This window comes from Streptomyces sp. NPDC047315, from assembly GCF_040643215.1.
In the GTDB taxonomy this organism is placed as follows: Bacteria; Actinomycetota; Actinomycetes; order Streptomycetales; family Streptomycetaceae; genus Streptomyces.
Genome location: NZ_JBEYTZ010000021.1, coordinates 1 through 112,999, shown reverse-complemented (window position 1 = coordinate 112,999; position 112,999 = coordinate 1). Strand labels below are relative to the sequence as shown.

104 protein-coding genes and 1 pseudogene (1 of these 105 cut by a window edge) are annotated in these 112,999 nt (G+C 72.2%); 55 read left to right on the top strand and 50 right to left on the bottom strand.

Going from position 1 to position 112,999, the window contains the following annotated elements; genetic code table 11:
• From ABZ842_RS23995 to ABZ842_RS23950, 10 genes are all read right to left on the bottom strand, one after another.
• Positions 1-28: the beginning of a DUF6137 domain-containing protein gene (locus ABZ842_RS23995; RefSeq protein WP_361540144.1), read on the bottom strand. The gene continues 230 nt to the left of window position 1, outside the view; the window shows 28 of its 258 coding nt (coding positions 1-28); its start codon is at positions 26-28; its stop codon lies off the left edge, out of view.
• A complete protein-coding gene (locus tag ABZ842_RS23990) occupies positions 25-723 on the bottom strand; it encodes a histidine phosphatase family protein (protein WP_361540141.1) in 699 nt (232 codons plus the stop codon). The genes ABZ842_RS23995 and ABZ842_RS23990 overlap by 4 nt, the downstream gene beginning before the upstream one ends.
• Positions 720-1,619 carry a radical SAM protein gene (locus ABZ842_RS23985; RefSeq protein ID WP_361540138.1) on the bottom strand — a complete coding sequence of 300 codons (900 nt, stop codon included), beginning with the start codon at positions 1,617-1,619 and terminating at the stop codon, positions 720-722. Before ABZ842_RS23985 ends, ABZ842_RS23990 begins: the two co-directional genes overlap by 4 nt.
• A 50-nt stretch (positions 1,620-1,669) precedes the next feature.
• Positions 1,670-3,313, bottom strand: a complete 1,644-nt coding sequence (locus tag ABZ842_RS23980) for a GMC family oxidoreductase (protein ID WP_361540135.1) — start codon at positions 3,311-3,313, stop codon at positions 1,670-1,672.
• Between the two features lie 54 nt (positions 3,314-3,367).
• Entirely contained in the window at positions 3,368-5,155 is a 1,788-nt protein-coding gene (locus ABZ842_RS23975) for an ABC transporter ATP-binding protein (RefSeq protein WP_361540132.1), read from the bottom strand.
• Complete coding sequence (locus tag ABZ842_RS23970; protein WP_361540278.1) at positions 5,152-6,981, bottom strand: ABC transporter ATP-binding protein; 1,830 nt, start codon at positions 6,979-6,981, stop codon at positions 5,152-5,154. The genes ABZ842_RS23975 and ABZ842_RS23970 overlap by 4 nt, the downstream gene beginning before the upstream one ends.
• Positions 6,978-8,243: a glycosyltransferase family 4 protein gene (locus ABZ842_RS23965; protein WP_361540129.1), complete on the bottom strand. Its 1,266-nt coding sequence runs from the start codon at positions 8,241-8,243 to the stop codon at positions 6,978-6,980. The genes ABZ842_RS23970 and ABZ842_RS23965 overlap by 4 nt, the downstream gene beginning before the upstream one ends.
• Positions 8,244-8,347: 104 nt before the next feature.
• Positions 8,348-9,460, bottom strand: a complete 1,113-nt coding sequence (locus tag ABZ842_RS23960; RefSeq protein ID WP_361540126.1) for a 2-deoxy-scyllo-inosose synthase — start codon at positions 9,458-9,460, stop codon at positions 8,348-8,350.
• 54 nt (positions 9,461-9,514) lie between these two features.
• Complete coding sequence (locus ABZ842_RS23955) at positions 9,515-10,789, bottom strand: DegT/DnrJ/EryC1/StrS family aminotransferase (protein WP_361540124.1); 1,275 nt, start codon at positions 10,787-10,789, stop codon at positions 9,515-9,517.
• A gap of 66 nt (positions 10,790-10,855) precedes the next feature.
• Entirely contained in the window at positions 10,856-11,878 is a 1,023-nt protein-coding gene (locus tag ABZ842_RS23950; protein WP_361540121.1) for an alcohol dehydrogenase catalytic domain-containing protein, read from the bottom strand.
• A gap of 205 nt (positions 11,879-12,083) precedes the next feature.
• Between ABZ842_RS23950 and ABZ842_RS23945 the strand changes: the two genes are divergently transcribed.
• The 4 genes from ABZ842_RS23945 (at position 12,084) to ABZ842_RS23930 (ending at position 15,573) form a co-directional block, all read left to right on the top strand.
• A complete protein-coding gene (locus tag ABZ842_RS23945) occupies positions 12,084-12,560 on the top strand; it encodes a hypothetical protein (protein WP_361540118.1) in 477 nt (158 codons plus the stop codon).
• A 485-nt stretch (positions 12,561-13,045) separates the two neighbouring features.
• A complete protein-coding gene (locus ABZ842_RS23940) occupies positions 13,046-13,519 on the top strand; it encodes a hypothetical protein (protein WP_361540116.1) in 474 nt (157 codons plus the stop codon).
• Positions 13,516-14,736 (top strand): MAB_1171c family putative transporter, encoded by a 1,221-nt coding sequence (locus tag ABZ842_RS23935; protein ID WP_361540113.1) that lies wholly within the window; start codon positions 13,516-13,518, stop codon positions 14,734-14,736. The genes ABZ842_RS23940 and ABZ842_RS23935 overlap by 4 nt, the downstream gene beginning before the upstream one ends.
• A 42-nt stretch (positions 14,737-14,778) precedes the next feature.
• Positions 14,779-15,573: an APH(3')-V family aminoglycoside O-phosphotransferase gene (locus ABZ842_RS23930; protein ID WP_361540110.1), complete on the top strand. Its 795-nt coding sequence runs from the start codon at positions 14,779-14,781 to the stop codon at positions 15,571-15,573.
• A 217-nt stretch (positions 15,574-15,790) separates the two neighbouring features.
• Here ABZ842_RS23930 and ABZ842_RS23925 read toward each other — a convergent pair whose 3' ends face one another.
• Positions 15,791-16,369: a helix-turn-helix domain-containing protein gene (locus ABZ842_RS23925; RefSeq protein WP_361540107.1), complete on the bottom strand. Its 579-nt coding sequence runs from the start codon at positions 16,367-16,369 to the stop codon at positions 15,791-15,793.
• Positions 16,370-16,447: 78 nt separating this feature from the next.
• Here ABZ842_RS23925 and ABZ842_RS23920 point away from each other — a divergent pair, with 78 nt between their 5' ends.
• Entirely contained in the window at positions 16,448-17,341 is an 894-nt protein-coding gene (locus ABZ842_RS23920; protein WP_361540276.1) for an NADP-dependent oxidoreductase, read from the top strand.
• A gap of 25 nt (positions 17,342-17,366) precedes the next feature.
• Here ABZ842_RS23920 and ABZ842_RS23915 read toward each other — a convergent pair whose 3' ends face one another.
• Together ABZ842_RS23915 and ABZ842_RS23910 are read right to left on the bottom strand one after the other, a co-directional pair.
• Positions 17,367-18,107, bottom strand: coding sequence for a peptidase E (locus tag ABZ842_RS23915; protein ID WP_361540104.1), 741 nt, complete (start codon positions 18,105-18,107; stop codon positions 17,367-17,369).
• A 42-nt stretch (positions 18,108-18,149) separates the two neighbouring features.
• Complete coding sequence (locus ABZ842_RS23910) at positions 18,150-19,031, bottom strand: serine hydrolase (RefSeq protein WP_361540101.1); 882 nt, start codon at positions 19,029-19,031, stop codon at positions 18,150-18,152.
• 112 nt (positions 19,032-19,143) lie between these two features.
• Between ABZ842_RS23910 and ABZ842_RS23905 the strand changes: the two genes are divergently transcribed.
• Complete coding sequence (locus ABZ842_RS23905; protein ID WP_361540099.1) at positions 19,144-19,887, top strand: SDR family oxidoreductase; 744 nt, start codon at positions 19,144-19,146, stop codon at positions 19,885-19,887.
• 380 nt (positions 19,888-20,267) lie between these two features.
• Here ABZ842_RS23905 and ABZ842_RS23900 read toward each other — a convergent pair whose 3' ends face one another.
• A complete protein-coding gene (locus ABZ842_RS23900; RefSeq protein ID WP_361540096.1) occupies positions 20,268-20,822 on the bottom strand; it encodes a hypothetical protein in 555 nt (184 codons plus the stop codon).
• Between the two features lie 179 nt (positions 20,823-21,001).
• Between ABZ842_RS23900 and ABZ842_RS23895 the strand changes: the two genes are divergently transcribed.
• A complete protein-coding gene (locus tag ABZ842_RS23895) occupies positions 21,002-22,003 on the top strand; it encodes an NAD-dependent epimerase/dehydratase family protein (RefSeq protein ID WP_361540093.1) in 1,002 nt (333 codons plus the stop codon).
• An 83-nt stretch (positions 22,004-22,086) separates the two neighbouring features.
• On the opposite strand, the pseudogene ABZ842_RS23890 reads toward ABZ842_RS23895, so the two are convergent.
• Positions 22,087-22,433: pseudogene (locus ABZ842_RS23890) on the bottom strand (response regulator); the annotation flags it as partial.
• A gap of 216 nt (positions 22,434-22,649) precedes the next feature.
• On the opposite strand from ABZ842_RS23890, the gene ABZ842_RS23885 reads away from it, so the two are divergent.
• The 3 genes from ABZ842_RS23885 to ABZ842_RS23875 are packed head-to-tail and all read left to right on the top strand — an operon-like array spanning position 22,650 to position 24,765.
• The gene (locus tag ABZ842_RS23885) at positions 22,650-23,390 is read left to right on the top strand and encodes a glycosyltransferase family 2 protein (RefSeq protein WP_361540090.1); all 741 of its coding nucleotides are present in this window, start codon (positions 22,650-22,652) and stop codon (positions 23,388-23,390) included.
• Positions 23,387-24,007 carry a DUF2064 domain-containing protein gene (locus ABZ842_RS23880; RefSeq protein WP_361540087.1) on the top strand — a complete coding sequence of 207 codons (621 nt, stop codon included), beginning with the start codon at positions 23,387-23,389 and terminating at the stop codon, positions 24,005-24,007. The genes ABZ842_RS23885 and ABZ842_RS23880 overlap by 4 nt, the downstream gene beginning before the upstream one ends.
• Positions 24,004-24,765 carry a methyltransferase domain-containing protein gene (locus ABZ842_RS23875; protein ID WP_361540084.1) on the top strand — a complete coding sequence of 254 codons (762 nt, stop codon included), beginning with the start codon at positions 24,004-24,006 and terminating at the stop codon, positions 24,763-24,765. The genes ABZ842_RS23880 and ABZ842_RS23875 overlap by 4 nt, the downstream gene beginning before the upstream one ends.
• Before the next feature lie 322 nt (positions 24,766-25,087).
• Here ABZ842_RS23875 and ABZ842_RS23870 read toward each other — a convergent pair whose 3' ends face one another.
• Positions 25,088-26,326, bottom strand: coding sequence for a molybdopterin-dependent oxidoreductase (locus ABZ842_RS23870; RefSeq protein WP_361540081.1), 1,239 nt, complete (start codon positions 26,324-26,326; stop codon positions 25,088-25,090).
• A 143-nt stretch (positions 26,327-26,469) separates the two neighbouring features.
• On the opposite strand from ABZ842_RS23870, the gene ABZ842_RS23865 reads away from it, so the two are divergent.
• Entirely contained in the window at positions 26,470-27,873 is a 1,404-nt protein-coding gene (locus ABZ842_RS23865; RefSeq protein WP_361540273.1) for a hypothetical protein, read from the top strand.
• Here ABZ842_RS23865 and ABZ842_RS23860 read toward each other — a convergent pair.
• Complete coding sequence (locus tag ABZ842_RS23860; RefSeq protein ID WP_361540078.1) at positions 27,845-30,700, bottom strand: BTAD domain-containing putative transcriptional regulator; 2,856 nt, start codon at positions 30,698-30,700, stop codon at positions 27,845-27,847. The genes ABZ842_RS23865 and ABZ842_RS23860 overlap by 29 nt on opposite strands.
• A 97-nt stretch (positions 30,701-30,797) precedes the next feature.
• Between ABZ842_RS23860 and ABZ842_RS23855 the strand changes: the two genes are divergently transcribed.
• Positions 30,798-32,411, top strand: coding sequence for an MFS transporter (locus ABZ842_RS23855; RefSeq protein WP_361540075.1), 1,614 nt, complete (start codon positions 30,798-30,800; stop codon positions 32,409-32,411).
• Between the two features lie 59 nt (positions 32,412-32,470).
• Here the strand turns inward: ABZ842_RS23855 and ABZ842_RS23850 are convergent, their stop codons facing one another.
• Positions 32,471-32,968 carry a hypothetical protein gene (locus tag ABZ842_RS23850; protein ID WP_361540073.1) on the bottom strand — a complete coding sequence of 166 codons (498 nt, stop codon included), beginning with the start codon at positions 32,966-32,968 and terminating at the stop codon, positions 32,471-32,473.
• 206 nt (positions 32,969-33,174) lie between these two features.
• Here ABZ842_RS23850 and ABZ842_RS23845 point away from each other — a divergent pair, with 206 nt between their 5' ends.
• Together ABZ842_RS23845 and ABZ842_RS23840 are read left to right on the top strand one after the other, a co-directional pair.
• Positions 33,175-35,238, top strand: coding sequence for an ATP-binding protein (locus tag ABZ842_RS23845; protein WP_361540070.1), 2,064 nt, complete (start codon positions 33,175-33,177; stop codon positions 35,236-35,238).
• Entirely contained in the window at positions 35,228-35,908 is a 681-nt protein-coding gene (locus ABZ842_RS23840; protein WP_361540067.1) for a response regulator transcription factor, read from the top strand. Before ABZ842_RS23845 ends, ABZ842_RS23840 begins: the two co-directional genes overlap by 11 nt.
• A gap of 122 nt (positions 35,909-36,030) precedes the next feature.
• Here the strand turns inward: ABZ842_RS23840 and ABZ842_RS23835 are convergent, their stop codons facing one another.
• The 3 genes from ABZ842_RS23835 to ABZ842_RS23825 form a co-directional block, all read right to left on the bottom strand.
• Positions 36,031-37,302 (bottom strand): phosphatase PAP2 family protein, encoded by a 1,272-nt coding sequence (locus tag ABZ842_RS23835; RefSeq protein WP_361540270.1) that lies wholly within the window; start codon positions 37,300-37,302, stop codon positions 36,031-36,033.
• A 103-nt stretch (positions 37,303-37,405) separates the two neighbouring features.
• Positions 37,406-37,612 (bottom strand): hypothetical protein, encoded by a 207-nt coding sequence (locus tag ABZ842_RS23830; RefSeq protein ID WP_361540064.1) that lies wholly within the window; start codon positions 37,610-37,612, stop codon positions 37,406-37,408.
• A gap of 50 nt (positions 37,613-37,662) precedes the next feature.
• On the bottom strand, positions 37,663-38,103 hold the full coding sequence (locus ABZ842_RS23825; protein WP_361540061.1) for a hypothetical protein: 441 nt from the start codon (positions 38,101-38,103) through the stop codon (positions 37,663-37,665).
• 127 nt (positions 38,104-38,230) lie between these two features.
• Here ABZ842_RS23825 and ABZ842_RS23820 point away from each other — a divergent pair, with 127 nt between their 5' ends.
• The 4 genes from ABZ842_RS23820 (at position 38,231) to ABZ842_RS23805 (ending at position 41,878) form a co-directional block, all read left to right on the top strand.
• Positions 38,231-39,097: a helix-turn-helix transcriptional regulator gene (locus ABZ842_RS23820; protein WP_361540058.1), complete on the top strand. Its 867-nt coding sequence runs from the start codon at positions 38,231-38,233 to the stop codon at positions 39,095-39,097.
• A gap of 155 nt (positions 39,098-39,252) precedes the next feature.
• Positions 39,253-40,236, top strand: coding sequence for an aromatic prenyltransferase (locus ABZ842_RS23815; protein WP_361540055.1), 984 nt, complete (start codon positions 39,253-39,255; stop codon positions 40,234-40,236).
• Positions 40,233-41,066 (top strand): class II aldolase/adducin family protein, encoded by an 834-nt coding sequence (locus ABZ842_RS23810; RefSeq protein ID WP_361540052.1) that lies wholly within the window; start codon positions 40,233-40,235, stop codon positions 41,064-41,066. Before ABZ842_RS23815 ends, ABZ842_RS23810 begins: the two co-directional genes overlap by 4 nt.
• A complete protein-coding gene (locus tag ABZ842_RS23805) occupies positions 41,063-41,878 on the top strand; it encodes a methyltransferase (RefSeq protein ID WP_361540049.1) in 816 nt (271 codons plus the stop codon). Before ABZ842_RS23810 ends, ABZ842_RS23805 begins: the two co-directional genes overlap by 4 nt.
• Here the strand turns inward: ABZ842_RS23805 and ABZ842_RS23800 are convergent.
• The 4 genes from ABZ842_RS23800 to ABZ842_RS23785 form a co-directional block, all read right to left on the bottom strand.
• Positions 41,869-42,627 (bottom strand): ATP-binding cassette domain-containing protein, encoded by a 759-nt coding sequence (locus tag ABZ842_RS23800; RefSeq protein ID WP_361540046.1) that lies wholly within the window; start codon positions 42,625-42,627, stop codon positions 41,869-41,871. The two genes, ABZ842_RS23805 and ABZ842_RS23800, sit on opposite strands and share 10 nt — an antisense overlap.
• Positions 42,624-43,664, bottom strand: coding sequence for an iron chelate uptake ABC transporter family permease subunit (locus ABZ842_RS23795; RefSeq protein ID WP_361540043.1), 1,041 nt, complete (start codon positions 43,662-43,664; stop codon positions 42,624-42,626). Before ABZ842_RS23795 ends, ABZ842_RS23800 begins: the two co-directional genes overlap by 4 nt.
• Complete coding sequence (locus tag ABZ842_RS23790; protein ID WP_361540040.1) at positions 43,657-44,619, bottom strand: iron chelate uptake ABC transporter family permease subunit; 963 nt, start codon at positions 44,617-44,619, stop codon at positions 43,657-43,659. Before ABZ842_RS23790 ends, ABZ842_RS23795 begins: the two co-directional genes overlap by 8 nt.
• A 98-nt stretch (positions 44,620-44,717) precedes the next feature.
• The gene (locus ABZ842_RS23785; RefSeq protein WP_361540037.1) at positions 44,718-45,707 is read right to left on the bottom strand and encodes an ABC transporter substrate-binding protein; all 990 of its coding nucleotides are present in this window, start codon (positions 45,705-45,707) and stop codon (positions 44,718-44,720) included.
• 406 nt (positions 45,708-46,113) lie between these two features.
• On the opposite strand from ABZ842_RS23785, the gene ABZ842_RS23780 reads away from it, so the two are divergent.
• Positions 46,114-46,587 (top strand): carboxymuconolactone decarboxylase family protein, encoded by a 474-nt coding sequence (locus ABZ842_RS23780; RefSeq protein ID WP_361540034.1) that lies wholly within the window; start codon positions 46,114-46,116, stop codon positions 46,585-46,587.
• A gap of 128 nt (positions 46,588-46,715) precedes the next feature.
• Here the strand turns inward: ABZ842_RS23780 and ABZ842_RS23775 are convergent, their stop codons facing one another.
• The 3 genes from ABZ842_RS23775 to ABZ842_RS23765 all read right to left on the bottom strand — a co-directional run bounded on the left by ABZ842_RS23775 (position 46,716) and on the right by ABZ842_RS23765 (position 50,116).
• Positions 46,716-48,461 (bottom strand): hypothetical protein, encoded by a 1,746-nt coding sequence (locus ABZ842_RS23775; RefSeq protein ID WP_361540031.1) that lies wholly within the window; start codon positions 48,459-48,461, stop codon positions 46,716-46,718.
• Between the two features lie 159 nt (positions 48,462-48,620).
• Complete coding sequence (locus tag ABZ842_RS23770) at positions 48,621-49,286, bottom strand: hypothetical protein (protein ID WP_361540029.1); 666 nt, start codon at positions 49,284-49,286, stop codon at positions 48,621-48,623.
• 74 nt (positions 49,287-49,360) lie between these two features.
• A complete protein-coding gene (locus tag ABZ842_RS23765; RefSeq protein WP_361540026.1) occupies positions 49,361-50,116 on the bottom strand; it encodes an SDR family oxidoreductase in 756 nt (251 codons plus the stop codon).
• Positions 50,117-50,266: 150 nt separating this feature from the next.
• Here ABZ842_RS23765 and ABZ842_RS23760 point away from each other — a divergent pair, with 150 nt between their 5' ends.
• On the top strand, positions 50,267-50,740 hold the full coding sequence (locus tag ABZ842_RS23760) for an Rrf2 family transcriptional regulator (RefSeq protein ID WP_361540023.1): 474 nt from the start codon (positions 50,267-50,269) through the stop codon (positions 50,738-50,740).
• A gap of 54 nt (positions 50,741-50,794) precedes the next feature.
• Here the strand turns inward: ABZ842_RS23760 and ABZ842_RS23755 are convergent, their stop codons facing one another.
• Both ABZ842_RS23755 and ABZ842_RS23750 read right to left on the bottom strand, forming a co-directional pair.
• Positions 50,795-52,171, bottom strand: a complete 1,377-nt coding sequence (locus ABZ842_RS23755; RefSeq protein WP_361540020.1) for an MFS transporter — start codon at positions 52,169-52,171, stop codon at positions 50,795-50,797.
• Positions 52,172-52,525: 354 nt separating this feature from the next.
• Entirely contained in the window at positions 52,526-53,332 is an 807-nt protein-coding gene (locus ABZ842_RS23750) for a serine protease (RefSeq protein ID WP_361540017.1), read from the bottom strand.
• A 324-nt stretch (positions 53,333-53,656) separates the two neighbouring features.
• On the opposite strand from ABZ842_RS23750, the gene ABZ842_RS23745 reads away from it, so the two are divergent.
• A complete protein-coding gene (locus tag ABZ842_RS23745; RefSeq protein ID WP_361540015.1) occupies positions 53,657-54,403 on the top strand; it encodes a class I SAM-dependent methyltransferase in 747 nt (248 codons plus the stop codon).
• Positions 54,404-54,508: 105 nt separating this feature from the next.
• Here the strand turns inward: ABZ842_RS23745 and ABZ842_RS23740 are convergent, their stop codons facing one another.
• Positions 54,509-55,180, bottom strand: a complete 672-nt coding sequence (locus tag ABZ842_RS23740) for a histidine phosphatase family protein (protein ID WP_361540012.1) — start codon at positions 55,178-55,180, stop codon at positions 54,509-54,511.
• Positions 55,181-55,244: 64 nt separating this feature from the next.
• Entirely contained in the window at positions 55,245-55,973 is a 729-nt protein-coding gene (locus ABZ842_RS23735) for an SDR family oxidoreductase (RefSeq protein ID WP_361540268.1), read from the bottom strand.
• A 498-nt stretch (positions 55,974-56,471) separates the two neighbouring features.
• Between ABZ842_RS23735 and ABZ842_RS23730 the strand changes: the two genes are divergently transcribed.
• From ABZ842_RS23730 to ABZ842_RS23720, 3 genes are all read left to right on the top strand, one after another.
• A complete protein-coding gene (locus ABZ842_RS23730; protein WP_361540009.1) occupies positions 56,472-57,752 on the top strand; it encodes an aminotransferase class III-fold pyridoxal phosphate-dependent enzyme in 1,281 nt (426 codons plus the stop codon).
• Complete coding sequence (locus ABZ842_RS23725; RefSeq protein ID WP_361540007.1) at positions 57,752-59,209, top strand: class I adenylate-forming enzyme family protein; 1,458 nt, start codon at positions 57,752-57,754, stop codon at positions 59,207-59,209. The genes ABZ842_RS23730 and ABZ842_RS23725 overlap by 1 nt, the downstream gene beginning before the upstream one ends.
• A gap of 99 nt (positions 59,210-59,308) precedes the next feature.
• Positions 59,309-59,710 carry an S-adenosylmethionine decarboxylase gene (locus ABZ842_RS23720; RefSeq protein ID WP_361540004.1) on the top strand — a complete coding sequence of 134 codons (402 nt, stop codon included), beginning with the start codon at positions 59,309-59,311 and terminating at the stop codon, positions 59,708-59,710.
• 296 nt (positions 59,711-60,006) lie between these two features.
• On the opposite strand, the gene ABZ842_RS23715 is transcribed toward ABZ842_RS23720, so the two are convergent.
• From ABZ842_RS23715 to ABZ842_RS23700, 4 genes are all read right to left on the bottom strand, one after another.
• Positions 60,007-60,282, bottom strand: coding sequence for a phosphopantetheine-binding protein (locus tag ABZ842_RS23715; RefSeq protein WP_361540001.1), 276 nt, complete (start codon positions 60,280-60,282; stop codon positions 60,007-60,009).
• Complete coding sequence (locus ABZ842_RS23710; RefSeq protein ID WP_361539998.1) at positions 60,279-61,343, bottom strand: HAD-IIIC family phosphatase; 1,065 nt, start codon at positions 61,341-61,343, stop codon at positions 60,279-60,281. Before ABZ842_RS23710 ends, ABZ842_RS23715 begins: the two co-directional genes overlap by 4 nt.
• Positions 61,340-61,762 (bottom strand): GNAT family N-acetyltransferase, encoded by a 423-nt coding sequence (locus ABZ842_RS23705; RefSeq protein ID WP_361539995.1) that lies wholly within the window; start codon positions 61,760-61,762, stop codon positions 61,340-61,342. The genes ABZ842_RS23710 and ABZ842_RS23705 overlap by 4 nt, the downstream gene beginning before the upstream one ends.
• A gap of 123 nt (positions 61,763-61,885) precedes the next feature.
• Positions 61,886-63,088 (bottom strand): bis-aminopropyl spermidine synthase family protein, encoded by a 1,203-nt coding sequence (locus ABZ842_RS23700; RefSeq protein WP_361539992.1) that lies wholly within the window; start codon positions 63,086-63,088, stop codon positions 61,886-61,888.
• 202 nt (positions 63,089-63,290) lie between these two features.
• On the opposite strand from ABZ842_RS23700, the gene ABZ842_RS23695 reads away from it, so the two are divergent.
• Both ABZ842_RS23695 and ABZ842_RS23690 read left to right on the top strand, forming a co-directional pair.
• Positions 63,291-64,076, top strand: coding sequence for an alpha/beta hydrolase (locus ABZ842_RS23695; protein WP_361539989.1), 786 nt, complete (start codon positions 63,291-63,293; stop codon positions 64,074-64,076).
• Between the two features lie 206 nt (positions 64,077-64,282).
• Positions 64,283-65,467 (top strand): hypothetical protein, encoded by a 1,185-nt coding sequence (locus ABZ842_RS23690; RefSeq protein WP_361539986.1) that lies wholly within the window; start codon positions 64,283-64,285, stop codon positions 65,465-65,467.
• A 226-nt stretch (positions 65,468-65,693) separates the two neighbouring features.
• On the opposite strand, the gene ABZ842_RS23685 is transcribed toward ABZ842_RS23690, so the two are convergent.
• The 7 genes from ABZ842_RS23685 to ABZ842_RS23655 form a co-directional block, all read right to left on the bottom strand.
• The gene (locus ABZ842_RS23685) at positions 65,694-66,668 is read right to left on the bottom strand and encodes a Gfo/Idh/MocA family oxidoreductase (RefSeq protein ID WP_361539983.1); all 975 of its coding nucleotides are present in this window, start codon (positions 66,666-66,668) and stop codon (positions 65,694-65,696) included.
• A 4-nt stretch (positions 66,669-66,672) separates the two neighbouring features.
• Complete coding sequence (locus ABZ842_RS23680; RefSeq protein ID WP_361539980.1) at positions 66,673-68,409, bottom strand: radical SAM protein; 1,737 nt, start codon at positions 68,407-68,409, stop codon at positions 66,673-66,675.
• A gap of 101 nt (positions 68,410-68,510) precedes the next feature.
• A complete protein-coding gene (locus ABZ842_RS23675) occupies positions 68,511-70,244 on the bottom strand; it encodes a radical SAM protein (protein ID WP_361539977.1) in 1,734 nt (577 codons plus the stop codon).
• The gene (locus ABZ842_RS23670; protein ID WP_361539974.1) at positions 70,237-71,913 is read right to left on the bottom strand and encodes a beta-ketoacyl synthase N-terminal-like domain-containing protein; all 1,677 of its coding nucleotides are present in this window, start codon (positions 71,911-71,913) and stop codon (positions 70,237-70,239) included. The genes ABZ842_RS23675 and ABZ842_RS23670 overlap by 8 nt, the downstream gene beginning before the upstream one ends.
• Positions 71,910-72,929: a glycosyltransferase gene (locus ABZ842_RS23665; protein ID WP_361539971.1), complete on the bottom strand. Its 1,020-nt coding sequence runs from the start codon at positions 72,927-72,929 to the stop codon at positions 71,910-71,912. The genes ABZ842_RS23670 and ABZ842_RS23665 overlap by 4 nt, the downstream gene beginning before the upstream one ends.
• Positions 72,926-73,210, bottom strand: coding sequence for a phosphopantetheine-binding protein (locus ABZ842_RS23660; protein WP_361539968.1), 285 nt, complete (start codon positions 73,208-73,210; stop codon positions 72,926-72,928). Before ABZ842_RS23660 ends, ABZ842_RS23665 begins: the two co-directional genes overlap by 4 nt.
• A 23-nt stretch (positions 73,211-73,233) precedes the next feature.
• On the bottom strand, positions 73,234-75,135 hold the full coding sequence (locus tag ABZ842_RS23655; RefSeq protein ID WP_361539965.1) for a KedN5 family methylcobalamin-dependent radical SAM C-methyltransferase: 1,902 nt from the start codon (positions 75,133-75,135) through the stop codon (positions 73,234-73,236).
• 723 nt (positions 75,136-75,858) lie between these two features.
• Here ABZ842_RS23655 and ABZ842_RS23650 point away from each other — a divergent pair.
• Together ABZ842_RS23650 and ABZ842_RS23645 are read left to right on the top strand one after the other, a co-directional pair.
• Entirely contained in the window at positions 75,859-76,497 is a 639-nt protein-coding gene (locus ABZ842_RS23650; protein ID WP_361539962.1) for a hypothetical protein, read from the top strand.
• Complete coding sequence (locus ABZ842_RS23645; RefSeq protein WP_361539959.1) at positions 76,494-77,021, top strand: hypothetical protein; 528 nt, start codon at positions 76,494-76,496, stop codon at positions 77,019-77,021. The genes ABZ842_RS23650 and ABZ842_RS23645 overlap by 4 nt, the downstream gene beginning before the upstream one ends.
• Before the next feature lie 46 nt (positions 77,022-77,067).
• Here ABZ842_RS23645 and ABZ842_RS23640 read toward each other — a convergent pair whose 3' ends face one another.
• Positions 77,068-78,144: a methyltransferase gene (locus tag ABZ842_RS23640; protein ID WP_361539956.1), complete on the bottom strand. Its 1,077-nt coding sequence runs from the start codon at positions 78,142-78,144 to the stop codon at positions 77,068-77,070.
• Positions 78,145-78,225: 81 nt separating this feature from the next.
• On the bottom strand, positions 78,226-79,248 hold the full coding sequence (locus ABZ842_RS23635) for a radical SAM protein (protein WP_361539953.1): 1,023 nt from the start codon (positions 79,246-79,248) through the stop codon (positions 78,226-78,228).
• Positions 79,249-79,598: 350 nt separating this feature from the next.
• Between ABZ842_RS23635 and ABZ842_RS23630 the strand changes: the two genes are divergently transcribed.
• From ABZ842_RS23630 to ABZ842_RS23620, 3 genes are all read left to right on the top strand, one after another.
• A complete protein-coding gene (locus ABZ842_RS23630) occupies positions 79,599-81,335 on the top strand; it encodes a carbamoyltransferase C-terminal domain-containing protein (RefSeq protein ID WP_361539950.1) in 1,737 nt (578 codons plus the stop codon).
• A complete protein-coding gene (locus tag ABZ842_RS23625; protein WP_361539947.1) occupies positions 81,332-82,534 on the top strand; it encodes a DegT/DnrJ/EryC1/StrS family aminotransferase in 1,203 nt (400 codons plus the stop codon). Before ABZ842_RS23630 ends, ABZ842_RS23625 begins: the two co-directional genes overlap by 4 nt.
• 298 nt (positions 82,535-82,832) lie before the next feature.
• The gene (locus ABZ842_RS23620) at positions 82,833-83,618 is read left to right on the top strand and encodes an SDR family NAD(P)-dependent oxidoreductase (RefSeq protein WP_361539944.1); all 786 of its coding nucleotides are present in this window, start codon (positions 82,833-82,835) and stop codon (positions 83,616-83,618) included.
• Between the two features lie 16 nt (positions 83,619-83,634).
• Here ABZ842_RS23620 and ABZ842_RS23615 read toward each other — a convergent pair whose 3' ends face one another.
• Complete coding sequence (locus ABZ842_RS23615; protein ID WP_361539941.1) at positions 83,635-84,144, bottom strand: MarR family winged helix-turn-helix transcriptional regulator; 510 nt, start codon at positions 84,142-84,144, stop codon at positions 83,635-83,637.
• Between the two features lie 248 nt (positions 84,145-84,392).
• Here ABZ842_RS23615 and ABZ842_RS23610 point away from each other — a divergent pair, with 248 nt between their 5' ends.
• From ABZ842_RS23610 to ABZ842_RS23545, 14 genes are all read left to right on the top strand, one after another.
• A complete protein-coding gene (locus ABZ842_RS23610) occupies positions 84,393-84,716 on the top strand; it encodes a darcynin family protein (RefSeq protein WP_361539938.1) in 324 nt (107 codons plus the stop codon).
• A gap of 63 nt (positions 84,717-84,779) precedes the next feature.
• Positions 84,780-85,349: an NAD(P)H-dependent oxidoreductase gene (locus ABZ842_RS23605; RefSeq protein WP_361539935.1), complete on the top strand. Its 570-nt coding sequence runs from the start codon at positions 84,780-84,782 to the stop codon at positions 85,347-85,349.
• Positions 85,346-86,857 (top strand): FAD-dependent monooxygenase, encoded by a 1,512-nt coding sequence (locus ABZ842_RS23600; RefSeq protein WP_361539932.1) that lies wholly within the window; start codon positions 85,346-85,348, stop codon positions 86,855-86,857. Before ABZ842_RS23605 ends, ABZ842_RS23600 begins: the two co-directional genes overlap by 4 nt.
• A gap of 122 nt (positions 86,858-86,979) precedes the next feature.
• Entirely contained in the window at positions 86,980-87,306 is a 327-nt protein-coding gene (locus tag ABZ842_RS23595) for a TcmI family type II polyketide cyclase (RefSeq protein WP_361539929.1), read from the top strand.
• A gap of 15 nt (positions 87,307-87,321) precedes the next feature.
• Positions 87,322-87,570, top strand: a complete 249-nt coding sequence (locus ABZ842_RS23590; protein ID WP_361539926.1) for an acyl carrier protein — start codon at positions 87,322-87,324, stop codon at positions 87,568-87,570.
• Positions 87,571-87,610: 40 nt separating this feature from the next.
• Positions 87,611-88,558 carry an aromatase/cyclase gene (locus ABZ842_RS23585; RefSeq protein ID WP_361539923.1) on the top strand — a complete coding sequence of 316 codons (948 nt, stop codon included), beginning with the start codon at positions 87,611-87,613 and terminating at the stop codon, positions 88,556-88,558.
• Positions 88,555-90,180, top strand: coding sequence for an FAD-dependent monooxygenase (locus ABZ842_RS23580; RefSeq protein WP_361539920.1), 1,626 nt, complete (start codon positions 88,555-88,557; stop codon positions 90,178-90,180). Before ABZ842_RS23585 ends, ABZ842_RS23580 begins: the two co-directional genes overlap by 4 nt.
• 135 nt (positions 90,181-90,315) lie before the next feature.
• On the top strand, positions 90,316-91,587 hold the full coding sequence (locus ABZ842_RS23575; protein WP_361539917.1) for a beta-ketoacyl-[acyl-carrier-protein] synthase family protein: 1,272 nt from the start codon (positions 90,316-90,318) through the stop codon (positions 91,585-91,587).
• Positions 91,584-92,789 (top strand): ketosynthase chain-length factor, encoded by a 1,206-nt coding sequence (locus ABZ842_RS23570; protein WP_361539915.1) that lies wholly within the window; start codon positions 91,584-91,586, stop codon positions 92,787-92,789. Before ABZ842_RS23575 ends, ABZ842_RS23570 begins: the two co-directional genes overlap by 4 nt.
• Before the next feature lie 67 nt (positions 92,790-92,856).
• Entirely contained in the window at positions 92,857-93,117 is a 261-nt protein-coding gene (locus ABZ842_RS23565) for an acyl carrier protein (RefSeq protein ID WP_361539912.1), read from the top strand.
• 28 nt (positions 93,118-93,145) lie between these two features.
• Positions 93,146-94,330 (top strand): cytochrome P450, encoded by a 1,185-nt coding sequence (locus ABZ842_RS23560; RefSeq protein ID WP_361539909.1) that lies wholly within the window; start codon positions 93,146-93,148, stop codon positions 94,328-94,330.
• Complete coding sequence (locus ABZ842_RS23555; protein ID WP_361539906.1) at positions 94,327-94,545, top strand: ferredoxin; 219 nt, start codon at positions 94,327-94,329, stop codon at positions 94,543-94,545. The genes ABZ842_RS23560 and ABZ842_RS23555 overlap by 4 nt, the downstream gene beginning before the upstream one ends.
• Before the next feature lie 84 nt (positions 94,546-94,629).
• Complete coding sequence (locus ABZ842_RS23550) at positions 94,630-95,601, top strand: ACP S-malonyltransferase (protein ID WP_361539903.1); 972 nt, start codon at positions 94,630-94,632, stop codon at positions 95,599-95,601.
• Positions 95,598-96,590, top strand: a complete 993-nt coding sequence (locus ABZ842_RS23545) for an acyltransferase domain-containing protein (RefSeq protein WP_361539900.1) — start codon at positions 95,598-95,600, stop codon at positions 96,588-96,590. Before ABZ842_RS23550 ends, ABZ842_RS23545 begins: the two co-directional genes overlap by 4 nt.
• A gap of 157 nt (positions 96,591-96,747) precedes the next feature.
• On the opposite strand, the gene ABZ842_RS23540 is transcribed toward ABZ842_RS23545, so the two are convergent.
• The 4 genes from ABZ842_RS23540 to ABZ842_RS23525 form a co-directional block, all read right to left on the bottom strand.
• A complete protein-coding gene (locus tag ABZ842_RS23540) occupies positions 96,748-97,359 on the bottom strand; it encodes a hypothetical protein (protein ID WP_361539897.1) in 612 nt (203 codons plus the stop codon).
• Positions 97,360-97,995: 636 nt separating this feature from the next.
• Positions 97,996-98,601: a response regulator transcription factor gene (locus ABZ842_RS23535; RefSeq protein ID WP_361539895.1), complete on the bottom strand. Its 606-nt coding sequence runs from the start codon at positions 98,599-98,601 to the stop codon at positions 97,996-97,998.
• A 197-nt stretch (positions 98,602-98,798) separates the two neighbouring features.
• Positions 98,799-99,785 carry a dTDP-glucose 4,6-dehydratase gene (gene rfbB / locus ABZ842_RS23530; protein WP_361539893.1) on the bottom strand — a complete coding sequence of 329 codons (987 nt, stop codon included), beginning with the start codon at positions 99,783-99,785 and terminating at the stop codon, positions 98,799-98,801.
• On the bottom strand, positions 99,782-100,849 hold the full coding sequence (locus ABZ842_RS23525) for a glucose-1-phosphate thymidylyltransferase (protein WP_361539891.1): 1,068 nt from the start codon (positions 100,847-100,849) through the stop codon (positions 99,782-99,784). The genes rfbB and ABZ842_RS23525 overlap by 4 nt, the downstream gene beginning before the upstream one ends.
• Before the next feature lie 845 nt (positions 100,850-101,694).
• Here ABZ842_RS23525 and ABZ842_RS23520 point away from each other — a divergent pair.
• The 10 genes from ABZ842_RS23520 (at position 101,695) to ABZ842_RS23475 (ending at position 112,815) form a co-directional block, all read left to right on the top strand.
• Positions 101,695-102,834, top strand: coding sequence for a glycosyltransferase (locus tag ABZ842_RS23520; protein WP_361539888.1), 1,140 nt, complete (start codon positions 101,695-101,697; stop codon positions 102,832-102,834).
• Complete coding sequence (locus tag ABZ842_RS23515; RefSeq protein ID WP_361539885.1) at positions 102,831-103,628, top strand: class I SAM-dependent methyltransferase; 798 nt, start codon at positions 102,831-102,833, stop codon at positions 103,626-103,628. The genes ABZ842_RS23520 and ABZ842_RS23515 overlap by 4 nt, the downstream gene beginning before the upstream one ends.
• On the top strand, positions 103,625-104,095 hold the full coding sequence (locus tag ABZ842_RS23510; RefSeq protein WP_361539882.1) for an FdtA/QdtA family cupin domain-containing protein: 471 nt from the start codon (positions 103,625-103,627) through the stop codon (positions 104,093-104,095). Before ABZ842_RS23515 ends, ABZ842_RS23510 begins: the two co-directional genes overlap by 4 nt.
• The gene (locus ABZ842_RS23505) at positions 104,092-105,201 is read left to right on the top strand and encodes a DegT/DnrJ/EryC1/StrS family aminotransferase (protein ID WP_361539879.1); all 1,110 of its coding nucleotides are present in this window, start codon (positions 104,092-104,094) and stop codon (positions 105,199-105,201) included. Before ABZ842_RS23510 ends, ABZ842_RS23505 begins: the two co-directional genes overlap by 4 nt.
• A gap of 126 nt (positions 105,202-105,327) precedes the next feature.
• The gene (locus tag ABZ842_RS23500; RefSeq protein ID WP_361539876.1) at positions 105,328-106,347 is read left to right on the top strand and encodes a methyltransferase; all 1,020 of its coding nucleotides are present in this window, start codon (positions 105,328-105,330) and stop codon (positions 106,345-106,347) included.
• 127 nt (positions 106,348-106,474) lie between these two features.
• Complete coding sequence (locus tag ABZ842_RS23495) at positions 106,475-107,170, top strand: antibiotic biosynthesis monooxygenase family protein (protein ID WP_361539873.1); 696 nt, start codon at positions 106,475-106,477, stop codon at positions 107,168-107,170.
• On the top strand, positions 107,167-109,497 hold the full coding sequence (locus ABZ842_RS23490; protein WP_361539871.1) for a methyltransferase domain-containing protein: 2,331 nt from the start codon (positions 107,167-107,169) through the stop codon (positions 109,495-109,497). Before ABZ842_RS23495 ends, ABZ842_RS23490 begins: the two co-directional genes overlap by 4 nt.
• A gap of 100 nt (positions 109,498-109,597) precedes the next feature.
• Positions 109,598-109,978 (top strand): helix-turn-helix transcriptional regulator, encoded by a 381-nt coding sequence (locus tag ABZ842_RS23485; RefSeq protein WP_361539868.1) that lies wholly within the window; start codon positions 109,598-109,600, stop codon positions 109,976-109,978.
• A 149-nt stretch (positions 109,979-110,127) separates the two neighbouring features.
• The gene (locus ABZ842_RS23480) at positions 110,128-111,009 is read left to right on the top strand and encodes a GNAT family N-acetyltransferase (protein ID WP_361539865.1); all 882 of its coding nucleotides are present in this window, start codon (positions 110,128-110,130) and stop codon (positions 111,007-111,009) included.
• Between the two features lie 111 nt (positions 111,010-111,120).
• Entirely contained in the window at positions 111,121-112,815 is a 1,695-nt protein-coding gene (locus tag ABZ842_RS23475; RefSeq protein ID WP_361539862.1) for a VanW family protein, read from the top strand.
• Positions 112,816-112,999 lie beyond the last annotated feature (184 nt).

Sequence of the window (112,999 nt, the reverse complement as noted above, 5' to 3'; positions counted from 1 at the left end):
GGCACTTGAGCACGAGCATGCGGGTCATGCCGTGCGCGCCAGGTGCGACTTGCTGTTCGCCACCACCAGGGACGTGCATCCGTTCTCCGTTCTGTCCACGATGAACACACCGGTGTTGCTGACTTTGAAGCGGGCCCGATGGAGCAACCCGTCGTCCAGTTGGAGCAGTTCGAACAGCAGGGCCTGGATCGTCTCGGAGTGCGACACGATCAGCCGCGGCCCCCGGGAGCCGCGCGGGGAGCAGCGCTCCGCGAGGAAGTCGCGCACCCGCCGGCGCTGTTCGCGCCAGCTCTCGACGCCGAACACGGACGCCGAGGGGTTGCGCAGCCGGTCCTCCAGGACGGCGTCCCACTCCCGCACGGTGAGGGGGCGGGCGAAGACCTCGGGAGCGATCACCTCGGCGAGCCGGTCGTCCTGTTGCGCCGGCAGGCCGAGGGCGGTCGCGAGTCCTTCGGCGGTCTGCACCGCCCGCCGCTGGGGGCTGGAGTAGAGCTGTACGACGTCGGCGACGGGCTCGGCGTCGTGCCCGCTCGACGGCGGCAGCGTCGTCGTCAGCAGGGTCGGGTCCCCGGGCAGGTGCCGTGCGAGGGCCGACGCCTGCCGTCTGCCGAGTTCGGTGAGCTCCGCGTGGGGGTCGAAGCCCGCGATGACGTCGTCGTCGTGCAGGGTGTTGACGTCGGCCTCCGCGTGCCGGACGAGGACGAAGCGCTGCGGAGCACTCATACCAGGGGCAGCGGAACGCGCCCCTGGGGCACGCGCATCCGCGGTCGGTTGTTGTTGAACTCCTGGTTGGCGATGCAGGTGCCGCAGGGCCAGTTGTCGAACTCCCGGATGGGCCCGAAGGTGTGGACCAGGTGTTTGGGCACGGAGTAGCAGTCGCACTTGACCATGCGGATGTCGTCGCCCGACACCTGGTAGTTGTAGCCGTTGGTGATCTGGTCGCAGACGGCGTCGCGCTTCCCGGTCTCGAAGATGTGGTTCCAGCGGCGGAAGTACTCCGGCGGCGCGAGGAAGTCCGCGGGCCGCAGGTCCTGGTAGCGCAGGTTGACCGTCAGGGGTCGGCCCTTGAAGGCCAGCAGCGGCATGAAGTGCAGGAGCCCCCGGTAGTCGCGCGACGCCAGGTGGTCGATGTAGTCGTTCACCTGGTCCACGGGCTGCCCCCAGTACACCGTCTGGAGTTCGGCCCCGAGGTCGACCGCGGCGTCCAGGATGCGGTCGATCTGGTCCTGCTTGAGTCCGCGCTTGGCGTTCATCGCTTCGTTGTGGCCGTCGACGGAGAACACCCACAGCAGGTCGGGGCGGCCCTCCAGGGCGCGCGGCACCCGGGTGCCGTTGCTCAGCACCTCGACGCGGTAGCCCTCCGCGGCCCGCTGTTGCAGATGGTCGAGGATCTTCGGGTAGAGGGTGATCTCCCCGTCCGACTCGACCCGGAACAGGACGCCGTCGGGCTCGTACTCGGCGAAGATCCGCTCCAGTGACCTGATGGTGGCCGGCTGGTCGACCTTGGTCTTCTTCACCTCGCAGTACGTGCAGCGGATGTTGCAGGCACCGTCGACGACGATGTTGCGGTAGGCACGGACCCGCTGCACCGGCGGGGGCCAGTCGATGTCGGACGCCATGATGGGGCTCTCCTTCGGGAAGGGGGTGGGTGGGCCGTGCGCGGTGGCGGTCAGACGTGCACCGTCTGGCGCGCCACCAGGTCTTCGGCGACGGCCTTGGCGCTGCGCAGGGCGTGTGCCTGGATGGTGAGCGTGGGGTTCAGCCCGCCGGGGTAGGGCATGAAGCTGCCGTCCACCACGTAGACGTTGGGGGCGGAGTGGACGCGGCCCCAGCCGTCGACCACGGAGCGGTTCGGGTCGGTGCCGGCCCGGCAGGTGCCGTGCAGATGGCAGCTCCCCTGGGCGAAGCCGCTCTTCTCGTGCTTGATGCCGGTGGCACCGGCCTGCCGCAGCAGCCGCTCGCACTTGTCGGTCATGTACTCCAGCCGGCGCAGGTCGCGCGGGTCGGGGGTGTAGTCGATGACGACGGACGGCACGCCGTCCTCGTCGGTGTGGTGGGAGAGCCGCACCCGGTTGTCGAGGTTGGGGTGGTCGGCGAGGATCGTCTCGATCCGCAACTCCAGGGCGTCGTGCCGGATGCGGTGGGGCTCGTCGTTCTTCGACTCGTAGATCAGTCCGCCCACCCCCGTGGGGCAGTCGGGGTCCAGGTAGTGGTCGAGGAAGGAGATCGTCGAGAACGGTCCCGTGTGGACGCGCGGGTCGGACAGCCGCACCCCGCGGGGCGCCTCGACCACTCCGCTGACGTACTCGCTCAGCTTCATCGTCAGCCCCCGGCCCACCAGCCCGGAGTGGTTGCCCACGCCGGTGGGCGCGTGGGACCCGCGCGACCTGAGCAGCAGCGCGGCGGTCTGGATCGCGTTGCAGGCGACGACGAAGGAGCGGGCCCGGATGCGGTGGACGGTGCGGGTCAGCCGGTCGAGGCAGGTCACGGCGGCCACCTCGTGCGGGGACTCCTGCTCCAGGCGCAGCGCCCGCACCCCGGTCCGCAGACTGAAGTTGGGATGCTCGGCGAGCGGGGCGAGGAAGGCGGAGACCGCATCGGCCTTGGCCCCCGTGCGGCACTGGTGGCTCACGCACAGCGAGTCCCGGGCGCAGGCCGACCGGCCCCCGTGGGCCTCCCGGTTGATGGCCAGCGGGGTGGGGAACGGCTGGTAGCCGAGCGCGGTCCCGGCCTCCAGCAGGACTTCCGCGGCGGCCGTGGGCGGATGGGCGGTGCCGCGGCTGCTCGCGGTGGAGCGACTGGTGCCCTCCGCCACGCCGCCGCAGATCCCCAACCGGCGCTCCAGCACCTCGTAGTACGGGGCCAGCTCCGCGAGCCCGTAGGGCCAGCGCACGTCCAGGTCACCGGCGTCGATCAGGGCGCTCGGGTCGAAGTCGAAGGGCTCGTAGCGCCAGGCGGCGCCGCCGAAGAAGACGGTTCCGCCGCCGAGGTTGGACGTCGTCCAGGGCCAGCCCTCGTCGCTCCAGCCGCCGTTCCCGTCACGGACCAGGGCCGTGCGGCACATGTCGTCCAACTCCGGGTTGCCGAACTCCGGCGCGAGTCGGAAGCCCTCCTCTACGGTCAGGACGTCCAGGCCCTGGCGCACCAGGCGGTCGGCGGCGACCGCTCCGCTGGCGCCGCTGCCGATGACGCAGACGTCCCACACCCGGCCGTCGTCGGCCGGGTCCCATCCGTCGCGGTGCGCGGGGCCCAGCGGTTCGGGGTGCCGTGCGTGGGGGGCGTTCGACGGCAGCGTGCCCCGCAGTCGCTTCATCTCGTGTCCTGCTTTCTCTGTCTGGGTGGGTGGCGGGGCGGCTGTGCCGGCACTTCAGCCCGACGTGGCGGCCAGCCATCCGCGTTGCATGGCCGAGAAGTGTCCGCCGGTTGCGAGGAGCTTCGCGGGGGCGCCGTCCTCCACCACGGCCCCGTCCTCGATGACCAGGACCCGGTCCGCGATGGCGACCGTGGACAGCCGGTGGGCGATGACGACGGCGGTGCGGTCGGCGAGGACGGTGGCCAGGGCCTCGTGCACCGCCTGCTCGGACGGGGTGTCCATGCTGGACGTGGCCTCGTCGAGGATGAGGACGCGGGGGGAGGTGAGCATCACCCGGGCCAGGGCGATGAGCTGTCGCTGGCCCGCAGAGAGGCCCGCGCCGCGTTTGTGCACGTCCGTGTCGTAGCCCTCGGGCAGCGCGCTGATGAAGGCGTGTGCGCCCACCGCCTCGGCGGCGGCGCGGATCTCGGCCCGGGAGGCGCCGGGGCGGCCGAGCGCGATGTTCCGGGCGATCGAGCCGGAGAACAGGAAGGACTCCTGGGTGACCATCGACACGGCTCCGCGCAGCTCCCCGTCGCTGATCTGCCGCAGGTCCACGCCGTCGAGGGTGATGCGTCCCGCGGTGGGGTCGTACAGCCGGGCCAGGAGCTTGGCGATGGTGGACTTCCCCGCGCCGGTGGTGCCCACCAGGGCCACGGTGCGGCCGGGTGCCAGCATCAGGTCGACTCCGCTCAGCACGGGGCGGTCGCGCTCCCCGTAGTGGAAGTGCACGTCGTCGAGGTGCAGGGCGCCGACGGGCTCCGCGGGTGCGGCCTTGGGCAGGGGCACCGGGGCCGACGGCTGCGTGACGCCGCGGTGCTGGACGAACAGGGCCCCGATCTTCTCCAGTCCGGCGGACGCGGCGGAGAAGGCGTTGGCGAAGCTGGCGAGTTCGTCGATCGGGTCGTAGAGGCGGTGGACGTACAGGAGGAACGCGGTGAGCGTGCCGAGCGCCAGGTGCCCCTGGTCGACCCGGATGACACCCACGGTCAGCAGCGCCGCCAGCGACAGGTTGCCGATGAGTTTGACGCCGCCGCTGAACGCCGCGCTGACGAAGCCCGACTCGACGCGGGCGACGGCGTAGTCGGCGTCGAGGGCGCGCAGCCGTCGGGCGTTGGCGTCCTCGCGGCGGAACGCCTGGACGGCCTTGATGCCGTTGTACGCCTCCACCGTGTGCCCCACGACGCCCTCGACGGCCGTCCTGGTGTGCCGGTAGGCCAGCTTGGACCGGTGCCGGAACCAGCGGGTGAGCACGTAGAGGGGGACGAACAGTCCCATGACGACGGCGGCCAGCGGCTGGTCGAGCCAGATCATCACGGCCAGGATGCCGACCATGGAGAAGATCGCGGAGAACAGCCCGTCCAGGCCGGTCTCCAGCATCTCCTCGACCGACTCCACGTCGCTGGAGAGCCGGGCGATGACCCGGCCCGAGGGGTGGCTCTCGTGGAAGGCCAGCGGCTGACGCATGACCTGGGCGAAGGCCCGGTGCCGCAGTTCGAGGAGGAGGTCTTGGGCGATGCCGCCGGAGTACCGCAGGAAGCAGTACTTGACGGTGGCGGTGGTCAGGCCGGTGACCAGGGCGGCGGTCGTGTAGCCGACGAGCGGGCCCCAGCGTCCGTCGGCCGCCGCGGGCAGCCCCCGGTCGATGGCGGCGGCGATGAGCAGCGGTGGCACGAGTCCGCAGGCGTTCTCCAGCAGGGCGAGCGCGGTGGCGGCGGTGAGGCGCTTCTTGCGGGGCCCGAGCAGCATGCGCAGCAGCGCGTTGCGGTGGTTTCGCGACCGGGTGTCGTCCTGCGCGCTCATCCGGTCTCCACCTTCCCCGTGGTGTGCGGTGTCGTGGCGTCGAGGGCGGGCAGGTCGGGTTGGACGAGGCGGCGGTAGGCGGGCTCCTTCGCCACGAGTTCGTCGTGGGTGCCCGTCGCGGCCACCCGGCCGGCTTCCAGGAACACCACCCGGTCGGCCAGGCGCAGGGTGCGGGGCCGGTGGGTGGCGAGGACGGTCGTGACGCGGCTGAGCAGTCCGCGCAGCGCGTTCTCGACCTCCCGTTCGGTGTGGACGTCGAGGGCGGACAGGGCGTCGTCGAGCACCAGCACGGCGGGCCGGGGCGCCAGGGCGCGGGCCAGGGCGAGGCGTTGGCGCTGGCCGCCGGAGAGGCCGAGGCCCTCCTCCCCGATGACGGTGTTCAGCCCCTTGGGGAGCGCGGAGACGAAGCCGTCGGCCTGTACGGCGCGCAGGGCGTCCCAGATCCGTTCGTCGTGCTCCTGCCCGGGTTCCGTGCCGCCGTCGGCTCCGGCGCGGGCGGTGGTGCGGAGATCGGTGCGGCCGAGGCCGAGGGCGACGTTGTCGCGCACGGTGCCGGAGAAGAGCACCGGGTCGTCGAACGCGCTGCACACCACCGATCGCAGGTCGGCGAGTGTGAGGTCGCGCAGGTCGGTCCCGTCCAGGCTGATGCTGCCCGTGGTGGGGTCGTCCAGCCGGGACAGCAGTGACAGCAGGGTGCTCTTGCCCGATCCCGTCGCGCCGACGACGGCGACGGTCCGGCCGGCGGGGAGCGTGAGGTCGATGCCGTGCAGGGCCGCTGCCCGGCCGCCGGGGTGGGCGTAGTGGACGCCCTGGAGTCGGAGCTCTCCGCGCACCGGCGTCGGCAGCGGGAGGGGACAGCGCGGGTCGTCCACCGTCACCGGTTCGTCGCGGACCTGCCAGTAGCGGTCCGCCGCCGCGGCTGCCGTGCTGGCGTCCGCGGTGAGCCAGCCCAGGGTGTCGGCGGGCCAGCGCAGGTAAGTGGCCACCGTCAGCGACGCCATGAGGGTGCCCAGGGTCAGGCCGCCCGTGGCGACGCTGTGACCGCCGTAGCCGATGATCGCGACGATGGCCAGGTCCGGCAGGACCGTGATGGTCCACCACAGGGCCGCCGTGTAGGAGACCTTGCGCAGCTCCAGCTTCCGCAGCCGGGTCGCGTCCCGGTGGAACTGGCGTACGGTCCGGTGGCCGTGGCCGAAGACCTTGAGCACCCGGATGCCGAGGACGGACTCCTCGACGGTGGTGGACAGGTCGCCGCTCAGCTCCTGGGCGGAGCGGGCGACGATGCGGAACTTCTCCTCGAAGACGGTGGTCGCCAGGACCATGGGGACGTAGGCGGCCAGCACGATCAGGGCGAGCACCGGCTGGAGCGCGAGGAGGACGAGCAGTCCCACGGCGAGGGCGGCGAGGTTGACGACCAGGTAGACGCCGGAGAACGCCACGAACCGGCCGATCTCGGTGACGTCGGAGACGGTCCTGGACAGCAACTGGCCCGACTGCCAGCGGGTGTGGAACGACAGCGGGAGGCGCTGGATGTGCGCGGCGACGTCGGCGCGCATCGACGTCTCCAGCCGGGTCGCCGGCCGGATGACCAGGAGCCGTCGTGCGCCGAGGAGTACGGCCTCCAGGACGCCGAGGAAGGTGAACGCGGCGATGAACCAGGGCAGGGCCCCGAAGTCCCGCTCCTCAACGGGTCCGTCGATCAGCTTCTGGAGGACGAGCGGCATCGCGAGGCCCGCGAGCATCGAGCCGAACGCGACGGCGTACGTGGCGGTCATCAGGGTGCGGTGCGGTCGCAGGTAGGGGGCGCACCGCCGCAGCGACGTCATGGCCTGCACGGGCGGCCCCCTTCCGCGGTGGCGCCGAGGGCCCGTCGGTAGTGCTCGACGGCGCGGTCGGCGGTGGCGTCCCCGTAGGAGGCGAGGAGGTCGGGCAGGGCGTCGGCGACCGCCTTGCGGTGTCCGGGGGCGTCGACGATCGCCCGACCCGCCGCGCGCGTCAGGGCTGTGATGTCTGATTTGGGCACCAGCAGGGCGGGGGTGATGCCGCCCACCGTGTCGCGCAGGCCGCCGACGGCGTATCCGGCGACGGGCGTTCCGCACACCATGGCCTCCAGGGCGCTTCCCCCCAACTCCTCGTGCGCCGAGGGCATCACGAGCACGTCGAGACCGGTCATCACGGACGGGACGGTGTCGTGGGGGACGAACCCGGTGAAGACGAACCGGTCCGCGAGGCCGGCGTCGTGCACGGCCTGCTGCATCAGGGCGCGCTGCGGGCCGTCGCCGACGACGAGGAAGACCGCGCCGGGCGCGCCGGACCCGGTGTCCCAGCCCTGTGCCACCGCGACGAAGTCGCGCCATCCCTTCTCGTGCGCCACCCGCCCGACCCAGCCGACGACGGGGGCGCCGTCGGGCACGCCGAGCGAGCGCAGTCGGGCGCGTGCTTGGTCTTCCGGCACGGGCCGCACGGCCCCCACCGAGTCGGGCAGCACGTCGACGCGCGAGCGGTCCAGCGGCAGCAGCTTCGCGACGGTGTCGGCGGTGCGCTCGGTGAGCGTGGAGACCCGGCGGGCGTGCCGCAGGGCGTAGCGCTCCGCCGCGTACACCAGTCGGTGCTGCATCCGGTCGACGCGGGACATCGGTTCGTACACCGCGAGTCGGGAGCAGTGCAGCGTCAGGCAGTAGGGGGCGCCCACGATCCGCGAGACGAGCGGGCCCGCGAGCAGCGCCCAGAGCTGCCCGTCGGCGTGGACGTGGACGAGGTCGGGGGGCCAGGTGCGGCGCAGCGGCAGGCAGGCGGCGAGGACCGCCGCGAGCCACGCCTGGTTGAGGCCGACCAGTCCGGTGAGGGCCGACCGCAGCCGGGGAAGGGGAGCGCGGGTGACTCGGATCTCCAGCCCGGGGCGGTCGACCCGGCGGCGGGGCAGTCCGGGGAAGCCCACGGTCATCACCTGCTGCTCGACGCCGCGGTCGGCGAGCTCCCGGGACAGGTGGAGGATCTGCACCTGCATGCCGCCGACGGCGTCGAACTCGGGCGGCCACTCGGTGACGCAGTCGTGGTGGAAGAAGGGGGTGAGCCGCAGCACGCGCACGGGATGACTCCACGGGGGCAGGAGGTTGGCTGGTGCGATCACGGGTCGGTCTACGCGGCTGCGGCGGGCGGTGGTCGGTGGTCGGTCCGCTTCCGCCCCGGGTCCTACTCGGCAGTCGCGTCCACTACCTCTTCGAGCAGCGCGAGCGGGACGGGCACCAGGGGCAGGGAGCCGGTGTGCAGCACCCGTCCTGGGCCGGCGAGGAGCACCATGGGCGTGTGGCCCTGGGGCGAGTCGAGGTAGCCGCGCTTGTTGTCGTAGGAGAGCCAGGTCTTGACCCTGGCGACGTCCACGTGGGCGGGGACGGTCGGCGGGATGCCGCCGGCGGACGCCAACTCCCCGTGCTGGGCGACGAATTCGGCGTCGGCGTGCCCGAGGCGCCGGGACACTTCGGCGGCTATGGCCATGCCGACGACGACGCCCGCTCCGTGGGCGACGCGCCCGTGGGAGGCGTGCTCGATGGCGTGTCCGGCGGTGTGTCCGTATTCGAGGACGAGTCCGGCGCCCCGTTCGCGCTTGTCCGCGTGGGTGACGGCCGCTTTGGCGGCCAGGCTCTCGGCGATGGCCCAGCGCAGGGTCTCGTCGTCGTACCGGGCCGAGGGCTCAAGGACGTTCGCCATCCGGTCGAGCATGGAGGGGCGGATCGCGAGGGCGTTCTTGACGACCTCGCCCATGCCCGATCGCATCTCCCGCGGGGGCAGGGTGCGCAGCATGGCGGTGTCGGCGAGGACTTCGACGGGTTGGTAGAAGGTGCCCACGAGGTTCTTGCCGTAGGTGGCGTTCACCGCCTGCTTCAGGGACAGGACGGAATCGAGCATGGCCACGACGGTGGTGGGCACGTGGACGAGTCTGGTGCCCCGGAACAGCAGGGACGCCAGGAGGCCGGCGATGTTGCCGGTGACTCCACCGCCGAGGGCGACGATGATCGCGCGGCGGTCGGCGCCGTGTTCCAGCGCCTGCTCGGCGAGGGTGCTGACGGTCGCGAGTCCCTTGTGGGGTTCGCCCTCTTCGTGGGTGAGCAGGACGGCGGGTCCTGCTTCCTTGTGGATGCGTGCCGTCAGGTCGTGCCCGTACAGGCCGGCCACGGTGGTGTCGCTGATCACGAAGTATCCGCTGGCGTCGAGTTCACCGAGGCGCGCGACGATCTCGTCGGCGCAGTCCGATCCGAGTCGGTAGGGGAACGACGCGTCTTCCATGACGACGGTTGTGGATTGCATGGTCTCCCAGTCCTCCGGCGGTGCGCGGGCGGCGGGCGTGCCCGTGGCCCGCGGTCAATGAGCGAGTGCGGCGCCGTGGCGCAGAACCTTCTCGACGGCGCTGGCGATGTCGTTCATGTCTTCGGCGTCTCCGAGCAGCGCGGCGTGGTGGAGGGTGATGGTGCGCTGGGCGGTGTCCTCGCACACCGGCAGGTGGAATCGCTTGGGGTCGATGAGTTCCTCGTGCGCCAGGCCCAGGGCGAACCGTTGTCGGGTCCGGGGGGCGTAGAGCCTGTTCGCCGGCACGGGCGCGTACGAAGGGAGGACGGAGAAGCCGAGCTCGGCGGTGAGCGCCGCGGCGACGTCGGCGACGGCGGGTTCGGTGAGTTCGCCGTCGGGGAGCCTCGCGGCGTAGGTGTAGTAGGTGCGCGACGTGGTCCCCGGGGAGGTGGTCTGAGGGCGCAGGCCGAGGCGCTCCAGGTGCTGGTCGAGCAGGAGTGCGTTGTCGCGGCGGCGGCGGTTCTGTTCGTCCAGGACGGCGAGTTGTGCGGTGAGGATGGCGGCCTGGAACTCGGAGATGCAGCGGTTGCTGCCCATCAGTTCGCCGGTCTCGACGAGTTCCATGGCGCCGGTCGGCGGGCTGGCGGTGGCCAGGCAGCGGCCGTCGGCCCGCAGGTGCTCGATCCGGCGTGCGAGTTCGGCGTCCTGGGTGATCACCGCGCCGCCCTCGCCGCTGGTGAGGACCTTGCTGTGCTGCATGCTGAAGGTGCCGGCCGTGGACAGGGTGCCGACCTTGGCGCCGTGGTGGGTGGCGCCGTGGGCCTGGGCGCAGTCCTCGATCAGGGGCAGGTCGTGCCGGTCCGCGACGTCCTTGAGCGCGTCCATGTCGGCGACGGCGGAGTAGAGGTGCACCACCACGATGGCCCGGGTGCGGGGGGTGATGTGGGCTTCGACGGCCGCCGGGTGGACGCAGAGCGTGTCGGGGTCGACGTCGCAGAAGACGGGTACGGCGTTGACGCCGAGGACGGTGGTCCCCGAGGCGACCCAGGACAGCCCGGGGACGATGACCTCGTCTCCGGCGCCGACGCCGCACGCTTCGAGGGCGAGCATGAGGCTGGCGGTGCCGCTGGCCGCGGGGATGCAGTGGTCGGCGCCGTGGTAGGCGGCGAACGCCCGGGCGAAGCGGCGTTCGTAGGACTCGACGCCGCGGTAGGGCCCGCTGATGGACCACCTGCCGGAGTCGAGGACCTCGTCCACCGCGCGCCTGACGCCGGGCGCGGGCTGGGGCCAGGCGGGCCAGGGGCGGGTGCGTACCGCGGTGCCGCCTTGGACTGCCAGCGGGGAAGCCATGTGGTCGTTCCTTTCTGACGTCGTGCGCGGAGGACGTGCGGGCACATCACCGGGAGATGGGGTACGTCAGAGGGCCAAGTTGAAGTACGAGCGGGTGTTGCCGTCGGCGCGGCGCAGGGCGATGTCGAGGGCCTTGGCGTAGTCGTCGAGGGCGAACTCGTGGCTGAGCAGGGCGTCCACGTCGACGGCGCCGCTGGCCAGGGCGTTGGTCGCCTCGTCGAATCGGGTGCCGGGCCCCATCGAGGACTGGACGGTGAGGACCTTCAGCACGACCTCGTGGGTGGACATGATGGCCGCTTCCTCGATGCGGTAGCCGACGAGGCCGACGCGTCCGCCGGAGCGGACGGCCCGGAACGCCTCCTGCGCCGCGAGCGGATAGCCGGACGCTTCCAGGACCACGTCGGGGACGGTCTCCGGGCTGTTGCGGGTGAGCTCGACGAGGTCCCCCGGATCGCCGGAGACCGCGATCGGGATGCCCATCGCGAGGGCGGCCTCACGGCGTTCGGGCACGGGTTCGGCGATCGCCGTGACGGTGGCTCCGCGCAGTTGGGCGGCCTGGGCGAGCAGCAGTCCGATGCCGCCGGCGCCCGTGATGGCGACCTTCTCCCCCGGGGTGACGTGCAGCCGGTCCACCGCGTTGAGGGCGACGGCCAGCGGCTCGACCTGACAGGCCGTCCGCAGCGGGAGGCCGGCGGGCAGGGGCTTGAGGTTGGCCACCGGGATGGTCATGTACTCGGCGCACGCGCCGTCCCGGGTGAAGCCGAGTTCCTGGAGGTCCTCGCAGAGGGTGGGGGTGCCGGCCGCGCAGTGCTGGCAGGTCCCGCAGGAGCAGGTGAGGTCCCCCACGACGTTGCTGCCGACCAGCTCGGCGCCGACGGTCCCGTTGACCGCCTCGACGGTTCCGCTCCATTCGTGGCCGGGCACGACCGGGTAGGTGAAGCCGTGCCAGACCCCTTTGTAGAAGGACAGGTCGCTGCCGCAGACGGAGTTGTAGGCGAGCCGGACGAGGGCCTCTCCCGGTGCCGGTTCGGGCACGTCGCGGTGGTCCAGGAGCGCTCGGTGCGGGGCCTCGAAAACCAGAGCCTTCATCGTGCCGTACCTCCGCGGACAGAAGGGGCGGGAATATGACCGGGGTTCGTGCCGTTCACTAAAGCGGATGAAGCGCTGTGCGATCGTACGCTCATACAGCGCCGCCTTGTCAACGGTGGCTGATGACTGTTTGATGATCCGTGTCCTGTTGCCCGCTCAAGCGGGCAGGACGGGCGGGGGCCGGCCCAAGCGGGAGAAGCAATTCATGACGGATCTAGAGAAAGGGACACCCGAGTCATCCGGGCGTCCCCTGCTGCGGAAGTTCGACCAGCGTCTCAACGAACTGATCGCCGCCCTCTACCCCGACGAGCGCAGACGCCCCGGATACGCACGCCTGGCCAAGGAGATCCGCGAGGCGACCGGCGGCACGATCTCCGGCACGTACCTGTGGGAACTGGCCACCGGCAAGAAGCGCAACGTCACGCTGGAGCAACTCGACGTCCTCGCGGAGTACTTCGGAGTCCCACCGGAGTACTTCCTCAACGAGGAGGCGGCCCAGCGGGTCAACGCACAGCTGCAACTGGCGCGCGCGCTGCGCGACGCCCGGGTGCGCAACCTCGCCCTGCGCGCCGAGGGGCTGACGCCGGAGAGCCTGGACGCCCTGCTCATCATGGTCGAGCAGGTGCGGACCATGCAGAACCTCGCACCGCCCGAAGACTCGGACTTCACGGACGACGCGTAGCCCGTCGCCGACCACGACGGACGCACAGCTCAACGATTTCGGCCGCCGGTGCCGCTTGCCCGCACCGCCCCAGGGAGGCTGTCATTCACCCCCACACCCATGAGCCCGACGACACCACGTCCGCACGAGCGCTGACCACCTCGTGTCACCAGGCGGGCCCATAAGCACAGGAGATCCGTTCCGCATGGGGCACGCGGACTCCGCGTGCCCCCCCCGCCCCCGGACCGCAACGTCCGAGGACGACCTCGGCGTTCCGTGCCTGACCCCCACGGAACGCGTCACTCACCCCTGCTCCGCCGCACGGCCGACCGGGGCCGAACTCCGCCCCGGCGCGCCGTCGTCCCCACCCGTCGAGCGCCCCGTCTGCCCGCAGACAGGGGGCGGCGCCGCCGTGCACACCTCCGCCGATCCGCCTCAGAAAGGCCGACCCGATGATCCATACGTCGCATCGATACGCAAGGCTGCGCCGACGTTGCCAGCCGCTTATGGATCAGTTACCGCTTCTCCAGCCCTTCTGCATCGGGACCCTGTGCAGCGAACTGTCGAAGCGCCGCAGGCGCCCCCTCCATCTGCACCCGATCCCCCTTGACACATCCGAAGTATGCGGCCTGTGGATCGGCACGGACGCCGAAGACCACATCTTCTACGAACAGCACACCGCGCGCTCCCATCAGGAGCACATCGTCCTGCACGAGATCGGGCACATGCTCTTCGGCCACCGCTCCGACGCCTCGGTCGCCTCGGTCGCTTCGGGGGTGTCCAACGCGCTCTTCCCCGACCTCGACACCCGACTGGTGCGCCGCGTCCTGGGCCGGACCAACTACTCCAGCCGCCAGGAGCAGGAGGCCGAGATGCTCGCCAGCCTGATACGCGCGGGCGACGCGGCTCCGACCTGGCACCGGCCGCCGGGCGTCTACGGCAAGCTCCACGCCGCCCTGGGCGTGAGCGCCCCGTCATGAAGGGCGAGTTAGTCGGCTCCTGGCACCTCGCCCTCAACCACGCGGCCCTCTGCCTCCTGTGGGTGTCCGTCCTCCTGCGGGCCGGCCCCGCCGTGCGCCACCACGAGCAACGGGGCCTGTGGATCGCGACCGCCTCCGCCGCCGCGGCGATGACGCTGCACACCCGGTTGGTCTCCACCTGGGCGACCGAACTGACCGGCTCCGCCACCGTCGTCGTGCTGGCGAAGAACCAGATCGGGGTGGTCTCCGCCGGAGCCGTCCTCTACTTCGTCGTCCACGCGACCGGCGGCCGTCGCCGGACCGGCACGGCGGTGACCGCGATGGCCGCCGTGATGGTCGCCCTCCTGGCGCTGGCCTTCGCCGGAGCGGAGCCCGCGAAGGGCCAGTTCGTCTCGATAGCGAACGACTGCGCCGCCTGCGCCGCATATACCCTGTTGCTCTGCGCCACCCACATCGTGGCCTGCACGACGTGCGTATACATCTGTTGGACCTACGGCAGCCGGAGCCCCACCAGGTCCCTGTCCCTGGGCCTCGCCCTCTTCGGGTGGGGCACGGCCCTGGCCGGCTTCTACTGGCTCGACCGCCTCACCCTCCTCGTCTCGGGCCTCCAGAGCCCCGCCACCGTGCTCAGTCTGGCGCTCAGCCTGCACGCGATCCTCCGTGCCGCCGCCCTCCTGGTCCCCCTCGCCGCCGAACTGCGCAGCTCGGTCCGGCACGCCCGCACCATCTGGCGGATCTGGCCGCTGTGGCGGGACCTCGTGGACGCGGTGCCGCACGTGGTCCTCTCCTCGTCCCGACGGCGCCTGATGACCCTCGTGCTCCCCCGCATCCCCTGGCGCCTCGCCGCCTACCGGAAGGTGATCGAGACCCAGGACGCCATGCTGGTCCTGCGTCAGTATGCAGATTCGGCCGTTTCCGACTGCGCACGGGCGCACGTGGCCCGGTGGACCGTGCCGTCCGCCGACGCGGAGGCGTTCGTCTCCGCGTGCGTGCTGCGCATGGCCCGCGCCGCGAAGCTCAGCGGCGGTCCGCCGCGCACCACCCCGGGCCCCGCCCTCGCCAGCCGCGGGAGAGGCGGCCTGGAAGCCGAGACGGACTTCCTGATCCGGCTGGCGGACGCCAGCAGCACGGATTGCGTACGGGCCTTTCCGCTCGCCCCTTGGCCACCAACCACACATTGCGGTGAAAGTTGTCCGAAACCACACACAGGGCAATAAAGCGTGTCAGAGAGGTGTGGAGGTTCTGCCATGATGCCGGCCATGGACAGCGAGCTACGCAACAAGTACCCGCACCACACATGGACCTCCGTCAGCGAAGGCGACTCCGGAGCAGTCGTCTACCACCTGACGGGAGAGCAGCCCGAACTCTACGTAAAGATCGCTCCGAACGCTCCGGAGAATTCGGCCTTCGACCTGCCCGGAGAGGCGGACCGGCTCGAATGGCTGGCCCGCCACGGCGTCCCGGTCCCCCGGCTCGTCGAGCGCGGCGCCGACGCCGGGGCCGCCTGGATCGTCACCGAGGCGGTGCGCGGCGTCTCCGCCGCCGAGGAGTGGCCGGAGCACCAGCGCTTCGCCGTCGTCGAGGCCATGGCCGGCCTGGCTCGCACGCTGCACGACCTGCCCGCGGACGAGTGCCCGTTCGACCACGGCCTCTCCATCGCGTTGGCGGAGGCGCGGCACAACGTGGCCAACGACCTCGTGGACCTGGAGGACCTCCAGGACCAGTACGAGGGCTGGTCGGGCGAGCAGCTCATCGCCGAGGTCGAGCGCACCCGCCCGCAGCAGGAGCAGCGGGCCGTCTGCCACGGCGACCTCTGCCCGAACAACGTCCTGCTCGACCCGGAGACCTGCGAGGTCACCGGAGTGATCGACGTGGGTCGGCTGGGCGTTGCCGACCCGCACTCCGACATCGCCCTCGCGGTGCGCGAGTTGGCCATCGACGAGGACCCGTGGTTCGGCCCCCAGTACGCCGAGCGGTTCCTGGAGCACTACGGCGTGCAGCGGGTCGACAAGGACAAGGTGGCGTTCTACCAGCTCCTGGACGAGCTGTTCTAGCCAACGCAGTGCGGGAGGCCCGACGAGACGGCTCCCCCGCACCATGCGTCACCGAGCCGGGACGCAGGGGCCAAGCGGCCCCCGGACGCCCGGTCGGTGACGGTCACTCACGGGGGCGCGGGGTCCCGGTGCGCGACTGCGGTCGCCCGGGCCCCGGCCCTTCCCCGTCGCCGCAGCAGCCCCCGCCGCCCGGCGAACGAACTACCGGCGGAGCCGGTCACGAAGGTCGGACGACGCCCCAGGCCGCCTCGATCATCCGGAAGACCTCGTCGACCGCAGCCTGCGGATCGGGGGCCTCGCGCGCCAGCGCGTAGGCGTCGATCGCGAACCTCGCGATCGCCCGGCAGACCGTTGCGGTGTGCGGCAGGTCGAGGTCGGCGGCGATGGCCGCGGCCAGCGAGTCCGCGTGGCGCAGCCTCATCGAGTCCTCGTACTGCCGCAGGGCCGGCGATCCGTCGATCATGCGCCAGATCGGGGCGGCGCCGTCCGCCGTGCAGTGGCGCACCATGGCGTGGATCTCCCGGCGCAGCGCGGGGATCAGCGGCTCGTCCGGCGCCCGGTCGGTGACCGCCCGGGCCAGGCGGTGCTCGAAGTCCTCGTCCTGCTCGAACACCAGGGCCTCTTTCGAGGCGAAGTGGGAGAAGAGCGTGGTGACGGCGACGTCGGCTTCGGCCGCCACGTCACGGATGCCCACCGCGTCGTACCCCCGCTCCAGGAAGAGCCGCAGGGCGGCGTCGGCGATCTTCTGGCGGGTCGCGGCCTTCTTGCGCTCACGACGTCCGGTCGGCACGGTCATGCGCTCACGCTAGCAGCCTCAAGAATGGAACCGTTCCTAAATACTAACCGTTAGTGTTACGGTCGCCGCATGACGACCATGAAGAAGGTGAGCCACGCCGAGTTCGGCGGGCCGGACGTTCTGCACCTCGTCGACGCCGAGCAACCCCACGCGGGCCAGGGGCGGATACGTGTCGCCGTGCGGGCGGCGGGCGTGAACCCGGTCGACTGGAGGATCCGCGAAGGCCAGTTCCGCAAGACGCGTCCGGTCGAACTGCCCGCCGGGGTGGGGCAGGACGCCTCGGGAGTGGTGGACCAGGTCGGCGCGGGCGTCGAGGGCGTCGAGGTCGGCGACCGCGTGTTCGGCAGGGGGTCGAGCACCTATGCCGAGTTCGCCGTGCTGTCGGCCTGGGCCCGCATGCCCGACGGCCTGAGCTTCGAGGAGGCGGCCGGATACCCCTCCGTGGTGGAGACCGCACTGCGCACCCTGCGCCAGGTGGGCGTGCGGCCCGGGCAGACCCTGCTGGTCAGCGGGGCGTCGGGCGGAGTGGGGTCGGCGGTGCTCCAGATCGCGCGGGACCGCGGCATCGCGGTGATCGGCACGGCGGGGGCCGCGAACCTGGAGTACGTGCGCGGCCTGGGCGCCCTCGCCACGACGTACGGCGAGGGCTGGGTCGAGCGGGTGCGGCGGCTCGGCCGCGTCGACGCGGCCCTCGACCTCGCCGGGTCGGGCGTGCTGCGCGAACTCGTCGAGCTCACCGGCGATCCGCGGAAGGTGGTCACCATCGCCGATCTGAGCGCGCCGGAGTTCGGCGTCCGGTTCTCCGGCACGACCGGGGACGTGCCGGCGGCGCTGGCCGAGGCCGTCGGCCTCCTCTCGCGCGGGAAGCTTCACATCCCGGTGGAGAAGGCGTACGCGCTCGACGAGGCCGCGGCGGCGCAGATCGACAGCCGGGCCGGTCACACGCGCGGGCGCCGGGTGGTGGTCGTCTGAGCCGGCCGGCGGGGCGCGGCTTCGGTCACGGGCGGGGTGCAGCCAGCAGGCGGGGCTCGATGCGCTCCTCGGTCGCCACGCCCTGGTCGCTCGTGACGACGTAGGCGCCCGCGCCGGGGACTTCCGCGACCGCCTCCACCAATTCCGTTCCGCGGTACACCAGGCCGACGCCGTCGTCCGTGCAGTGGGCGGTGGGCAGGGTGCCGTCCGCCACGAGTCGGTGGATCAGCGGACGCCGGCCCTCGTCCGAGTCGTAGTGCACGCCGTTGCCGTACGGCAGGAAGCCCAGCCCGTTGGTGACCGGGCGCAACTCGGGCCCGAAGGAGTCGGTCGCGCCGCCCCGGTACCAGCACAGGGAGCCCGCGCTGACTCCGCTGAGCACGACGCCCGCCTGCCAGGCGCGGTGCATGACGCGGTCCAGGCCGTGCGCCCGCCACACGGCGAGGAGGTTGACCACCGAGCCCCCCATGACCCAGACCACGTCGTGGTCGAGGACCGCCCCTTCGACGTCCTCGACGTTGGGCATGGGGAACAGGTGCAGGGGCGTCAGGTCGAACCCCGCGACCCGCGCCGCCTCGGTCATCCGGGTCGTGAAGTGCTCGGCGTCCCCGATGGCGGTGCCGACGTACATGATGCGCGGGCGCCGCCCGTGCACACCGGAGAGGTCCACCGCGTGGTGCACGAGGGCGTCGAACGCCACTCTGGTGCGCCCACCGACCCGGTGGCCGCCGGAGGTCGCGAGGATCGTCGGTTCCGTTGCCGTCATGCCCGTGATCGTATCGACGGCTCCCTGCGCGGCCGGGGGCAGTCACAGGCGGCGGTGCAGCGCGCGGGAGACCGCTTCGATGGTGTCGACGCCCTGGGCCATGGTCGCGTTGTCCTCGGTGAGCACGGTCACGGTGTAGCCCCCGCCCGCGCCGCCGAACGCGCCGGCGCTGTGGACGCGCCACCCGTGGCTGGCCCGGGGCAACCAACCGTTCTTGACGTGCACGGTCGCATCGGCCGGGGCGCCCGCCGGGGTGCCCCAGCGCTGCGCCGGCACCACCTCGCGCATCAAGCGCAGGGCGTGGGAGCGGGCGGCGTCCGAGAGGACCGGGCCGGCGGTGGTCAACAGGCGTAACAGGGCTGCCGTGTCCCGCGCCGTGATCTGCGTGAGCCCCCAGTGGCCGGTGCGGTCGACAACGGTGTCCGCCATGTCGGCCGCGGCGCAGAACGCCGCGATCCGCCCGGCGCCCAACTGCCGCCACAGGGCGCCCGTGGCCGCGTTGTCGGAGCGGGTGACCATGGCGTGCGCGAGGGCGCCTTCGCGGTCGGTGAGCCGACGCCCCTGCCCGTCGGCCTCGCGCAGCAGCGCGCCGAGCACGATCAGCTTGACGACGCTCGCCGAGTCGAACGCCCGGTCCGCGCGGACCTCGCACCGGGTGCCGCTGGTGCGGTCCTCGACGAACACCGCGGCGGTCGACTCGTGGGCGCCGAGCGCGGAGGCGATGTCGACGAGCAGCCCGTATCCGAGGGGGAGGTCCGATGCGGTGCAGGAGACGTCCGGGAGGGTGGCCGCGGCCACGGGCGCGGCGGTCGCGGCGCCGAGCGCCGGCGTCAGCACGGCCGTGGCCAGCGCCGAGGCGACGATGCGGCGCGCGGCGGCGCGCGGGGCTTTCGACCGTGCCGTACGCAGTCCGCTGGAAGGCATGGGGAGATTGACTCACGCCTTCCTGTGAACCGGACTTATCGCTGCTGTATCGTCGATTACAGAAATGGAATATCAGCGATAATCGAAGCGGTGAAGGAAGAGGCGAAGAGGCATGGACAGCGGCAACGACAGCACGCGCGCCGCCCTCGTCACCGGCGGATCAGGCGGCATCGGCCGGGCGGTCGTCGAGCGCCTGGCCCGGGACGGCATCGCGGTCGCCGTGCACTACGCGGGCAACCGCGCCAGGGCCGAGGAGACGGTCACCGCGGTGAAGCGGGCCGGCGGCCGGGCGGTGTCGGTGAGCGGCGACGTCGCCGACGAGCAGGCCATGGCGGCGGCCTTCGACGTCGTCGAGGCGGAGTTCGGACACCTCGACGTGGTCGTGAACACGGCCGGCATCATGCCGCTGTCCCCGATCGCCACCCTGGACCTGGACGAACTCGACCGCACGTACCGCACCAACGTCCGCGGCACCTTCGTGGTCTGTCAGCAGGCGGCCCGCCGGGTGCGCCGGGGCGGCGCGATCGTCAACTTCTCCACCTCCGTCACCCGTCTCCGCTTTCCGAGCTACGGCGCGTACGTGGCCAGCAAAGGCGCGGTCGAGGCCATGACGCCGGTGCTGGCCCGGGAGCTGCGCGGCCGGGACGTCACCGTGAACGCGGTGGCCCCCGGCCCGACCGCCACGCCGCTGTTCCTCGACGGCAAGGACGAGGCGACGATCGAGAACCTGACGAAGGCGGCCCCGCTCGAACGCCTGGGCACCCCGCAGGACATCGCCGAAGCCGTCGCCTTCCTGGCCGGCCCCGGCCGATGGGTCAACGGCCAGGTCCTGTTCGCCAACGGCGGCCTCGCCTAGGTCGTGTCCGGAAAGTCCGGCGTGGCCCGTCCGGCGTTGTCGCTGCCGCGGCAGGCGCGGTGGCGCCGTGACACATGAGCGGTCTTGGCGTCTGCGGCCCGTCTGTGGCTTGTCGCGCAGTTCCTCGCGCCCCTAAACACCCTGCCCTCAGCCCGCAGACGGATGGCGGGGGAAGCGAAACAGGTGGCGCTGGGGGTACCACCACGCCCTTCGGGCGTAGGGGGCGGAACTGCGCGAACAGCCCACCACCGGCCAGCGGAGACCAACGCTCCCACAGGGAAACGGCGGCTACGTCCAAAGCCGCAGGGACGCGCGCGGGACTTTACGGACACGGCCTGGGGCGGCCTCGCCTAGGTCGTGTCTGGTGGAGCTCGCCGGGCTCAGCCGGTGGCCGGTCGAGCACCGGAGGAACGGGCGAAGTCGGCGAGCGTCTTGAAGTCGCCCTCGCGCAGGCCGATGCGCGGATTGACGTGGTGGAGGAGTGCGGGTCCCCGGTGGTGCGCGCTCGCGTACGCGTGGTCGCGATCGCTCTGCTCGTCGTCGACCCAGGCAAAGGGACGACCGTCGGCGTGGCGCACCAGGGTTTCGGTCTTCCAGTGGACCCCGTCGGGGCGTTCTTGGAACAGGGCGTCGCCGAACGGGACGAAGGGGAGTTCGGGCAGGCCGAGCACGGGAGCGATCCACCGGTTGGCCTCGGCCATCCACGTGGTGGCCCAGCAGAGTTCGTAGTCGAGCGCCAACAGGGCCGGCCCGTGCTCCGGATTGAGCCAGACGCGCAGCGTTCGCCGGCGGGCCGTGAGCGATCCGGGGTCCGCCGACGTCACCTCGCCTCGGGGGACCCTCAGCGTGGTGTAACCCTCGGGACGTCGCTCGGGCTTGGCCGCGTAGGGGTTGAGAGGCCCGTCCACGTCGAGGAAGAGCAGTGGTCGGCTCATGTACTCCCCCGTGGCACGGCGTCGGCCCTGGCGTGGCAGCGTAGCCCGCCAACCGTCGCGGCGTCGGCCCGATTTCGGCGTGGGCGCCCCTGGTTGCGGCTGCCGTCGGGATTCTGACGAAGTGGTGACACGGCCCGCCAGTCGCCCGGGCGGGCCCGGGCGCGCCCTAGCGTGGGTCCATGCGTGTACTGGTCACCGGCGGTGCCGGGTTCATCGGGTCCCATGTCGTCGACGCGCTGCGGGCGCGCGGGGACGATCCGGTCGTGTTCGACGTGCGGCAGGATCCGGCTGCCGACGTGCGGGATCCCGTCGCCGTGGCACGGGCGCTGGTGGGGGTCGACGCGGTGTGTCACCAGGCGGCGATGGTCGGGCTCGGGAACGGGGTCGCCGACGCCGCCGCGTACGTGTCGCGCAATGACCTGGGCACCGCCGTGCTGGTCGCCGCCATGGCCGAGGCGGGGGTGCGGCGGCTCGTGCTGGCCGGGTCGATGGTGGTGTACGGCGAGGGGCGTTACGAGTGCTCCGCCCACGGTGCGATGCGACCGGGGCCGAGGGGGGCCGGGGACCTCGCGGCGGGACGGTTCGAGCCGCTGTGCCCGGTGTGCGGCCGGGGGCTCGCCCCGGGGTTGGTCGGGGAGGACGCGCCGGTCGATCCGCGGAACGTGTACGCGACGACCAAGCTGGCCCAGGAGCACCTGGCCGCCGCCTGGGCGCGGTGCACCGGTGGGTCCGCGGTGTCGCTGCGCTACCACAACGTGTACGGGCCCCGGATGCCCCGGGACACTCCGTACGCGGGTGTGGCCTCCTTCTTCCGTTCGGCGCTCGCCCGCGACGAGTCGCCCCGGGTGTTCGAGGACGGCGGGCAGTTGCGGGACTTCGTGCACGTACGGGACGTGGCCGCGGCCAACGTCGTGGCACTGGAGGCGGCTTGTGCGCCGGGCACGCTGACGGTGTACAACACCGGCAGCGGCGAACCGCACAGCGTCGGCGACATGGCGCGGGCGCTGGCCGCGGCGCACGGCGGGCCGGCGCCGGTGGTCACCGGGGAGTTCCGGCTCGGCGACGTCCGGCACATCGTCGCGGACTCCTCCCGGCTGCGCACGGAGCTCGGCTGGCTTCCTGAGACCGGGTTCGACGCCGGGATGCGGGAGTTCGCCGCGGCCGGGATGCGCGGGGACTGAGCGCGGGGACTGAGCGGGTGGCGGGCGGGCGGTCAGGGCGCCGTCGGCAGGACGACTGCCAGCGGGCGGGCGCCCGCACCTGAGCGGGAGCGGCGTAGGACGGACTCCACGCGCAGGACCAGCTCCCGGGGGCTGAAGGGCTTGGTGACGTAGTCGTCGGCGCCGATCTCCAGGCCCAGGGCGCGGTCTTCCTCGTCGCCGCGCGCGGTGAGCATGATGACCGGCACGGGCCCGTGGGCGCGCAGCCGGCGGCACCCTCCAGGCCGTCCATGCCCGGCAGCATCAGGTCCAGGACGACGAGGTCGGGCCGGTGGGCGGTGGCGTGGGCAAGGGCTGCGGGACCGTCGTCCACGCGGTCCACGCGGTAGCCGGCGCGGTCCAGGTATCCGGTGACGACCTCGGCGACGGTCGGGTCGTCGTCGACGACCAGGACCCGGGCCGGGTGGCGCCCGGGAGGGGTGGCCGCGGGGGCCGGCTCGCGCGGCCGGCCGAGGAAGCCGGGTCGCGCGGTTCGTACGACTGCTACTGCATGGCCCCATGCCTGACACCGCCGGCCGACCGGCGCCGCCGGCGCGTGTCCGAGTCCGTCGCGCGTCCTCGTTTCGTAAGGACCAGAAGCCCGAAATGTGGGATTTGCACTCGTAGGGTGAGAGCCGTGAACTCACCACCCCCCGTCGATGTCGTCCTGCCGTGTCTGAACGAGGCCGAGGCGCTGCCCTGGGTGCTCGCCCGGATCCCGGACGGCTGGCGCGCCATCGTCGTCGACAACGGTTCCACCGACGGATCGGCGGACGTCGCCCGCTCGCTCGGGGCGAGCGTGGTGCACGAGCCGCGCCGCGGCTTCGGCGCCGCCTGCCATGCCGGGCTGACGGCCGCCGACGCCGACGTCGTCTGCTTCTGCGACTGCGACGCCTCCCTCGACCCCGGTCTGCTCGTGCCCTTCGTCGCCGAACTCCGCTCCGGCACGGCCGATCTGGTGCTCGGGCGGCGGCGCCCGCAGGGCCGCGGTGCCTGGCCCGTGCACGCCCGGGCCGGAAACCTGGCGCTCGCACGGCTGTTGCGCCGCCGCACCGGGCTGCGCCTGCACGACCTCGGTCCGCTGCGGGCCGCCCGCCGAAAGCCGCTGCTCGCGCTCGACCTCGCCGACCGGCGCAGCGGATACCCGCTGGAGATGGTGGTGCGCGCCGCCGACGCGGGCTGGCGGATCGTCGAGCACGACGTGCCGTACCTGCCGCGCACCGGTGCGTCGAAGGTGACCGGCACCTGGCGGGGCACCTGGCGGGCGGTGCGCGACATGAGCCGGGTGCTGGCCGCCCCCGCGCCGCCGCCCGGTTCCGCACCCGTCGACGGCCGGTCCCTCGCGCACCGCGGGGGTGCGCCCCGGTGACCACGGTCGTCGTCATCGCGAAGGAGCCGCGTCCGGGCCGGGTCAAGACCCGTCTCTCGCCGCCGTTCACCCTCGAAGAGGCCGCCGAGTTGGCCGAGGCCGCGCTCGCGGACACCCTGGCTACCGTGGCGGCCGTGCCCGCCGCCCGGCGCCTGCTGGTCCTTGACGGCGCACCGGGGCGCTGGCTGCCGCCCGGCTTCGACGTCGTCCCGCAGAGCGTGGGCGCCCTGGACGAGCGGCTGGCGGACGCCTTCGCCCACTGCGCCGGGCCGTCCTTGCTCATCGGCATGGACACCCCTCAGGTCACCGTCGACCTGCTCGCGGTCGACTTCGCCGGCTGCGACGCCTACTTCGGCCCCGCCGACGACGGCGGCTTCTGGGCGCTCGGCCTCGCCCGCCCCGACCCGGTGCTGCTGCGGGGCGTGCCGATGTCGTCCCCGGTGACCGGTGCGGTGCAGCGGGAGCGGCTGGTGGCCGCGGGGCTGCAGGTACGGGAGTTGCCGCGGCTACGGGACGTCGACACCGCCGCCGACGCCCACGCGGTCGCCGACCTCGTCCCGCACGGGCGGTTCGCCGCCCGACTGGCCCGCTGCACCCGGGCGGCGGCCCGCCGATGAGCACGGCTGCACGGGCGGGGACCGGCGCCGGTTGGGCGGGGGCCGATCCCTATGCGGCGGCGCTGCGTTCCGGACGGGGCCCGCTGTTCCTGCGCCGGGACGACGGCTGGCTGCTGCCCCTGGCGGTGGAGCGCTGGTGCGGCCGGGCCGACCCGGTCGACCGGGACGTGCTCGACCGCTGCGAGGGCCCCGTCCTGGACGTGGGCTGCGGCCCCGGGCGGCTGGTCGCCGAGCTCTCCGCCCGGGGACGCACCGCCCTCGGCATCGACGTCAGCGGGACCGCCGTCGCCCGTACGCAGCGCATCGGCGGCCAGGCGCTGCGCCGCTCGGTGTTCGAACCGCTGCCCGGTGAAGGGCGCTGGGGCACCGTCCTGCTGATGGACGGCAACATCGGCATCGGCGGAAACCCGGACGCGCTCCTGGAGCGGCTCGGCGCACTGTTGCGCCGGGGCGGACTGCTCATCGCCGAGACCGACCCGGCCGACGTCGACGAACGGACCCGGGTGCGGGTCGTCCGGTACGTCGACACCCACCCTTCCGGCGCCCCCTTCCCCTGGGCGCGGCTCGGCACGCCCGCGCTGCTGCGCCGCGCCCGGGGCTGGGACGCGACCGGTCACTGGACCGCCGGCGGCCGGCGCTTCGTCGCCCTGCGCACCCGCCACAGCAGCAACAGCGCGGAGCCACCGAACAGAACGGCGGTGATCACGAGCCAACGCGCGAGGAAGCCGTCCGCCGACATCCCGGTGGCCAGGACGTAGCGGGGATCGCCCACCCTTTTGCCGATCAGCGGGAACCACACGAGCAGCAGCAGGCCCGACAGGGCCGCCGGGACCCGTACGTACATCACCCGCTCCCGGTGGCCCACCGCTTCGAGCCCGTGCACCAGGGCCCGGTCCGCCGCCGTGTACAGCGGGAGCAGGACGAGGTCGTGCAGCAGGGCCGCGCCCACCAGCCACAGCGCCACACCCGTCCAGTCGCCGGCGAACAGCCGCACCCCGGCGTAAGCGGTCAGCGCGAACGAGCAGCCGAGCAGGAGCAGTTGTACGGGGCTGCCGAGCACGGCGCGCACCTGGGGTCGCATCACAGGTCTCCGAAGGTCATCCGGGCCACCCACTTGGTGTTCAGCACGCCGGGCGCGGCCGGCACGATCACCCTGGCCGGGTAGCCGTGGTCGGGGGACAGCTCCTCGCCGTTGACGTACAGGGCGAGCAGCGAGCGCGGGTCGGCGACCTGGTTGGCGCGCAGCGCGGCCCGGCGGAACGCGCCGCGCCGCTGCAGGGACTCCACCAGGACGTCGGGCGGATCGTCGGCGTGCCCGACGAGGGCGGCCAGATCGCGCAGGCGTACGCCGCGCCACCACTGGTCGGACGTCGACCAGCCCTCCACGCAGGCGATGGGCAGCGCGGAGCTGTGCAGGGCGAGCAGGTCGAGGTCGGCGCGGCTGAGCCGGACGGTGCCGCCGCGCCCCGTCACCACGAGCCGCCACACGTCCGGGCCGGTCTCGGCCGGATCGATCCCGGCGTACGCGGCGGTCTTGTTGATCTGGAAACCGTTCGGCCCGCTGCCCGGGTCGGCGCCGCCGTGCGGGGCGAGCAGGGCCGTGCGGCGCAGCCCGTCGAAGCTGCGCCCCACGGTCGTCGCGAACAGCAGCAGGGCTCCTCCCCCGACGAACCACAGCGCACCGCGCCGGGAGACGGTCGGCGGGGCGGAGTTCGGGGACTCCAACGCGTCGGGGAGATCACGCTCGTCCAGTCCGTTGCGCACGGCCCGCAACGCCTTGGGCGTCTTCAGCGCGACGTGGACGGCGAAGGCGGCGAAGAACACCCAGGCGCCGTAGAAGTGGAGGGTGTAGAAGGAGCCGGGGAAGACGTAGTCGAGTTGCACGTTCAGCACTCCGGTGACGAACTCGAACAGCCCGCCGCCGACCAGGAGAAGCAGCGAGAGGCGTTCGAGCCCGTGGGCGAGCGAGCGCACCGGCGGCAGCGCGAACAGCCGCGGGATCACCGACCAGAGCTTGGCCAGCAGCACGGGGATCAAGGTGATGCCGAGGGTGACGTGCACCCCTTGGGTGAGCCGGTACAGCCAGTGCGGGTCCGTCGGCCAGTCGAAGAGGTAGAAGCCGAGGAGCCCCTTGTCCGGCGTCATGTCGTTCACCGGCGCCAGGTCCGGGTTGTACGCGGCGTACGACAGCAGGCCCGTCACGAACAGCACGGTGACGCCGACGAGCAGCACCAGGCCGAGCACCGCGGTGAACCGGACGCCGCGCACCGGGCTGCGCCAGAAGCCGGGCGAGGAGGGGAGGCGGGGATCGTCGCGCATGATCCGACGGTAGGTCCGCGGCACCCCGCCACCGGGGGCACGACCCATGACGAAACGCTGACGTCCGGCCCGTACGGCGCCCTTCGCCCACCCCGTCGGCCTAGCGTGCCGTGGTGACCCGCACTCCGCCCCCCGCCGACGCCATCGCCGACACAGACGCCGACGCCGACGCCCACGCCACCCGCACCGAACTGCGCGGCGACCTGCCCGCCGCAGGGGCCGCAGCCCTGCTGGTGACGGCCGCCGTGCTGATCGGACGGCACATCCAGGACACCGACGGCACGCTCTTCGTCGACTGGCCCCCGCTGTACGCCTCCTGGGGGCCGCACCTGGGCCCCGGCACCCCGGCGGCGGTACTCGTCGCCGTCGGCGTCGTGGCGTACGGCCCCCTCCTGGCGGCCCGCCTGTCCTGGCGCGGCCTGCTCGCGACGGCCTGGGCCGCCTCGTTGGCGTGGACCTTCTCGCTCGCCCTGGTCGACGGCTGGCAGCGCGGCGTCGTCGCCCGGCTGACCACCCGTTACGAGTACCTGGCGGTCGTCGACCGCTTCCACGACGTGCCGGCCGCCCTGAACGGCTTCGCCTCGCACATCCTGGCCGACTCCCCCGACCCCTGGCCCGCCCACGTCGTGGGGCATCCCCCGGCCGCCACCCTGACCTTCGTCGTCCTCGACCGCCTCGGGCTGCGCGGCGGCGGCTGGGCCGGGGCGTGGTGCATCGTGGTGGGGGCGACGGCGGGGATGGCCGTGTTGGTGACCGTGCGCGCCCTGGCGGGCGAACGCCTCGCCCGGCGGGCCGCGCCCTTCGTGGTGCTGGCACCGGCCGCCGTGTGGGCGGGCACCTCGGCCGACGGCTACTTCGCGGCGGTGGCGGCGTGGTCCGTCGCCCTGCTCGCCCTGGCGCTCACCCGTGGATCGCTGGCGGCGGCCGGGGCCAGCGGACTGCTGTTCGGGCTGACCTGCTATCTCTCCTACGGCCTCACCCTCGTCGCAATGATCTGCGCGGCGGTGCTCTTCCTGGGCCGTCGGGGGCTCGGGGAACGCCCGGCGCTGCTGGCCGCGCTCGCCGTGGGGCTGGCCGTCGTCCCCGTCGCGTTCACGCTCGCCGGCTTCAACTGGTGGGAGGCGTACCGCCTGCTGGTCACCCGCTACCACCAGGGCATCGGCGGCATCCGTCCGTACGCGTACTGGGTCTGGGCCAACCTCGCCTGCGCCGTCCTGGTCACCGGCCTGACGACGGCGGCCGGGCTGCGCCGGACCGGGGCGGTGCTGGTACGGGCCGGCGCCCGCGCCCGCAGCGGCGCCGGCGCCCCGGCCGGCACGTCGGACGCCGCGTCAGCCCGGCTCGCTCTGCTGGTGGCGGCCGGCCTGCTCGCGCTGCTGGTCGCCGACGTGTCCGGGATGAGCAAGGCGGAGACGGAACGCATCTGGCTGCCCTTCGCCCTGTGGCTCCTGCCGGCCGGTGCGCTCCTGAGCCGCCCCCGTGCCCGGCTCACGGCCCAGGCCGTGCTGGCGCTCCTCCTCAACCACCTGCTGTGGACCGGGTGGTGAACCCGTCGACGAAGTCGTCGAGGACCGTCAGGGCCTCCGAGGCGTCGGTGGGGTGGTGCGTCGTGCGGCTCTTGGCCAGGGCGCGGTGGAGATGGCGGACGGCGGCGGCCCGGTCGCCGCGTTGTCGGGCGGCGAGGCCCAGGCCGACCTCGGCGCGGATTTCGCCGCGGGTGTGGGCCCGTTCCGCGGCGACGGACCGGGCGCGCTCGTACAGGTCGGTCGCCCGCTCGGGGTCGCCGGCGGTCAGGGCGGTGCGGCCGAGCCAGGTGAGGGTTTCGACGACCTCGGTCCACAGGCCGAGTTCTTCGGCTGCCGGCAGGCCCTCGCGGTGGAGCCGTTCCGTACGGGCGTGGTCGCCGTTGCGTTCGGCCTCACGTGCCAGGGCGCGGGTGGCGCGGAGTTGGCCCCAGCGGTCGCCGGTCTCCCGGAAGAGCGCCGCGCCCAGGTCGGCGTGGTCGGCGAGTTCGACCAGGGCCGCGGCCTCGCCCCAGTGGTCACGGGCGGCGCGGGCGCCCGCGAGGCTCGCCTCGACCAGGCGGCGGCCCACGCGCTGGTGGCCGCCTGCGGTCAGGCCGGTGCCGACGAACCACTGCAGACGGGCGCGCAGCACCGGGTCGTCGAGGCCGGCCGTCGGGTCGGCGGCGAGGACCGGCGCCGTGTCGGTGGGTGAGGTGCGCAGTTCCACCCCGATGAGCCACGCCCGCGCGGCCTGCCGGGCGGCGGGGGCGCTCTCGCCTTCGGCGGCCAGCGCCGCCTGGAGCGATCTGCGGGCCTCGGTGAGCCGCCCGCGCAGGAACCAGTACCACCCCAGCGCGTTCACCAGCCGCAGCGCGAGTTCCGCGGCGCCCTCGGTGAGGGCGAGGTCAAGGGCGCGGCGCAGGTTGTTCGTCTCCGCGTCCAGCTGTTCCAGGCCGCGTCGCTGCGCCGGGCCGCGTAGCAACTCGTCGTGCTGCTCGGCGAGTTCGACGTGGGCCCGGACGAACCTGGTGCGGACGGCGGCCGTCTCACCGGCCTCCGCGAGCCGTTCGGCGCAGTACGCGGCCACCGATTCGAGGAGTCGGAACCGGCCCGCCTTGCGGACCACCAGCGACCGGTCCACGAGTCGGGACAGCAGGTCGGGCACCCGCTCGGCGGGCAGGTCGCGATCGGCGCACACGGCTTCGGCGGACGGCAGGGTGCAGCCGTCGGCGTGCACGGCCACCCTGCGCAGCACGGTCCGCTCGTCCGCGGTCAGCAGCTGCCAGCTCCAGTCGAGCATGCCCCGCAGCGTCTGCTGCCGGGCGGGCAGTCCGCGGGCGCGGACCTCGGGCGCGGGGAGCCGGCCGTCCAGGCGGGTGGCGAGTTCGGCCGGGGTCAGCGTCCGCAGCCGGGGGGCCACCAGCTCCAGCGCGAGCGGAATGCCGTCCAGCCGACGGCAGATGGCGTGGACGGCCGCCGCGTTGTCGGCGTCGAGGACGAAGCCGGGCGCCGCTGCCGCCGCCCGGGCCACGAACAGCTCGACGGCGCTGGAGCGGGCGATCGCGCTCGGGTCGGTGTCCTTCGGCAGCGCCAGCGCGGGCACCGGGTGCACCAGTTCGCCGGGGACGTCGAGGGCTTCCTGGCTGGTGACCAGCAGCTGCCCGCCTGGCACCTTCGCCAGTACGGCCCCGGCGAGGGCTGCGACCGGCTCCACCAGGTGCTCGCAGTTGTCCAACAGGATCAGCAGTCGCTTGTCGGCCACCGCCCGGCACAGCCAGCCCACCAGGTCGTCCAGGTCGGGCTCCGACGCCGCCGTGTCGCACAGGCCCAGGGTCGTGATGACCCGCTCGGCGATGTCGTCCGGGCTCGACGCGGCCCCCAGGCCGGCCAGTTCCACCAGCCACACCCCGTCGGGAAAGCGCTCCGTCACCTCCCGGGCCGCGGCCGTCGCCAGCCGCGTCTTCCCGACCCCGCCGAGGCCGGTGAGCGTCACCAGCCGGGTGGGCGCGTGGGGCCCCAGCCGCTCCCGCACCCGGTCGACCTCCTCGCGTCGGCCGATCAGCGCGGTCAGCGGCGCGGGCAGGTTGGTGCGGCACGACGGTGACTCGACGGTGGGCGGCGCCAGATGCTGCTCCTGGCGCAGGATCGCCTCGTACAGCGCGGTGGCCGCCGGCCCGGGCTCGACCCCCAGCTCCTCGTCGAGCCGGCGCCGCAGCTCGGCGAAGCTCCGCAGCGCGTCGCCCTGTCGACCGGCGCGGTACAGGGCGCGCATGTGGGCGGTGCACAGCCGTTCGCGCAGCGGATGCCGCGCCACCAACTCGCCGAGCTCCGCGACCAGCTCCAGGTGTTCGCCCAGGGTCAGCCGTACCTCGGCCCGGTCCTCCAGGACGGTCAGACGCAGCTCCTCCAGCCGGTCGATCTCACCGCGGGCGAAGAGGGACTCGGCGACGTCGGCGTACGCCGGTCCCCGCCACAGCGCGAGCGCGTCGGCGAACAGCGCGTCCTTCGCGGCCGGGTCCCGGTGGGCGCGGGCGCGTTCGGCCAGCTCCTGGAACCGCACCGCGTCAACTGAGCTGCCCGCGCCGGCGTCATCGGCCGCCAGCAGCAGCCGATAGCCGGCGGGCTCCCGGACGACCTGTTCGCGGCCCAGTACGCGGCGCAGCGCGGAGACCTTCGTCTGGAGGGTGTTGACCGCGCCGCCCGGCGGGGCGCCCGCCCACAGGTCCTCGATGAGACGGTCCGCCGACACCGGGCCGCCCCCGTGCACCAGCAGATCCGCCAGCAGGGCGCGCACCTTCGCTTCGGGGACCTTGACGGGCAGCCCCTCGGCGTCCCAGACGGTCAGAGGGCCCAGCACCCCGTAACGCATGGTCACAGCCTACCGCCAGCGGACCGTCAGGAATCCGTGCGGGCCGCTCGGCAGGGTGGCCGGACACGTGTCGGAGACCGCAACGCATGGGAGCGCCATGAGCACACTGACCGCACGCAGGGCCGGCCCCCGGGAGTGGGGCGGGCTGGCCGTCCTCTCGCTGCCCACGGTGCTGCTGGGCCTCGACCTCACCGTGCTGTACCTGGCCCTGCCCTCGCTCTCGGAGGACCTCAAGCCGAGCAGCACCCAAGCCTTGTGGATCATGGACGCGTACGGCTTCCTGATCGCCGGTTTCCTGATCACCATGGGCACGCTCGGTGACCGGATCGGCCGGCGGAAGCTGCTGCTGATCGGGGCCGCCGTCTTCGGGGCGGTGTCGGTGGTCGCCGCGTACTCCCCCAGCACCGAGCTGCTGATCGCCGCGCGCGCGGCGCTGGGGATCGCCGGCGCCACGCTGATGCCGTCCACGCTCTCCCTGATCAGCAACATGTTCGTCGACGTGCGTCAGCGCTCGGTGGCGATCGGGGTGTGGGCGACGAGCTTCGCGCTCGGCATGGCGCTCGGGCCGGTGGTGGGCGGCGCGATGCTGGCCGAGTTCTGGTGGGGGTCGGCGTTCCTCCTTGCGGTGCCGGTCGCGATCGTCCTGCTGGTGGCCGTGCCGTTGCTGATCCCCGAGTACCGCGCCCCGCAGCGCGGCCGGTTCGACCTGCTCAGCGTCGCGCTGTCGCTGGTCGCGATCCTGCCGGTGGTCTACGCGGTGAAGCGCGGCGCCAAGGAGGGGTTCGGGGCGCCCATGGTCATCGCCGCGGTGATCGGACTGGTGGGCGCGGTGCTGTTCGTCAGGCGCCAGGGCACCTTGGAGAGTCCACTGTTGGACGTACGGCTGTTCGCCAACCGTACGTTCAGCGCCGCGCTCGGCGTCCTGCTCGTCGGACTGGTCGGCGTCGGCGGCTCGATGCTGCTGATCACCCAGCAGCTCCAACTCGTGGAAGGGCTGCCGCCGGTGGAGGCGGGCCTGTGGATGGGGCCGCCCGCGCTGATGATGTTCGTGGCCGCGATCGGGTCGCCGCTGGTCGCCCGGCGCGTACCGCCGGGGATCGTGATGGCCGCCACCCTGGCGCTGTCCACGCTCGGATACGTACTGCTCACGCAGGTGGACTCGACGGGCGGCATCGCCCTGATGGTGATCGGCTTCGGGCTGGTGTACCTGGGGCTCGGGGCGATCGCGTCCCTGGGCACGGACCTGGTGGTGGGTGCCGCGCCGCCGGAGAAGGCGGGCTCGGCGTCGGCGATGTCGGAGACCGTGCAGGAGTTGGGGCTCGCCCTGGGCGTCGCGGTGCTCGGGAGCCTGGCCACCGCGGTGTACCGCGACCGGATCGACGACGAGATCCCCGCGGGCACCACGGGCGAGGCGGCCGACGCGGCGGGCGACAGCCTTGCCGGTGCGTCCTCGCTGGCGGACCGGTTGCCGGCCGGTCTGCTCGACCAGGCCAGGGAGGCGGCGACGGCCGGGTTGAACGTCGCGATGGTGGTCGCGGCGGTCGGCACCCTGGTGCTCGCCGTCGTGTCCGCGGTGGCGCTGCGGCACATCGGCACCATCGGCGACGACGAGCCGGCGAACGACCCGGAGGAGCCGGCCGAGTTGGACGCCGGAGCGGACGCCGGAGCGGACGTCGGAGCGGACGTCGGAGCGGACGTCGCGAAGCGGTGATGCCGGGGTGGAGGGGCCGGCGCCGTCCGTCGTCGGGACGGGCCGGCCCTCCTGCCGGCTCACACCTCCACGTTCGGGCCCTGCGGAATGGCGTTGAGCACCACGTCTCTGAGCATCTCGATCTTCGACCAGTCGAATTCGTACTTGGCGAAGGCCGGGCCGGTGATCCCGCGCTTGAGGCCGTTGCTGATGAGCCAGACCGTGTCCGACGACGGGGCCGTGGCCAAGAAGGCTCCCGAGGACAGGGGGCCGCCGTCCGGGATCCGGTAGAGGTCGACGACCTCGTGGATGTTCATGGTGCCGAAGAGGTTGTTGTACGTCGACATGTCCGGGACCCACCGGCGCTTGCCGTCGATGACGACGAAGATGGCCTGGGTGCCCACCTGCCGCAGGCGGTACCCGTTGAGGCTGTTCCAGTCCTGCTGGTACTGCGCGACCGTCTTGGAGACGGGGGACTCGGCGGCGCCGGCGGCCGGGGCCGCGGCGAGCCCCAGCGGGACGGCGAGCAGCAGGCTGAGCGCGCCGAGCGTCGCACGGCGACGGATGGTGGTGGGCATGGTTCCTCCAAGGAGCCTCGGTGCGGAGGGCGGCCCGTCCTGGGCACCGTCCCCCGCCGGTGTGGTTGACCTGCGTCATGGTGGTCGTCCCGATGTCCCGGCCGCATGGGGCGACGGTCCCGATCCGACGGGACGTGCGCGTCCCGGTCGGGAATCGCCGGGGAAACGCTTGGTCCGCCGCCGGGGCGGGCTGGGACTCTGAGGGGATGAGGGGACGGGGATCGGCGGCGCGCCGGGCCGCCGGAGGCGGGAGCGGTGGGCGCCGAGGCGCCGCGCTGGCCGTACTGGTGCTGTCGTGGGGGCCGGCGTTCACGGCTACGGCGCTGATGGCGTTCGCTGACGTGCCGCGCTACTCCGAGCAGTTGTACAGCGTCGCTGACGTCATGGACGCCCTGGTGTACGGGCTGACCGCGGCCGTGATCCTCAAGCGGCGGTCCCATCCGGTCGCCTGGCTGGTCGCGCTGCACGCCGTCGGCGGCGGGGTGGCGGCGCTGACGCCCCAACTCGTACCGGCCTTCGGCGGTCAGCACTCCCCGCCGCCCTGGGCCGTCCTCCACGGCACGGCGTGGATCCCGGGCACGTTCGCGCTGGTCCTGATCGTGCCGTACCTGTTGTCCGCGCGGCGGTTGAGCCGTCCCGCCAAGGCGGCGGTGGCGGCCGGGGTCGCGGCGATCGCGGTCGCACTCGTGGTGCGGCTGACGACGCCCTGGCCGTGGCCGGGGCAGGGCGAGCCCTACTCGCCGCTGGCGATCCGCGACGAGACCTGGTTCCGGCTCTGCGAAGCGCTCCAACTGGGCGTGCTCGGCGCGGTCGCCGTGCTGGGTTCGCTCGCCGCGGCCCACACCGGGTACCGGCGGCTGCGGGACCCGTCCGCGCGGGGGCTGGGCTGGTTGTCCGTCGGCTGCGCGCTCGTCTCCCTGACGTTCGTGCCCCTGGTCATCTGGCGGGACAGCGGCGGCCGGATGACGGAGGTGGTCATTCCGCTGACGCACCTGGCCTCGCAGGCGTTCTTCCCGGCGGCCGTGATGGTCGTGGTGCTCGGACAGCAGCTGTGGGACATCGGGCTCACCGTCAGCCGGACCTTGGTCGGGGCGCTGTTGACGGGCCTGCTGATCGCCACCCACTTCGGGGCGGTTGCGGTGCTCGGGCTCGCGCTGCCGGGCAGCGACGACGTGTTGAACGGAGTGCTGGCGACGGCGGCCGTGGCGGCGTGCTTCCAGCCGTTGCGCGTCTGGTTGCAGCGGCGGGTGGACCGGCTGGTCCACGGCGAGGCGGCGGCCCCGGCGCTCAGCCGGGTCAAGGGGCACCTGAGCAGTGCGGCGACCCCCGAGGAGGTGCTGACCGGGATGGCGCAGAGCGTGGCGGCCTCCTTCAACCTCAGTTCGGTGCAGGTGCTGGGGACGGACGGGCAGCAGCTCACCCACGCCGGTGCGCCGCTCCCCGGCGCGGGCACGGCGCCGATCCGCCTCCCCCTGGTCGTCGGGCAGCGGACGGCCGGGGACCTGCTGGTGGCCTGCCGGCCGGGCGAACGCCTCGACCGTCGGGCCCGCGCCTCGCTGGGCGAGGTGGCGCCCGTCGTCGCCAGCGCCGTGCAACTGGCCACGGTCACCCGGGAGCTGCGCGAGTCCCGCGGCCGGCTGGCCGCGGCCCGCGACGACGAACGCCGCGCCCTGCGCAGGGAGTTGCACGACCATCTGGGGCCCGCGCTGGCGGGCATCGGGCTGGGCCTCGCGGCCGTCGAGCTCCGCTCGACCGAAGCCGACCCGCTCCGTCCGCTGCTGGCCAGGCTCCGCGGTGAGCTGGACCTGTGCGTCGAGGACGTACGGGTCCTGGCGCGGGGCCTGGTGCCGCCCGTCCTGGCCGAGTTGGGGCTCGTGGAGGCGCTCCGGGAGCTGGTGATGCGGTACGAGGCCGACGGGCTGGCGGTCAGCGTCCGCGACCGGGGCGCGGCGGCCGTGCCCGCGGAGGTCGCCGGGACGGTGTACGCGATCGTGGCGGAGGCCATCCGCAACGTGGCCCGGCACTCCGGGGCCCGTACCTGCGTGGCGGAGCTCGACGGCAGCGACGTGCTCACCGTGGTCGTCGAGGACGACGGCGTCGGCATCGCGCCCGACTGCCGCCCCGGGGTCGGGACCCAGTCGATGCGGGAGCGCGCGCAGGAGGCCGGCGGCACGGTGAGCTGGCACCCCGGCGCGTCCGGGCAGGGCACGCGACTGGTGCTGCGCGTTCCGCTCCGGCGGGAGGAGGTGGCGGTCGGGCATGAGCGGTGAGCCGGAGGCGGCAGGGGTGGTCAGCGTGGTGGTCGTCGACGACCACCCGGTGTTCCGGATGGGTCTGTCCGTGCTGCTCGACGCGTTGCCGGGCGTGACGGTGGTCGCGGAGGCGGGATCGGCCGAAGCCGCCGTGGCGGCGGTGCGGGCGCACGGCCCCGACCTCGCCGTGGTCGACCTCCACCTGGGCGAGCGTCAGCCGTCGGGGATCGACGCCATCCGCGGCGTCCTGCGGATTCGGCCGCAGACCGCGGTGCTGGTGGTGACCATGTTGGACGACGACGACTCGGTGTTCGCCGCGATGCGCTCGGGTGCGCGGGGATACCTGCTGAAGGGCGCGGGGCCGGAGGAGATCGAGCGGGCGGTGCGGGCCGTGGTCAACGGCGAGGTCATCCTCGGCCCGGCCGTCGCCTCCCGGGCGGTCGCCTACCTCACCGGTCTGCGCTCCCCCGGCGCGGCACCCGTGCCGCTGCCCGAACTGACCGCGCGGGAGCGGGAGGTCCTGGACCTGGTGGCCCGGGGGCTGGACAACCCCGCCGTCTCCCGACGGCTGGTCCTCAGCCCGAAGACGGTCCGCAACCACGTCTCCAGCATCCTCGCCAAGCTCCAGGCGGCCAGCAGGGCGGAGGCCGTCGTCCGGGCGCGCGAGGCGGGGCTCGGCGGCGGCTGAGAAAGAGTCGAGCGCACGAAGGGCACCCTCGCCCCTCGTGCGCTCGACCCGCGCTTCGTCGGCCGTCGCATCGCATCGGACCGGTTCGACCTCGGACCGGTCCGGTCTCAGACCGTTCGATCTCAGACCAGTTGGGCCTCCGGCTTCGCTTCGCGGGCCGGAGCGGGCTCGGCCTCCCAGCGGCGCGTGGTGCGTACGTAGCCGTAGATCACCGAGGCCATCGCCAGCAGCAGGAGCGGGCCGAACAGCCAGGGGTGGTCGGCCATCTGCGTCGCCAGGAACCGGTACGAGACCAGCAGCGCGGCGAAGACCGCGGCGCCGTAGGCGACGAGCTGCGTGGCCGAGCGGTCCCAGCCGCGGGACAGGGCGCGCAGCCCCGCCTCGATGGTGAGCACGAAGACCACGCCGGCGATGAGGTCCACGCCGTAGTGGTAGCCGAAGCCCAGCGTCGCGGCGAGCGTGGCGATCAGCCAGAACGTGCCCGCGTAGCGCAGCAGTCGCGGGCTTCTGCGGGTGTGGACGAAGATCGCGACGGACCACGCCGTGTGGAGGCTCGGCATGCAGTTGCGCGGGGTGAAGTCGTCGAAGGTGAACGCCTCGGGGGTGCCGATGGACGGCATCGCGTTGGGCCAGACGTCGGCCGCGGCGAAGGAGCCGCCCTCGGAGCCGTAGGCGAAGATCGGGCCGACCACCGGGAAGATCATGTAGATGCCGGGGCCGAGCAGGCCGATCACCAGGAACGTGCGGACCAGGTGGTGGCCGGGGAAGGCGCGGTCGGTGGCGACGTTGCGCAGTTGGTACAGCGCGGCGACGACCGCGGCGACGGCGAGTTGGACGTAGACCCAGTCGAGGACGTTCTCGCCGACGGTGCCGGTGGCCTCGACGACCCGGCCCACCAGCCACGACGGGTTGCCCAGCGCCTCGTCGGCGGTGACCAGGTAGGGGTCGAGCACTTCCGGTTTGGTCTTGGACGTGATCAGCAGCCAGGCATCGCCGGTCTTGCGGCCCGTCACCAGCAGCAGGCCCAGTCCGACGCCCTTCAGCAGCAGGATGCGCTCCGCGCCGGTGCGGCGGGTGATCGCGAAGACCGCGCAGCCGAGGATCACCCAGAGCGCTCCGCTGCCGGAGCCTATTCGCTCGTCGAGCAGCCAGCGCACGAGCGTGAGGACGAGGTCGATGCCGACCGCGGCGCCGAGCGCGATGAACCGCTGCCGCCAGGTGAGCACCACCATCATCAGCGCCATGCTGGCGTACAGCAACGGTCCCGACGCGGGCTTGACGATCAACTCGCGCGTCTGGGTGGTGATCGGCCCCGGTACGCCGTAGTGGCGCGCGGCGATCTCCAGCGCGACGAGGAAGCCGAGGCCCACCAGTCCCGCCGCGGCCCACAGCAACACCCGGGGCCGACGCCACGGAGCGGGCGTTTTCCTGCTACTTATTCGCGAAGCGTCCCGCGATGTTACACGTATCAATGATTTGGCCGATTTGCTTGATATTTTAGTATTGATTGCTTTTCGCGCCGAATGCCATGGTTTCCAGTGAAGGGAAGGTGATCAGGGCGATCGTCGCGAATTCGATCATGTTAGCGAAACGATGCGGGTGGGTTCCGCCGGTCGCCGGGGCGGAACTCGGCCCGCGCGCGCTCCGCGCGAAGCGCTCCACCGTAACCCGGGCCGTCGGCGCCGTCGGGCGGATGTGGCGCACCTTACGCGCGGTCCGCGGCGTTCCTGATCGATGCGAGCCGCCGCACGCGGTCACGCGCCCTGCGTCATCCGGCGCAAGCCGGCGTACCCAAGGGCCGCGTACACCGTCACGATGACCGCTCCGACCAGCAGGAAGAAGACTCCGAAGCCGGTGAGGGAGAGCGGGTCGACGAGCGCCAGGGCGACGCAGCCGATGCCCGAGAACAGATTCACGCAGATCACCGTCCGGACGATCGCGGGACGGAGCACCGGGAGCCGGGCGATCAGGAGCAGGACGGCGCCACCGGCCAGTTGGTAGCCGCCGAATCCGAGGGTGAATCCGGTGGGCATGCCCGTCAGGTCGCCGAGCGGGCCGACGGCGACGATCAGGACGACGGCCATCACTGCGGTGCTCACGCCGTCGACGCGCAGCACCAGGCGCAGCAGCCGCGCCGGGTCGCCGGGGCCGGCCGGCGCGTCAGGCAGGGTCGACGTGGGTCGGGCGTGCGTCATCACGGACTCCTTCGCTTCGGGGGGGTGCCCTCACCGGGAGGGGCGCTCACCGTGACACGTGCGACGTCATGAACTCCATGACCTCCTAGGTCATGGCCCGCCCGGGGCGGCTGGCTACGGTGAGGGCATGGACGACGACGATCCGCGCCGCGTGGGAGTGCTGCTGAGGGACTGGCGGCGGCGCAAGAAGCTCAGCCAACTCGACCTGGCCCTCCTGGCGGACACCTCGACCCGGCACCTGTCCTGCGTCGAGACGGGCCGGGCGCGCCCCAGCCGGAGCATGGTGCTGCGGCTGGCCGAGCACCTCGACGTACCGCTGCGGGACCGCAACGGGCTGCTGCTGGCGGCCGGGTACGCGCCCGCGTACCGCGAGAGCCCGCTCGACAGCGACCGGATGGCCATGGCGCACGCGGCGCTGCGGGCGATGCTCGCGGGCCACGAGCCCAATCCCTCCGTCGTGATCGACCGCGTGTGGAACGTCGTCGACTACAACGACGCCATGTCGGTCCTGCTGGACTCCGTTCCGTCCGCGCTGACCGGCGCGGACGCCAACGTCATGCGGCTGATCCTGCATCCGGACGGCCTCGCCGGCCAGTGCCTGAACTTCGCCGAGGTCCGCGCGCACGCGCTGGCCCGCCTCGCGCACCAGGCCGCCGCCACGGGCCACCGCGACCTGCGGGACCTGTACGAGGAGGTCGCCGCCTACCCCGTACCGCCGGACGCGGACGGCGTGCCCGCGCCGGCCGATCCGGACGGGTTCACGGCCCCGCTGCGGGTGCGGACGCCGCTCGGGAACCTGTCGCTGTTCAGCATGATCGCCACGTTCGGGGCCCCGGCGGACGTGACCTTGTCGGAGTTGGCGGTGGAGACCTTCTTCCCCGCGGACGAAGCCACCGCCCAGGTGCTGCGGGACTTGGCTGAAACGCGGGACGCGGGGGGCGTGGGAGGCATGCGGAATGCTCTCGTGAGCCGGTCCGTGCGCCCTGGCCTCTGAATCGCCGCGGTCGGATCGTGTTGGCGGCCGTCCGGCCCCCCGCCGACCGTGCGGGGCACGGCCGGCTGCCGGACCAGACACCCGAGCCAGTTCGAAGCGGCCTCGCACGGCCGCTCACAGAACACCACTCGCCGTTCCGGTCGACAAGGAGTTCCATGCCCACCGTCCCCACCGACTCGCCCGTCTTATCCACCCGACAGTTCCGCACGGACATCCTCAGCACCGCCGGGGCCATCGGCGCCCCGGTCTCCCACCGCGCCGTCGACACCGTCCTCGACGCGTTCGCGGACAACTTCACCAGCGGGGCCACCCTGTGGAAGACCACCAGCCGCCCCGGTGACCACCTCGCGTACCGCTTCTTCTCCCGCACCCGGACCGACACCCTCGGCCGGGCCGTGGCGGCGGACCTCCTCGATGCGGCGCATCCCATGCTCCCGGCGGTCAGGGCCTGGAGCGGGATGTACGACGGCGCCCCCGTCCAGTCCGGAGACTTCGACGCCGCACGCGGACTCGCCAAGACGTGGTTGCACTTCGGCGGGTTGCGGCCGGCCGGCGAGGTGTTCGCCAGCCACCGGGTGCCCACCGCCGTACGGGACCTGCTGCCCGGCTTCCTGACGCTGGGGTTGGCGCACCTGCGGTTCGTGGCGTGCGACTGGCGCAGCAACACCGCCAACTTCTACTTCCGCGCCCAAGGCCCGCTCGACGAGGAGCAGTTCGCCCGCATCCACGCGCTGGCGGGCGGTGCGCCGCCGCGCCCCGACCTGGTCGCCGAAGTGATCGCGTACGTACCGGAGGACTACTGCGTCGCCGTCACCGTGCCGATGGGGACCGGGGTGGTGGAGCGGGTCTGCTTCTACGCGCTGCGCGTCCCCGAGGACCGGCTGCCGCGGGTGCCGGAGCGGATCCGCACCTTCCTGCGGGCGGCGCCGAGCCACGACGCGGACGAGTGCAACGTCATCGGCTGGTCCTTCGGCCGCAGCGGCGACTACGTCAAGGCCGAGCGCAGCTACACGGGCAACATGACCGAGGTGCTGGCCTCCTGGAACTGCTTCTTCCACGGCCAGGACGGTCGGGACGAACAGCTCCGCTCCACCCGCCCGGATACGACCGCGGGCGTCCGGGAGGGGAGCACGCCGTGACCGACCCCCTGGCGAACATGCCCGGCGACGACTACTTCGCCCACCCCCCGGTCTTCGCCACCCACGCCGAGCACCGCGCCCACCTCAAGCACCGGCACGCCGTCGCCATGCGGCACTTCGCCCGCCTCGGCTTCGACCAGGACGGCCTGGCCGGGCTGATCACCGTGACGGACCCCGAACACCCCGGCACGTACTGGGCCAACCCGCTCGCCCAGCCGTTCTCCACCCTCACGCCGGAGCACCTGGTACGGGTGGACGGCGAGAGCACCGAGACGCTGGAGGGGACGCGGCGGGTGAACATCGCGGCGTTCAACATCCACGCCGAGATCCACCGGGCCCGCCCGGACGTGCGGGCCGTCATCCATCTGCACACCGTCTACGGCCGCGCCTTCTCCGCGTTCGCGAGGAAGCTGCCGCCGCTCACCCAGGACGCCTGCCCCTTCTTCGAGGACCACGAGGTCTTCGACGACTACACCGGCCTCGTGCTCGCCAAGGACGACGGGCGGCGCATCGCGGCCACCCTCGGCTCGGCGAAGGCGATCATCCTGAAGAACCACGGGCTGGTGACGGTCGGCGAGACGCTGGACGCGGCGGCCTGGTGGTTCACCCTGCTGGACACCTGCTGCCGGGTGCAGCTCCTCGCGGACGCCGCCGCCGCCGGCGCCGGCGCCCCCGAACCCGTACCGGACGAGGTGGCGCGGCTGACCGCCGCGCAGTTGGGCTCCCATCTGCTGGGGTTCAACAGCTACCAGCCCCTGCACGAGGCGGCGTTGGCCCGCAACCCCGACCTCGCGCCCCGCCCCGCCCCCTCGACCGCGTTCGCCGCATGAGCGAGCCGTCGTACGCCGGTGGTGTCCTCGGGCACCACCGGCCGGGCGAAGCCGAACGGCTCGTCCTCCTGGAAGCCACCTGCGACCCCACCAGCGCGGCGCTGATCGACCGGCTGCCGCTCCCCCGCGACGCGGTGTGCGCGGTCGTCGGCGCCGGCAACGGCGGCTTGGTGCAGCACCTCGCCGACCGCTTCCCCGGGGGGCGGGTGACGGCCACGGACATCGACACCGGCTTCCTGCTGGCCCGCTCCTGGCCGCGGCACGTCAGCGTGGTCCGGCACGACGTCACCACCGGGGAGCTGTCGGCCGGCGCGTACGACCTCGTGCACGCCCGCGCCGTGCTCACCCACCTCCCCCACCCGGAGCGGCTGGTGGTCCGGCTGGCCCGCTGGCTCAGGCCCGGCAGCGGGCGGCTGGTGGTCGAGGACCCCACGTACGCCCATCTCGACACCGGCGGGCCCGCGGCCTTCACCACCTTGCTCCGGGGCTGCGCCGACCTGTTGCAGCGCGTCCAGGGCACCGACCACACGTGGGCCGAGCGCAGCCCGGCCGCGCTGAGGGCCGCCGGGCTCGTCGACGTCACCGTCGACCGGCGCACCGCGGTCGTCGGCGACGACCCCATGGAGGACGCCTACTGGCGCAGTTGCTTCGCCCGGGCTGCGCCGGAGCTGATCGCCCGGGGCGTGCTGAGCGCGGCCCAGCTCGCGCGGGGCGTCGCCTGCCTGGACCGGCCGGGCTTTCGCCACCCGACGTGGACGGTGGTGTCGTGCTCGGCCCGCAGACCCGACGGGGCACGGGGTGGTCAGCGGTAGTAGACCGCCGTCGGCTTCCCGTCGACCTCGTGGATGCGGACCGGGGTGTCGAACACCTCGGTCAGCACTTCGGGTCGCATCATCGCGGCCACGCTGTCGGACGCCGCGATGCGGCCGTCGCGCAGGGCGATGATGCGGTCGGAGTAGGTGGCGGCGAAGTTGATGTCGTGGACGATCAGGACGACCGTCTTCCCGAGTTCGTCGGCCGCCCGGCGCAGTTGGCCCATCATCCGGACGGAGTGCTTCATGTCGAGGTTGTTCAGGGGCTCGTCCAGGAGCACGTACTGGGTGTCCTGGGCGAGCACCATCGCCACGTAGGCCCGCTGGCGCTGACCGCCGGAGAGCTGGTCGAGGTAGCGGTGTTGGAGGTCGCCGAGGTGGAGGAAGTCCAGGGCCTCGTCGACGTGGGCGACGTCCTGTTTGGTGAGCCGTCCACGGCAGTGCGGGAAGCGGCCGAAGGAGACCAGTTCCCGCACGGTGACGCGGGCGGTGAAGTGGTTCTCCTGGCGGAGGATGGACAGCACCCGGGCCACGTCGCGCGACTTGGCCCGGTGCACGTCGAGGCCGTCGACGGTGACGGTGCCCGAGGTGGGCTCGGCGAGCCGGCCCACGATCGTGAGCAGGGTGGACTTTCCGGCGCCGTTGGGGCCGACGAGCGAGGTCACCCCGCCCGCCGGGATCCGGCCGGACACCGGGCCGAGCACCACGTGCTCCCCGTACGCCTTGCGGATGTCGGTGAACTCGATCACAGGGTGCCCTTCCTGAGGAGGTGCGCGAGGAAGACCGCCCCGCCGAGGAACTCGATGACGACGGTGAGCATCCCGGATGCGTAGAAGACGTGCTCCAGGACGAACTGGCCGCCGACCAGGGTGAGCAGGCCGATGAGGAAGGCCATCGGGAGGACGGCGACGTGCCGGTGGGTGCCGGTCAGTTGGTAGGCGAGCATCGCGGTGACGAAGCCGAAGAAGGTCATGGGGCCCGCGAGCGCGGTGGACATCGCGATCAGCAGGGAGACGAGCAGCAGCATCACGGTCAGCTCGCGCTTGTGCGCGACGCCGAGGTTCGTGGCGGCGTCCCGTCCCAGCAGCAGGGCGTCGAGGCGGTGGCAGCGGTGCCACACGACGGCGCCGGTGACCAGGCAGACGAGCGCAGCGAGCGGGAGGTACGCCACCTCCGCGCTGGTGAGCCGGCCGAAGAGCCGGGTGGCCAACACGTCGTACTCGGAGGGCGAGAGCAGCCGCTGGAGGAAGTCCGAGACGCTGCGGAAGGCGAGCCCGAGCACCACGCCGACCAGCAGCATGACGTGGAGGCTGCCGCCGCGCCCGGAGAACAGCCAGCGGAACAGCAGCATCGTGAAGCAGACCATCAGCAGGGTCTGGGTGATCAGCTTCGGCATGCCGTCGGTCGCGGCGAGCACGCTGCCGCCGAAGACGGAGACCAGGAGGGTCTGCATCAGGATGTAGACCGCGTCGAAGCCCATGATCGACGGCGTGAGGATCCGGTTGTGGGTGATGGTCTGGAAGACCACCGTGCCCACGGCGTGCGCGAAGGCGACCACCGCCATCGTCCCGACGACGGTCAGCCGCCGCTCGAAGGCGAAGTCGAAGGACCCCTGGATGAAGAGGAAGAGGTAGCAGAGCACGGCGGTGGCGGTGAGCGCGGCGGCCACCGCGATCCGCGCGGGGACGGGCAGGCCCGCCCGGACGCGGCCGGCCCCTGACGCCCCGCGCCCGTCGGAGGGCGCGCCCGCCGGGGGCGCGCCGGTCGTCGGTCGACTCTCAGACATGGGCCCTCTCCCGCTGACGCAAGATCATCACGACGAACACGACTGCTCCGACGGCACCGAGCACCACCGTCGCGGGGATCTCCAACGGAGCGACGACGAGCCGTCCGACGAGGTCGCAGGCGATCAACAGCGCCACGCTGCTGAGCACCACCCACGGCAGGTTGCGGCGGATGTCGTCGCCGCGGACCATCGAGACGAGGTTGGGGACGATCAGTCCGAGGAAGGGGATGAACCCCACCACGACGGTGGTCACACCGGTGGCCAGGGCGACCATGGTGAGCCCGATGAACATGATGCTGCGGTACGGCAGCCCCAGGCTGGTGGCCGTGTCCCTGCCGAGCCCGGCGATGGTGAAGCGGTCGGCGGCCAGGTAGAGCCCGACGACGACGGCGCCCACCACCCACAGCGGCTCGTAGTTGCCGCGGACGATCGAGCTGAAGCCGCCCGAGCGCCAGGTGGCCAGCAGTTGGAGCAGCTGGTTGGAGGAGGCGATGTACAGCGTCAGCGAGCTGATCAGGGCGCCCAGCATGATGCCCACGATCGGCACGATCACCTGCGACTTGAGCGCGATCCGGCTGAGCACGACCAGGAAGACGAGCGCTCCGGCGAAGGCGAAGGCGCTGGCGGCGCCCATCTTGACCAGGGGCGACGCGGTCGGCGCGAGCAGGGTGAGCAGCAGCACGCCCAGCGCCGCCCACTCGCTGGTGCCGGTGGTGGTCGGCTCGACGAAGCGGTTCTGGACCAGCATCTGCATGATCACGCCGGAGACCGCCATCGCGGCGGCGGCGAGGACCAGGGCGAGCGTTCGCGGCACCCGGGAGATGAAGAACATGTTCCGCGCGTCGGGGTCGGTGAACAGCGCGCGCAGGTCGATGTCGTAACTGCCCACGAACAGGGAGGCAGTGACCAGGGCCAGCACGCCGAGGGCGGCCAGCAGCAGGGGGAGTCGGCGCATGGGGCTTCCGGACGGGAGGGTGGTGACGCGGCTGCGCCCCGACGGCAGCGATGTTGTCGCCGTGGTCGGGGCCGCGGGCCGCACCGACGGGAAGGGGGTCAGCCGGCCTTGCCGAAGGCGGTCGCCACCTGGGTGAAGGCGGCGGTGTACGCCTGGATGCCCTCGGTCAGGTAGAAGTCGTTGTCCAGGTAGATCACCTGGTCCTTGGTGCGGAAGGTGGTCTTCTCCCACGCCTCCATGCTGTCCACGACCTTCTTCGCGGGCACGGCCGTGGTGCCCTCCTTGGCGCCGACGGCGGCGTCGCGGTCGAGCAGGATCAGCCAGTCGGGGTTGAGCTTGGCGATGGTCTCGGGGGCCAGCCCGGAGTTGTCGTGCACGGAGGTGCTCTTCTCGCCGTCGGCGCTGAGCACGTTCTTCAGGTTCAGCGGCTGGGTGAGGCGGCCGATGCGGCTGGCACCGTTGTCGATCTTGCCGGCGCTGGCGGCGCCGAGGAAGACCTTCTCGCCCTTGGTGGCGCCGGCGGCCGACTTCTGCGCCCCGTCCAGGGCGGTCACGATCTCCTTGGCCTCCTTCTCCTTGCCGAAGATCTTGCCGAGGGTCTCGGTCTGCCCCTTCAGGGAGTTGACGTATCCCCCCTTGGCTTCGTCGGACGGGGCGATGTCGATCGTCTTGGCGATCTTGGAGAGTTTGTCGTGGTGCTCGCTGAAGCGGTAGCCGCCGATGATCAGGTCCGGCTCGCTGGCGTTGATGGCCTCGAACTTCGGCTCGTGGTGGATGCCCGCGTCCTGGATCGAAGAATCGTTTCTCCAGTCGTCGTAGCCCTCCTTCGGCAGCAGCTGCTTGGGCACCGAGACGGGCTTGACGCCGAGCGCCTTGAGCGTGGCGAACGAGGTGTTGTCGAGGGCGACGACCCGGGCGGGCTTGAGCGGCACCCCAACCTCGCCCTTGGCGGTGGAGACCTTGACCTCGCCCTGACTCTTGCCGGAGCCCGACGACTTGTCCGACTCACCGCAGGCGCTCAGCACCAGACCCGTGGCCAGGACCGCGGAGGTCAGAACGATGGACTTGCGAAGGCGGGCGGAACGCACGGCGGGGAGCTCCTTGAACGAACGGCGATTGATGGGGACCAAAGGGCAGTCGACGTCGCGCAGCACGACCTGACGGCAGCACGACGGCACGACGGCAGCACGGCAGCACGGCATATGACGGTCCCGAGAAGCGCTTGAGACTTCGCTTAGCCTAACCTAAGTATTTCCGAGATCAATGCCCACCCCAACGACCCCGAACACCGCCCCGACCTCGACGAACGGCGGGCGAGCCGCACGGGGCGTCCCGGCGGGTACGGCTGGTTGCGCGACTGACGGCCGGCGGTCTTCCCGGGTCGTCAGCCGACGCTCACCGCCTGAGACGCAGGTCACAACCGCGGGTGTCACATCGGTCCCAGCCGTCGGGTCATACGGGTGTAGGCATCGACCACGACCCGGGAGCGCAACCATGGACGCCCGACTCAACCTCTTCACCAGCCCCACCACCGCTGCGGTCTTCAAGCACATCAACGCCGCCGGGAAGGCCGTCGCGGCGGCGGGCCTGCCCACCGCCACCCAGGAGCTGGTGAAGATCCGCGCCAGCCAGATCAACGGCTGCGGCTTCTGCACCGACATGCACACCAAGGAGGCTGCGCACGCCGGCGAGACCACGACCCGACTCAACCTGATCGCCACCTGGCGGGAGGCCACGGTGTTCACCGACGCCGAGCGCGCCGCGCTGGAGCTGGCGGAGGAGGGCACCCGCATCGCCGACACCGCCGGTGGCGTCAGCGACGAGGTGTGGGCGCGCGCCGCCAAGCACTTCGACGAGGGCCAACTCGCCGCGCTGGTCGCCCTCATCGCGCTGATCAACGCGTACAACCGGGTCAACGTGATCGTCCAGAACCCGGCGGGCAGCTACGAGGTCGGCCAGTTCGCGTGAGCGCAGCGCCCGGCACCGCCCGCCGGCGGCACTGACGCATCGGCAGCAGCCACGCCCCGGGGACCCGCTCACGGACCCCGGGGCTTGCTCGTGGGGCGCGCGGCCTGCCCGTGGGCCGCGACCGTCGGTCATCCGTCGCGTTGCGCCGCGGGCTCCAGACAGACCGTCATCTCGTCCATGCCGACGACGAGTTGCCCGCCCGGGGTGAGCGCGAGGGCGCGTACGGGCGGGCCCGGGCGGAAGAAGGCGCGCCCGCTCCCGCCGCCGTCGCCCTCCCCCCTCTCGTACGGGGGGTGGAACTCGACCAGGCCGTCCGCCCAGGCGACGGCCAGCGCGGGCCAGGGGCCGTGCGCGGCGAGCCCGGCGGCGAGCGCGACGACGGGGATCCCCGCCCGTTCGACCACCGGGGCGGGCATGGGGTCCGTCGCCGGGCCCCAGGCCCGCACCCGACCGTCCGCGCCCCCGCTGTACAGCAGGTGCATCGGCGTCCCGCCGCCGTCCGCACCACCGACCAACTCCGCCACGGCGACCGCGGTCACCGGCCCTTCGTGCAGCACGGCGCCGTGCTCGCCGGCGCCCGGGCCGTTCCCGGGCGACAGGGCGGACGCGTGGACGCCGCCGGCCGCGTCCCCCGCCGCCAGCAGCCCGTTCGCCGCGGCCAGGGTCCGCGCCCCGTGGCGGGTGAACGCGCGCCCGATCGCGTCGATCCGCTCGACGAGCGCGGCGGAGCCGTCGTCGACGAGCGCGGCGAGACCGGTGGCCTTCGACACCGCCAGGTCGCGGTGGTGGGCCAGTTCGCCGTGGCGGTCCAGGGTGAGCACCGTGCCGTCGCCCAGCGCGGCCACCGCCGTGGCCTGCGGCACCGCCCGCGGCAGCCGCCCGAGCGCCGTGGCATCGGCCGTCCGCAGGGAACGCACCGCGCCGAGGGGGTCCAGCGTCAGCAGCCGGCCGTCGAGTACGCCGTACCCCGCGGCCAGGGCGACGACGGGGCCGGGCCACGGCGGCAGGAGGTCATCGCGCACCCGGCTCCACACCAGCCGCCACGGCGCGCCTTCGGCGAGCGCCGCCAACTCCCCCGCGAGCCGCGGGTCTGCACCGTCACCGAGGGCGGCGCGCAGCACCAGGGCCCGCACCGCCGGGTCGCCCTCGGCGGTCAGCGCCTGCCCCGCGCGCAACCAGGCCCGGCGCAGCCCGCCGTGGTCCTCGTCGGTGGTCTCGTACGCGGTGGTGACGGCCAGCGGGTCGGCTGCGACGACCCGTGCGGGATCGGCCGGGTCCAATTCGGCGGCGGGGCGGGGTGCGGGGGCGGGCGGCGCGGCCGGGGCGGCGGCCTGCCACTGCTCGTGTCGTACGGGGTCCGTCCAGCGGGCGTCGTCGAGGTCCATCACGGCGGGGGCGTGCGCGGTGAGCCGGGCGTGCGCCGGGCTGCCGGTGGTGGTTTCGACCAGGAGCCGTACGTGCGCCAACGGCAGGAGCGCTTCGACGAGTTCGAGCAGTTCCTGTGGTGTGGTCGAGGTGTCCAGGTCGGCGAGGACGAGCACTGCGGCGCGCTCGTCGGCGGCGAGCGCGGCGACCAGTTCGGCGGGGGCGCGGGCGACAAGACCCAACTGCCCCGCCAGTTCCCACACCGCGCCGCGCACCCCCGCGCCCCGCAGCGGCGCCGTCGCGTGCACCCGGCGCGCCGCGGGGGTGCCGGGGCGCATCCCGTGGCCCGCGAGCCAGGCCAGCAGGCCCGACTTGCCGCTGTGCGCGCTGCCCGTCACCAGGCAGAGTCGGGGTGCCGCCGGGTCCGCCAGCCACGCCAGCAGGGCCGTGGCGGCGGGCTCCCGCCCCCACGCCGGCCGGCCCCAGTGCTGTCCCTCTGCATCCGTCATCAGGCCCCCACCACGACACCGGTCCGCCGGGCGCGCCCGCAAGGACCGCAAGGACCGCAAGCTCCGGCCAGGGACGATACGCAACGCAGCGCCCGGTCCGGAAGCCTCGCGCCGCCAACTCCTCAAGACCCGTGCCGCGGCGCCCCTCACGCCCGTCGCTCACGCCCCGTCGCGTACGCCCTTGTCCCACGCCTGTGCGGCCCAGCGCTCCTCGTCGAACCCTTCGGGCACCCGACCGCACGTCGAGGAGACCGAGACGGCGAGGATTCCGGTGGGCTCGTACCAGGTGACGTCGACGGTGTCGGCGGTGTTCGGGGCCCGGTAGCGGATGCTCAGGTCCGCGGCGACGCCGTCGCTGACGAGTTCCCAGCCCGCCCGCTCCAGGCGCTGGCGCACGCGCTGTTGTCCGGCGCCGGCGTCTTCGCGGGACGTGTCCGGCGCCTGCCAGGAGAGGGTGAAGCTGTGCACGCCGGGCTGGCCCTCGTCGAGGTGGACGAGCCCGCGCAGCCCGCGGTACGAGCACGTGCCGGCCCGGGCGGTCGGGTCGACCGCGGGCCTTCCGGGCAGGGCCACGTCGTCGTACGCCTGCACGGCCTGCTGGTGGAGTCGGGCGCCGACCGCGTCGGGTGACACCTGCGGATAGGCGGTGCCGCGCCAGAGGAAGGGGCCGACCGCCGCCAGGGCGACGACGGCGAGGGCACCCGCGCTCCACAGGACCGCCCGCAGGGGCCGGCGCCGGGCTCCGCGGGCGGGCTGCGGCGGCCAGCCCTGGCCGGGGCGGGGGCCGGCGGGAGGGGGCGGGGGCGGTGACGGCGGCGTGGACATGTGCGGAGCGTAGGAGGCGCCGCCCGGGCCCCGCCTGGGGTTGGGTACTCAGACTCCTCGTGAGTACGCCCCGGTCACGCCTGGCCGTGCTGCTGGGCGAGCCATTCGTCGAAGGTGGTCGGCGCGATGCGGGCGTCCGCGCCGGGCAGCAGGACCTCGCCGGCCATGGCGGGGCCGAAGACGCCGCCCGACCAGGTCGGCACCAGCTTCACCGTCCGGCCGCGCACGTGGTGGGTGCGGCGGGCCATGTCCACGAGGTCCTGGGTCTCGGGCCCGGCCACGTCGACGTACCGCCCCTTCGGTTCGCCGGCCGCGATCTCGGCGAGCACGTCAGCCACGTCGGCGGGCGCGATGGGCTGGACGAGCAGCGGCGCGATCGGCGCGACGCCGTCCCGCTCCACCCACCCCGCCACCATCTCGGCGAAGTCGTGGAACTGGGTGAACGGCACGATCGTCCACGGCACGGGTCCCTCGGCGATCAGCCGCTCCTGCTCCCGCTTGCCGGCGTAGTGCGCATTGCCCTCGGTGCGGTGGACGGCGGCGATGGAGAGCAGCACGTGGTGGCGGACGCCGGCGCGCGCCTCGGCGGCGAGCAGGGTGCGGGTGGTGGTGCCGAAGTACGCCACCGCCTCGTCCCGGTCCGTCGCCGCGCAGTTCGTGGCGTCGACGACGGCCGCGACGCCGGCGAGGGCGTCGTCGAGGCCGGCGCCGGTCGTCAGGTCCACGCCGAGCGAGCGGCTGATCCGTACGACCTCGTGGCCCTGGCCTTCGAGGGCGGCTGCGGTGAGGGAGCCGATGTGTCCGGTGGCACCGGCGATGGCGATCCTCATGGCACGTTGTCTCCTTCGGTTCGGTCGAATGCCGGTCAACGGCCGCCGGTGGCACGACGTCTGACGTGGCGACTTGTGCGGTGGCGGCTGCCGCGACGCTCACCATTGAAGACTATATGGACCCGCGATGTCCACGATAGAATCGTTTCCGTGAAGCTGCCAGTGAGTACGGAATGGGTTCTGCACTGCGCCACCGCCCTGGCGCAGCTCGAACCGGGTGCCAGCGTGTCGGCGGTCCAGTTGGCCGCGCACTACGACCTGCCGGCGCCGTACCTCGTCAAGCAGCTCAAGTCGCTGGTGAAGGCGGGCGTGTTGAGCGCGGCCACCGGTCCGCGGGGCGGGTTCCGGCTGGCGCGACCCGCGCAGGAGATCACCCTGTTGGACGTCGTCGAGGCCGTGGACGGCGCGTCGTCGCCCTACGAGTGCCGGGAGATCCGGCAGCAGGGGCGAGGGGCGGCGCCGCCGGAGGCGTGCCTCACGCCGTGCGTCCTCGCGGCGAAAATGGCCGAGGCGCACGAGGCGTGGCGCGCCTCGCTCGCCGCGACCACACTCGACGACGTCGTCGCGACGCTACCGCCGCAGGTGCCGGCCCGCACCCGGCAGTTGCTGTCGAAGCCGTCGTGACCCCGACAACGGGCTCCACGGGCTCCACAGGTCCGACGGGCTCAGACGACGGGTTCAGACGACGGGGCCCCGCGGGCGGCCGATCGTCGCGCCGCGGCCCTGCTGCGCGAGCTTGCGCGCGTCCCGGTCCGGGTGGATCAGCAGCAGCGCGACGACCGCGCCGACGGCCATGAACACACCGAGCAGCAGGAAGCCGTCGCCGTACCCGGCCGCCCGCGTGTGGCCCGCGGCCACCATGTTGCCCATCACCATCGGGGCGACGATCCCGGCCGCGCTGTAGAACCCGGTGACGATGCCGAAGACCGCACCGCGCTGGAGTGCGGGGACGACGTCGGAGAGCCCCGCGAAGCCGGCCCCGAAGCCGGCCGCGCTCAGGCAGGCGCTCAGCACCAGCAGCACGAGTTGGAGCGGGCCGCGGTCCAGGGAGGAGTAGGTGATGACGCACGCCCCGGAGCCCAGCACCATGACTGCGGGCAGCACGCCCCGGGTGACGCGGTTGCTGACCCCGCGTTCGGTCAGCGAGCGGGACCAGAACCCGACGGTGATCACGGCGGTGGCGCTGCCGAGGTAGGGCAGGGCGACCAGGTTCCCCGCGGTCGTCGCGTCGTACCCCAACCCCTCCTCCAGGTACAGCGGGAGCCAGCTCACCTTGATGGCGGTGTTGGCGTACGCGACGAAGAACAGCAGCATCGCACCGATCAGCGTCCCGGTGCGCAACAGGCTCCCGAGCGGCACCCGCCGGGGCAGCACCACCGCGGCGGTCCCGCCGTCGGGCGCCTCCTCCGCGGCGGCGGACTCGGGGCCCGCGTCGCCGCCGATCAGCCAGAGGACGACCACGACGGCGCCGAAGGCGGCGAGCACCCCGAAGGCCGCGTGCCAGGAGTGCTCACTGATGACCCAGGTCAGCACGGGCGCCGCGATCAGCGGGCCGAGTCCGGCGCCGGCGACCACGATCGAGCTGGGCACGGCGCGCTGGTGCGCGGGGAACCAGGAGTGCGCCACCTGCATCGCCAGCGCCGTCGTCGGCCCCTCGGCGAAGCCGAGCAGCACCCGGCACGCCACGATGGTGGTGAAACCCACCTGGAAGGCCATCGGCGCCAGGCTGAGCACCCACAGCGCGGCGACGCCCGCGAGCAGCCAGCGGGCCCGCACCTTCCCGCCGAGCCAGCCGCCGAGCACGGATCCGAGGGAGAAGAGCCAGAAGAAGCTGCTCTGGATGAAGCCGAAGTCACGGTCGTTCAGACCGAGTTCCTGCTTCATCCCGACGCCCGCGAGGCCGACGACGACTTTGTCGGCGAAGTTGACGAGCATCAACCCGACCAGGAGCGCCAGGACGATCCACGCCTTGCGGCGGTGGGCGGTCGAGCCCTGGTCGACCGCCTTGGACGCGTGGGGCTCGGAGCCGGGTGCCGCATGCTGATCGACGGCCATGGGTGCCTCCCTGGAACGTGGCCCGATTCCAGTGAAGTGAATCAGCAGTAACCACGGCCCCGGAGGCTGCGCAGCACGCCCCTTCCGTTATCGCCGGTTCACTTGCTGCCACGATCCCGGCCCCGTTCCCGCCCGCCGCCGACGGCCGCCCGGTCAACTTCGACACCGGCGAAAGGGCTCCAACGGCGTACCTGCACAACGCATTTACGGGTGGGGGCGCGGCCGGGGAGCCCGAGGGGGCGAGTGGGAGCGGTCGGGGGGCGACCAGGGGGCGCGGCCCACTCCGGCCGTCCGGACGTGCGGGGTGGGCCGCGTCCGGACGTCCGGGGTGGGCCGTCGAGCGCCGGCCGCCGTTCAGCGCCGGCCCAGGGTGTCCCGTATCCAGTCCGCGTACGCCGGTGCGCTGGAGTAGAGGCCGGGCCCCTGCGAGCAGGGCACCCCGGGGGCGCCGGGGCCGGAGGTCACGCCGATCAACTCCCAGCGCCCACCCTTGCCGCGCTGGAGTTGGGGGCCGCCGGAGTCGCCGTGGCAGGCCATCGCGTCCGGCACCCGGCTGATGGTGCACAGCCGGGTCTCGTCCGCGTATCCGGGGGCGCACTCCTCCTCCGCTCCCCGGCGCGTTTCGAGTTGCTGGAGGCGCTCCGCGAAGACCATCGGGGTGTCGATGGTCGTGCCGAAGCCGAGGAGTCGGGTCGGGGTGCCGGGGCGGCCGGGCCGTTCGGCGATCCGGATCGGCTTCTGCGCGACCGGCCGGTCCAGCTTCACCAGGGCCACGTCGTCCTTGTTGGCCTTCAGGTTGTGCCCGTTGACGTAGCCGGGATGGATCACGGTGCGCTCGATGGTGCGGACCGTACCGCCGGACTTGCGGTGTTCGCTGCCGATCCGGACGGTGCCCTGCGGCGTCACGCCCACGCCCGGGTCGAGGCAGTGAGCGGCCGTCAGCACCCACTGGCGGTCGATCAGCGACGCCCCGCACACCCCGTCCGGCATGCCCGTGGCGGACACCGGTATCGACGCCATGAACGAGTAGCGCTGGGTGGAGTCCTCTCCACCGACGATCGCCGTGGCGCTGCCGGCGCTCGCGGCGAGGCACGCCGCGCCGACGAGGGCGACGACCGCGGTACGCACGGAGCGGCGGCGAGGGGGCTTCGGGCTCTGCACAGGAACACCTCTGGATGTCGGGCGTCGAGGGTCACGGACGACCAGGGGGTCGTCGACGTGATCAAGCCTCTCCGCCGCGGCTCCACGGCACCATCCGGCCAGCACCCCCGTCGTACGAGCGCCCTCCCCCCTGCCGAGGAGGGAGCCCGCTACACCACGCGCCGAAACCGTTCGTCGCCCGCGCGCCACCTCCCGATCGCCCCGACACCGGCCGCCCCATGTGTTACGGATGTACCCCCACACCCCATACATCCGTTATCTGTTATCCGTTATCTGTTATCCGTCATCTGCCATCTACCTCTGCCATCCGTTAGGACACGTCACGTGGATCTGCCGCGCATCTTCACCATCCGCGAGAGCAGTCACCGCATCCACAACCCGATCACGGCCGAGAAGCTGGCGACGGTCGGCCGGGCGCTGCGGCTGAGGCCGGGGGCACGGGTGCTCGACCTCGCGAGCGGATCCGGGGAGATGCTCTGCACCTGGGCGCGCGACCTCGGCATCACGGGCACGGGGGTGGACATCAGCACCGTCTTCACCGCCCGCGCGCACTCGCGCGCCGTGGAGCTGGGCGTGACTGACCGGGTCGACTTCGTCCACGACGACGCCGCCGGGTACGTCGCCGACGAGCCGGTGGACGTCGCCGCGTGCCTGGGCGCCACCTGGATCGGGGGCGGCGTCCCGGGCACGGTCGACCTGCTCGGCCGCAGCCTGCGCCCCGGGGGCCTGCTGCTGATCGGCCATCCGCACTGGCGGCGGGAGCCGCCCGACCGGGCCACCGTGGAGGCGTGCCACGCCACCGACCCCTCCGACTACCTGCCGCTGGCCGGGTTGATCGAGCAGTTCGGACAACTCGGCCACGACGTCGTGGAGATGGTGTTGGCCGACCAGGACAGCTGGGACAGGTACCGGGCGGCGCAGTGGTTCAACCTCCGCCGCTGGCTCGACGAGAACCCGGACGACGCGATGGCGCCGCAGGTGCGGCATGCGCTGCGCACCGCCCCCGCGAGCTATGTGCAACACGAGCGCGAATACCTCGGCTGGGGCGTCTTCGCGCTGATGGCCCGCTGACGCAGCGGGCGCGAAGGTGAAAGAGGGGGGAGCCCGCGGGGCGTGAGAGGGGGCCGCACCCGCCGCCGGGGCGGGCGCGGCCCCTTCGTCCGCCGACGTGCTCCGTCACGAAGCGGGTCCGCACGAGCCTTCCAAGGACGGCTCCACGAGATGGGCCGAGTCGTCGTACCGCAAGAGGCTCCACTCCGCGCCGTCGTGGACGAACTCGCTGATCGACGTGGTCGCCGGCGAGGTGTCCGAGAAGAGCGCCGGCGGGGGCACGTCCAGCAGTCCGACGGTCGCCGCCACGACGAAGCCCGCGTGGCACACCACCATGACGTCGTCGCCGCGGTGGCGCGCGGCCAGGTCGTCCATCACCCGACGCGCCCGACCGGTGAACGCGGACCAGCTCTCCCCGCCGGGGGCGAAGGGCCGGTCGCGGTGGACCGTTATGTCGAACGTGCCGTGGACGCGGGCGTACTCCTCGGTCGAGAGCCCGTCGGCCTCGCCGAAGTCCAGCTCCCGCACACCGGGTTCGACGAGCGGTGCACCGAGTCCGAGGCCGTCCGCCAGGACGGCGGCGGTCTGGCGGGCCCGGAGGATCGGGCTGGTCAGCAGGGTGTGCGGCGGATCGTGCTCCAACCGCAGCCGGACGGTGAGTCGGGCCGCTTCGTCACGGCCGCGGTCGGTGAGTCCCAGGCAGGTGTCGCCCCCGGCGACGATCCTCTGCACGCTCGCGTGGGACTGCCCGTGTCGTACCAGTCTTACTCGGGTCGGTAATTCATGGTCGTGCGCCATTCGTGCAATTTTCCTTTTATCTGCTTGTGCGGATTTCCAGGGGCCGGGAATTCGGCACCGGCATTCAGTCGAGATGCCAGCCGCCGTCGACGGCGAGGCTCTGTCCGGTGATGAACCCAGCATCTTGGGATACCAGAAACTCCACCGCCGCCGCCACATCGCCCGGGCTGCCGTGCCGTTGTATGCACTGGCGTGCGAACTCGCGTTTCCGCCAAGCCGGATAATCGGGGTGGGACCTTTGGTCAGAACTCAACTCGATGGAGCCGGGACGAATCGAATTCACCGTAATGCCGTGCGGACCGAGTTCACGGGCGAGCGCCCGGACGAACGCCTCAAGACCGCCCTTCGCCGCGATGTACGGAACGAGTTCGACTCGACCGGTACGGGTCAGGACGGTGGACACGGCGACGATACGGCCGAAGCCCCGGGCCACCAAATGCGGGGTGACGCAGCGGACGCACGCCATGTGCGCGATCAGGTTCACGTCCACGGCCCGCCGTACGTCGGCCCCGCTGGTCTGCGACCAGGGCCGGTACTCATAGGCACCGGCGTTGCACACCAGCACCTCCAGCCGCTCCCGATGCGCGCGGACGGTCCGGTCGAACGTGTCCAATGTCTCCTGCTGCGTCAGATCGCCGACGACCGTGGCGAGGACGTCCGCGCCGGCGCGCGTCGCGCGTTCGACGGTGTCCGCGAGGCCCTGATCGGCTGCGAGGTGCGTCAGGACCAGGTCGTGGGCGGCGGCCAGGCGCACCGCGACGGCCGCCCCGAGGCCCGAGCCCGCGCCGGTCACCACCGCGACGGGCCGGGGCGGCGTCGCGGCTCCCCCGTCGGAAGCTTCCCCTTCCGAAGCTTCCCCGGCGGGAGCTGCCCGGGCGACGGCTTGCCCCTCGACGACTTCCCCGGCCGCCGCTTCCCCCGTTCCGACTTTCTCCGGCCCCGCCCCTCCCCCGTCCCGGCATTCCCCCGTCACGCCCCGCCCGCCATTTCCCCTGTCATGACTTTCCCCCTTCGTCCCCGCGCATTCCCCGGCCGCCCCGCCCATCCCGTCAGCTGCTTCGCCCACCTGCCTGCTCCGCCCCCTCTGCCGGCTCCGCTTTCGCACAATCCACGGCGCCGATCGTGCCAGTCCCGACCGGCGCCGAACCACCCCCCGTAATTCGGCCAATCCGACAAGGGACCCTGTCGCTTGCCAGAGGTCTGCGGGACTCTGTGGTCTCCGCACGTGGGTCGAGGTCGGAGGTTCTCTGTGAGCGCCAGGGACGTTGTTCGATCATCGAATGCCGAGTGTTTGGAGAGCATCAGGAGCGTGGTGGCCGGCGGCGTCAGCAGCAGCCTTCGCGCCGCCGCCATACCGGTGCCCCTGGTCGTCCGCAGCGCGGAGGGCTGTTTCATCAGGGACGTCGAGGACAGCGAACTGATCGACGTCAATATGGGATACGGGCCCCACATCTTCGGCTACGCGGACCACGAGGTCCTCGGCGCCGTCGCCGACCAGTTCACCAAGGGCCACATGACGGGCCTCCCCCACGAACTGGACTTCGAGGCCGGCCGACTGATCGCCGACCTGGTGCCCGGCGTCGAGCAGGTGCGGTTCGCCAACTCCGGTACGGAAGCGGTGGCGTCCACCCTGAGGCTGGCGCGCGCCACCACCGGCCGCACCCTCGTCGTCACCTTCGAAGCGCACTACCACGGCTGGAGCGAAACGGTCCTGCGCGCGGGCAAGTCCGCCCTCGCCGTCGCCGGCAGCACCCCGTCGGACGTCGTGCCCGGCGCCCCCGGGATGGTCCCCGAGGCCCTGGCGCACACCGCCCAACTGCCCTGGAACGACGCCGAAGCCGCCCGTCGGCTCTTCGCCCGCGACGGCGACCGGATCGCCGCGGTCATCCTGGAGCCGGTCCTGGTCAACGCGGGGGTGATCCCGCCGGCGCCCGGATTCCTCGAACTCCTGCGGGAGTTGACCCTGGACAGCGGCGCGATGCTGGTCTTCGACGAGGTGATCACCGGCTTCCGGGTGGCCCGCGGCGGCGCCCAGGAGCGCTACGGCGTCGAGCCCGACCTCACGGTGCTGTCCAAGGTGATGGGCGGGGGCGTCCCCGTCGCCGCCTTCGGCGGCCGGGCCCACGCCATGCGGATGCTCGCCAACAACGAGGCGTACCACGCCGGCGTCTACGCCGGGAACCACGCGGCGCTGCGCGCGGTCGTCGCCACCCTGACCAAGATCAGTTCCCTGCCCGAGCTGTACGACGAGTTGGAGGCCGTCGGCGGGTACGCCGAGGACGGTCTGCGGGAGGTGTTCGCCACCGAGAAGCGGGCGGTGCACATCACCAGGGTCGGCAGCCTGCTGTCGGTGGCCCTGCTCAGGTCCCCCGTGGCGGACCCGGGCGACCTGCGCTCCCTCGCGGCGGCCGTCGACCCCTCCGCGCACCGCAAGTTGCAGACGCTGGCGCAGAAGGAGGGCCTGTACTTCCATCCGAACCCGCTGGAGCCCTGGTTCCTGAGCACCGCCCACACCCGGGACGTCGTCGACAAGGCGACGGGCGCGCTGCGCCGCGCGCTCGCCGGGCTCTGATGGCGACGGCGCGCACCGCCCTCGTCGAGCTGCTGCGCGAGCGGGCCGCCGCCCTCGGGGACGCCCCGCTCGTCGGCGACGACACGGGGAGCACCGGCGCCGGCGAGCTGGTGGCGCTCGTCGACACGACCGTACGGACGCTCCGTGCGCACGGCGTCGGCCCCGGCGAGCTGGTGGGGACGGTCGCCTGGCCGCCGGCCGCGTTCATCGCCGACGTCCTCGCGACGGTGGCCGTCGGTGCGGTCGCCGTGCCGCTGTCGCACCGTTGCACGCCCTGGCAGTTGGCACGGCTCCAGGCGCAGGCACCGCTGGTGTGGCTCGCGGCCCCCGACGACTCGCCCCTGACGCTCCGCTCCCCCGTGGCCCTGCGGCCGGGGCGGACCCTGAGCCGCGGCGCGGGCGGGCCGCGACCGGCCTTCGAAGCGGCGGCCACGGCCCAGCTGACCTCGGGCACCACGGGCAGCGCCCGGCTCGCGCTGCGCCCCGCCGCCGCCCTGCTGGCCGAGGCGGAGCACTACCGCGCGGCGCTGCGCCTTCGGCCCGGTGCCGTCCTGCTGTCCCCGGTGCCGCTGCACCACGCGTACGGCTTCGGGCTGTGCGCCCTGGCGGCGCCGCTGGCGGGGGCGCGGCTGCACTGTGTGGACGCGGGCCGGCCGCGGGTGCTGCTGCGCGAGGTGGCGGCCGGCGACGTGACGCTGTTCGTCGGGGTGCCGCCGCTGCTGCGGGTGCTCGCGAAGGCGAGCCGCCCCGGCCAGCACCCCCGCGACGCCCGCGCCGTCGGCTTCCTCTCCGCCGGCATGGCGCTCGACGAGCACACCGCCGCATCGATCGCGACCCGCCTCGGCGGCCACGTCGGCGAGGTGTACGGGACCACGGAGACCGGGCCGATCTGCGTACGGGCACCACGGCCGTGGCGGTCGGGCACGCCAACGCCGGGCGTCCCGCTCCCCGGCGTCACGGTCACCCTCGCCCCGCCTGCGGACCGCGGGGCCGGGGGCGGCCGGTCGGGGCTGGTGACGGTGGTCTCGCCGTCGATGATGCTCGGATACGCACAGGGCGGGGCGATCGACGACTCCCCCGTGCTCGGCGGCTTCACCACCGGCGACCTCGGGCGCTGGGAGGGGGACGCGCTGGTCCTACAGGGCCGCCTGTCGACCTGCATCAACGTGGCCGGGGACAAGGTCAGCCCGGAGGAGGTCGAGGCCGTGCTGCTGGCGTTCCCCCAGGTGGCCTCGTGTCTGGTGGCCGGGGTGGCGGATGCGGTGCTCGGGCAGCGGATCAGCGCCACGGTCACCCCGGACTCGGTCGACCTGGACGCCCTCGACCGCTTCTGCCGGGAGCGCCTGTCCGACTCCCGGGTCCCCCATCTGTACCGCGCCGTTGCCGAGTTGGCGACGACCGAGACGGGGAAGGTCATCAGACCCGCCCCGGCCGGCGCGCCGGGAAGCGGCACGTGAGGGGGCGCGCCCGGGGGCCCGGCCGGGACCGGGGCAAGTCGACGATCTTCATGTCCCTTGCCGCTGTGCGGAGTTGACGCCCGGCGGTAGGCTGGCGCGATGTCCACAGAGCACGGCACGGCCGTCAACGGTTCGTCGAGCGACGTCGTCGAGATCATCGAGGGCGAACTCTGCTCCTACGCGGTCGAGGTCTGGGTCACCGACCCCACCGTCCTGACCGACGAGGAAGCGCTCCGGTCGATCCTCCGCAGCGCGGCCCACGCGGGCAACGCGACCGTACTCGCCGAGTCGTCACACGTCTTCCCCAACGGCGCCGTCACCGCGATGCTGCTGCTGTCCGCCTCCCACTTGTGCGTGCACACCTGGCCGGAGTTCAGACTCGCCAACATCGACCTGTTGGCCTACGGCCGGCTCAACGGCGAGCTGATGATCTCCGAGATCGAGGCGGCGCTGAAGCCGGAACGGATCAACATCTCCCGTCTGCACCGCTCCGTGCGCTGACGTAGCCGCCGCTTCCCTGCGGGAGCATTGGTCTCTGCGGCCCGGTGGGGGTTGTTCGCGCAGTTCCGCCCCCTGTGGTGCCGACCCCGTCATTTGTCTGCGGGCCGAGGGCAGGGTTCCAGGGGCGCGGGGAACTGCGCGAACAACCCACCACCGGGCCGCGGGAAACATCGCATCCGCAGGGAAACGGCGTGGGGTCAGGCGCTAGGGGTTTCCGCATGCCCCTGGGCACAGGGGGAGGAACCCACCACCGGGCCGCAGAGTCCAGCGCACCCGCAGGGATACCGCGGCGATGGTCAGTCAGCGCGGTGGTGGGTGACGAAAGCGCTGAGCTTCGCGATGGACTCCAGCGCGTCCAGGTTCAGGTCCTCCAGTGCGACGTCCACGCCGTACCGCTCCAGGATCAGGGCGAGCAGCGTCATTCCGGCGAGGGAGGTCAGGCCCACCTCGGGGCCGAACAGGGGGGTGTCGGCGGGCAGGCGGTCGATCTGCGCCCGGTCGACGCCGACGGCGCGGGCGATCAGCCCGCGGATCTCCTGCTCCAGCGCGTCCCGTGGCTCAGCGGACGTCATGACGCGGCTCCGTACTCACACTCGATCCAGGCAGGGGCTTCAGGCAGGGGCCCGTCGGTCGCACGGGCGAAGGTGACCAGCGGCGCGCTGCCGTCCTGCTCGGCGCGGAAGCCGAACTGGCGCAGCAGCAGCCGCAGTTCCATGTTGTCCGCGCCGATGCGCACCGGGGTGCGCACGGCCGGCGCGCCCGCCGCACCGGCCCGCTCCAGGAGCCAGCGCAGGAAGGCCGCGGACACCCCGCGGCCGGCGACCCGGCAGGACAGCGTGAGGAGCCGTACGTCCCAGGCGTCCGGGTCGGCCGCCGCGACGACGGCGGTGCCGACCATGCCGTACGTGCCGAACCGGTCCGTCAGCTCCACCACGGGCAGGAACCAGTCGGGCGCCTCGACCATCGACCGCACCGCGGCGGTGTCGAGCTGGATTCCGCTGGAGTTCAGCCGGTGGGTGCGGGCGGCGAGCTCCACGATCCGCGGGACGTCCGCGGGACGCGCCGTACGCAGCCGTACGCGCATGCCGCACCACCGCAGGAAGTCCTCCCGGGAGCCGGCGAAGGTCTCCTCGGCCTCCTTGCGGCGTGCCTCGTCGCGGTAGCGGGCGACCCGGCCCCGGCTCTCCTCGGTGAGGCCGGCGGGGTCCAGGGCGGGCAGGTCGAGCAGTCCGGCGGCGTCCTCGGGGGCGAGCGTCAGCACCTCGGGCAGCGCCGCGCGGACCTCGGCGCGCTCGTAGGGGTTGTCGTCCACGAGGACCAGGGACCCGAGGCCGATTCCCAGCTCCGCGGCGATGCGGCGCAGCGACTCGCTCTTGTCGTGCCAGGCGACCTGCGGGGCGAAGAAGCGGCCCGCGAGCTCCCCGTCGGCCCGCAGCTGCGCCAGGACGGAGGGGCCGGAGCGGCTGGCGACGCTGCTGAGCACCCCGCGGGCGGACAGCCGGTCGACCAGCTCCAGGACCTCGGGCCGGGGGGTCGGCAGGGTGCCGTCGGGGGATTCCAGGGCGATGCCGTCCCACAGGGTGTCGTCCAGGTCCCACACGACGCACTTGACGACCGCGTCGTCGGGGATCACTGCTGCGTACCCGCCGAGGGGAGCCGCATGGTCAGGTGCGTGGACTCGAAGCCGAACTTCCGGTAGAGGGTGCGCATCCGCACGTTCCGGACGTGGACCTTCCCCACGACCTCCTCCACGCCCTCGGACCGGACGAACTCCAGGCCCTTCTCCAGCAGCAGCTCGCCGATCTCGGTGCGCTCGGGGACGTCCGCCACCGCCAGCGAGCGGAAGTTCGCGTACCGGGCGCCGCTCATGGCGTTGGTGTTGACCGTGATCCACAGCCAGCCGTCGGCCGGCCCGTCGCCACGGCACGCCACCAGCATCCCGTCGCGGGTGCGGGTCATCGCCTTGAGGAGCTTCTTCTCGTGCACCGCGGGGTCCGTGATGGCTTCGTCGGCGAACGAGATCTTCGCGATCTCCACCTCGAATTCGGCCATCCGAGGAACGTCGTGCTCTTCGGCCCTGCGGACCGTGATACCGCCAAAATCACCTTGCATGATGCCCTCGATTGTAGCCGTCGGTGACCAGGGGCGCCGCGGCGGCCCCGGCCCCGGGTGACGTCAGCCCTCGGTGCTCTCGGCGACCAGGGTGCCGGGCCGGAACCGGGTGCCGCCGCAGGCGGTGCAGCCGGCCTGCTGGAGCTCCGTGACCGAGGCGTGGGGGGCGCCGGGGCCGACCTCGTAGCGGGCGTCGCACTCCGTGCACCGGTACTCACGGGCCCGGCGGCGCTTGTCGCGGGTGTAGAGCGGGCCCTGGTACTCGTCGACGTCGGCGAGGCCGGTGGCGTCGGTGGTGAGCAGGTGCTGGAAGAAGCCGGTGCCGCCGAGGATGCCGCTGCCCTCGTACGCGTTGAAGTTCCGGATGAAGGAGTGGGTGACCAGGCCCAGGTCCATGATCTCCCGCTGGACGTCCAACATGTCGTTGGGTCCCTTGGAGCCGAAGGAGAAGAAGATGCTGCGGGCGGGCCCGTCGGTGAGCGCCTCCACGGCCCGGGACAGGAAGAGCCGGGCGCCTTCGGCGGTGTACGGCGGGTCGGTCATGGCCGCGTCGTACTGGCTGCGCAGCCGCTGCGGCAACGGGTGCCGCAGGTCGTGCTGGGTGAGGTCGACGCGCAGGTCGAGACCGGTGGCGGTGTCCGCGATGAAGTCCAGGAACTGGGGGGCGATGTCGACCACGGCCAGCCGTGAGGTGAGCTGGATGCCGAGGGCCTTGCCGACGACGCCGATCGCCAGGGACACCAGGTCGTCGTCGCCGATCAGCACCAGGGAGCTGCCGGGGAGCAGTCCGGCGTCGATCAGCGCGAGCACCCGGCGGACCTTGGTCTCCGCGGTGCAGTGCGACTGGTCGAGGGCGAGGTCCACCGCGGGGCCGGCCGCCATGATCTCGCGCAGCTCCTCGACCGCGCCCTGGAGCCGGTCGGGGATGACGTACTCGGTGCCCTCGCAGGACGTGCAGAGCGCCGACAGCTCCAGGGTCATCCCCAGCTCCGCGGTCAGGGCCGTGCCCTCGGGGGTGAGGCGGGAGGGGCGCTCCTTGCTGAGCAGGCCCCGCTTGCGGAACTCGCCCGCGACCGCGGCGACCAGCGGCACGGGCAGCGAGGTGGCCCGGCTGACGTCGCGCACGGCGGGGGCGCCGAGGCGGCGGAAGGCGGCGAGGACACCGCGGACTCCGGGGGCGCCCTCCTGGAGGCCGACCGCGTCGGCGACCTCGTACAGGACCGCCCCCGGGGACGGGCGCAGTTGCGGGGCGGCCTTGCTCACCATGACGTCCTCACCGGGTCGGCAACTTCTTCGTGTGCGTCGTGCTGTTCGGTGTCGTGAGGGGCGGTGGTCACGCATCGTGCTCGTCGCATCGGTCGCCGTGTCGCCCGTCGGCGGGTGCACGGCGAGTGCGCGGCGGGTGCGCGTTCGGCCGCGGCGCCCTGACTCCGTGTGCATCCTACGGCGCCGTGGGTACCATCGCGGAGTGCCGCATGACAGTGCTCGGACAAGTCAGGGCACGACGGACCTGCCGCCGGGGGCGCGGGGGGCCGCGCTGCCGCTGCACTGCCGGGTCTCCGGCGCCCCGTCGGGCCGCCCCACCGTACTGCTGCACGCCCTGGGCGAGACGGGCGCGAGCTGGGACCGGCTCGCCGCCGAACTGGGCGCCCGGGGGCGTCTGCTGTACGTCCCGGACCTACGCGGTCACGGGCGCAGCCCCCGATCCGTCGGCTACTCCTTCGCCGCGATGTACGCGGACGTGGTGGCGCTGCTCGACGGGCACGGGCTCGCCGACGTCGACCTGGTGGGCCACTCGATGGGCGGCCACATCGGCTGGCTCCTCGCCCAGCGCCAGCCCTCGCGGGTGCGCCGGCTGGTGATCGAGGACACCCCGCCGCCTCCGCGGGACGCCGCGGCGGAGGCGGAACTCGCGGCCCGCGGCCCGAGCGGGGACAGTCGGGCGCAGGTGATCGCCCTGTACCGGGACTTCCGTGCGCTGCGCCGATCGGGCGGGCTGGACGTCACGGCGGTGCGGCCGATGATCGACGAGCTGCGGCGCGCCGACGCGGGTTGGTGGCGCGCCCTGGCGGACGTCACCGCGCAGACCCTGGTGATCAGCGGCGGCCTGTCGAGCCCGGTCCCCCGCCCCCTGCTGGCCGAGGTCGCGGCGCGCGTGCCGCACGGCCGGATGGCGGCGGTCGACGCGGGGCACTACGTGCACCGGGACGCCCCGGACCGCTTCGATGCGAAGGTGCTGCCGTTCCTTGCCTAGGGCGCCTTACCGGCCCCCGAAGTCGGTCATGTGCCCAGCCTTGCGGCGCCGTCGGCCCCGTCGGCCCCGTCGGCCCCGTTGGCCCCGTTGGCCCCGTTGTCAGTGGCTTGCAGCATGATGCGGGGCATGTGACGGCCTGCCCGGCAGACTCCCGAGGCCGTCCTCGACGACGGGGGTGTGTTGTGCGTAGGCCGGTCACAGGCAAGGTGCACGTTCACTACGGACAGATCTACGTCCAGAGCGATCCGGACCACACGAACCCAGACCTCTCCGAGGCATTCGCAGGCCAGAGCGTCGGATTGTGCGGGGCCGCGGTCCCGGGCGCGCTCTGGCTGGTCACCGCAGTACACACGGGCAACGTCGACTTCACCGTGGAGATCCATGACGTAGCGCCCCCGCTGGACCCGGGCTGGGAGGACGTGGTCGAGGCGTCCTTCCGACCGGTGTCGGAACGCACCAGCTTGGTGCAGTGGGCGGGCGAGGCCGCGTGGGACCTCGACCTCACCCTGACCGACTACCGGGTGCGGTACTGCGCCCAAGGAATGGACGAAGGACGGGAACTCGACACCAGAGGGCCCGAAGATCCACCAGCAGAAAGCTACCTCCTGCAGTTTTGGCCCGCCCCGCCCGGCCCCGACCGCGTGATCCGCCAGACCTCGCAGAACGCCGCGTACTGGCACCGCTACGCGCGCGAGCTTCCGCCCCCGCCCACCCCCGAGCAGCGCGCCGAGGCCGAGTACGTCGCCCGCCAGGAGGAGCAACGGGCCGCCGAGGAGCAGCGGCTGCACCACGAGCAGTGGGAGTGGGGCGGACGGCTACCGAGCGAAGGGCTGCGCGGTGCCCGCCAGAGCAATGTCCTCGGTCTGCTCCGCTTCGACAGCCACCTGGTGCACGCCCTCGATGCCGCAGGTCCCGAGGCCCAGCGTGCGGTGGCGCTCCTGGCCGCGCGGCGGGCCTGCGAAGCGGCGGCCCTGACTGATGTGCCGTGGGTCGCCCACGCGCTCGCCGAGTTGGCAGAGGAACGTCCGCTCCCGCCGCCGTTCGACGACACGGCCCGCATGTGGGAGACCCTGCGCTGCGACCCCTGCGTCCCGGAGCGGTCGGTACTCCAAGCGACACCTCCCGAGCGAGCGCCATACCGCCCGCCGACACCGCCCGCAGACGTGAGGCACACCGCCATCGTGGAGGTCCACGTCACCGGCACGCCCCGCGCCCCCGAACGGATCTCACAGCCCCATTTCGCCCTCCCCGCAGTGCTCGCTGCCGCCGAGCCCTCCCCGCTCAAGTCGGCACTGGACGCGGTATGGCATGCGGTCAACACCTACGGCGAGCACTACCCAGAGCTGCTGGCAGAGATCTGGTCAGCGTGCGCTGAGAAGACAGAGAAGTAGGAGGGAGCCCCCTCCGCGCCGTCAACGACGCGCAGTTCCCCCGTCACTTGTCTGCGGGCTGGAGGTGGAGGGTTTGGGGCGCTGGGGGTCCCCCCACGCCCTCTGGGCGTAGGGGGCGGAACTGCGCGACAAGCCACAGACGAGCCGCAGACGCCATGACCGCACACGCCCCACGGCGCCACCGCGCCTGCCAACGCGGCCGGCGCGGCCAACGCAGCCGGCGCGCTCACGGGCGCGGTGCCAGCCGTGCGCGGTCATACGCGGACTCGACCAGCAGTTGCAGCTGCAGCGCTTCCTCGGCGCCCGCCGGCGCCGCCGCTGTGCCCGTGAGGCGGTCGAAGAACGCGGTGACCGCCGCGAGTTCCGGTCGGCCGGACCCGGTGGTGACCGTGCCGTCCGCGTGGCGGAACTCGCCCCGGCGCAGGTCGAGTACGTGGTCCCCGTCGGCCGTGGTGAGCGTGACGGACGTGTCCAGGCGGCGCGCGGCCCGGTCGATCCGCAGCGTCGCCGGCAGGTCGCCGGGGAACGACAGCTCCACCCGGGCGCGTTCCTCCACGCCCGGCGCGTCCACCTCGCACTCCTGGACCTCGGGGGTGCCGAAGACGGTGACCAGCAGGTCCAGCAGGTGCGGGCCCAGGTCCAGGAGCGCGCCGCCGCCGGCCCGCGCCCGGTCCCCGTACCAGGCGGTGTACGCCCGCCAGACCCGGTTGCCCGGGGTGGCGACGGAAGCGGTGACGCTCCGTACACCGGCCCGGGCCGCCGCGGCGAGGGGGCCCGCGAGGGGATGGCAGCGAAAGGGCAGGTTCACCGAGAGCAGATGGGCGGCGGGGTGCGCCGCCATGCGTCGGGCTTCGGCCGCCGTGGCGGCGAGGGGCTTCTCGCACAGCACGGCGACGCCGGCGTCCAGGGCCGTGAGCACGGGCTCGGCGTGGACGTCGTTGGGGGTGCACACGCTCAGCGCGTCGGGCCGGGTCGCCGCGATGAGCTGCTGCACGCGGTCACCGGTCCACACGTCGGGACGGCCGGCCGTCAGGGCGCGGGCCCGCTCCACGTCGGTGTCGACGACGCCGACGAGTTCGACGTCGTCGCGGGCGTCGACGCAGGGCAGGTGGTAGCGCTCGAAGACGCGCCCGCAGCCCACGGCGGCGAAGCGGACGCGCCGCCCGCGGACCGTGGGGGCGGGCGGCGCTGCGGGGGCCACCGGGTCAGCCCCGCACTTGCGCGAGGGTGTGTTCGCCGCAGGCCCGGGCGACCTCGACGACGAAGTCCGGGAAGGCGTGCCCGAGGTGCTTGCGGTCGTACGCCGTGACCATGGCGCGCAGTTCGGTCTCCAGCCGTTCGACGAGGTGCGGCGGGTCCTCGTCGGCGATCAGCAGCCCGGCGTTGAGGAAGGCGACCAGCAGCCCGGTGAGGCCCTGGTCCCACAGGCGCAGCCGGCCGAGCAGCGGGCGCAGCGGTTCGGTACCGGGGCCGCGGCGGGCCCGGACGGCGTCGGCGATGCTCTGGGCGAGGAAGGGGACCTCGTTCTCCTTGCGGTCGTTGATCTCCGACGAGATCCGGCTCCAGGCGGTCCACAGGTGCTCGACGCGCTCGTCCTCGATGCGGTAGTCGCGGCGGGCCTGGAGCAGCACGTCGCGGGCGGGGCCCTCGATGTCGGGGATGTCGGGGATGTCGTAGCGGGTGGCCTTCTCGTAGATCTCGGTGCCGCGCAGCGCGATGGCGCGGTTGATGAGGAAGAAGGGGTTCTCGCTCTCGTGCACCCGGGCGGTGACGATGAACTTCAGGTTCTCCCAGAGTTCGTCGACGGTGGTCCCGGGCTCCAGCATGATCCAGCCGGGTTCCAGCTCGATGCCCTCTTCCTTGAACAGCCGGGCGGCGTCGAAGTTGTACTCGACGGTGGTGCCCTTGCGGAAGCGCTTCATCATCCCCGGCGACCCGGTCTCCATGCCGAGCAGCGCCAGGTCCATGCCGGCGCGGCGCAGGGTGCGCAGCGCCTCGCGGTCGATGAGCCCGGTGTCCACCCGGAACTCGCAGTGGAAGGAGACCTTCACACCGCGCCTGAGGATCTCCTCGGCGAAGCCGACGGCGTGGTTGTAGCCCGCGTCGAAGGCGCCGCCGAAGTTGTCGTCGTTGAACCAGAGGAAGCGGGTGCCGAACTCGCGTTGCAGGTACTCGATCTCGTCGACGGCGTCCTCGACGGGCCGCACGCGCCAGTAGCTGCCGATGACTCCGGGCTGCCTCGGTGCGTAGCAGAAGGTGCACTTGGCGTGGCAGCCGCGGCTGGTGTAGGTGGAGGCGCGCGGCGTGGGGATGCCGGTCTTGCGGTGGTGGACGAGCAGGTCTCGCGCCGGCCAGGCTTCCTTGGTGAGGTCCGGGAGCTTCGGCGGGCCGCTGCTGCGCACCCGCCCCTCCTGCCAGAACCACAACCCCGGCACCTTGCGCCAGTCCCTCCCCGCGGCCAGGCACTCCATCAGTCCTTCGACGGTCATCTCGCCCTCGCCGAAGGCCACGCAGTCGGCTTCCGGGATCCGTTCGGCGATCAGCTTCGCGTTGTACGTGCAGAACGCGCCGCCGATCGCCACGAACACCTTCGGGTCCGCCCGTCGCACGCACCGCAGCAGCCGTACGGCATCGATGATGTGCAGGTCGTACATGATGCTGATGCCCACGAACTTCGGCCGCTCGCGCCGCACCAGGTCCGTGATCGCCTCGTCGCTCGGGTGCCGCCCGTGCAGGTTCAGCGCCCGTACGGTGTGGCCGCAGGAGCGCAGGTGGCCGGCGATGCACGCCACCCCCAGGTTCTCCCGGACGCGTTTGTAGAACAGGCGCATCGCGGGGTCCAGGCGCAGATACTCCTCGTCGTTGATCATCACGTTCTGGTTGTTCAGGCTCGCGGCACCGGTGGGGATCTCCCGGGGGGTCAGCAGGAGCACATCCGACACGACCCGTCTCCTTTTCCTCTTCTTCCTCTTCGCTGACGTTCCTCTCGTGGCCGCGCACGGCACCCGGCCCCGCGCGGCCTTCACCTCTCGGCACCGCCGGCTCAGCCGGCCATGGCGCGTTCCGTCTCCGCGCACCGCCGCTTGGTCTCCGCGACGAAGTCGGGATAGGTGTGGCCCAGGTGTTCGTGGTCGTACGCGTCGACCAGCGCCCGCAACTCCGCGTCCAGCCGTGCCGCGAGGTGCGGCGGGTCCTCGTCGGCGAGCAGCAGTCCGACGTTGAGGAAGGCGATCAGCAGGTCCGGCAGCCCCTCGACCCAGCGGCGCAGCCGGCCCAGCAGCGGGCGCAGGCCCGCTTCCCTGCGCGCCCGGCGGGCCCGGGTGGCGTCGGCGATGAGCTGGGCGATGAAGGGCAGTTCCTCCTTGCGGTTGCTGACCTCGGCGCTGACGCTGCTCCACACCGCCCAGACGTCCTCGACGCGTTCGTCGGGGATGCGGTACTCGCGGCGGGCCTGGAGCAGGACGGCCTTCGCCGGGCCCTCCACGTCCGGTAGGTCGGGCGGGCCGGGGTCGGTGACCTTGTCGTACATCTCGGTGCCGCGCAGCGCGATGGCGCGGCTGATGAAGGAGAAGGGGTTCTCGCTGGGGGCGATCTCGGCGGCGACGATGAAGGCGAGGTTCTGCCAGAGCTCGTCGATGGTCGTGCCGGGCTCGATCATGATCCAGCCGGGCTCCAGTTCGATGCCCTCTTCCTTGAACAGCCGGGCGGCGTCGAAGTTGTACTCGACGGTGGTGCCCTTGCGGAACCGTTTTGCCATGGTGGGCGACCCGGTCTCCATGCCGAGCAGGGCGGAGACCATGCCGGCGCGGCGCAGGGTGCGCAGCGCCTCGCGGTCGACGAGCCCGGTGTCCACCCGGAACTCGCAGTGGAAGGAGACCTTGATGCTGCGCCGCAGGAGTTCCTCGGCGAAGCCGACGGAGTGGTTGTAGCCGTCCACGAAGGCGCCGCCGAAGTTGTCGTCGTTGAACCAGAGGAAGCGGGTGCCGAAGTCGCGTTGCAGGCATTCGATCTCGTCGACGACGTCGACGGGGGAACGGACCCGCCAGGCGTTGCCCGCGACCATGCCCGGTGCCCTCGGCACGTAGCAGAAGGTGCACTTGGCGTGGCAGCCGCGGCTGGTGTAGGTGGAGGCGACGGGGGTGGGGATGCCGGTCTCCCGGTGGTGGACGAGCAGGTCACGGGCCGGCCAGGACTCCTTGGTCAGGTCCGGGAGCTTCGGCGGGCCGCTGCTGCGCACCCGCCCCTCCTGCCAGAACCACAACCCCGGCACCTTGCGCCAGTCCCTCCCCGCGGCCAGGCACTCCATCAGTCCTTCGACGGTCATCTCCCCTTCGCCGAAGGCCACGCAGTCCGCCTCGGGGATCAACTCGGCGATCAGCTTCGCGTTGTACGTGCAGAACGCGCCGCCGATCGCCACGAACACCTTCGGGTCCGCCCGTCGCACGCACCGCAGCAGCCGTACGGCATCGATGATGTGCAGGTCGTACATGATGCTGATGCCCACGAACTTCGGCCGCTCGCGCCGCACCAGGTCCGTGATCGCCTCGTCACTGGGGTGCCGCCCGTGCAGGTTCAGCGCCCGTACCGAGTAGCCGCAGGAACGCAGGTGACCGGCGATGCACGCCACCCCCAGGTTCTCCCGGACCTTCTCGTAGAACAGCCGCATCGCCGGGTCCAGGCGCAGGTACTCGTCGTCGTTGATGAGCACGTTCTGGTTGTTGACGCTGGAGAATCCGGTGAGGATCTCCCGGGGGGTCAGTAGCACCGCGTCAGCCATGTGTACTCCACTCCAGACGTCCGTCCGGGGCCCCCGTGCGTCCCGTCAGCAGGAGCGCCGCGTTGTTGCCGCCGAAACCGAAGTTGTTCACCAGTACGGAACGGATGCCCGGGCAGGGCTCCGGGGTGCGCAGCACGCGGACGTGCCGGGCGGCCAGCGGGGCGCGCAGCCCGGGGGTGCCGGGGACCGTCCCGTGCCGCAGGGCGCGGACCGCGGTCACGACGGCGGGGAAGGCCGACGCGTGCAGCAGATGGCCGGTGGCGCCCTTGTGGGAGCTGACGGACACCTCCCGCCAGCCGTGTTCGGCGCCGATCCCGTCGAGCGCCGACAGCTCAGCCTCGTCGCCCTGCCGCGTGCCGGGGGCGTGGCCGTGGACGTGGTCGACGGAGGTGACGCCGGCCGAGGTGAGGACGGTGCGGACGCAGTCGGCGCTGATGTGCGCGTTGAGCCGGCTGATGCCCTGGCCCGCGACCCGGCAGGCGACGGCGTCGAGCGTCGCCCGGGGCGGGTGTCCGCGGGCCGCGGCGCGGTCCGCCCGCTCCAGCACGATCGCCCCGGCGCCCTCGCCGATGGTGACGCCGGAGCGGTGTTCGTCGAAGGGCCGCGCGACGTCGGTGGTGGTGGCCCGCAGCACGTCCAGACAGGCGTAGTCGTACGGGTTGAGCGCCGACACCCCGGTGACCACGGCGACTTCGGCGAGCCCGCTGAGCAGCCACTCCCGGGCCATGGCCAGGCCGAAGGCGCCGGAAGCGCAGGCGTGCGCGACCACGGCGGCGTCCGAGACGGCGCCGGCCGGGACGCCGAAGCCCCCGCCCGCCCAGTTCGGCTCCAGGGCGATCTCGTCGATGCGCGGGGCGTCGGCGACCTGCGGCAGATGGGGCACCACTCCGGCGGCGACCAGGAGGGTGCGGGCCGGGAGGCGGGTCATGCCGGCGTCCCGCAGCGCCTCGGTGCCCGCGCGGTCGGCGAACGCCCGGCGCACCGGGCCTCCGGCCGCCCCGGGGCCGTCGCCGGGCACCTGACAGACCGTCCGGCTGCGGAAGCGGGACGCGTCGAACCGGGTCAACTCGCCCAGTGCGCGCCGGCCGTCGAGCAGCGCCCGCCAAAAGGCGTCCGTCCCCGCGCCGAAGGCGGTGACCAGGCCCGTGCCGGAGATGACGACGGCGTCGGTGGGGGCGCGGGGCGGCGGGGCGGCGGGCTGCGGGGTGACCGGGACGGCGGCCACCCGGAACGCGGCCTGCCCCGCGTCCCGTACGACCTGACTGACGACGACGGCCGGGTGCAGCCCGGTGGTGACCGCGGCCCGGGCCCAGCGGACCGCCTGCTCGGCCGCCGTTCCCGGGCTGATCAGCACGTATCCCGGCCCCCGCCAGGTGCCGGGCTCCGCAAGGTGCTGGAGGAGTTGGGCGGGCTCGGGCGACATGGCCTCCGACGGGCGCAGCCGTCGACCGCCCGCCTCGGCCTCGGCGCACCGGCTGACGTACGCGGAGGTGGTCTCCACGCTGTAGTCGGCGGCGGCCAGGATCACGGGGACGGTGGTGCGCACGGCGGCGGGCAGCTGCTCCAGCGTCGACGTCAGCACGTCGACGAAGGCGGCGGCCAGCGTCGCGCCGGCGGTCGGCTCGGCCCGCCGGCGCCGTGCGTCCAGCTCCTCCAGCGCGGTCCTCACGGCCCGGCCCTGCCGGGGGCGAGGACCGAGGCGGCGGGGGTGAGCAGGTCGGCGAGCCCGTCGAGCGGGAGGCGGCCGGCGAGGAAGGCGCCGACCTCGGCGAGGCGCGGGTCCCCGTAGCGGTCGGCGACCCGCAGCCAGAACCTCGCCAGGAGGTCGGCGGCGTCCCGGCGCGCCCCTGGGAGGTGGTACGCGGTGGCCTCCAGCAGCGCGAACGCGGCGCCCGTGGCCTGGAGCCGCAGGCCGAGTTCCAGGTCCTCGCCGCCCCACAGTTCGCCGTAGTGCTCGTCGAAGCCGCCGGCCCGGTCGTAGACGGTGCGCCGCACGCTGGTGTTGGTGCCGATGCACGCCAGCCAGTGCAGCCGCTCGCGGCCCGGGGCGTCGAGCACGGCCCTGGCGGTGCGTTCGATGAAGGAGCGGCGGGGGCCGAGGAGGCGGGCGTGTTCGGCGAGGTCGGCGAGCGCGGCGGCGTCGATGCTGCGGCCCCGGGCGCCGACGAGGGCCGGTCGCAGCTCGGCGGGGTCGGGGGTCAGGGCGAACGCCGACAGGTCGGTGACGGAGCCGTGCACGACGAGGGGCCCCGCGGCCTCGTGCGCGCGCAGATGGGCGGCGAGCAGCCCGGGGGTGGCCAGGGTGTCGTCGTCGAGGAAGAGCAGGACCTCGCCGCGGGCCAGGTCCGCACCCTTGTTGCGGGCCCGGGCCGGGCCGCGTCCGCCGGTCTTCGCCATGCGCAGCGGTACGCGGGCGGGGACGGCCGCAAGGACCTGCGCCACCGCGCCGGTTGCGCTGCCGTCGTCGGCGGTGCCGGCCCCGCGGGCGTCGTCGGTTGCGTCGGCTGCGTCGTTGACCAGGATGACCTCGTACCGGTCGGGCGGCAGGGTCTGCTGCCCGAGCGCGGTGAGGGTCAGCAGCAGTCGGGTGGTCCGGTCCCGGGTGGGGACCACGACGCTGAGCGCCACCGGGTCGCTGCGGCTGCCCGGCGGGCGAGGGGACGTGGACGTCGGCGTGGGTGTCATGGGATGGACGGGCTCTGGCCGGCCTTCTGGTCGAGTATGTACGTGGCGAGGCCCTGGATGGAGAAGAGGGTCTCCTCCGTCAGCTCCTCGTCCTCGAAGACGACGTCGAACTTCTCCTCCAGGATCAGCAGGTACTCCAGGGCGTCCAGGGAGCTGAACCCGTACTGGTCGACCAGGCTGGCGTCGCCCGATGCGTCCACCGGCGCGGAGCGCAGCCGCTCCGCCTTGGTCATCTGCGCCGCGAGTTCGTGCAGTTCGCGGATGAGACCGTCTCGATCCATCGTGTCGTCCCTTCCTTCCCAGGTCACACGCGAGTGCGCTGATCGGCGAGCTGCTGTTCCGTCAGCCCGCGGAAGCGGTCCATCCGGTAGTAGTGCTGGAGGTCGCCGCCGAAGCCGGTGCGGTAGTAGAAGGCCGTGGTGTGGAGCTCGGGCTCCGTGCTCACCTCCTCGCCCCGTCGCAGGGCGGCGATCAGGTCGGGTACGGGGTAGGCGAAGGTCACGTCGGAGCGCAGGTACCACTCCTCCCCGTTGCGCTCCACGACGGGGAGCACGCCCTCGACGTCCGGCCCGATCTCCTCGGGGCGGACGGGGTGGCACATCAGGTCGTAGCGGAAGACCTCGTCCAGCAGCGGCTCGTACTCCTTGGGCACCTGGGGGCGCATGGCCTCCTCCCACCAGCGGCGCAGCAGCCGGGTGGTGAGCAGTGGCCACACCCCGGGGTCGGTCATCTCGCAGGCGGAGTTGGTCGGTCTGGCCAGTGCGTGCATCTCGCGGGCCGCGGGGTCCGTGGTGGTCTCGATCCAGTCGGAGAAGGAGAGGATGACGCGCGACTGGGAGACGTCGGCGAGTTCGCGCAGCGCGATCCAGACGTAGTGCAGCCACAGGCTCCGGGCCAGGATGCGGTTCCAACAGATGAAGCGGAGCATCCGCTCGTTGTCCTGGAGCGTCATGGTGTCGTGGGCGAGGACGTATTCGAAGTCGTCCCGCTCGCCGCGGACTGTGACCAGTCCGTACTCCTGCCGCTTGTCGTGGTACTCGGTGTTCGGCAACAGCATGAGCGGATGTACGGCGATGAACGGGGTGTGTTTGGCCGCCCGGTCGTAGCCCCGCAAGAAGGATTCGACCGTCTCGCCCGGCGCTCCCCAGATCAGCTCCAAATAGGGGTTGATGTCGTGTTCGTTCAGCCAGGCGACCAGGCTTTCCCATTCGTTCAGCTTCATGTTGCGCCGCTGCATCAGGTCGAGGACGTTCTCGTCCATGGTCTGGAGGGCCAGGATGAAGGCGCTGCGCATCCCGGCCTGCTTCATCTTGTCCATGATGCGGTAAAAACCTGCTGACTTGTTCTTTGCCCAGGAGGTCTCCATGCGCTTCGGGTATCCGTATCGGCTGCGGACCCGGAGCAGGTCGTCGATGAATTCTTCGTCCTGGCGCATGAGTCCGAAGTTCGAGTCGGCGAGCATGACGACCTCGGCGCCCGCTCGCCCCAGGCACTCCAACTCCGCCCGCAGCCGTTCACGGGAGAACGCCCGCATCTTTTGCCCGGTCGCGCCTCCCCAGTAACAGAAGGAACATTTGTAGGGACAGCCGCGATTGGTCTCCATCAGGGCGTAGTCGTAGCGGAAGCGGCCCCTTTGGTCCAGCAGGGGCACCGCTCCGGTCAGAATGGGGGACGGCAGGATCTCCAGGTCCTCGATGCGTTCGCGCTCGGGCGTCGTGATCTGTTTCCCGTCCTGCTCACAGAAGGAGATGCCGCCGATCTCGTGGAGTTCGCGGGCGTGCGCACCGTCCAGGTAGCCGCTGAGCAGATCCCGGAAGACCAACTCCCCCTCACCGTTGACCACCACGTCCACCTGCGGGAACTCCCGGAAGACCCGTTCGCCCTGGTGTGCCACGTGGTTGCCGCCGAAGATCACCCAGCCGCGCGGGTTGACCTGTTTGAAGGTCTCCGCGATGGATCCGAAGGGGCGGTAGTTCCAGCCGAGCACGGAGAAGCAGAGGATGTCGGGGCAGCCGTCCCGCAACAGGTCGCGCGCCATCGCGTTCAACCCCGCGTCGCCGGGGTAGTTGCGGATGGAGATGTCCATAGTCCGCCGGATGCGGGCGTCCGCTTCGGCGTATGACTTCAGATAGCCGACGGCCAGCGGCATGGAGGAAGCAGAATTTCCCCAGACTCCCTGCTGCACCAGTAGCACACGAGTCTTCATTCGTTCGGCTCGCTCCCCCTGATCGTTTCCCAGGCAAGTCGCCCTCTGAGGCTACAGCAGCACGTTTACGAAGCAATGAGCCTGACAAAAGAGCCCCGAAACCATGGCCGATTCACCGGTGGCGACCTGCACGGAACGCCACCTGACGGACCGCCGGGAGCGTAGTCGAAGCGATCTAGGTGCCCCCACCACGAGGTTCCCCAAGTGCGAAACCCTGCACCGTCGACGGAGATTTCGATCTCCTTCGGCTGGACATTCTTGATCAAACGTACGGGATCGTCGTTCGGGGGATGATTGGCCAGAACGGCATCCCTCGGGAGACGGGGGGCGCCACACCAGGTGATTCGCACTGGTGAGCCCATCCATAAGGCTGCGTTTCGGCCACCGGGCCTGCCGTTTCTTGCCTTTCCCTGTTTTTTGCCTCATGCACCTCCGAAGCGACCGCGGGCCGCTGGCTACACTGCCGAAGGTATTGCACTAGCTCCATTTCGCCCTGCTCGGCTCGGAGTTGCATGACGGAATATGCCCGATGCAAGATGCCCGACTTCCCCGCCCCGCGTGACGGCGTCCTTCGCAGCCCGAGCAGTGCCCGCGGTCGTCACCCCTCCGCCGCACGGACCCGGCGACTGCGCATCTGACCTCACCTCACGTTCCGGCGGTGCAGTCGCGCAGCCCGTGCCGACGCCCCGCCACGGCAATCCGCTGTGATGCGAAGGGGTTTCCATGTACGTCCTGGCCCAGTCCCTGACTCCCCCGGACCTGGCGGTCCTGACGGAGGCGTGCGCGGAGTTGGGGATCACCCTGCGGGAGTCCGCTCCCGACGAGCGCCGCTTCGAAGCACCCGACGAACTGCTGGTGGCCTTCCACCGGGTCGCCGGCCCCGGTCCGGACGAGCCGTCCGTGGCCGATCTGAAGGAACTCGGCGGGTACGCCGTCGCCGTCCTGGACCGGATATCCGCCACCGACGTGCTCGCCGCGGTCTCCAGCGGCTACGGCTTCACCCTGGCGAGCCCGCTGCGCCGGCCCCGGCTGGTGGAGACGCTGACGTATCTGCGTACCGTCACCCCGCCGGAGAACACCCAGGTCCTCACCCTCGACGGGCAGGGCTCCCTGTGGTCGGCGGCGAAGTCCGTGCCGGTCACCGACGCCGAGGCGGGGCTGCTGCGGCTGCTGTCCGACCGCCCCGGCCAGATCGTGTCCCGGGAGGACCTGACCCGGGCGGCCCTCGGCGAGGACGTCAACCGCGTCACCTCGGTGCTGAAGCAGAAGCTGCTGGACATCGAGTCAGGCGCGAAGCTCCTCAAGGTGCCCCACCTCGGCTTCCGCCTGGTGGGCACGGTCGAAGGGAGCGTGGTCCGATGAGGGTGGTGGTCATCACGGGCGCCCCTGGCGTGGGCAAGACCCGGCTGAGCCAGCAGTTGGCCGCGCGCTACGTCGTGCCGACCGCGGCCCTGGACTGCGACCCGGTCGTCTATCCGTGGGCCGGCGAGCCCGAGCTGTACGAACTGACGGCGTCCACCGTGCGGGCCGCGCTGCCGGTGTACCGCGACTGGGGCGCCCGCGTCGTGGTGATCAGCGGGGTGGTGCTGGCGGGCCGGGTCTACGACCGCTTCCGCACCGTCTTCGAGGATTTGGGCGTGGACTCCGTCTACTACGGCCTGCGGGCCGGACCGGAGGCCCTGGCCGCCCGGATCACGGGCGACCCGGGCGGCGAGCACTTCGTGGAGGGACGACTGGCCGAGCGCTATCTGGACGCGGAGGTGCCCGACGTGCCGGGAATCCGGCTGGTCGACACCACGCACCTGCCGTTGAAGGAGGCGACGGACGCGGTGGCGTCCCTGGAGTTGGCGTCGCTGGGGCCGCAGTGGATCGCGGCGCCCGTCTGACGCCCGCCCCGCGCGCCGGGTGCCCCCACCCGGTCCGCCGCCCCGTTCACCGGAACCGGCCCACCACCAGTCCGGGGTCACCGGGTCGCAGGCTGAGCACGAAGCCGTAGTAGTGCGTGGCGCCGATGCGCGCCACGTACTCCCGCACCTCCTCGCCCAGCGGGCCCGTCAGTTGCTGGTTCTCGTCCCGCGGGGCGAAGGCCGGCCAGCGCACCGCGGTGGAGGGCCGCACCAGCAGCCGGCCGTGGACGCCGTGGCGCCGCAGTTCCTCCACGAGCCTCGGTACGAGGAAGGGGCCGCGCTCGTCCCCGTACGCGGCGGCCTGGATCAGCGCCTCCCCGTCCTCGGTGAGCAGCGCGGGGACCCGGTTGACCAGCTCCCAGAAGAAGTCGAGACCGTCCAGGCCCGCCTCCCCCGTCAACCAGCCGAGCGCGCCGCGGCGCAGGGGGAGGCAGGGCGGGTTGGACACCACGAGGTCGTACCGCTCGTCCAGGGACAGCGACAGGATGTCCCCGACCCGGGCGGTCGTCCGCTCCGCCAGTGCGTTGACGTGCGCATTGAGTTCCGTGGCCGCGACGCACTCCGGGCTGACGTCCAGCGCGAGCACGTCGGCGCCGCCGCGCGCGGCGACCAGCCCGAGGACGCCGGTGCCGCACCCGAGGTCCAGACAGCTTCGGACGCCCCCGCGGGAGGCGATGATCCGGGCCAGGGTGAGCGAGTCGGTGCAGATCCACGGTCCGTACGTGCCCCGGTCCCGCCCGGCGGCCCGCCAGGAGGTGATCAGCGCCATGCCGTCCACGCGGACCAGGCAGTAGTCCGCGGAGAGCTTGCCGGACGACTCGGTGAGCACCCCGGCGTCCAGCAACAGGTCGATCAGCGGGCCCGGTACGTCCTCGCGCGCGTCGGCCTCCGTCACCTGCTCGCCGAGGACGAACAGCGAGGCGAGGACCGTCTCGGCGGGCAGCGCGGCGATCGCTCCCAGGGTCTCGGCACTGCGCCAGGGCGCGAGCTCACCGAGCCAGTCCCCGGCCATGGTGAGCAGGTCGTGCTGCGGCAGGGCCCGCAGCCGGCGCAGCGCCGAATTCGTCTCATCGGTGGGGGAAATGCCGTCCGCGGAAATCAATCGGGGCTCCTTGACGCCGTGCGCACGATGGATTCGGGGTGGAGCGGTCTTCGCACCGCGGGGGTGCGGTTCGCGCCGTCCTCAGGCGGATGCGTAGGCCGGTTCGAACGTGGCCTTCAACTCGCGCAGCCGCGCCAGGGCGCGGGGTCCGGCATACGGCGCGCAGCGGGCGATCTCCGATTCGGTGATGATGCCGAAAAGATAGAGGTTGACCACGTCGATGGGTCCGGTGCAGCTCTTGCAGAACGGGAAGCGGGGCCGGGACTGCATGAACATTTCGTAATGCTGGTGCTTACCGAACTGTTCGGAGATCAGCTCGGGTTGCTCCTTGATATTGCCCATCGGTTTGAGCCAGGCATAGGGGCAGCAGGAGACGTCGCCCTGGCCGAAGAGTTGCACCATCGTGGCCGTGGCGTAGCAGCGCAGCGTACGCACGCCGGTTTTCAGCTGGTTGCCGATGTGCTCGACGAAGGCGCGCGGCGGCAGGACCGGCTCCAGTTCGTCGTAGCGCTCCACCAGGGTCGCGAAGTGATCGCCGAGCGGTGGCGCGTGTGACGCCCGGGTCTCGCCGCGCACCGGGAAGAAGTAGAGCATGACGCCCGATCCGTAGCGCTCCAGCAGGAACTGGGCGAAATCGGCTTGTGCGGTGACGTTCGCATCGGTGAGGACGGACTGGATCTCGATGGGGATGCCCAGCTCCACGGCGTCGTCGAGGTGCCCCATGATGACGTCGAACAGCCGGTGCTGCTTCGGCGGCAGCCGGTGGCTGTTCAGCTGGAGGGTGTGGCCGTCCAGCGACAGGCAGAGCTGTACGTTGCCGAGGCCGGCCAGGGTCCGCAGCCGGGGCGGGGTCAGGAAGACGCCGTTGGTGATGACCTGGACGACCTCGTAGCGGGCGCTGCACTCGGCGACGAACTCGGTGGAGCCCTTCAGCCAGAAGAACTCGCCGCCGCTCAGTCGCATGATCGGGCTGTCCACGTGGCGGTGGTAGGCGTCGAGGATCTCGTGCCAGTCGGCGCGCCGGTCGGTGGTCAGCCTCAGTCGGGCGTCCGGGACGTTCATCAGGAGGTTGAAGTCTTCGGTGAGGCAGTAGGAACACCTCATCTGACACAGCTGTTCCTCTATTACCATGTCATTCATGAGGAGTTTGAGACGTTGCTGTCCGTCTCGATCGGCGAACACCGCATCGCGTAAGTGATCCTTCAGCGTCACGCCCGCATCACCGCACCCAGGTCGTTTTTGCGCAGGACTTCGCCGTCGAGTGGAAGAGTCTAGGATTTCGATCTATGCAAGGCAATGGCGGATGGCACTGAATTTACCCCCCGCTGACCAAGAGCCATGATCCCCGGGGCGGATGGCTTGGATTGGCCTGTGGACCGTCCCATGGGCCCGCGGTAACGTTGCGTGCTGTACTCACCAAATCGGCATGTCTGAACTGGGAGTAAGGACGCTGCATGCTCGCCATGGGTCTCGGCGGTTCCAATCATGATTTCTCCGCATGCCTGGTCGAAAACGGCGAGATAGCCGTCGGCATCGAGGAAGAGCGGCTGAGTCGCCGCAAGTACTCCGTGAATGTGAACTCGCTGGCTAACCAGTGCTGGCGGTATTGCCTCAAGGCTCACGGCGCCCGGGTGTCGGACGTCGACGTGGTGGTGGCGGACGACACCCTGCTGCCGAGTTGCTACTTCCCCTTCCGCAGCCGTACGACCCTGATCCGGCACCACATGGCGCACGCCGCGAGCGCCTTCCACCCCTCGCCCTTTCCGGAGGCCGCGGTCCTCGTCGTCGACGGGGCGGGCAGCTTGTTCGAGGGGCGGGGCGTCGAGACCCTGACGCTCGGGGTGGGCAGCGGCACGGAGATCACCGAGCTGTCCAAGGTGTACGGGACGAACTGGAGCACCGACGGCCTGCGCGCCGACCGGGTGTACCAGGCAGGGGACAGCGACCACTCGCTGGGCTTCATGTACAAGGCCGTCAGCCGGGCCATCGGGTTCACCCTCTACGAGGAGGGCAGTTGGTACCTGACGGAGGACGGCAAGACGATGGGGCTCGCGCCGTACGGCGGCGACCGCTACCGCGCCGAGTTCCACCGCCATCTCGACCTGCTGCCCGAGGGGCGGTTCGCGCTGCACCTCAAGGACGGCGGGCTGCTGTCCTTCGTGGCGGGCGCCCTCACCGGGCTGGAGGGCGAGGAGCGCTTCGCCCGCGGCGCCGACCTCGCGTGGGCAGCGCAGGACCTGTTGGAGGCGGCGGTGCTGCACGCCGCGCGGTGGCTGCACCGGGAGACGGGCCTGTCCCGGCTGTGCCTGGCCGGCGGCGTGGTGCTGAACTCGGTGGCGAACGGGAAGGTCCTGCGGCAGACGCCGTTCACCGAGGTGTTCGCGCAGCCCGCCGCCGGCGACAACGGCTGCGCCGTGGGCTGTGCGTACTACGGCTACCACGTGCTCGGCGAGCATCCGCGCCCGCGCACACCCGGGGCCCCGGGCCCGGGCGGCGCTCCGCGCCCGCAGCGGCACACCTACCTCGGCCGTGCGTACGACGACGAGGAGGTGCGGGCCGCGCTGGACGCCTCCGGGCTGCCGTACCGGCGGGTGGCGGACGCGGCCCGGCTGGCCGCCGAGGTGCTGCCGCGCGGGGCGCTCGTCGGCTGGTTCACCGGCGGCTCGGAGTTCGGGCCGCGGGCGCTGGGGCACCGCAGCATCCTGGCGGACCCCCGGCGCGCGGAGATGAAGGACGTGCTCAACAGCAAGGTCAAGCACCGCGAGTGGTTCCGGCCGTTCGCCCCCGCGGTGCTGGCGCACCGGGCCGCCGACTACTTCGACCTGGCGGTCGAGTCGCCGTACATGCTGCTCGTGGCGCCGGTCCGGGAGGACAAGCGGTCCGAGGTGCCGGCGATCACCCATGTGGACGGGACCGCCCGGGTGCAGACCCTGACGGCCGATGCGAACGGCTCGTTCTACGACCTGGTGGCCCGCTTCGACGAGCTGACCGGTGTGCCGGTGGTGTTGAACACCTCCTTCAACGACCGCGGGGAGCCGATCGTGGAGACCCCGCAGCAGGCGCTGGCCTTCTTCGGTCCGAGCCAGCTCGACTACCTCTTCGTGGAGGACTTCGTCGTGGCGCACGCGGCGGCCGACCTGGACGCGCTGATCGCCGACGGCGCGCCGGCGGGCGCGGAGGGGGACTCGTGACGAACGGGTCCGGCATGCGCTACGAGACCTGGCGCGGGCTCGCGCTGTGGGGCGAACAGGAGGAGGCGGCGGCCGTCGAGGTCATCCGGTCCCGCTCGCCGTTCCGCTACTACGGACCCGCCCTCACCCACCGAACGGACGCCTTGGAGCAGGGTCTCGCCGAGCTGACGGGGGTGCCGCACGCGGTCGCCGTATCGTCCGGGACGGCGGCGCTCACCACCGCGATGGTCGGGCTCGGCATCCCGGCCGGAGCGGAGGTGATCGTCCCCGCGGTGACCTTCGTGGCCAGTGTGGGGGCGGTGGTCGCCGCCCGCGGCATCCCCGTCTTCGCCGAGGTCGACGACGCGCTGACGCTGGATCCGCGGCGGCTGGAGGAGCGGATCACCGAGCGCACCTGGGGCGTGATGCCGGTCCACCTGAACAATGCGGCGGCCGACATGGACCCGATACTCGACGTGGCGCGCCGGCGCGGGCTGCGGGTGGTCGAGGACGCGGCACAGGCCGCCGGGGTCGCCTACCGGGGCCGGCCCGTGGGCGGGCTCGGGGACGCCGGCGCCCTCAGCTTCCAGTTGGACAAGAACATCACCGCGGGCGAGGGCGGTGCGGTCCTCACCCGGGATCCGGAGGCGTACGAGCGGATGGTCCGCTACCAGGACCAGGGCGGTCAGTTCAGCACGTCCAAGGGCGCGGTGCGCGGTACGGGCGACGGGCCGGTGTTCGTCGGCACCAACCTGCGCATGACGGAGTTGGCGGCGGCCGTGCTGCTGGTGCAGCTCCCCCGGCTGGCGCCGATGTGCCAACGGCTGCGGGACGTGGCCCGTCGGGTCCGGGAGGAGACCGCCGACCTGGGGCTCGACTGGCGCAGGCTGCCGGACGAGGAGGGCTCGGGCGGCGATCTGACGCTGTTGCTGGACTCCCGGCTGACGGCCCGCGGGTTCGTCGCGGGGCTCCGGGCGGCGGGCGTCCCGGCGTACACCCTCTACCAGGGGCAGACGGTGTCCACGCACCGGGCGGTGCGGGAGGGGCGCACCCCGTGGGGCAAGGAGTGGGAGCGTCCGGAGCGCAACCGGATCAGCGAGGGGTTCCTCGGCCGTTCCGTGACGATCGGGCTGGGGGCCGCGATGACCGACGAGGACGTGGACGCGGTCGTCGCCGCGGTCCACAAGACCGCCTCCGACGTGCGCGGCAGCGGCGGTTGAAGGGGCGCCTTCGACTGCTCGGCCCCGGAGGGGGCTTGACAGGCCGACCTGGGATGAAGAACATATGCATCACATTGGAAAGGTTGTGCCCAGCGGGCAGGCCCTAGGCCCCGCCCGCTGACCGGACGCAGACGACGTCGGAGCAACGACCTTCCACAGTGGGCGACTTCACGCCAGACGACTTCACAACAAGCGACTTCTCAGCGAGCGACTTCTCAGCGGTCCGGCCACGTCCGGGCCGCTTCTTCGTGCGCGCCGACGGCCGAGCGGGACCGCGGCGCGGGATTGGGGACGGACCATGACGAACGGCCTCGACAGGACCGCCTTGGTGACGGGGGCGACCAGCGGCATCGGGCTGGCCGTCGTCCAGCACCTGGCCGAGCTCGGGCACCGGGTCTTCTTCTGCGCCCGGGACGCCGACCGGGTCAAGCAGACCGTGGAGGAGTTGCGGGAGCAGGGCCACGACGTGGACGGCGTCGCCTGCGACGTGCGCTCCGCGCAGGACGTACGGGCCATGGTGACCGCGGCGGTCGAGCGGTACGGCAGCATCGACGTGCTGGTCAACAACGCGGGCACCGGTGGCGGCGGGGTGACCGCTGACCTCACGGACGACGCCTGGCTCCAGGTGATCGAGACCAACCTCAACAGCGTCTTCTACGTGACCCGGGACGTGCTCTCGGTGGGCGGCATGCGGGACAAGAGCCGGGGCCGCATCGTCAACATCGCCTCCACCGCGGGCAAGCAGGGCGTGGTGCTGGCGGCTCCGTACTCGGCGTCCAAGCACGGCGTGGTGGGCTTCACCAAGTCCCTGGGCAACGAGTTGGCGAAGACCGGGATCACGGTCAACGCGGTCTGCCCCGGCTACGTCGAGACGCCGATGGCGGAGCGGGTGCGCGCCGGGTACGCACGGGCGTGGGAGACCACGGAGGAGGACATCCTGGAGCGGTTCCAGGCGAAGATCCCGCTGGGCCGCTACTCGACGGTGACCGAGGTCGCCGGCATGGTGGGCTACCTGGTGAGCGACACGGCCGCGTCGGTGACGTCGCAGGCCATCAACGTCTGCGGCGGACTCGGCAACTTCTGAGCCCGCTCCGGTCGCCTCATCCGCGCTCGCGGGGCCGGTTCTCCCGGTACTCCTCGGCCAGCAGCGCGGTGAGCGTGCGGCGCATGTCCTTCAGGAACTCCTCGAACTGTCCGATGAGTTCGGGCGGATAGGCCGACATCATGGTGGTCATCCGGCCTGCGAACGGCGTGAAGAATTCGGTGGCGGCCTTGCCGATCTCCGGTCCGCTACGCAGCGTCACCACCCGGCGGTCGGAGTGCTCACCGCGGGTCCGCACGATGTGGCCCGCCTTCTCCAGCCGGTCCACCAGGGCGGTGGTCGCGCCCGAGGTGAGGGAGACGCGCTCGCTCAGCCGGGCCAGCGAGAGCGGCTGGCCCTGGTCCTCCGCGTACAGGATCTCCACCAGGGCGGCGGCGTCCGTGGAATGCAGGCCCAATTGGGCGGCAAAGCGCCGGGTGAATTCCGTGTAGTTGGCCCCCCAGGAACGCAACTCGTCCACGATGCGGCCCCCTTGCGCCGCCATCTGCGCGGTGTCGGGCTCTTCCATCCGTTCGCTCCTCGTCAGCACCGCACGTCGAAATTCCTGCGGTTCCTTTTCCATCAGGATATATCACGGCGATACAACTCAACGGCAAAGCGATCTCCCCGGGCCGGCGCCACAGATGTGGGTGAGCACGGCCGAGCTCTGGCTTCGATCGGGCAGATTGCCCACCTTTCATCGCCTTCGCCCCGAGTGCCCCCTCGCCCTCCGTACACCTCAGCAACCCCCAGCACTTCCCGGAAGGAGATCAGCACATGAAGTACACGGCATTTCTCGGGGTTCGGTTCGAGCCCGAATGGTTCCTGCTGGAGCCGGCCGAGCGCGACCGATTCGAAGCCGAGAACGTATTCCCGATCCTCGGCAAGCACGCGGCGACCCTCGACATCCGTCCCTTCCGGGCCTCCGGCTTCTCCACCCGCCACACGGACTTCTTCCTCGTGGGCTTCGACGACGTGGCGCAGTACCACGCCTTCGTCGAGGACCTGCGGGAGTCCCCGCTGGCGGCCCGCCGGTACGTGACCGTCACGGACAACGCCATCGGCATCGAGCAGCCGTTCGGGGCCGATGACAGCGCGTGACCACGACCCGGTGACGCGCCCGTCATCGGGGATCGAACTCCTCAACTCGACACCGGAGCGACCATGACGAGAATCGGCATCATCCTCGGCAGCACCCGGCCCCAGCGCAACGGCGGCGCCGTCGCCGAGTGGGTGCACGACATCGCCGTCCGCCGCGGCGACGCCGAGTACGAGCTCGTGGACATCGCCGAGCTGGCGCTGCCCCTGCTGGACGAGCCCATTCCGCCGTTGGCCGGGATGTACCAGCACCCGCACACCCTGGCCTGGGCGGAGCGGATCGCGCGCCTGGACGGCTTCGTCTTCGTGACCCCCGAGTACAACCACTCGGTGCCCGGCGCGTTGAAGAACGCCATCGACTACCTGTTCGCCGAGTGGAACGACAAGGCCGCGGGCTTCGTCGGGTACGGTCCCGTCGGCGCCGTCCGCGCCGTCGAGCACCTGCGCCTGGTGATGGCCGAACTCCAGGTCGCGACCGTACGGGCGCAGGTGGCCCTCACCTTCGACGCCGACTTCGTGGACCGCAGCGAGTTCCGCCCCACCGCCGAGAAGGCGGAGTTGGTCGGCAGCGTGCTCGACCAGGTCGTGGCCTGGAGCCAGGCGCTGGAGCCCGTGCGTCGCAAGGCGGCGTCATGAACGCGACCCATGCGACGGGCGACGCCCCCGTCATCGTGGTCGGCGCCGGACCGACGGGGCTGATGCTCGCCGGCGAACTCCGGCTCGGCGGCGCCGAGGTCATCGTCCTCGACCGGCTCGCCGAGCCGGTCACGGAGTCCCGCGGGCTCGGCTTCACCGCCCGCGCCACCGAGGTCTTCGACCAACGCGGTCTCCTCGACCGCTTCGCCGACGCGGAGATCAGCGCCAAGGGCCACTTCGGCGGCATCCCGATGGACTACTCCGTCCTGCCCGGCGGCCACTTCGGCGTGCGCAACGTCGAACAGTCGGAGACCGAGGCCGTGCTCACCGCGTGGGCCGTCGAACTCGGCGCCGACCTGCGCCGCGGCCACCAGGTGACCGCGATCGCCCAGGGCGATGACGGGGTCGTCGTCTCGGCGACCGGCCCCGACGGACCGGTGACGCTGCGCTGCTCGTACCTCGTGGGCGCCGACGGCGGACGCAGCACCGTGCGCCAGGCGGCCGGCTTCGACTTCCCCGGCCAGGACGCCACTTGCGAGATGTTCCTCGCCGACGTGGCCGGCGCGGACATCAGGCCCCGCTTCATCGGCGAGCGGGTGGCCGGCGGCATGGTGATGGCCGCCCGGCTCAGCGACGGGCTCGACCGGGTCATCGTCTGCGAGCGCGGCACGGCGCCCGGGGAGCGTACCGCTCCCCCGTCGTACGAAGAGGTCGCCGCGGCCTGGAAGCGGCTCACCGGCGAGGACATCGGCCACGGCGAGGCGCGTTGGGTCAGCTCCTTCACGGACGCCTCGCGGATCGTCACCGCCTACCGGCGCGGCCGGGTCCTGCTGGCCGGCGACGCCGCCCACATCCACCTGCCGGCCGGCGGCCAGGGGCTGAGCGTGGGCGTGCAGGACGCGGTGAACCTCGGCTGGAAGCTCGCCGCGGTGGTCACCGGGCGGGCGGGCGACGCGCTGTTGGACACGTACCACCAAGAGCGCCACCCGGTCGGCGAGCGGGTGCTGACGAACACCCGCGCGCAGGGAATCCTCTACCTCAGCGGCACCGAGGTCGACCCGCTGCGGGCGGTCCTCGGCGAGCTGATGGCGGACGACGAGGTGCTGAAGCGGCTGGCCGGCATGGTCAGCGGGCTCGACGTGCAGTACGACACCGGCGGCGGCGAACACCCGCTGCTCGGCCGTCGGCTGCCGCCGTGCGACCTGCGCACCGACGACGGGACCACCACCGGGAGCCGACTGCTGCACTCCGCGCGGGGACTGCTGCTGACCCTCGACGGCGCCACCGGGCTCCGGGGCGCCGCTGCGCCGTGGGCCGACCGGGTCGACGTCGTCACGGCGAGCGTGCTCGGCGAGGGCACCGACGCCCAACTGGACGGCGTGCGAGCGCTGTTGGTGCGGCCGGACGGTCACGTGGTCTGGGTGGCGCCCGACGGCGGCGACCTGACGACGGCCCTGGCCCGGTGGTTCGGGGACCCGGGCGACGAGCCGATGCCCGCGGCGGCCTGACCGTCGCGCCCCCGCCCGAACCCGACTGCGTACACGTGTACACGCCGCCGCACCGGGGCGCGGACACAGCACCGCACGCACCTACGACACGGACACGGACCTACGACATCGAGGACCCCGCCATGCACAGCACCCTGATCGTCGCCCGGCTCCGCCCGGGCTCGGTCGACGACGTCAGCGAACTCTTCGGCGCCTTCGACCGCACCGACATGCCCGAGCGGATGGGCACCCTGCGCCGGCAGCTCTTCAGCTACCAGGGCCTCTACTTCCACCTCCAGGACTTCGCGGACGACGACGGCGGCGAGCGGATCTCGCAGGCCCGCTCCCACCCGCTGTTCGTCGGGATCAGCGACGACCTCAAGCAGCACATCACCGCCTACGACCCCGACACCTGGCGCTCGCCGGCCGACGCCATGGCCCAGCGCTTCTACCACTGGCAGCAGGACTGACGAGAGGACGACCCCATGACCACCGGCACGTTCACCCTCACCGAACTCAAGCGCATCCTCGTCGACGCCGCCGGCGCCGACGAGTCCGTCGACCTCGACGGCGACATCCTGGACACCTTCTTCAGCGACCTGGGCTACGACTCCCTGGCCCTGTTGGAGACCGCGGCCGTGGTCTCCCGGGAGTACGGCGTGGAGCTGGTGGACGACGCCGTCACCGCCATCACCACCCCGCGCGGCTTCATCGAGCTGGTCAACGCGGCGTGAGCGCCCCGCCCCACACCCCTTGAACCCTTACGGAGTTGCCATGCCCGGACCGGAGGTCCGCGAAGTCGAGCACGAGATCACGGTGGCCGCGCCCGCCAAGGACGTCTACCAACTGCTGGTCGAGGTGGAGGACTGGCCGGCGATGTTCCCGCCGAGCGTGCACGTGGAGCGCGTGGAGCAGGACGGCGAGCACGAGCGCATCCGCATCTGCGCGACCGCCAACGGCGCCGCGAAGCGCTGGACGTCCATCCGTCGGCTCCTGCCCGACCAGGGCGTCATCGAGTTCCGCCAGGAGAAGTCGAGCCCGCCGGTCGCCGGCATGGGCGGCACGTGGATCGTCGAGCCGCAGGGCGACGAGCTCTGTCGGGTCCGGCTGCTGCACGACTACCGCGCCGTGGACGACGACCCGGCGGCCCTGCAGTGGATCGCCGAAGCCGTCGACCGCAACAGCCACGCGGAGCTGGCCGCCCTCAAGACCACGGCGGAGCTCGGCCCCGACGCCGCACAGAAGCCCTTCACGTTCGAGGACGGGCTACAGATCGCCGGCACCGCGGCGGACGTCTTCGCCTTCATCGACCAGGCACAGCTGTGGTCCGAGCGGCTGCCGCACGTCGCCCGCGTGATCTTGACGGAGGAGACCGAGGGGCTCCAGCTCCTGGAGATGGACACCCGCTCCCCCGACGGCTCGATCCACACCACGAAGTCCGTCCGGGTGTGTCAGCGGCCCGCGGGCACGATCCACTACAAGCAGATCAAGCTGCCGGCGCTGATGACGCTGCACACCGGTCGGTGGAGCTTCGAGGAGAACGCCGACGGCGTGCTGGCCGTGTCGCGGCACACCGTCGCCATCGACGAGACGAAGATCGCCCAGGTGCTGGGCGAGGGGGCCGGGCTCGCCGAGGCGCGCGCCGCGGTGCGGCGCGCCCTGGGCACCAACAGCCTGAGCACCCTCAACCACGCGAAGGCCCACGTCGAGGGCGGGTCTTGACGACCCCGCCGTCCGGCGGCGGGGCGACGGGGTCCGGCCCGGCGGACGTCGAAGCCGCGGTGCTCGTCGTCGGCGCCGGGCCCGTCGGGCTGCTGCTCGCCGGCGACCTCGCCGAGCGGGGCGTGGACGTGGTGGTCGCCGACCGCCTGAGCGCGCCGATGACCGAGTCCCGCGCCTCCCAACTGGGGGCGCGCACCATGGAGGTGCTGGCCCAGCGCGGGCTGCTGGCCGACTTCGGCGACGAACTCGTCCCCGAGCCGCGCGGGCACTTCGCCGGGCTGTCCTTCGACGCGTCCGCCGTGCGCAGCCCGTATCCGGGCCACTGGAAGGTCCCCCAGTTCCGCACCGAGGCGGTGCTCGCCCGACGGGCGCTGGCGGCGGGCGCCCGGCTGCTGCGCGGGTACGAGTTGTACGAGTTGTGCGACGTGCACACCGACGGAGCCGACGACGCCGCCGCCGACGCCGGGGTCGTCGCCCGCTTCCGCACCGAGGACGGGCCGCTCACCGTGCGGGCCGGGTACGTCGTCGGCTGCGACGGCGCGCACAGCACCGTGCGTTCGCTCGCCGGCTTCCCCGTCGAATCGGGCCCGGCGCGCCGCGAGTTGCTGCGTGCCGACCTGACCGGGATCGAGGTGCCCGACCGACGGTTCCAGCTCCTGGAGCGGGGCTTCGCCGCCTCGGCCCGCCGTCCCGACGGGGTGACCCGGGTGATGGTCCGGGTCGACGGCGCCCCGCCGGTCCGCCGCCAGGGCCCGCCCGCCCTGCGGGAGATCGCCGCGGCCTGGCGGACCGTCACCGGGGAGGACCTCACGGGCGCGACGCCGATCTGGCGGGACGCCTTCGACGACTCCTGGGTGCAGGCCGCCGCCTATCGGCGCGGTCGGGTCCTGCTGGCCGGCGACGCCGCCCACGCCCACATGCCGGTGGGCGGTCAGTCCCTGAACCTCGGGCTCCAGGACGCGGCCAACCTGGGTTGGAAGCTCGCCGCCCAGGTGCGGGGATGGGCCCCGCCCGGGCTGCTCGACAGCTACCACGACGAGCGGCATCCGGTGGGACGTCGGGTCCTGGACAACGTCCAGGCGCAGGGCATGCTGATGTTCGGGGGCGCGCAGACCGCGCCGGTGCGCCAGGTGCTCGCCGAGGTGCTGTCGGACCCCGGTCCCCGCGACCGGATCGCGGCCTGGGTGACCGGCCTGGACGTCCGCTACGACGTCCGGTACCACGGCCATGACTACATCCGTGACAACATCCGTGACGACGTGCGTGGCGCCGACGACATCCCGGCTCTACTGCTCGGATCCCGCGTCCCCGACCTGGCCCTGACCTGCTCGAACGGCGAGGGCACAACCGTCCACGCGCTGCTGCGCGACGGCCGGGGGCTGCTGCTCGACCTCGCGCCCGGCCCGGCTTCGACCGACGCCGACGCCGACGCCGACGGTTGGGCCGACCGCGTCCGCACCGTACGCGCCACGGCCGGCCCCGACGACGCGCCCTTCGCTTCCGGCACCTCCGTCACTTCCGTTCTCGTAAGACCGGACGGACACGTCGTGTGGACCGACCGCACGACGACCCCGCTGCGCACCGCGCTCACCGACTGGTTCGGCACCGCCGACCGACCGTGACCCGCAGGCGCGGCCGACAGCACTGACGCACACGAACAGCCGCACCGCCCCGAGTCGAGTCCGGAGGGCGGGCAACGGCCATCCCGGAACTCCGGACTTCCGGATCACCGAACTCTCGTTTCTGTGGAGGACATCATGACGAGGCGGCGAGTGGTCATCACCGGTATCGGTGTGCTCGCGCCGGGCGGCGTGGGCACCAAGAACTTCTGGTCCCTGATCAGCGAGGGACGCACCGCCACCCGGACCCTGACCCACTTCGACCCCACCCCCTACCGGTCGCGGGTCGCGGCCGAGGTCGACTTCCACCCGGAGGAGCACGGGCTGCGCGCCCAGGAGATCCGCCGGATGGACCGGGCCGCGCAGTTCGCCGTGGTCGCCGCCGCCGAGGCGGTCACCGACAGCGGCCTGGAGCTGCCCGAGGTCGACCCGTACCGCATCGGCGTCACGATCGGCAGCGCCGTCGGCGCCACCACCAGCCTGGAGGACGAGTACCGGGTCGTCAGCGACGACGGCACCAAACACCTCGTCGACCACGCCTATGCGACCCCGCACCTGTACGACTACCTCGTGCCGAGCTCCTTCGCCACCGAAGTGGCCTGGGCGGTCGGCGCCGAGGGGCCCGCCACGGTGGTCTCCACCGGCTGCACCTCCGGCATCGACGCCGTCGGGCACGCCGTGGAGCTGATCCGCGAGGGCAGCGCCGACGTGATGGTCACCGGGGCCACCGACGCCCCGATCTCCCCCATCACGGTCGCCTGCTTCGACGCCATCAAGGCCACCACGGTCCACAACGACGACCCGGAGCACGCCTCCCGCCCCTACGACAGCACCCGCAACGGCTTCGTGCTCGGCGAGGGCTCCGCGGTGTTCGTGCTGGAGGAGTACGAGTCGGCCCGGCGCCGCGGCGCGACCGTGTACGCCGAGGTCACCGGGTACGCCACGCGCAGCAACGCGTACCACATGACCGGGCTGCGCGCCGACGGCGCCGAGATGGCCGCGGCGATCACCGCCGCGCTGGACGAGAGCCGGTTCGCGCCCCAGGACGTCGACTACGTCAATGCGCACGGCTCCGGCACCAAGCAGAACGACCGGCACGAGACGGCCGCCTTCAAGGCCAGTCTGGGCGCGCACGCCTACCGGGTGCCGGTGAGCTCCATCAAGTCGATGGTGGGCCACTCCCTGGGCGCGATCGGCTCCATCGAGATCGCCGCCTCCGCGCTCGCCATCCGGCACAACGTGGTGCCGCCCACCGCGAACCTGCACCAGCAGGACCCAGAACTCGACCTGGACTACGTGCCCCTGACCGCCCGTGACTGGCCCACCGACCGGGTCCTCACGGTCGGCAGCGGCTTCGGCGGCTTCCAGAGCGCCATGGTCCTGTCCCGTCCCGAGAGGAGTGCCGCATGACGGCCGTGGCTGTCACCGGCGTCGGAGCCATCGCCCCCAACGGGCAGGGCACCGAGGAGTACTGGCGGGCGACCCTGGAGGGGCGCAGCGGCATCGGGCCGCTGCGCCGCTTCGACGCCTCCGGCTATCCGGCGAAACTCGCCGGCGAGATCGACTTCGACCCGGCCGAGCACCTGCCGAGCAGGCTCGTCCCGCAGACCGACCACATGACGCGGCTGTCGCTGGCCGCGGCGCAGTGGGCCCTGGACGACGCCGGGGTCGAGCCGCAGGACCTGCCGGACTTCGCGGCCGGCGTGATCACCGCCAGCTCCGCGGGCGGCTTCGAGTTCGGCCAGCGGGAGTTGGAGAACCTCTGGCGCGAGGGCCCGAAGTACGTCAGCGCGTACCAGTCGTACGCCTGGTTCTACGCGGTGAACTCCGGCCAGATCTCGATCCGGCACGGCATGCGCGGCCCCAGCGGGGTCGTCGTCAGCGACCAGGCCGGCGGGTTGGACGCACTGGCCCAGAGCCGTCGGCAGATCCGCAAGGGCACCCGGCTGGTGGTCTCGGGCGGGGTGGACGGTTCGCTGTGCCCCTGGGGCTGGGTGGCGCAGATGGCGGGCGACCGGATGAGCACGTCACAGGATCCGGAGTGCGCGTACCTGCCCTTCGACGCCCGGGCCCGCGGGCACGTGCCGGGCGAGGGCGGGGCGCACCTGGTGGTGGAGGACGTGGCGTCGGCGCGGGAGCGCGGCGCCCGGATCCACGGGCTGATCAGCGGATACGGCTCCACGATGGATCCGCGGCCGGGCAGCGGGCGCGAGCCTGGGCTGCGCCGGGCGCTGACGCTGGCGTTGGAGGACGCCGGGGTGCGGCCCGACGAGGTGGACGTGGTCTTCGCGGACGGCGCCGCCGTCCCCGAGCTGGACCGCATCGAGGCCGATGCGCTGGGCGAGGTCTTCGGCCGCGGCGGGGTGCCGGTGACGGCCCCGAAGACGATGACGGGCCGGCTCACCGCGGGCGCCGCCGCGCTGGACGTGGCGACCGCGCTGCTGGCGATCCGGGACGGCGTGATCCCGCCGACGCTGCACGTCACGGGCGCCGCGGAGTACGGCATCGACCTGGTCACCGGCGAACCGCGGAAGGCCGACGTGCGCACCGCGGTCGTCCTCGCGCGCGGTCACGGCGGCTTCAACTCGGCCGTCGTGGTGCAGGCGGCGTGAGCGCCGCCGTCAGCCCGATCTGTCAGACACGCCCCGGCGCAGCACGACCGCCACGAAGGAGCGGAACATGAGCAGCTTCTCGATCGACGACCTCAAGCGCATCCTGCGGGAGGGCGCCGGCGCCACCGCCGAGTTGGACGGCGACATCCTCGACGCGAGCTTCGACGACCTGGGGTACGACTCCCTGGCGCTGCTGGAGACCGGCAGCCGCATCGGTCGCGAGTACGGGCTGGAGTTCGAGGACACGGCGTTCGCCGACGTCGAGACCCCGCGCGACCTGGTCGGCGTGGTCAATGCCCAGCTGTCGGCCCCCGCGCCGCGCGGCTGACCCGAAGAACCCAAGGAGACGGAGCACCATGGCGACCGGCACCATACCCCGCAGCGACATCGACCCGTACACCGACGCGTCGATCCTCTCCCCGTACGAGGACTACCGGCGACTGCGCGACCTGGGCCCGGTGGTGTGGCTGGAGGCGCACGAGGTCTACGCGGTGGCGCGCTACCGCGAGGTCTACGACGCCCTGCACGACCACACCACCTTCTCGTCGGCGTCGGGCGTGGGCCTGACGGAGACGCTCAACAAGGCGCAGAAGGGGTCCAGCTTCACCAGTGACCCGCCGTACCACGACTACGTGCGCGGCCTGGTGGCCCGCCACCTGAAGCCGAAGGCGCTGGAGGAGTTCCACGACTACATCGAGGGCTGGGCGAACACCCTGGTCGACCAGCTGATCGAGAAGGGTACCTTCGACGCGGTCACCGACTTCGCGCAGGCGTTCCCGCTGGCCGTGGTGCCCGACCTGCTGGGCTGGCCGGTGGACGAGGGCAAGGAGCGCCTGTTGGAGTGGGCGACCGCCGGCTTCAACGCCTTCGGCCCGCTCAACCAGCGCACCATGTCGGGCTTCCCGCTGCTGAAGGAGATGTCCGAGTTCCTGGCGCGGATGTCGGTGCCCGGCAATCTGCGGCCCGGGAGTTGGGGCGAGCAGTTGGTGACCGACGCGAAGGACGGCAAGATCGAGGAGTACCTGCTGCCGGGGCTGCTCGGCGACTTCCTCGCCCCGTCGATGGACACCTCCGTCAGCGCGCTCTCCAGCATGCTGTGGCTGCTGGGCACGCACCAGGAGCAGTGGGAGGAGATCCGCGCGGACGAGTCGCACATCCCGCGGGCGTTCAACGAGATCATCCGCATCGAGTCGCCGCTGCGCGGCTTCACCCGGCTGGTGACCCGCGAGCGGGAGCTCGGCGGGGTGTCGCTGGAGCCGGGGATGCGCGTGCTGCTGCTGTACGGCTCGGCCAACCGCGACGAGCGGCACTGGACGGAGCCGGACGCCTTCGACATCCACCGCCGTGCGGTGGCGCAGCACGTCGGCTTCGGCCACGGCATCCACGGCTGCGTGGGGCAGGCGCTGTCCCGGTTGGAGGGCCACAGCCTGCTCAAGGCGCTGTCGACGAAGGTCCGTTCCATCGAGGTCGGCGAGCCGACCTGGCGGCTGCACAACACCATCCGCGGCATCGCCTCGCTGCCGGTCACGCTGCACACGTGACCACGGCCGACGAGCAGACCGGCCGGCTGCGGATCTCCGTCGACCTCGACCGGTGCGAGGGGTACGGGCTGTGCGAGGCGGAGGCGCCCGAGCTGCTCTTGCTCGACGACGGCCACGCGAACGTGCTGGTGGCCGGGGACGTACCGGAGGACCAGCGTGCGGCGGCGCTCAGCGCCGTGCACACCTGTCCCATCGCGGCGCTCAGGTTCGCCTGAGCGCCGCCCGGGCCGACGCCGTGCACGAGGCCTTGTTGGAAGAAGTCACGCAAGAACACGGAAAAGAAGGGGGTGACGCCCGGGATGAGTTCGACCGCCTTCGTCTTCCCGGGACAGGGGTCGCAGCGCGTCGGGATGGGTCGTGACCTCGTCGCGGACCGGCCCGACCTGATCGAATCCCACTACCGGGTCGCCGACGAGATCCTGGGAATCCCGCTGACGCGGCTGTGTTGGGAGGGGCCGGCGCAGGAGTTGCGGGCGATGCCCGTCACCCAGCCCGCGGTGTTCCTGACCAGCGTCGTGGCCCATGAGGTGCTGCGCGGTCACGGCGTCGTCCCCGACGTGGTGACCGGGCACAGCCTGGGCGAGTTCGCCGCGATGGTCGCGGCCGGGGTGCTCGACCTGCGGGACGGGCTGCGCCTGGTCCGACTGCGCGGAGAGCTGATGGACTCGGTGAACCGCACCGTGCCCGGGTGCCTGGGCGTCGTGATCGGCGTCCCGGTCGCCGGGGTGGAGGAGTTGTGCGTCCGTGCCGCCGCCGACACGGGTGAGGTCGTGGAGATCGCCAATCTGAACGAGGACCGGCAGATCGTGGTCTCCGGCGGGCTCGCCGGTGTGGCGGCGCTGCTCAAGTACGCGGACGAGGCGGGCGCCGAGCGGGTGCTCACCCTGGACGTGGGCGGGCCGGCGCACTGCAGCCTCCTGTCGGGCATCGAGGAGGAGTTCGGGCGCGCGATCGACGGGCTCGACCTGCGGGATCCGGTGGTCCCGGTCTACTCGGCCCTGACCGCCGCCCCGGTGCTCGACGCCCGACAGGCCGCCGAGTGCCTGCGCCGGCAGTTCACCAGCCGGGTGCTGTGGGCGGACACCGTGCGCGCCCTGACGGACTTCGGGGTCGACCGGTTCGTGGAGGTCGGCCCCGGCAAGGCGCTGAGCAAGCTGTGTCAGCGGATCTCCCCCGACTCGACGACGTACCGCACCAATGACGCACCGCGCCTGGCCCAGGCCGTGGCGGCGCTGGGTGCGGTGCGCTCCCCCGGGGCGCTGGTCCGGTGAGGGCGTCCCCGATCGCCCTGCTCCTGCCGGGGCAGGGCTTCCAGCACGTCGGCATGGCCGTGGAGCTGTACCGGCGCGAGCCGCGGTTCACCGCGGTCGCCGACGAGTTCCTGCACGCGCTGGGGGCGTGGGGGGCGGAGGTGCGCAGGACGTGGCTCGGGCGGGTCGACGGCGCGCCCGCCGACCGGGGCGTCACCGCGCAACCCCTGCTGTTCCTGATCGGGTACGGCATCGGGGAGGCGCTGGCGGCCCGCGGCGTGCGGCCGGCCGTACTGGTCGGGCACAGCGTGGGCGAGTTGGCCGCCGCGACGCTAGCGGGAGTGTTCTCGCCCGCCGCGGCGGCCCGGATCCTCGCGGCGCGCTGCGCGGCGCTCTCGCAGGCCCCCGCCGGCGGCATGCTGGCCGTCGCGGGGGCGCCGGAGCCGGTGTTGGAACGGGTGCGGGCCGGGGACGGGTGCGCGGGCGTGGCGCTCGGCGCGCACAACGGGCCCGCGCAAACCGTGCTCGCGGGCCCCGAGCCGGCGCTGACCGCGGCCGAACGCCACTTGCGCGATGAAGGGCTGACGGCGCGCCGGGTACGGGCGCTGGAGCCGTGGCACGCGCCGGCGATGCGCCGGGCGGCGGACCGGTTCTGCGCCGCCGTCGCGGACGAGGTGCTGAGCCCGCCGCGGATCCCGATCGTGTCCACCCGCACCGGTCGTCCGGTGTCGGAGCGGGAAGCGGTGCGACCCGACTTCTGGGCCGAACAGATGGCGCTGCCGGTGCAGTTCTGGCCGGCGCTGTGCACCGTGTTGGACGGCGCGGCGCACACCGTGGTCGACGCCGCCCCCGCGGGGGCGCTGGCGACCCTGGCGCGCCGTCACCCTTCGGTACGTGCGGGCCACAGCCCGGTCGTACCGCTGCTGGCGCCCGCCTCGCGTGAGCCCTGGCCCGTGTGGACGGCGGCGGTCGACCAGTTGGGCGGGTCGGTGGCGCAGCCGGCGTCGTGAGCGGTGGGGGGAGCCCCTGTCCCGGGCTTCCCCCACCGTCGTCGCCGTCGTCACCGGTGACGCGGCCCCCCGTACGTGCGGGCGCGCGCGCACGTACGGGGCGTCCGCCCCGCCGGGCGGCGCCCCGCACGCTCACCGGCGCGGGCGCTGCGTCAGGTCAGCCCCGCAGCGCCGCGGTCACGTCCCCAGCGTGGTAGTACACGCGTCCCGCGACCTTCCGCCGACGCCATTCGTTCTGGTTGGCGAGTCGGTAGATGCTGCCGTTCGGCAGGTTCCACAGCGCCTTGATGTCCACGACCGTGTACCAGGCGCGCGGGTTGGCGGTGCGGCCCTGGGCGTCCGAGCGGAGCGCGGCCCACTCGTCCGGCCCCCACGCGTGGGTCGCATCCGCGCTGCACCGGATCTCCGACGGCTTCGCGTCCGGGCCCGGCGCCTTGACCACGGCCCGCAACTTGCCCGAGCAGCCTTCGCGGACGCAGGCCCCGAGGGGCACGACGCGCACCCGGTCGGTCTCGGTGGCCTTGCGGGCGAGCCGGGTGAGGGCCCGCAGCTCCTCCAACACGTCCCCGGCCGCCCAGTGCTCGGCCAGCCAGTCCACGTTCTCCTGGCAGAAGCGCGCCATCGGCGCCACGCGCCGCTCGGGCGCCTCGACCTCCCGCTCCTCGACCACCAGGGCCGACCAGGAGGCCAGTACGGCCCGGACCCGGGAGCGCACTTCGGCGACGTTCTCGTTGAACGGCAGGTCACGCCGTCCGGCGCCGCCGGACACCCTTTCCTGGACCGTACGCGATCCCCCGAGGGCGACCTCACACGCCAAGTACAGCGCGGGTAGCTCCCCGAGGGTGTTGAACAGTTCGTCCTTGCAGCAGTCGCACAGGGTGGTGCCTCCCTCGGCTGTGCAACCGACCGTGACTTTCGGAGCGCGGCAGTGGTTCCATGACGGGCTTCGCATAGTCGCGCCAGATCCCCCTTGTTCAGCCAGACAACTCGACTGGTTTCCCACCACCGTAGGGCAGCAAGACTCCACGGGGGAGTGTCTTCATCATCAACACATTATGGAAAACCCATGTGCTTCGTGAAGAACTCACATGGCCGCGTGCGTCAATCACGTGATGACCGAAGCCGGCGCGAACATGACACTCAGGAAGCGTCGCCCATCACCGCTCACCTGCATGAATCACCGTCAGCACAGGGGAAGCACCGTTCGTGACTGACTGGAAAACACCTTCTGAAGCCCGGGCGACGAGCCCGTGAAGCGCCCTGCGGAGCCCCGGCAGACGTCGGCCGCCCCCGCCTCGGCGGCCTTGCCGACCGGCCGTGAACATACGAGGGCCGGGGCGGGGACCATAGGTGTTCCAGCCACCTCGGGACCACCCCGGCCGCGTTAGAGCCGGAAGAGGGAGGGTCACAGCCAGCCCGCGTCAGCCGCGATGCGGACCGCGTCCATCCGGGTGCGCGCATTGAGCTTGGTGGTGACCGAGCTCAGATAGTTGCGGACCGTGCCCGGCGACAGATGGAGCCGGGCCGCGATCTCGGGCACGCCGTCGCCGGCCGCCGCCAGCCGCAGGATCTCCAGTTGACGCTCCGTCAGTGGCGGCGGCGGTGACTGCCACGCCGAAACGGCGAGGTCGAAGTCGATGACCCGCAGCCCCGCCGCCAACTCCCTTATGGTGCTGACGAGTTTCTCAGGTGGGGATTCCTTGACCAGGAATCCACCCACCTGGATGTCGAGGGCCCGCCGTACGATCGTCGGCCGCCACGTACTTGTCAGAATGAGCGTCCGCGTCTGCGGCAACTCCTCATGAATTTGTTGAATAGACGACAGGTCATCGTGTCCCGGCGTATCGATGTCGACCACCGCGACGTCCGGCTCAAAACGGCGTGCAGCCGGCACCAACTCGCGTCCCGCCGCTAATTCGGCGACGACGACGATGTCGTTCTCCTGCGCCAGAAGCGCGAGAAATGCCCCCCGTACCATACGGCCGTCTTGGGCGAGCAGAACCTTAATCACTTTCCCTCCAGAGGTGAACGCGAGTGTCCTGCAGCGCGCCAATGGCAACGCCAGTCGGTCACGAGCTTAGCCTCTGAGGGTCCGTTTGGGCAGGGACAAGTTTCCCTGTGCACGGATTGAAGTCCCGCTTACCCTGCGGTTAAGCGGGTGAGATGAGTGCGCACCCAACGGCGCGCCGGCGCGCGATGCGGACGGTCTCACACCATCGCGCGCTCCTTCAACGGCTCCCACCACTTGCGGTTCCCCCGATACCAAGCAACAGTTTCAGCCAATCCGGCGGTCAAGTTCCGGACGGGCCGGTATCCCAGCTCGGTGCGGATCTTAGTACAGTCGACTGAGTACCGCCGGTCGTGACCTTTGCGGTCGGCGACGTACTCCACGCTGTCCCCGTCGGCGTCGCACGCCGTGACCAGGAGATCCGCGAGCTCACGGTTGGTCAGCTCCGTGCCTCCCCCGATGTTGTAGACCTCGCCCGGGCGACCCGCGGTGCGCACCAGCTCGACACCCTGCACATGATCGTCCACGTGCAGCCAGTCACGGACGTTGCGCCCGTCACCGTAGAGGGGAACCTTCTTCCCGTCCAGCAGATTGGTCACAAACAGCGGAATGATCTTTTCCGGGTACTGGTGGGAGCCGTAGTTGTTGGAACAGCGGGTGACCCGCACGTCCAATCCGTGGCTGCGGTGGTAGCTCAGCGCGAGCAGATCGGCCGCGGCCTTGCTGGCCGAGTAGGGGGAATTGGGCGCGAGCGGTCGCTCTTCCGACCACGAGCCCTCGGCGATGGAGCCGTACACCTCGTCGGTCGATATCTGGACGAAGGTGCGCACGCCTGCCTGGAGTGCGGCGTCCAACAGGACCTGGGTGCCGACCACGTTGGTGCGCACGAAGGGAGCCGACGACGCGAGGGACCGGTCCACGTGGGACTCGGCCGCGAAGTTCACGACCTGGTCGACCCGGGCCATCAACATCCCCACCAGCGCGCTGTCGGTGATGTCGCCCCGGACGAACCCGAAGGCGGGGTGCTCGCGCACCGGGTCGAGGTTGGCCGGGTTGCCGGCGTAGGTCAGTCGGTCGAGGACGGTGACCTTCACGTCACCGGGGCCGTCCGGCCCGAGGAGCGTGCGCACGTAGGTCGAGCCGATGAAGCCCGCGCCGCCGGTCACCAGGATGTGTGTCGAGGTCATGAGGAGATCTGCACCTTGCTGTGGTCGCCGAGGATCAGTCGGTGGGCGTGCGGGACGGCGGGGGCGGGCGCGACGGTCACGCTGCGCCCGATGAGCGAAGCCTCCACCCGTCGCACCCCCTTGATCGAGGAGTCGCGCAGCACGATGGAGAACTCGATCTCGCTGTTCTCTATCCGGCAGCCCTCCGACACGGAGGTGTACGCCCCGACGTACGAGTCGCTGATCACGGTGGAGCGCCCGATGATCGCCGGTCCGACGATCCGCGAACGGAGCACCTGCGCGCCGGCCTCCACGGTCACCCGGCCGATCAGTTGGCTCTCCTCGTCGACGCTGCCCTCGATCCACGGCTCCATGGTCTCCAGCACGGACCGGTTGACCTCCAGCATGTCGATGACGTTGCCGGTGTCCTTCCAGTAGCCGGAGATGGTGGTGGAGCGCACCCGGTAGCCGCGGTCGATGAGCCACTGGATGGCGTGGGTGATCTCCAACTCGCCGCGCAGGGAGGGCTGGATCGCGCGGACCGCCTCGTGGACCGCGGAGGTGAACAGGTAGACGCCGACGAGGGCCAGGTCGCTCCTGGGGCACTGGGGCTTCTCCTCCAGCCGGACCACCTCCCCGGCCGCGTCGAGTTCGGCGACGCCGAAGACCGAGGGGTCCGACACCCGGGTCAGCAGGATCTGGGCGTCCGGGCGGTCGTCGCGGAAGCCCTGCACGAGGTCCGCGATGCCGCCGACGATGAAATTGTCGCCGAGGTACATCACGAAGTCGTCGTCCCCGAGGAAGTCCCGGGCGATCAGCACCGCGTGGGCGAGCCCGAGGGGGAGCTCCTGGGGAATGTAGGTGACGTCGATTCCGAATTTGGAGCCGTCGCCCACCGCGTCGCGAATCTCGTCCGCGGTGTCGCCGACGATGATGCCGACCTCGCGGATGCCCGCTTCGGCGATGGCTTCGAGCCCGTAGAACAGCACGGGCTTGTTGGCGACGGGAACCAACTGCTTGGCGGAGGTGTGGGTGAGGGGGCGGAGCCGAGTGCCGGCGCCGCCGGACAGGACGAGGGCCTTCACTGGCGGCCACCTCGCGCCGGGAATTCACTGCGGACGCCGTAACGGCCTTCGATGGCGGACTTGTGCGACGGCATTTTTCTCCCAGATTCCGGCCGAAGCCTCATGCCGTATACCGCCCGAACTTCATACCGGGGACGGAACAGCAGGCTTGGTCATGGGTGATGCACCGGCGATAAAGCCTAGGCACACGCCGACGGGACTGTCCAGGCTTTCTTATCACTGCGCCCGGAATTGCTGCCGGGGTGGAATGTTGATTTACCAGGGGCATTCATAGTGCACACACCGGCACTGAATTTCGCACGCCGTCGGCGGCGATGGGCGAAGGACCCGGCCGGTCGGCTACGGGGGTTTGAACCGGCCGACCGGGTCGCCCACTCAGACGGAGATTATCTCCACTCTGAGGTATCTTCACGATAAAGCTAATTGCTCCCTGGACCGCTTGTCAACAGTCCTCCGGGAGTCGGCACGGCCCGGCGCGGCCCTTCGGTGAGTCGGCGCGCGGCGCCGTGGACGGAGCGCACCGACTCCCCGAAGGGCCGCGCCGACTCCCCCTTGACACCGCGACCAGCCGTGAAGAAGATTGCGTCCATCGTGGAACTGCTGTGCCTCCGAGGCCCGTTCCCGCTTTGAGCGCCGCCCGGACCCGACCCTCACCCGGCGTCCGCCCCGCCTTCCGCCCCGCGCCCTTCGAGCGCACGGCTCGGCTCCTTCCCGCACGCGTCCCGCAATCCGCGTCCCGCATCCCGTTCGCCCCCGGTCACCCGGTGCCCCGACCGACCCGCGTCCTCACCGCGGGCCGGCGCTGCGCCCTGCCCGGACGACGGCCCCGACCCTACGGAGAAGCCATGAAAGTCCTGTTCATCGCAGCGGGAACCAGCCCCGCGGGCGTCTTCGCCCTCGCCCCGCTCGCCACGGCGGTGCGCAACGCCGGGCACGAGATCCTGGTCGCCTCCTTCGACGAGTTGACCTCCAGCATCGAGGCGATCGGGCTGCCTCCGGTGGCCGTGGTCACCGAGCACACCACCGAGAGCATCAAGCAGCTGGACCGCCCCGGCGGCCCGATCGAGTTCCCCTGGTCGCCCGACCAGGAACTGCCTTACGTGGGCCGTTGGTTCGGCCGGCAGGCCGCCGTCAGCCTCGACGGACTCCTCGAACTGACCCGGCACTGGCGCCCCGACCTCGTCATCGGCGGCACCGACGCGCACGCCGCCGGGCTCGTCGCGGCCCACCTCGGCGTCCCGCACGTCCGCCAGGCGTGGGACTGGCTGCACTTCGGCGGCGCCGAGCAGTACGCCGCCGAAGAGCTCGCCCCCGAGCTGGAGCGGCTGGGCCTGGCCGAACTGCCCGCCCCGGACATGTTCTTGGACATCTGCCCGCCGAGCCTCCTCCCGTCGTTCGCGACGCCCGGCCGCCCCATGCGCTGGGTGCCCGGCAACCGCCAGCGGTCGCTGGAGCCGTGGATGTACACCAAGGGCGAGCGCCCCCGGATCTGCGTCACCTACGGCAGCTTCCGTACCGCCATGCCGCAGATCTTCGAGCACCTGTGCGCCCTGCTGTCCCGGCTCGTGGACCTGGACGCCGAGATCGTGGTCGCGGCGAACGAGGCCGCGACGGAGAAGCTGCGCGAGCGCTTCCCGCAGGTCCGCGCCGGCTGGGTGCCGCTGGAGTTCCTGCTGCGCACCTGCGACGGCATCGTGCACAGCGGCGGGCTGACCGCGCTGAACGCCATGTCCGCCGGCATCCCGCAGGTGGTGCTCAACCAGTTCGTCGCCTTCGAGCCGTCGCTGGCCCTGTTGCAGCAGCAGGGCTCCGCCGTCGTGCTGCACCGCGAGGAGGGCTCCCCCGACGGCACCTTCGAAGCCTGCCGCAAGGTCCTGTCCGACGGGAGCTACGGCCAGCAGGCCCGGGTCCTCGCCGACGAGCTCAACTCCCTGCCCACCCCGAACGACGTGGTGAAGGACCTGGAAGGACTGGTGCGCGGATGAGCACCCTCTCGGTGAGCCAGCCCGGCACGCCTCCCACGCCCGCCGACGTCGAGCAGGCGTACGGCGCCGAACACGCCGACGTCTACGACGCGATCTACCGCGGCCGGGGCCGTGACTACGCCGCCGAGGCGGACGCCTTCCTCGCCGTCCTGCGCACCCGGCGCCCCGAGATCACCAGCCTGCTCGACGTGGCCTGCGGCACCGGCGCGCACCTCGCGGCGCTGCGCGGCTCGGTCGACCACGTCGAGGGGGTGGAGCTGTCGCCGTGGATGCACACCCTGGCGACCCGCCAACTCCCCGGCGTCGCCGTCCACCAGGACGACATGCGCTCCTTCAACCTCAGCCGTCGGTTCTCCGCCGTCACCTGCCTGTTCAGCTCCGTCGGCTATCTGAAGTCGGTCGAGGACCTGCGGCGGACCCTGCGCACCTTCCGGGCGCACGTCGCGCCCGGCGGGGTCGCGCTCGTCGAGCCGTGGTGGTTCCCGGAGACGTTCCTCGACGGCTACGTCGGCAGCAGCCTGGTGGAGGTCGACGGCCGCACCATCGCCCGGGTCTCGCACACCGTGCGGGCCGGGAGCACCAGCCGGATGACCGTCGAGTACACCGTGGCGGAGCCCGTCAACGGCGTGCGCCGCTTCTCCGACCTGCACGTGCTCTCGCTCTTCACCCGCGAGCAGTACGAGGACGCCTTCGAGCGGGCCGGCTTCGCGGTCGAGTTCCTCAAGGACGGGCCTTCGGGCCGCGGGCTCTTCCTCGGCGTCGCGCCCGAGACGACCGACGGGGGACCGCGATGACCGACACGACCGCCGCGACCGGCACGACCGCCGGGACCGACGTCAGCCGGGTCGGCAAGGTCCGCCCGTGCGCGCTGATGAAGCTCCAGACGATCGGGGACCCGCGCGGCCAGTTGGCCGTCGTCGAGGGCGCCAAGGACATCGGCTTCCCGGTCAAGCGGCTGTTCTACCTGTACGACCTGCCGACGTCGTCGGTGCGCGGTGACCACGCCCACCGCAATCTGGAGCAGTTCGTCATCCCGATCAACGGCAGTTTCGACGTCGCCGTGGACGACACCGTCGACACCGCCGTCTGCCGGCTCGACGACCCCGGGCAGGGCCTGTACATCGGCCCGATGGTGTGGAACAGCCTGGTGAACTTCTCCGAGGGCGCCATCGCGCTGGTCCTGGCCTCCGAGCACTACGACGAGGCCGACTACTACCGCCGCTACGACGAGTTCCTCGCGGATGCCGGAGCGCGCCCATGAAGGTCCCCTATCTGGACCTGAAGGGGCCGCACACCGAGATCCGGGCCGAGTTGGACGCCGCGTACCACCGCGTCGTGGACTCCGGGTGGTTCGTGCTCGGCGAGGAGGTGCGCGCCTTCGAGGAGGAGTACGCCGCCTACTGCGGCGCCGCGCACTGCGTGAGCGTCGCCACCGGCTGCGACGCGCTGGAACTCGCGCTGCGGGCGCTGGACATCGGCCCCGGCGACGAGGTCGTGGTGCCCAGTGCCACCTACATCGCCACCTGGCTCGCGGTGTCGGAGACCGGCGCCGACGTGGTGCCCGTCGAGGTCGACCCGGACACCCACCTGCTGGATCCGGCCGCCGTCGAGGCGGCGGTCACGCCCGCGACCCGGGCCGTCATGCCCGTACACCTGTACGGGCAGCCGGCGGACCTGCCCGCGCTGCGGCGGGTCGCGGACCGGCACGGGCTCGCGCTGATCGACGACGCGGCGCAGGCCCACGGCGCACGGCTGAACGGCACCCGGGTCGGCGGCGGCGGGCTCGCGACCGCGACCGCGTTCAGCTTCTACCCCGGGAAGAACCTGGGGGCGCTCGGCGACGGCGGCGGCATCCTCACCGACGACGCCGAACTGGCCGAGAGGCTGCGGCTGCTGCGCAACTACGGCTCGCGCCGCAAGTACCACCACGAGCTGAAGTCCACCAACTCCAGGCTGGACGAGCTGCACGCAGCGGTGCTGCGGGCCAAGCTCCCGCACCTGGACCGCTGGAACGCCCGACGGGCCGAGATCGCCGAGCGCTACCGGGCCGCCTTCGCGGACCTGCCCGGGCTGCGGCCTACGGCCGTGCCCGAGGGCGCCGAGCCCTCCTGGCACCTGTACGTCGTGTGCTGCGACGACCGGGACGCGGTGCAGCGGAGCCTGACCGACGCGGGGGTGGGCACCCTGATCCACTACCCCGTGCCGGTCCACCTCTCCCCCGCGTACGCCGACGAGAAGCGCTGGCCGGCGGGTGCGTTCCCACGCGCGGAGGCCATCGCGGCGCAGGTGCTGAGCCTGCCGATGGGCCCCCATCTGAGCGATGCGGACGTCTCGTACGTCATCGAAGCGGTGCGCGCCGCGGTCTGAGCCGCCCACCCGGCACCGCACCGCACCGCCCCTCACCAGCACCGCTCCTCACCGCACCGCACCGCTCCTCACCCCGTTCCACCCCAGCACTCCCACCCGACCGCGACCGAAAGGGAACCGCGCGCCATGACCCCTCCTCCCCAGCTGCCGCCGTCCGTCCGGGTGCTCCAGCTCGCCACCGCCAGCTGGATGGCCGCGGCCGTCAGCGCGGCGGCCGAGCTCGGCATCGCCGACGCCCTCGCCGGCGGGCCCCGGACCTCGGACGAGATCGCCGACGCCGTGGACGCCCACCCGCCCACGCTCTACCGACTGCTGCGGGCGGGCACGGACGTCGGCCTCTTCGAGGAGCGCGCCGGCCGGGTGTTCGCCCTCACCGAGGTCGGCGAGGCCCTGCGCAGCGACTCGCCGACCTCCATGCGCAACTTCGCCCGCTGGGTCGGGCTCACCGCCGACCGCGCCACCTGGGCCGGGCTCGCCGACAGCGTGCGCACCGGCGCACCGGCCTTCGAGCGGATGCACGGCCAGGACGTGTGGGACTTCATGCGGGACCACACGGACGTCTCCGGGGTCTTCAACGACGCCATGACGGAGGCGTCCCGGCAGCTCATCGCGCCCGTCGTGGACGCGTTCGACTTCGGCGACATCGGGACCCTGGTGGACGTGGCCGGCGGGCGCGGCGCGCTGCTGTCCGCGGTCCTGAAGGCCAATCCGAAGACCCGGGGCGTGCTGTACGACCAGCCCGAGGTGGTCTCCGAGGCCCGGCAGAACTTCGCGCGGAGCGGGGTCGCGGACCGCGTGGAGATCATCGGCGGCGACTTCTTCTCCTCGGTGCCGCCGGCCGGTGACGCGTACCTGCTCTCCAACGTGCTGCACGACTGGGACGACGAGAGCTCCCTGAAGATCCTCGCCAACTGCCGTGCCGCGCTCGGCGACGGCGGGCGGGTGCTGCTGGTGGAGGCCGTGATGACGGACGGCGCCCGGCCCAACCCGACGGTCTCGCTGATGGACCTGAACATGCTGGTGCTCTGCGGCGGCCAGCAGCGCACCGAGGCCGAGTTCGCCGACCTCTTCGACCGCGCCGGGCTGCGGCTGACCCGGATCGTCGGGGCGGGCCTGCACAGCGTGGTCGAAGCCGTCCGGGCCTGACCCGCGATCCGCAGCCCCGAGGTCCCGAGCTCCCGGAGACCTCCGCGATCCCCGGGAGCTCTGCAATCCCAGCGCTCCCAGCGATCCCCGAGACGCTAGAGATGCCAGAGACGAAAGAGACGTCCAGATGCCCTTCATCACGCCGGACAACGGCTCGCTGACCGTCTTCAACCTGTTCGACACCCGCACCCGCGAGGACCAGACGACCCTGCTGGACACGATGCAGGGCATCATCCAGGGCGCCAACTACCCCGGCTGGCGCTCCTCCACGCTGCACGGCGGCATCGACCAGCCGTGCGCCGCCAACTACATCCAGTGGCGCAGCGTCGAGGACCTGCGGGACCGCTACGAGGGCGAGAGCTTCAAGCACAACACCGTTCCGTACTTCACCGATCTGACCACCTCCGTGCACCTGTTGAAGACCGAGGTCGTCGCCACCCACCTCCACCCTGAGCTGGAGCGGATCGAGATCTCCCCGGACCGCGACGACTTCACCGTCATCGTGATCATGGGCGTCGAGGAGGCGAACCAGGCGCGCCTGGTGGACCTGTTCGCCAAGCCCGACCCGTGGATGGAGGGCGTCGCCGGCTACCGCTCCCATTCGATCCTGCGCGGTCTGGAGGGCGACTTCGTCGTCAACTACGCGCAGTGGGAGAGCCGGGCGGCGTACGAGGCGTTCCACAACCTGCCGGAGGAGGAGCGGCCGGCGGACTCGCGCTCGATGCGCGCCGCCGCCCGCCCGCTGCTGACCTCGCGCTCGTCGAACACGTACGAGGTCGTCTTCTCCCGCTCGGCCGCGGACGATGCGGCGGGTGCGCAGTGACCGTGGAGTCCTCCGTGCCGGACCCGGTGGTGGTCCTGCCCACCGACCGGCGCTACGCCGAGTTCGTCCGCGGCGACAACTACCGCTTCACCGGCGAGCCCGACCGCGTCGTGCTCGTCCGCACCGCCGAGCAGGTCGCCGACGCGCTGGGGGCGGCCCTGGCGGAGGGCAAGCGGGTGGCCGTGCGCAGCGGCGGCCACTGCGGGGAGGCGTTCGTCGCCGACCCGGCCGTCGAGGTCGTCATCGACATGTCGCTGATGTCGGAGGTGTCGTACGACGCGGAACGGGGCGCCTTCGCCGTGGCGGCGGGCGCCAACGTGGGCCAGGTCTACAAGGAGCTGTACCGCAACTGGGGCGTGACCGTGCCCGCGGGCGTGTGCACCGCAGTGGGCATGGGCGGGCACGTGACGGGCGGCGGATACGGTCCGCTGGGCCGGCTGCACGGCCTGGTCGCGGACCACCTGTACGCGGTCGAGGTCGTCCACGTCGACGCCGACGGCCGGGTGTGCACCGTGGTCGCCACCCGTGAGGAGGACGACCCGCACCGCGAGCTGTGGTGGGCGCACACCGGTGGCGGCGGCGGCAACTTCGGCATCGTGACGCGCTTTTGGCTGCGCTCGCCCGGGGACGGGGGGCCGGCCCCGGAGCAGTTGTTGCCCAAGGCGCCGTCGTCGCTGCTGACCGCGATGGTGGCGTGGTCGTGGGAGAGCTGCGACCAGGCGGCGTTCACCCGGCTCGTGCGCAACTTCATGGCGTGGCACGTGGCGAACAGCGCGCCCGACTCCCGGTTCGCGCGCCTCTTCGCCTCGCTGTGGGTGCGACACCGCTCCGGCGGTGATCTGACGATGTACGTTCAGATAGCCAACGCCGCCGATGCCACCGAGGGCCCGAACGGCTGCGACGACCCGGAGTCGGGCGCCGACGCGCTGTTGGACGAGTTCCTGGCAGCCGTCGAAGAGGGCACCGGCGTCAGCCCCTTCGTCTTCCGCCACCGGCTGCCCTGGCTGACCGGCGTGCGCTACATGGGCCAGGGCGACTCCGGTCCGGTGCTGGGCGCCCGCAACAAGGCGAAGGCCGCGTACCTGCGCGGGGTGCACTCGGACGAGCAGATCGCCGCGCTGTACCGGTGGTTCCACCAGGAGGACTACTTCGGGCGCGAGTCGCTGATGATGCTCAACAGCTACGGCGGCGCCATCAACGCGGTCGCGCCCGGCGACACCGCGTCCGCCCAGCGCGACTCGGTGATCAAGGCCGCGTACTCCGCCGCCTGGCACGACCCCGCGGAGGACGAGGGGCACATCGCCTGGGTGCGCGGGCTGTACCGGGAGCTGTTCGCGTCGACCGGCGGCGCGCCCGTCTCCGGCGAGGTGGCGGACGGGTCGTACATCAACTACCCGGACGTCGACCTGACCGACCCCGCGGAGAACACCTCCGGCGTGCCCTGGCACGAGCTGTACTACAAGGACAACTACCCGGCGCTGCAGCGGGTGAAGGCCGCCTACGACCCGCGTGACGTGTTCCACCACGCGATGTCGGTGCGCCCGCCCGCCGACGACGCAGGGTCCGCCGACCGCCCCCACCCCCAGATTCCGGAGCAGAACGTGTCCTTCGCCGCTGACCACATCCCGGACCGATACGACTTCGTGAGCATGTATCAGGGCGACCAGGACGCTCCCCCGGTCCAGCCCTGGGACATCGGCCGTCCGCAGCCCGCGCTGGTGGACGCCCACAAGGCCGGGCTGATCACGGGCGACGTGCTCGACGTGGGCTGCGGCCTGGGCGACAACGCCGCCTTCCTGGCCTCCCAGGGCCACCGGGTCACCGCGGTCGACGTGTCGCAGATCGCGGTGGACGAGGCGAGCGCCCGGGCCTCGGCCAAGGGCGTGGAGGTGGAGTTCGCCGTCACCGACGCGACCCGGCTGACCGGCTTCGACGGCCGCTTCGACACGGTCGTGGACAGCGCCTGCTACCACTCGCTCGCCGAGGACGACCGGGTGCGCTACCTGGAGGCGCTGCACCGGGCGGCCCGACCGGGCGCGCGGCTGCACATCTTCTCCTTCGCCGAGGAGCTGCCGGCGCCGTTCCCCGGTCCGCACCGGCACAGCGCGCGGAGCCTGCGCGAGGTGGTGGGCGGCGTGTGGGACGTGGTGTCCGTCGAGGAGGCCACGTACGCGAGTTCGCTCGGCGCGGCCGACGTCGTCGAGATGACCCGGGCCGAGTACCCGGACCGGGACGTCGACGCGGACAGCCTGCCCGGTCTCGAACTGGACGAGTTCGGCAAGGCCACGATGCCGGTGTGGCACGTGGTGGCCGTGCGGCGCGACTGAGTCCGCCGCGGTGACGGCCGGTCCCCTTTCCTTCCGCGGGGAGGGGGCCGGCCGTTCTCGCGCGGCAGCCGGCAAATGAACGTTCCGGAAGGAGTACGCCATGCGCAACCCCGTCGACGCCCCGCCGGCGTCGTACACCGAGAGCGGCACCTGGCCCGACGGCCCGCTGACGGCCGACGCACCGCCCACCGCCCACGCCGGCCAGGCGCTGGCCCGCAGCCTGCGGGCGCTGATGCGGGCCCGCAGCCTCAGCGCCCGCGCGCTGGCCGCCCGTACGGGCACCACCCATCCCACGGTCCGGCGCATCCTCACGGGCGCGGGGCTGGTGGACGTGCGCACCGTCTTCCTGTTGGAGGTCGCCCTCCAGGCGCCGCTGTGGCCCGCCGACCTGTACGCCGACTTCCACCGCAGAAAGGGCACTTCGGGCGCTTCGAGCGCCGCGGCGACGCCGGCCGTCGACGAGGGGCAGAGGCGCGACTGACGCCCCCGCCGCCTCGGGCGGCCCGCAGGCGCCGCGGCGCGGCGCTGAGTCCGGCGGCCTCGTCCGCCTCGCGTCCAACCACCCTCCTCGCGTTCAATCTCCTACCTCAGATCCACTAAACTTCTACGCAGTGTAGTAGTTTGCGGAACGTGGATGCCGACCAGCGCGCAGCCGCGCTCCCCAGCCCTGCCCTCGGGGCCGCCCCGCCCCGCCTCCCCGTCCCCGCCGCACGCTCCCGCGCCGCCGCGGACGCCGGGCGCGCCGCAGCGCCCACCGCCGTGCGCACGATGACCGCGGACGACCTGCCGCACGTCGTCGCGGAGCACCTGACGCATTTCCCTGACGGCTTCTTCGCACGCCTCGGACCCGCCTTCTTGACCGCGTACTGCGGCACGTACCTGAACAATCCGTACGCGCGCGGCTACCTAGCGGAGACGGACCTGGGGCCGGCCGGCTATCTGCTCGGCGCCCTCGACCCGCCGGGCCACCGGGCCCACGTGCTGCGCTCCCACCGGCTCTCGCTGGCCGCGCGCGGCGCGCTCTCGCTCGCCGTGCGCCCCCGTGTCGCAGGGCACTTCCTGCGGACGCGAGCGGGGCGGTACGCCCGCACCCTCGCCCCGGGGCGCCGCGCGGCGCCGTCGACGGAGCCACCCGCACCGCCGGTGCCGGACGCCGGGGCCGAGCCCGCCCCCGAGCCCGCCGGCCCCACCGCGGTCCTCGCGTACGTGGCGGTGGCGGCCCGGGCCCGCTCGCTCGGCCTCGGCGCCGCCCTCATCGCACGGTTCGTCGCGGACGCCGCCGAGGCCGGGTGCGCCCGCGTCTGCCTCGTCACGCTCACCGGGGAGGGCGGCGCCGGCCCGTACTACGAGCGGCACGGCTGGCTGGCCCGCGGGGGCTCGACCACCCCCGACGGCCGGTCCTTCACCACGTACGAACTCCCGCTCACCATCGCCCCGAAGACCCCGCCCGACCTCCCGCCCGACGCCCCGGAACCAGACCCCGGTGTCCATCCACTGAAATACGAAAGGTAGGATTATTTACCGTTCGCTTACCCAGGTATCGGTAACGTCCTTAGCAGTGACCACCCTGGCCGGGCTGCGCCCGGCCAGCTTGTCGTTCCGGACATTTTTCGGGGGAGATCCATGCGTCGCCGAATACATCCCGCCGCTGTCGCGAGTGGCGCCGTCGTCTTGGGAGCCGGGGCGCTGTACGTCACCGGGCTCCTGGTGACGGGCGACGAGGTCCCGAAGGGGACCACCGTGCGGGGTGTCGACATCGGGGGCCTGAGTGAATCGGCCGCCAAGCAGAAGCTGGACCAGCAGCTCCAGGGCATAGCCAGCGCGCCGTTGCCAGTGAAAATTGGTGACAAGTCTGACAATGTCGACCCGGCCAAGGCCGGTCTGAGCTTCGACACCGCCGAGACGGCGGCGCTCGCCGCTCGCTCCGACAAGGACCCCCTCACGGTCGTGGGGAACCTCTTCACCTCCGGCGGCGGCAAGGTCGAACCGGTGGTGAACGCCGACGAGGACCGCACCCGCGCCGCCCTTGAGGAGCTGGCGAAGAAGCACGACCGCAAGGTCCGCGAGGGCTCGATCACCTTCGCCAAGGGCGAGGCGAAGCAGGTGGAGCCGCTCAGCGGCCAGTCGCTGGACGTGGCCGACTCCGTCGACGCGGTGCGCACGGCGTTCACCGGCAGCAAGCCCGGCCCCACCGCCCTGCCGGTCAAGGAGACCGCCGCGAAGATCGGCGCGGCCGAGATCGACCGCGCGATGAACGAGTTCGCCCGCCCGGCGATGTCCGGCTCCGTCACGCTCACCACGGCCAGCGGCCGGATCACCATCTCCCCGTCGACCCTCGGCAAGCATCTGACGATGGCCCCCGGCAAGGACGACCGGCTGGCACCCAAGCTGAACGGCGCGGCCCTGCTGAAGGACCCGCGCATCGCGCCGCAACTCGCCGCGGCCACGAACGAGGCCACCGACGCCACCCTGCGGCTGAACGGCGGCAAGGTCGAGGTGGTCGCCGACGGCAAGCCCGGCCAGGAGGTCAACGCCAAGAGCCTCGGCGACGCGGTCATGCCGCTGCTGACCAAGACCGGCTCCGCGGCCCGCACCGGCGCGGTGGCCACCGTCGAGACCCAGCCGAAGGTGACCGCCGAGAGCGTGGCCAAGCTGGGCATCACGGAGCAGGTGTCCTCCTACACCAGCACCTTCGAGCGCGCCGAGTACCGCACGAAGAACATCGGCCGGGCCGCGGAACTGATCAACGGCTCGACGATCATGCCCGGCGAGACCTGGAGCTTCAACGGCACCGTCGGCGAGCGGACGCCGGAGAACGGCTTCGTCGACGGCATCATCATCCTCAACGACAAGTACACGAAGGCGGCCGGCGGCGGCGTCTCCACGGTCGCCACCACCATGTTCAACGCGTTCTTCTTCGCCGGCCTGAAGCCGGTGGAGTACGGCGCCCACTCCTTCTACATCGAGCGCTACCCCGAGGGCCGCGAGGCGACGGTGGCCTGGGGCAGCCTCGACCTGCGGTTCAAGAACGACTCCGACAGCGCCATCCACATCCTGACCAGCGCCTCGGACACCGAGGTGACCGTGACCTTCCTCGGCACGAAGAAGTACGACGAGGTGAAGGCGGTCAAGGGCCCGCGGACCAACGTCAAGGAGCCCGGCACCCGCCCCGGCGCCACGAAGGACTGCCAGCCGCAGACGCCGCTGGAGGGCTTCGACGTCACGGTGGAGCGGATCTTCATGGACGGCGGCCAGGAAGTGAAGCGGGAGCCGTTCAAGACGCGCTACACGCCGCGCGACGAAGTCACCTGCGACTGATTCGACCCGGGGACGAACCCGCCGTAACGCTGCGGGAGCGTCGGTCTCCGCGGGTGCATCGTGGCTGTTCGCGCAGTTCCCCGCGCCCCTAAAAACCCCCACCCCCAGCGCTTGTAAGGGGGGGGGGATGAAGGGGGCGGGGGGAGGCGGGGCAAGCCCCAAAAAGGGCCGCGAGAAACAAAAC

Bases quoted from the DNA above. Each gene is read 5' to 3' on its own strand.
- ABZ842_RS23960 (WP_361540126.1), bottom strand. From the start codon at position 9,460: ATGCAATCCACAACCGTCGTCATGGAAGACGCGTCGTTCCCCTACCGA.
- ABZ842_RS23550 (WP_361539903.1), top strand. From the start codon at position 94,630: ATGAGTTCGACCGCCTTCGTCTTCCCGGGACAGGGGTCGCAGCGCGTC.
- ABZ842_RS23660 (WP_361539968.1), bottom strand. From the start codon at position 73,210: ATGGATCGAGACGGTCTCATCCGCGAACTGCACGAACTCGCGGCGCAG.
- ABZ842_RS23520 (WP_361539888.1), top strand. From the start codon at position 101,695: ATGAAAGTCCTGTTCATCGCAGCGGGAACCAGCCCCGCGGGCGTCTTC.
- ABZ842_RS23740 (WP_361540012.1), bottom strand. From the start codon at position 55,180: ATGGCGCACGACCATGAATTACCGACCCGAGTAAGACTGGTACGACAC.
- ABZ842_RS23510 (WP_361539882.1), top strand. From the start codon at position 103,625: ATGACCGACACGACCGCCGCGACCGGCACGACCGCCGGGACCGACGTC.
- ABZ842_RS23500 (WP_361539876.1), top strand. From the start codon at position 105,328: ATGACCCCTCCTCCCCAGCTGCCGCCGTCCGTCCGGGTGCTCCAGCTC.
- rfbB (WP_361539893.1), bottom strand. From the start codon at position 99,785: ATGACCTCGACACACATCCTGGTGACCGGCGGCGCGGGCTTCATCGGC.
- ABZ842_RS23910 (WP_361540101.1), bottom strand. From the start codon at position 19,031: ATGCCTTCCAGCGGACTGCGTACGGCACGGTCGAAAGCCCCGCGCGCC.
- ABZ842_RS23615 (WP_361539941.1), bottom strand. From the start codon at position 84,144: ATGGAAGAGCCCGACACCGCGCAGATGGCGGCGCAAGGGGGCCGCATC.
- ABZ842_RS23955 (WP_361540124.1), bottom strand. From the start codon at position 10,789: ATGGCTTCCCCGCTGGCAGTCCAAGGCGGCACCGCGGTACGCACCCGC.
- ABZ842_RS23825 (WP_361540061.1), bottom strand. From the start codon at position 38,103: ATGACGCACGCCCGACCCACGTCGACCCTGCCTGACGCGCCGGCCGGC.
- ABZ842_RS23770 (WP_361540029.1), bottom strand. From the start codon at position 49,286: ATGTCCACGCCGCCGTCACCGCCCCCGCCCCCTCCCGCCGGCCCCCGC.
- ABZ842_RS23650 (WP_361539962.1), top strand. From the start codon at position 75,859: ATGTACGTCCTGGCCCAGTCCCTGACTCCCCCGGACCTGGCGGTCCTG.
- ABZ842_RS23495 (WP_361539873.1), top strand. From the start codon at position 106,475: ATGCCCTTCATCACGCCGGACAACGGCTCGCTGACCGTCTTCAACCTG.
- ABZ842_RS23970 (WP_361540278.1), bottom strand. From the start codon at position 6,981: ATGACGTCGCTGCGGCGGTGCGCCCCCTACCTGCGACCGCACCGCACC.
- ABZ842_RS23815 (WP_361540055.1), top strand. From the start codon at position 39,253: ATGCCCACCGTCCCCACCGACTCGCCCGTCTTATCCACCCGACAGTTC.
- ABZ842_RS23755 (WP_361540020.1), bottom strand. From the start codon at position 52,171: ATGGCCGTCGATCAGCATGCGGCACCCGGCTCCGAGCCCCACGCGTCC.
- ABZ842_RS23870 (WP_361540081.1), bottom strand. From the start codon at position 26,326: ATGCGCGACGATCCCCGCCTCCCCTCCTCGCCCGGCTTCTGGCGCAGC.
- ABZ842_RS23675 (WP_361539977.1), bottom strand. From the start codon at position 70,244: ATGGCTGACGCGGTGCTACTGACCCCCCGGGAGATCCTCACCGGATTC.
- ABZ842_RS23845 (WP_361540070.1), top strand. From the start codon at position 33,175: ATGAGGGGACGGGGATCGGCGGCGCGCCGGGCCGCCGGAGGCGGGAGC.
- ABZ842_RS23665 (WP_361539971.1), bottom strand. From the start codon at position 72,929: ATGACACCCACGCCGACGTCCACGTCCCCTCGCCCGCCGGGCAGCCGC.
- ABZ842_RS23945 (WP_361540118.1), top strand. From the start codon at position 12,084: ATGACGGATCTAGAGAAAGGGACACCCGAGTCATCCGGGCGTCCCCTG.
- ABZ842_RS23790 (WP_361540040.1), bottom strand. From the start codon at position 44,619: ATGCGCCGACTCCCCCTGCTGCTGGCCGCCCTCGGCGTGCTGGCCCTG.
- ABZ842_RS23655 (WP_361539965.1), bottom strand. From the start codon at position 75,135: ATGAAGACTCGTGTGCTACTGGTGCAGCAGGGAGTCTGGGGAAATTCT.
- ABZ842_RS23610 (WP_361539938.1), top strand. From the start codon at position 84,393: ATGAAGTACACGGCATTTCTCGGGGTTCGGTTCGAGCCCGAATGGTTC.
- ABZ842_RS23565 (WP_361539912.1), top strand. From the start codon at position 92,857: ATGAGCAGCTTCTCGATCGACGACCTCAAGCGCATCCTGCGGGAGGGC.
- ABZ842_RS23620 (WP_361539944.1), top strand. From the start codon at position 82,833: ATGACGAACGGCCTCGACAGGACCGCCTTGGTGACGGGGGCGACCAGC.
- ABZ842_RS23560 (WP_361539909.1), top strand. From the start codon at position 93,146: ATGGCGACCGGCACCATACCCCGCAGCGACATCGACCCGTACACCGAC.
- ABZ842_RS23570 (WP_361539915.1), top strand. From the start codon at position 91,584: ATGACGGCCGTGGCTGTCACCGGCGTCGGAGCCATCGCCCCCAACGGG.
- ABZ842_RS23915 (WP_361540104.1), bottom strand. From the start codon at position 18,107: ATGACGGCAACGGAACCGACGATCCTCGCGACCTCCGGCGGCCACCGG.
- ABZ842_RS23475 (WP_361539862.1), top strand. From the start codon at position 111,121: ATGCGTCGCCGAATACATCCCGCCGCTGTCGCGAGTGGCGCCGTCGTC.
- ABZ842_RS23600 (WP_361539932.1), top strand. From the start codon at position 85,346: ATGAACGCGACCCATGCGACGGGCGACGCCCCCGTCATCGTGGTCGGC.
- ABZ842_RS23805 (WP_361540049.1), top strand. From the start codon at position 41,063: ATGAGCGAGCCGTCGTACGCCGGTGGTGTCCTCGGGCACCACCGGCCG.
- ABZ842_RS23905 (WP_361540099.1), top strand. From the start codon at position 19,144: ATGGACAGCGGCAACGACAGCACGCGCGCCGCCCTCGTCACCGGCGGA.
- ABZ842_RS23635 (WP_361539953.1), bottom strand. From the start codon at position 79,248: ATGAGGTGTTCCTACTGCCTCACCGAAGACTTCAACCTCCTGATGAAC.
- ABZ842_RS23990 (WP_361540141.1), bottom strand. From the start codon at position 723: ATGAGTGCTCCGCAGCGCTTCGTCCTCGTCCGGCACGCGGAGGCCGAC.
- ABZ842_RS23780 (WP_361540034.1), top strand. From the start codon at position 46,114: ATGGACGCCCGACTCAACCTCTTCACCAGCCCCACCACCGCTGCGGTC.
- ABZ842_RS23630 (WP_361539950.1), top strand. From the start codon at position 79,599: ATGCTCGCCATGGGTCTCGGCGGTTCCAATCATGATTTCTCCGCATGC.
- ABZ842_RS23975 (WP_361540132.1), bottom strand. From the start codon at position 5,155: ATGAGCGCGCAGGACGACACCCGGTCGCGAAACCACCGCAACGCGCTG.
- ABZ842_RS23855 (WP_361540075.1), top strand. From the start codon at position 30,798: ATGAGCACACTGACCGCACGCAGGGCCGGCCCCCGGGAGTGGGGCGGG.
- ABZ842_RS23485 (WP_361539868.1), top strand. From the start codon at position 109,598: ATGCGCAACCCCGTCGACGCCCCGCCGGCGTCGTACACCGAGAGCGGC.
- ABZ842_RS23765 (WP_361540026.1), bottom strand. From the start codon at position 50,116: ATGAGGATCGCCATCGCCGGTGCCACCGGACACATCGGCTCCCTCACC.
- ABZ842_RS23595 (WP_361539929.1), top strand. From the start codon at position 86,980: ATGCACAGCACCCTGATCGTCGCCCGGCTCCGCCCGGGCTCGGTCGAC.
- ABZ842_RS23895 (WP_361540093.1), top strand. From the start codon at position 21,002: ATGCGTGTACTGGTCACCGGCGGTGCCGGGTTCATCGGGTCCCATGTC.
- ABZ842_RS23720 (WP_361540004.1), top strand. From the start codon at position 59,309: ATGTCCACAGAGCACGGCACGGCCGTCAACGGTTCGTCGAGCGACGTC.
- ABZ842_RS23840 (WP_361540067.1), top strand. From the start codon at position 35,228: ATGAGCGGTGAGCCGGAGGCGGCAGGGGTGGTCAGCGTGGTGGTCGTC.
- ABZ842_RS23920 (WP_361540276.1), top strand. From the start codon at position 16,448: ATGAAGAAGGTGAGCCACGCCGAGTTCGGCGGGCCGGACGTTCTGCAC.
- ABZ842_RS23980 (WP_361540135.1), bottom strand. From the start codon at position 3,313: ATGAAGCGACTGCGGGGCACGCTGCCGTCGAACGCCCCCCACGCACGG.
- ABZ842_RS23850 (WP_361540073.1), bottom strand. From the start codon at position 32,968: ATGCCCACCACCATCCGTCGCCGTGCGACGCTCGGCGCGCTCAGCCTG.
- ABZ842_RS23645 (WP_361539959.1), top strand. From the start codon at position 76,494: ATGAGGGTGGTGGTCATCACGGGCGCCCCTGGCGTGGGCAAGACCCGG.
- ABZ842_RS23515 (WP_361539885.1), top strand. From the start codon at position 102,831: ATGAGCACCCTCTCGGTGAGCCAGCCCGGCACGCCTCCCACGCCCGCC.
- ABZ842_RS23795 (WP_361540043.1), bottom strand. From the start codon at position 43,664: ATGTCTGAGAGTCGACCGACGACCGGCGCGCCCCCGGCGGGCGCGCCC.
- ABZ842_RS23925 (WP_361540107.1), bottom strand. From the start codon at position 16,369: ATGACCGTGCCGACCGGACGTCGTGAGCGCAAGAAGGCCGCGACCCGC.
- ABZ842_RS23875 (WP_361540084.1), top strand. From the start codon at position 24,004: ATGAGCACGGCTGCACGGGCGGGGACCGGCGCCGGTTGGGCGGGGGCC.
- ABZ842_RS23590 (WP_361539926.1), top strand. From the start codon at position 87,322: ATGACCACCGGCACGTTCACCCTCACCGAACTCAAGCGCATCCTCGTC.
- ABZ842_RS23950 (WP_361540121.1), bottom strand. From the start codon at position 11,878: ATGAAGGCTCTGGTTTTCGAGGCCCCGCACCGAGCGCTCCTGGACCAC.
- ABZ842_RS23715 (WP_361540001.1), bottom strand. From the start codon at position 60,282: ATGACGTCCGCTGAGCCACGGGACGCGCTGGAGCAGGAGATCCGCGGG.
- ABZ842_RS23585 (WP_361539923.1), top strand. From the start codon at position 87,611: ATGCCCGGACCGGAGGTCCGCGAAGTCGAGCACGAGATCACGGTGGCC.
- ABZ842_RS23725 (WP_361540007.1), top strand. From the start codon at position 57,752: ATGGCGACGGCGCGCACCGCCCTCGTCGAGCTGCTGCGCGAGCGGGCC.
- ABZ842_RS23820 (WP_361540058.1), top strand. From the start codon at position 38,231: ATGGACGACGACGATCCGCGCCGCGTGGGAGTGCTGCTGAGGGACTGG.
- ABZ842_RS23860 (WP_361540078.1), bottom strand. From the start codon at position 30,700: ATGCGTTACGGGGTGCTGGGCCCTCTGACCGTCTGGGACGCCGAGGGG.
- ABZ842_RS23700 (WP_361539992.1), bottom strand. From the start codon at position 63,088: ATGGTGAGCAAGGCCGCCCCGCAACTGCGCCCGTCCCCGGGGGCGGTC.
- ABZ842_RS23930 (WP_361540110.1), top strand. From the start codon at position 14,779: ATGGACAGCGAGCTACGCAACAAGTACCCGCACCACACATGGACCTCC.
- ABZ842_RS23935 (WP_361540113.1), top strand. From the start codon at position 13,516: ATGAAGGGCGAGTTAGTCGGCTCCTGGCACCTCGCCCTCAACCACGCG.
- ABZ842_RS23505 (WP_361539879.1), top strand. From the start codon at position 104,092: ATGAAGGTCCCCTATCTGGACCTGAAGGGGCCGCACACCGAGATCCGG.
- ABZ842_RS23575 (WP_361539917.1), top strand. From the start codon at position 90,316: ATGACGAGGCGGCGAGTGGTCATCACCGGTATCGGTGTGCTCGCGCCG.
- ABZ842_RS23605 (WP_361539935.1), top strand. From the start codon at position 84,780: ATGACGAGAATCGGCATCATCCTCGGCAGCACCCGGCCCCAGCGCAAC.
- ABZ842_RS23705 (WP_361539995.1), bottom strand. From the start codon at position 61,762: ATGGCCGAATTCGAGGTGGAGATCGCGAAGATCTCGTTCGCCGACGAA.
- ABZ842_RS23940 (WP_361540116.1), top strand. From the start codon at position 13,046: ATGGATCAGTTACCGCTTCTCCAGCCCTTCTGCATCGGGACCCTGTGC.
- ABZ842_RS23900 (WP_361540096.1), bottom strand. From the start codon at position 20,822: ATGAGCCGACCACTGCTCTTCCTCGACGTGGACGGGCCTCTCAACCCC.
- ABZ842_RS23775 (WP_361540031.1), bottom strand. From the start codon at position 48,461: ATGACGGATGCAGAGGGACAGCACTGGGGCCGGCCGGCGTGGGGGCGG.
- ABZ842_RS23985 (WP_361540138.1), bottom strand. From the start codon at position 1,619: ATGGCGTCCGACATCGACTGGCCCCCGCCGGTGCAGCGGGTCCGTGCC.